The 103360-nt window shown below is 39.4% G+C and carries 94 protein-coding genes (1 of these 94 cut by a window edge); 27 read left to right on the forward strand and 67 right to left on the reverse strand.

Annotated features, from left to right (window positions below; genetic code table 11):
• Together AB669_RS03885 and AB669_RS03890 are read left to right on the forward strand one after the other, a co-directional pair.
• A protein-coding gene (locus AB669_RS03885) for an AraC family transcriptional regulator (RefSeq protein ID WP_047797973.1) crosses the window boundary here: on the forward strand, positions 1–906 show its 3' portion. The gene continues 6 nt to the left of window position 1, outside the view; only the last 906 of its 912 coding nucleotides appear in the window; the start codon falls outside the window, past its left edge; it ends in the stop codon at positions 904–906.
• Positions 907–994: 88 nt separating this feature from the next.
• Complete coding sequence (locus AB669_RS03890) at positions 995–1723, forward strand: SDR family oxidoreductase (RefSeq protein WP_047797974.1); 729 nt, start codon at positions 995–997, stop codon at positions 1721–1723.
• Between the two features lie 277 nt (positions 1724–2000).
• On the opposite strand, the gene AB669_RS03895 is transcribed toward AB669_RS03890, so the two are convergent.
• The 8 genes from AB669_RS03895 to AB669_RS03930 all read right to left on the reverse strand — a co-directional run bounded on the left by AB669_RS03895 (position 2001) and on the right by AB669_RS03930 (position 14725).
• On the reverse strand, positions 2001–3026 hold the full coding sequence (locus tag AB669_RS03895) for a zinc-binding alcohol dehydrogenase family protein (protein WP_047797975.1): 1026 nt from the start codon (positions 3024–3026) through the stop codon (positions 2001–2003).
• Positions 3026–4054 (reverse strand): aldo/keto reductase, encoded by a 1029-nt coding sequence (locus AB669_RS03900; protein ID WP_156166667.1) that lies wholly within the window; start codon positions 4052–4054, stop codon positions 3026–3028. The genes AB669_RS03895 and AB669_RS03900 overlap by 1 nt, the downstream gene beginning before the upstream one ends.
• A complete protein-coding gene (locus AB669_RS03905; RefSeq protein ID WP_047797977.1) occupies positions 4044–4406 on the reverse strand; it encodes an L-rhamnose mutarotase in 363 nt (120 codons plus the stop codon). Before AB669_RS03905 ends, AB669_RS03900 begins: the two co-directional genes overlap by 11 nt.
• A gap of 2 nt (positions 4407–4408) precedes the next feature.
• Complete coding sequence (gene fucP / locus AB669_RS03910; RefSeq protein ID WP_231582621.1) at positions 4409–5692, reverse strand: L-fucose:H+ symporter permease; 1284 nt, start codon at positions 5690–5692, stop codon at positions 4409–4411.
• A gap of 52 nt (positions 5693–5744) precedes the next feature.
• The gene (locus AB669_RS03915; protein ID WP_053058242.1) at positions 5745–8129 is read right to left on the reverse strand and encodes a beta-galactosidase; all 2385 of its coding nucleotides are present in this window, start codon (positions 8127–8129) and stop codon (positions 5745–5747) included.
• 87 nt (positions 8130–8216) lie between these two features.
• A complete protein-coding gene (locus AB669_RS03920; RefSeq protein ID WP_082120576.1) occupies positions 8217–9875 on the reverse strand; it encodes an alpha-L-fucosidase in 1659 nt (552 codons plus the stop codon).
• Positions 9876–10008: 133 nt separating this feature from the next.
• A complete protein-coding gene (locus AB669_RS03925) occupies positions 10009–11634 on the reverse strand; it encodes a RagB/SusD family nutrient uptake outer membrane protein (RefSeq protein ID WP_047797979.1) in 1626 nt (541 codons plus the stop codon).
• 25 nt (positions 11635–11659) lie between these two features.
• Complete coding sequence (locus tag AB669_RS03930) at positions 11660–14725, reverse strand: TonB-dependent receptor (RefSeq protein WP_053058243.1); 3066 nt, start codon at positions 14723–14725, stop codon at positions 11660–11662.
• Positions 14726–15162: 437 nt separating this feature from the next.
• Here AB669_RS03930 and AB669_RS03935 point away from each other — a divergent pair, with 437 nt between their 5' ends.
• A complete protein-coding gene (locus AB669_RS03935; protein WP_047798085.1) occupies positions 15163–16038 on the forward strand; it encodes an AraC family transcriptional regulator in 876 nt (291 codons plus the stop codon).
• Positions 16039–16086: 48 nt separating this feature from the next.
• Here the strand turns inward: AB669_RS03935 and AB669_RS03940 are convergent, their stop codons facing one another.
• The 21 genes from AB669_RS03940 to AB669_RS04035 all read right to left on the reverse strand — a co-directional run bounded on the left by AB669_RS03940 (position 16087) and on the right by AB669_RS04035 (position 38792).
• Positions 16087–16959 (reverse strand): helix-turn-helix domain-containing protein, encoded by an 873-nt coding sequence (locus AB669_RS03940; RefSeq protein ID WP_047797980.1) that lies wholly within the window; start codon positions 16957–16959, stop codon positions 16087–16089.
• Between the two features lie 265 nt (positions 16960–17224).
• Positions 17225–17728: a protein-disulfide reductase DsbD domain-containing protein gene (locus tag AB669_RS03945; protein ID WP_047797981.1), complete on the reverse strand. Its 504-nt coding sequence runs from the start codon at positions 17726–17728 to the stop codon at positions 17225–17227.
• Positions 17725–19224, reverse strand: a complete 1500-nt coding sequence (locus AB669_RS03950; protein WP_047797982.1) for a hypothetical protein — start codon at positions 19222–19224, stop codon at positions 17725–17727. The genes AB669_RS03945 and AB669_RS03950 overlap by 4 nt, the downstream gene beginning before the upstream one ends.
• Before the next feature lie 65 nt (positions 19225–19289).
• Positions 19290–20717: a RagB/SusD family nutrient uptake outer membrane protein gene (locus AB669_RS03955; protein WP_047797983.1), complete on the reverse strand. Its 1428-nt coding sequence runs from the start codon at positions 20715–20717 to the stop codon at positions 19290–19292.
• 11 nt (positions 20718–20728) lie between these two features.
• The gene (locus tag AB669_RS03960; RefSeq protein ID WP_047797984.1) at positions 20729–24352 is read right to left on the reverse strand and encodes a SusC/RagA family TonB-linked outer membrane protein; all 3624 of its coding nucleotides are present in this window, start codon (positions 24350–24352) and stop codon (positions 20729–20731) included.
• Positions 24353–24489: 137 nt separating this feature from the next.
• Positions 24490–25617, reverse strand: coding sequence for a FecR family protein (locus tag AB669_RS03965; RefSeq protein ID WP_047797985.1), 1128 nt, complete (start codon positions 25615–25617; stop codon positions 24490–24492).
• Positions 25618–25678: 61 nt separating this feature from the next.
• On the reverse strand, positions 25679–26239 hold the full coding sequence (locus AB669_RS03970; RefSeq protein ID WP_047797986.1) for an RNA polymerase sigma factor: 561 nt from the start codon (positions 26237–26239) through the stop codon (positions 25679–25681).
• 359 nt (positions 26240–26598) lie between these two features.
• Positions 26599–27672, reverse strand: a complete 1074-nt coding sequence (locus AB669_RS21410; RefSeq protein WP_053058244.1) for a carboxymuconolactone decarboxylase family protein — start codon at positions 27670–27672, stop codon at positions 26599–26601.
• 85 nt (positions 27673–27757) lie between these two features.
• Positions 27758–28711, reverse strand: coding sequence for an SMP-30/gluconolactonase/LRE family protein (locus tag AB669_RS03980; RefSeq protein WP_053058245.1), 954 nt, complete (start codon positions 28709–28711; stop codon positions 27758–27760).
• 16 nt (positions 28712–28727) lie between these two features.
• Complete coding sequence (locus tag AB669_RS03985) at positions 28728–30728, reverse strand: pyrroloquinoline quinone-dependent dehydrogenase (RefSeq protein WP_082120577.1); 2001 nt, start codon at positions 30726–30728, stop codon at positions 28728–28730.
• Positions 30729–30800: 72 nt separating this feature from the next.
• Complete coding sequence (locus AB669_RS03990) at positions 30801–31187, reverse strand: DUF2255 family protein (RefSeq protein ID WP_047797987.1); 387 nt, start codon at positions 31185–31187, stop codon at positions 30801–30803.
• Positions 31188–31295: 108 nt separating this feature from the next.
• Entirely contained in the window at positions 31296–31850 is a 555-nt protein-coding gene (locus tag AB669_RS03995) for a carboxymuconolactone decarboxylase family protein (protein ID WP_053058246.1), read from the reverse strand.
• A 68-nt stretch (positions 31851–31918) separates the two neighbouring features.
• Positions 31919–32383 carry a cupin domain-containing protein gene (locus AB669_RS04000; protein ID WP_156166652.1) on the reverse strand — a complete coding sequence of 155 codons (465 nt, stop codon included), beginning with the start codon at positions 32381–32383 and terminating at the stop codon, positions 31919–31921.
• Between the two features lie 56 nt (positions 32384–32439).
• Positions 32440–34650 carry an aldehyde oxidoreductase molybdenum-binding subunit PaoC gene (paoC, locus tag AB669_RS04005; RefSeq protein WP_047797988.1) on the reverse strand — a complete coding sequence of 737 codons (2211 nt, stop codon included), beginning with the start codon at positions 34648–34650 and terminating at the stop codon, positions 32440–32442.
• Positions 34637–35602: a xanthine dehydrogenase family protein subunit M gene (locus AB669_RS04010; RefSeq protein ID WP_047797989.1), complete on the reverse strand. Its 966-nt coding sequence runs from the start codon at positions 35600–35602 to the stop codon at positions 34637–34639. Before AB669_RS04010 ends, paoC begins: the two co-directional genes overlap by 14 nt.
• A gap of 55 nt (positions 35603–35657) precedes the next feature.
• Positions 35658–36302, reverse strand: a complete 645-nt coding sequence (paoA, locus tag AB669_RS04015; RefSeq protein WP_047797990.1) for an aldehyde dehydrogenase iron-sulfur subunit PaoA — start codon at positions 36300–36302, stop codon at positions 35658–35660.
• Between the two features lie 29 nt (positions 36303–36331).
• Positions 36332–36745, reverse strand: a complete 414-nt coding sequence (locus tag AB669_RS04020) for a DoxX family protein (RefSeq protein ID WP_047797991.1) — start codon at positions 36743–36745, stop codon at positions 36332–36334.
• 19 nt (positions 36746–36764) lie between these two features.
• Entirely contained in the window at positions 36765–36929 is a 165-nt protein-coding gene (locus AB669_RS22040) for a hypothetical protein (RefSeq protein WP_156166653.1), read from the reverse strand.
• Positions 36892–37326, reverse strand: coding sequence for a flavodoxin family protein (locus AB669_RS04025; RefSeq protein ID WP_053058247.1), 435 nt, complete (start codon positions 37324–37326; stop codon positions 36892–36894). Before AB669_RS04025 ends, AB669_RS22040 begins: the two co-directional genes overlap by 38 nt.
• Before the next feature lie 84 nt (positions 37327–37410).
• Positions 37411–37863 (reverse strand): nuclear transport factor 2 family protein, encoded by a 453-nt coding sequence (locus tag AB669_RS04030; protein ID WP_156166654.1) that lies wholly within the window; start codon positions 37861–37863, stop codon positions 37411–37413.
• 17 nt (positions 37864–37880) lie between these two features.
• Positions 37881–38792 (reverse strand): MBL fold metallo-hydrolase, encoded by a 912-nt coding sequence (locus AB669_RS04035; protein WP_197082332.1) that lies wholly within the window; start codon positions 38790–38792, stop codon positions 37881–37883.
• Between the two features lie 152 nt (positions 38793–38944).
• Between AB669_RS04035 and AB669_RS04040 the strand changes: the two genes are divergently transcribed.
• From AB669_RS04040 to AB669_RS22535, 3 genes are all read left to right on the forward strand, one after another.
• Complete coding sequence (locus AB669_RS04040; RefSeq protein WP_047797993.1) at positions 38945–39844, forward strand: AraC family transcriptional regulator; 900 nt, start codon at positions 38945–38947, stop codon at positions 39842–39844.
• A gap of 352 nt (positions 39845–40196) precedes the next feature.
• The gene (locus AB669_RS22530; protein ID WP_197082334.1) at positions 40197–40298 is read left to right on the forward strand and encodes an aldo/keto reductase; all 102 of its coding nucleotides are present in this window, start codon (positions 40197–40199) and stop codon (positions 40296–40298) included.
• Positions 40299–41687: 1389 nt separating this feature from the next.
• Positions 41688–41960, forward strand: coding sequence for a BlaI/MecI/CopY family transcriptional regulator (locus tag AB669_RS22535; protein WP_197082336.1), 273 nt, complete (start codon positions 41688–41690; stop codon positions 41958–41960).
• A gap of 197 nt (positions 41961–42157) precedes the next feature.
• On the opposite strand, the gene AB669_RS04050 is transcribed toward AB669_RS22535, so the two are convergent.
• The gene (locus AB669_RS04050; protein WP_156166655.1) at positions 42158–42757 is read right to left on the reverse strand and encodes a Crp/Fnr family transcriptional regulator; all 600 of its coding nucleotides are present in this window, start codon (positions 42755–42757) and stop codon (positions 42158–42160) included.
• Between the two features lie 438 nt (positions 42758–43195).
• On the opposite strand from AB669_RS04050, the gene AB669_RS04055 reads away from it, so the two are divergent.
• Both AB669_RS04055 and AB669_RS04060 read left to right on the forward strand, forming a co-directional pair.
• Positions 43196–43600 carry a tautomerase family protein gene (locus AB669_RS04055; protein ID WP_047797995.1) on the forward strand — a complete coding sequence of 135 codons (405 nt, stop codon included), beginning with the start codon at positions 43196–43198 and terminating at the stop codon, positions 43598–43600.
• Between the two features lie 17 nt (positions 43601–43617).
• Positions 43618–44151 carry a hypothetical protein gene (locus AB669_RS04060; RefSeq protein ID WP_047797996.1) on the forward strand — a complete coding sequence of 178 codons (534 nt, stop codon included), beginning with the start codon at positions 43618–43620 and terminating at the stop codon, positions 44149–44151.
• A gap of 119 nt (positions 44152–44270) precedes the next feature.
• Here the strand turns inward: AB669_RS04060 and AB669_RS04065 are convergent, their stop codons facing one another.
• Positions 44271–44780, reverse strand: coding sequence for a MarR family winged helix-turn-helix transcriptional regulator (locus AB669_RS04065; protein ID WP_047797997.1), 510 nt, complete (start codon positions 44778–44780; stop codon positions 44271–44273).
• 26 nt (positions 44781–44806) lie between these two features.
• Here AB669_RS04065 and AB669_RS04070 point away from each other — a divergent pair, with 26 nt between their 5' ends.
• The 3 genes from AB669_RS04070 to AB669_RS04080 all read left to right on the forward strand — a co-directional run bounded on the left by AB669_RS04070 (position 44807) and on the right by AB669_RS04080 (position 47488).
• Entirely contained in the window at positions 44807–45154 is a 348-nt protein-coding gene (locus AB669_RS04070) for a hypothetical protein (protein WP_156166656.1), read from the forward strand.
• 107 nt (positions 45155–45261) lie between these two features.
• Positions 45262–46098, forward strand: coding sequence for a phytoene/squalene synthase family protein (locus AB669_RS04075; protein WP_047797999.1), 837 nt, complete (start codon positions 45262–45264; stop codon positions 46096–46098).
• 64 nt (positions 46099–46162) lie between these two features.
• On the forward strand, positions 46163–47488 hold the full coding sequence (locus AB669_RS04080) for a trans-acting enoyl reductase family protein (protein WP_156166657.1): 1326 nt from the start codon (positions 46163–46165) through the stop codon (positions 47486–47488).
• A gap of 645 nt (positions 47489–48133) precedes the next feature.
• On the opposite strand, the gene AB669_RS22300 is transcribed toward AB669_RS04080, so the two are convergent.
• The 7 genes from AB669_RS22300 to AB669_RS04110 all read right to left on the reverse strand — a co-directional run bounded on the left by AB669_RS22300 (position 48134) and on the right by AB669_RS04110 (position 55134).
• Positions 48134–48358: an MFS transporter gene (locus tag AB669_RS22300; protein WP_197082338.1), complete on the reverse strand. Its 225-nt coding sequence runs from the start codon at positions 48356–48358 to the stop codon at positions 48134–48136.
• Positions 48355–49290 (reverse strand): MFS transporter, encoded by a 936-nt coding sequence (locus tag AB669_RS04085; protein ID WP_197082340.1) that lies wholly within the window; start codon positions 49288–49290, stop codon positions 48355–48357. Before AB669_RS04085 ends, AB669_RS22300 begins: the two co-directional genes overlap by 4 nt.
• Before the next feature lie 69 nt (positions 49291–49359).
• The gene (locus tag AB669_RS04090) at positions 49360–49983 is read right to left on the reverse strand and encodes a TetR/AcrR family transcriptional regulator (RefSeq protein WP_047798001.1); all 624 of its coding nucleotides are present in this window, start codon (positions 49981–49983) and stop codon (positions 49360–49362) included.
• Positions 49984–51065: 1082 nt separating this feature from the next.
• Positions 51066–53039, reverse strand: a complete 1974-nt coding sequence (locus AB669_RS04095) for a pyrroloquinoline quinone-dependent dehydrogenase (RefSeq protein WP_053058248.1) — start codon at positions 53037–53039, stop codon at positions 51066–51068.
• Between the two features lie 13 nt (positions 53040–53052).
• A complete protein-coding gene (locus tag AB669_RS04100; RefSeq protein WP_082120578.1) occupies positions 53053–53790 on the reverse strand; it encodes a carboxymuconolactone decarboxylase family protein in 738 nt (245 codons plus the stop codon).
• On the reverse strand, positions 53787–54257 hold the full coding sequence (locus AB669_RS04105) for a cupin domain-containing protein (RefSeq protein WP_047798002.1): 471 nt from the start codon (positions 54255–54257) through the stop codon (positions 53787–53789). Before AB669_RS04105 ends, AB669_RS04100 begins: the two co-directional genes overlap by 4 nt.
• A gap of 118 nt (positions 54258–54375) precedes the next feature.
• Entirely contained in the window at positions 54376–55134 is a 759-nt protein-coding gene (locus AB669_RS04110; RefSeq protein WP_047798003.1) for an SDR family NAD(P)-dependent oxidoreductase, read from the reverse strand.
• 162 nt (positions 55135–55296) lie between these two features.
• Here AB669_RS04110 and AB669_RS04115 point away from each other — a divergent pair, with 162 nt between their 5' ends.
• On the forward strand, positions 55297–56193 hold the full coding sequence (locus AB669_RS04115) for an AraC family transcriptional regulator (protein WP_047798004.1): 897 nt from the start codon (positions 55297–55299) through the stop codon (positions 56191–56193).
• 792 nt (positions 56194–56985) lie between these two features.
• Here the strand turns inward: AB669_RS04115 and AB669_RS04125 are convergent.
• The 4 genes from AB669_RS04125 to AB669_RS04145 all read right to left on the reverse strand — a co-directional run bounded on the left by AB669_RS04125 (position 56986) and on the right by AB669_RS04145 (position 60159).
• Entirely contained in the window at positions 56986–58050 is a 1065-nt protein-coding gene (locus AB669_RS04125) for a DUF932 domain-containing protein (protein ID WP_047798006.1), read from the reverse strand.
• 4 nt (positions 58051–58054) lie between these two features.
• On the reverse strand, positions 58055–58234 hold the full coding sequence (locus AB669_RS04130) for a hypothetical protein (RefSeq protein WP_047798007.1): 180 nt from the start codon (positions 58232–58234) through the stop codon (positions 58055–58057).
• A 184-nt stretch (positions 58235–58418) separates the two neighbouring features.
• Positions 58419–59024 carry a hypothetical protein gene (locus AB669_RS04135; RefSeq protein ID WP_047798008.1) on the reverse strand — a complete coding sequence of 202 codons (606 nt, stop codon included), beginning with the start codon at positions 59022–59024 and terminating at the stop codon, positions 58419–58421.
• A 679-nt stretch (positions 59025–59703) separates the two neighbouring features.
• Positions 59704–60159: a RadC family protein gene (locus AB669_RS04145; RefSeq protein WP_047798010.1), complete on the reverse strand. Its 456-nt coding sequence runs from the start codon at positions 60157–60159 to the stop codon at positions 59704–59706.
• Between the two features lie 481 nt (positions 60160–60640).
• Between AB669_RS04145 and AB669_RS04150 the strand changes: the two genes are divergently transcribed.
• Both AB669_RS04150 and AB669_RS04155 read left to right on the forward strand, forming a co-directional pair.
• Positions 60641–62791: an NACHT domain-containing NTPase gene (locus AB669_RS04150; protein WP_047798011.1), complete on the forward strand. Its 2151-nt coding sequence runs from the start codon at positions 60641–60643 to the stop codon at positions 62789–62791.
• Position 62792: 1 nt separating this feature from the next.
• Positions 62793–63683, forward strand: a complete 891-nt coding sequence (locus tag AB669_RS04155; RefSeq protein WP_053058250.1) for a hypothetical protein — start codon at positions 62793–62795, stop codon at positions 63681–63683.
• An 81-nt stretch (positions 63684–63764) separates the two neighbouring features.
• Here AB669_RS04155 and AB669_RS04160 read toward each other — a convergent pair whose 3' ends face one another.
• The 15 genes from AB669_RS04160 to AB669_RS04230 form a co-directional block, all read right to left on the reverse strand.
• Positions 63765–63944, reverse strand: a complete 180-nt coding sequence (locus AB669_RS04160) for a hypothetical protein (RefSeq protein ID WP_047798012.1) — start codon at positions 63942–63944, stop codon at positions 63765–63767.
• A gap of 89 nt (positions 63945–64033) precedes the next feature.
• Positions 64034–65011 carry a hypothetical protein gene (locus tag AB669_RS04165; RefSeq protein WP_047798013.1) on the reverse strand — a complete coding sequence of 326 codons (978 nt, stop codon included), beginning with the start codon at positions 65009–65011 and terminating at the stop codon, positions 64034–64036.
• A 133-nt stretch (positions 65012–65144) separates the two neighbouring features.
• A complete protein-coding gene (gene traM, locus AB669_RS04170) occupies positions 65145–66194 on the reverse strand; it encodes a conjugative transposon protein TraM (protein ID WP_047798014.1) in 1050 nt (349 codons plus the stop codon).
• Positions 66195–66212: 18 nt separating this feature from the next.
• Entirely contained in the window at positions 66213–66422 is a 210-nt protein-coding gene (locus AB669_RS22050) for a hypothetical protein (RefSeq protein WP_156166658.1), read from the reverse strand.
• A gap of 3 nt (positions 66423–66425) precedes the next feature.
• Complete coding sequence (traK, locus tag AB669_RS04180; RefSeq protein ID WP_047798016.1) at positions 66426–67040, reverse strand: conjugative transposon protein TraK; 615 nt, start codon at positions 67038–67040, stop codon at positions 66426–66428.
• A 12-nt stretch (positions 67041–67052) separates the two neighbouring features.
• Positions 67053–68264, reverse strand: a complete 1212-nt coding sequence (gene traJ, locus AB669_RS04185) for a conjugative transposon protein TraJ (RefSeq protein ID WP_047798095.1) — start codon at positions 68262–68264, stop codon at positions 67053–67055.
• An 11-nt stretch (positions 68265–68275) separates the two neighbouring features.
• Entirely contained in the window at positions 68276–68917 is a 642-nt protein-coding gene (locus AB669_RS04190; protein ID WP_047798017.1) for a hypothetical protein, read from the reverse strand.
• On the reverse strand, positions 68904–69548 hold the full coding sequence (locus AB669_RS04195; RefSeq protein ID WP_053058252.1) for a hypothetical protein: 645 nt from the start codon (positions 69546–69548) through the stop codon (positions 68904–68906). The genes AB669_RS04190 and AB669_RS04195 overlap by 14 nt, the downstream gene beginning before the upstream one ends.
• A complete protein-coding gene (locus AB669_RS04200) occupies positions 69535–70215 on the reverse strand; it encodes a hypothetical protein (protein WP_047798097.1) in 681 nt (226 codons plus the stop codon). The genes AB669_RS04195 and AB669_RS04200 overlap by 14 nt, the downstream gene beginning before the upstream one ends.
• A gap of 116 nt (positions 70216–70331) precedes the next feature.
• Entirely contained in the window at positions 70332–70700 is a 369-nt protein-coding gene (locus AB669_RS04205; RefSeq protein ID WP_047798018.1) for a hypothetical protein, read from the reverse strand.
• A gap of 13 nt (positions 70701–70713) precedes the next feature.
• Complete coding sequence (locus AB669_RS04210) at positions 70714–73185, reverse strand: TraG family conjugative transposon ATPase (RefSeq protein ID WP_047798019.1); 2472 nt, start codon at positions 73183–73185, stop codon at positions 70714–70716.
• A gap of 10 nt (positions 73186–73195) precedes the next feature.
• Positions 73196–73525: a DUF4133 domain-containing protein gene (locus AB669_RS04215; RefSeq protein ID WP_047798020.1), complete on the reverse strand. Its 330-nt coding sequence runs from the start codon at positions 73523–73525 to the stop codon at positions 73196–73198.
• A gap of 52 nt (positions 73526–73577) precedes the next feature.
• Positions 73578–73871 carry a DUF4134 domain-containing protein gene (locus tag AB669_RS04220; protein WP_047798098.1) on the reverse strand — a complete coding sequence of 98 codons (294 nt, stop codon included), beginning with the start codon at positions 73869–73871 and terminating at the stop codon, positions 73578–73580.
• Between the two features lie 85 nt (positions 73872–73956).
• Positions 73957–74556 carry a hypothetical protein gene (locus tag AB669_RS04225; RefSeq protein ID WP_156166659.1) on the reverse strand — a complete coding sequence of 200 codons (600 nt, stop codon included), beginning with the start codon at positions 74554–74556 and terminating at the stop codon, positions 73957–73959.
• A 56-nt stretch (positions 74557–74612) separates the two neighbouring features.
• Positions 74613–75488, reverse strand: coding sequence for an RteC domain-containing protein (locus tag AB669_RS04230; RefSeq protein ID WP_197082342.1), 876 nt, complete (start codon positions 75486–75488; stop codon positions 74613–74615).
• A 182-nt stretch (positions 75489–75670) separates the two neighbouring features.
• Here AB669_RS04230 and AB669_RS04235 point away from each other — a divergent pair, with 182 nt between their 5' ends.
• From AB669_RS04235 to AB669_RS04245, 3 genes are read left to right on the forward strand one after another with little or no spacing between them, the layout of a single operon-like run.
• Positions 75671–76297 (forward strand): Crp/Fnr family transcriptional regulator, encoded by a 627-nt coding sequence (locus tag AB669_RS04235; protein ID WP_053058253.1) that lies wholly within the window; start codon positions 75671–75673, stop codon positions 76295–76297.
• Between the two features lie 27 nt (positions 76298–76324).
• Positions 76325–77743, forward strand: a complete 1419-nt coding sequence (locus AB669_RS22305; protein ID WP_047798023.1) for a hypothetical protein — start codon at positions 76325–76327, stop codon at positions 77741–77743.
• Positions 77744–77751: 8 nt separating this feature from the next.
• On the forward strand, positions 77752–78084 hold the full coding sequence (locus AB669_RS04245) for a hypothetical protein (RefSeq protein ID WP_047798024.1): 333 nt from the start codon (positions 77752–77754) through the stop codon (positions 78082–78084).
• 223 nt (positions 78085–78307) lie between these two features.
• Here the strand turns inward: AB669_RS04245 and AB669_RS04250 are convergent, their stop codons facing one another.
• Positions 78308–78469 (reverse strand): hypothetical protein, encoded by a 162-nt coding sequence (locus AB669_RS04250; RefSeq protein ID WP_156166660.1) that lies wholly within the window; start codon positions 78467–78469, stop codon positions 78308–78310.
• Positions 78470–78557: 88 nt separating this feature from the next.
• Entirely contained in the window at positions 78558–78977 is a 420-nt protein-coding gene (locus AB669_RS04255; RefSeq protein ID WP_047798026.1) for a hypothetical protein, read from the reverse strand.
• 497 nt (positions 78978–79474) lie between these two features.
• On the opposite strand from AB669_RS04255, the gene AB669_RS04260 reads away from it, so the two are divergent.
• The 5 genes from AB669_RS04260 (at position 79475) to AB669_RS04280 (ending at position 87703) form a co-directional block, all read left to right on the forward strand.
• Positions 79475–80041: an RNA polymerase sigma factor gene (locus tag AB669_RS04260; RefSeq protein ID WP_047798027.1), complete on the forward strand. Its 567-nt coding sequence runs from the start codon at positions 79475–79477 to the stop codon at positions 80039–80041.
• Positions 80042–80072: 31 nt separating this feature from the next.
• On the forward strand, positions 80073–81200 hold the full coding sequence (locus AB669_RS04265) for a FecR family protein (protein WP_156166661.1): 1128 nt from the start codon (positions 80073–80075) through the stop codon (positions 81198–81200).
• 304 nt (positions 81201–81504) lie between these two features.
• Entirely contained in the window at positions 81505–84972 is a 3468-nt protein-coding gene (locus AB669_RS04270) for a SusC/RagA family TonB-linked outer membrane protein (RefSeq protein ID WP_053058255.1), read from the forward strand.
• Between the two features lie 5 nt (positions 84973–84977).
• Complete coding sequence (locus AB669_RS04275; RefSeq protein ID WP_047798028.1) at positions 84978–86351, forward strand: RagB/SusD family nutrient uptake outer membrane protein; 1374 nt, start codon at positions 84978–84980, stop codon at positions 86349–86351.
• A gap of 2 nt (positions 86352–86353) precedes the next feature.
• The gene (locus AB669_RS04280) at positions 86354–87703 is read left to right on the forward strand and encodes a TlpA disulfide reductase family protein (protein ID WP_047798029.1); all 1350 of its coding nucleotides are present in this window, start codon (positions 86354–86356) and stop codon (positions 87701–87703) included.
• Positions 87704–87733: 30 nt separating this feature from the next.
• On the opposite strand, the gene AB669_RS04285 is transcribed toward AB669_RS04280, so the two are convergent.
• The 3 genes from AB669_RS04285 to AB669_RS04295 form a co-directional block, all read right to left on the reverse strand.
• Complete coding sequence (locus AB669_RS04285; RefSeq protein WP_047798030.1) at positions 87734–88021, reverse strand: hypothetical protein; 288 nt, start codon at positions 88019–88021, stop codon at positions 87734–87736.
• Positions 87987–88529, reverse strand: coding sequence for a MauE/DoxX family redox-associated membrane protein (locus AB669_RS04290; protein WP_053058256.1), 543 nt, complete (start codon positions 88527–88529; stop codon positions 87987–87989). The genes AB669_RS04285 and AB669_RS04290 overlap by 35 nt, the downstream gene beginning before the upstream one ends.
• A 210-nt stretch (positions 88530–88739) precedes the next feature.
• Entirely contained in the window at positions 88740–89324 is a 585-nt protein-coding gene (locus AB669_RS04295; RefSeq protein ID WP_047798031.1) for a Crp/Fnr family transcriptional regulator, read from the reverse strand.
• A 320-nt stretch (positions 89325–89644) separates the two neighbouring features.
• On the opposite strand from AB669_RS04295, the gene AB669_RS04300 reads away from it, so the two are divergent.
• Positions 89645–90361 carry a LytTR family DNA-binding domain-containing protein gene (locus AB669_RS04300; protein ID WP_047798032.1) on the forward strand — a complete coding sequence of 239 codons (717 nt, stop codon included), beginning with the start codon at positions 89645–89647 and terminating at the stop codon, positions 90359–90361.
• Here AB669_RS04300 and AB669_RS22060 read toward each other — a convergent pair whose 3' ends face one another.
• Positions 90362–90505: a hypothetical protein gene (locus AB669_RS22060; RefSeq protein ID WP_156166663.1), complete on the reverse strand. Its 144-nt coding sequence runs from the start codon at positions 90503–90505 to the stop codon at positions 90362–90364. It abuts the gene before it with no gap.
• 293 nt (positions 90506–90798) lie between these two features.
• Between AB669_RS22060 and AB669_RS04305 the strand changes: the two genes are divergently transcribed.
• Together AB669_RS04305 and AB669_RS04310 are read left to right on the forward strand one after the other, a co-directional pair.
• On the forward strand, positions 90799–91662 hold the full coding sequence (locus AB669_RS04305) for a sensor histidine kinase (protein WP_197082344.1): 864 nt from the start codon (positions 90799–90801) through the stop codon (positions 91660–91662).
• On the forward strand, positions 91659–92366 hold the full coding sequence (locus AB669_RS04310; protein ID WP_047798034.1) for a hypothetical protein: 708 nt from the start codon (positions 91659–91661) through the stop codon (positions 92364–92366). The genes AB669_RS04305 and AB669_RS04310 overlap by 4 nt, the downstream gene beginning before the upstream one ends.
• A gap of 124 nt (positions 92367–92490) precedes the next feature.
• Here the strand turns inward: AB669_RS04310 and mobC are convergent, their stop codons facing one another.
• The 4 genes from mobC to AB669_RS22065 form a co-directional block, all read right to left on the reverse strand.
• A complete protein-coding gene (gene mobC, locus AB669_RS04315; RefSeq protein WP_047798035.1) occupies positions 92491–94548 on the reverse strand; it encodes a conjugal transfer protein MobC in 2058 nt (685 codons plus the stop codon).
• Between the two features lie 4 nt (positions 94549–94552).
• The gene (locus AB669_RS04320; RefSeq protein WP_047798036.1) at positions 94553–95830 is read right to left on the reverse strand and encodes a relaxase/mobilization nuclease domain-containing protein; all 1278 of its coding nucleotides are present in this window, start codon (positions 95828–95830) and stop codon (positions 94553–94555) included.
• Positions 95812–96222 (reverse strand): hypothetical protein, encoded by a 411-nt coding sequence (locus AB669_RS04325; protein WP_047798103.1) that lies wholly within the window; start codon positions 96220–96222, stop codon positions 95812–95814. The genes AB669_RS04320 and AB669_RS04325 overlap by 19 nt, the downstream gene beginning before the upstream one ends.
• Before the next feature lie 153 nt (positions 96223–96375).
• Positions 96376–96540: a hypothetical protein gene (locus tag AB669_RS22065; RefSeq protein WP_156166664.1), complete on the reverse strand. Its 165-nt coding sequence runs from the start codon at positions 96538–96540 to the stop codon at positions 96376–96378.
• Between the two features lie 534 nt (positions 96541–97074).
• Here AB669_RS22065 and AB669_RS04330 point away from each other — a divergent pair.
• Both AB669_RS04330 and AB669_RS04335 read left to right on the forward strand, forming a co-directional pair.
• Positions 97075–100788, forward strand: a complete 3714-nt coding sequence (locus AB669_RS04330) for a hypothetical protein (protein WP_156166665.1) — start codon at positions 97075–97077, stop codon at positions 100786–100788.
• Positions 100789–101350: 562 nt separating this feature from the next.
• Positions 101351–103039 carry an ATP-binding protein gene (locus AB669_RS04335; protein WP_047798038.1) on the forward strand — a complete coding sequence of 563 codons (1689 nt, stop codon included), beginning with the start codon at positions 101351–101353 and terminating at the stop codon, positions 103037–103039.
• Positions 103040–103360 lie beyond the last annotated feature (321 nt).

The following is a 103360-nucleotide window of genomic DNA, read 5'->3' on the forward strand; positions in this document are numbered from 1 at the left end:
AAGCCAACATCGTTAAAGGATTTCTACAATAAGACGTTATCGCCACAACCTGATAGAATTTGTTCAGAGATTGGTCATTTCAACGTATTTAGGATTAAAGATTTAAATCATCTCAAGCCCGATGATGCGAAGATGTTTTATAATCGAAAAACATTTTATAAAGTCGCACTTTTGGTAGGTCGTACTTTGGTTAAATATGCAGACCGAGAAATTAACGTTGAACATCATGGATTGCTATTTGCAGACCCTACCAATCCATATCAGTTTGATTTCACTGAGCTTGAAGAGGCTGGTTATTTTTGTATTTTTAGTACTGACTTTGTAAAAAACAGCTATGGCAATACATCAGCATCTAAATGGCCTATTTTCAGTTCAAACCTATACCCTGTGTTTAATATCACTATCGAACAGAAAGCTGAAATTGAATCAATTTTTGAACTTATGCGCCAGGAAATTAATTCTGAATATGCTTACAAATATGATCTGATCAGAACTTATCTGATACAGTTGGTTCATTATGGGCAGAAGTTACTTCCTGAAATTACGAACAAACCAGTTCTTGGTACGCAAGGAAATATCTACCAACATTTTTTGCAACTAATGGAGCAAGAGTTCTCTATTAACCTTCCCCTTGACAGGTTGGTATTGAAGTTACCTAGAGATTATGCGAAGAAACTTTGCATACATGTTAACTATCTTAATAAAAAGCTTAAAGAAGCAACAGGGCAATCAACTACAGAGCTGCTCAATGAGCGGATGCTAAAGGAATCAAAAATACTGTTAAAATATGATGATTGGAGCATCTCGCAAATCGCATACGGACTGGGTTTTCAGGATGGTTCCCATTTTTCAAAATTCTTCAAAAAGCAGCTTGGTTACCCACCTCTTCACTATCGCAGTATATAAGGATTGCATTATACCGGAACTGTATTGTATTTTACAAAAAAGTTGCTGTTGAGATATTGACATTTGATAATCTAAACAATCATTTAACATGCAAATAAGTAACAACAAAATTTTAATCACAGGCGGTGCTTCCGGAATTGGTTTTGGTCTAGCTGAGCGTTTCATTGCCGAAGGAAACCAAGTAATTATTTGTGGCAGACGTCAGGATGCGCTTGAGGAAGCTGCTAAAAAGCTACCTTCAGTAATCATAAAGCAGTGCGACCTAGAAGATGAAAACCAGAGAATAGCATTATACGATTGGGTGGCCAAGGAGCATGGCGATTTAAATGTTTTGGTGAATAATGCAGGGATCCAAAATTGGATGAACATCGAAGATTCAGATTTTTTTAGCAAAGCTAAAAAGGAAATTAAAATAAATGTTGAAGCCCCAATACAACTGATCACTTTATTCCAAGGTTTGAATTCACTTAATACGGTAATTAATGTAACATCAGGGTTAGCCTTTAGTCCATTAACCACAGTCCCAGTATACTGTGCTACAAAAGCTTTTTTTCACTCTTTTACCCTTTCACTGCGGTATTTACTAAGCAATACGCCTATTGAGGTGATCGAAATTATTCCTCCCGCATTAAATACAGATCTTGGCGGCAAAGGGCTACATGATATGTGGGAACCTGTAAGTGCTTTTATTGAATCAGTTTTCAAACAACTGGAAGAAGGAAAACAAAGCATTTCTCATGGATTTAGTGTAAAGATGAGTGAGGCCGGACAGGAAACGCTTCAAGGGATATTTAATCAAATGAATCCTAAATCCTGACCAACAAGATACGTATCTTGAAGCGTCACATATCTGGGAGAATAGATTTTAGCGTTGCGTTTATATAAATAGGTAAGGATAATTAGTTCTATCCTTCCTATTTATTTTAGGATTCACTAAACCGGAGATTTACATTTGCAATTATTGCAGCAATGACGGTTCTCTTGAAAGCAGAAAAATTGAAACAGAATTGGCTAGAAACCAATATAGCCAATATCAGAATAATAAATGGGAATTATCATTTGCAAATCAATCGATGCCTTCATCACAAAAAGCATTAATCTATTTGATCGAAATTAATCACGGCCTTAATTACCTCTGACTGCGATGTGAGCAATACATCAAACGTTTGAGGAACATCAATAAAAGAAAGCTTATGTGTAATGAAATCTGCGGGTTTTAAAATTCCCTTCTGGATATATGTAATAACACTACGGAAATCTTCGTGTGATGCATTTCTACTGCTTCTCATTGTTGTCTCCCTCTTATGGAATTCCGGATGACTGATTATGATATCCTTTTTTTGGAGGCCGATCAAAATCAATCGACCACCATGAGCGAGTAATGGCACGGCGCCATTTATCGCGTTAACGTTTCCGCTGCATTCTATGATAACAGTTGGCATATCTCCATTGGTGATTTCCATTAACCTCTGCTGAACATCTTCATTAGATGGATTTATAGTTTCCTGAATAGCTAATTTTTCCTTACAAAAGTTCAATCGCGCGTCATTCAAATCCATCACAATCACATTTCCTCCAGAAAGTTGTGCAAGCTTTGCTGCTCCAAGCCCAATCGGACCTGCACCAATTACCAAAACATATTCACCTTGGGTAATCTGTGATAATGATACCCCATGGGCACCTATGGCTAATGGTTCTACAAGGCTTAATTCATCTAACGATAAGCCATTGCCCAGAACTAGAGATGACTGAGGTACGGAAATATACTCCTGCATTCCCCCGTCTTCATGCACGCCAAATACACTGATGCTTTCACAACAGTTATTTTTACCACTTCGGCAAGCAATACATTTACCACACGAAAAGTATGGATAAACTGCTACATAATCTCCAATTTTAAATAGGCTGTTTTCTTCAATTGCTACAATCTCAGCAGCAATTTCATGGCCTAATACCCTTGGATATTCAAAAAATGGCTGATTTCCGGAAAAGGCATGATAATCTGTACCACATATTCCAATTCGACGAACTTTTAGTATAGCGAATCCCTTTTTGTGTAATGGATACTTTTTTTCTAAAAACATAAGCTTGCCAGGCTCAATACAAGTTAATGCAATCATTACACTTTTAATTTATTATTTATTAATCCAATTCTCTCCATCTCTTCCCAAAATTCATTTGGCACCTCAGCTGATGCCATTGCAATATTAACAGCAACCTTTTCAACCTTTGAAGTACTCATTGCAATGCTCTTAATCCCTGGAAAACGGGTTGAAAAATTATAACATACCTCTGCTGGCAGTAAATGAAATTTCTTACACAACTCAAAGAAATCTTCACGCCACTTAAGCAGAGCCCGATCGGCAGATTTACTCCCATCTACAAATCTGTAATTGTAAAAGTCGCTGCCTATTAAAAAACCTCCATTAAAAATTGCAGAATTAATAACTGGTATATTTTTTTTGTTTAATAAGGATAAAAATTCTACCAGGTCATTTGGGTGGGAGTGAACGGTTAGACTATTTGCAATCATAACCCAATCCAAATCAACATCTGCGCAGATTTTTTCAATTATTTTCCAGTCCTTTGCCCCTATTCCAACTGCTTTTACTCTTCCCGCAGCCTTTAATTCTTTCAATGCACGGTAAGCTTCAAGCACATCATCATAACGTTTGTGATAATCTTCAGTATTTTTTGCAGCTGACAGATATTCATCAGGATCGTGAACAGAAACAAATTCTGTGTTATATTTACCTAGAAGGCAATTGCCTTGTTCAAAACATTCCAAAATCCCCTGATAGCTAATTTTTTGGATTGCATCATATTTAAGATCTTTCCAGACTCCTGGCTCAAAAGTTGGCTCCGGGGATAAAAGCTCCGTTCTAAACCAACCTAGCTTGTTAGATATGACAACTTTAGGAGGATCAATATTGAGTTCGGACAAGCTTTGTCCCAGCACCTCCAAAGCAAGTCCAGCCCCGTATTTGCCCGCTGTATCAAAAAAAGCAATACCTCGTGAATGTTCTATGACTGCCTTTATAATTTCCTTTTTAGATTCAAAGGATTGTGACTGGTAAAGATTGCCAAGCCCACTTGTACCAAATACGATATTTGGGATCTGCACACTGGCATTTAAATTATCGGTCATTTTTAATAGCTTGCTGCTCATAATCCAGTTCAAAAATTCTTTTCATTAACACCCACTTTTCTCCAGGGTCAGACCATGGTAGCGCTTGTTGGAAATTCCACATAAGCCTCTCCCACTCCTGAACATGTTTATTAGATTTATCAAGTAATTTCTTTTTTTCAAAAGTAAACTCATCTGTAGTTTCCATGACCATAAACAAGCGATTGGAGGTTCGATATATTTCCATAGACAGAACCCCCGATTCGATGATGCTTTGGGAGATTTCTGGCCAACCATTTCTGTGATGTTCTTCATATTCCCTGATCAGTCTATCATCATCAATGAGATCTAAGGCAAGTGCATATTTTTTCATTTTTATAAAGTTGTGGTAGGTTTTGATTTAATTTTTGTTTCATTAGGACGATGCCCCTTCCAGCCATAGCATGCTACAATAGCAAAACATATCAAAGGAACGATATAGCCATTTTGAAGATTTCCACTTCCATCACTGACATATCCAAAAATCCTTGGAATAATAGCGCCACCTACTATAGACATGATAATCAGACTACTTCCATAAGCGGTATCGCTACCCAGCCCTTTTATGCCGAGCGCAAATATGGTAGGGAACATGATAGACATAAAAAAACTAATCGCAATTACTGAATAGATAGTGAGCATCCCGGTGCAAAAAATTGCTGGAAGACATAATAAAAGACATATTAGGGCAGATATCGCCAATAGATTGTAGCTCTGGAAAAAACGCATCAAAAAGGTACCTACAAAACGGCCAACCATAAAAGCAATGCCGCATATCCCCAGATACAGCGCTGCACGCTCGCCCGATAATCCGGCCGATGACGATGCATAAAGAATAAAAAGACTCAGTATACAAACTTGTGCTCCAACGTAAAAAAACTGTGCAACCACAGCCCAACGAAGTTGGGGATACTTAAATGCCTGCAGTATGTTTCCTTTCTTTTCTTGTGCTTCTGCCTGACTTCCCTTTGGTAGCCTGGTAAAGGCAAAAATAACTGCGATAGTGAGCAGTATTGTGCCTAAAATAAAATAAGGAGCCTTGACCGATTGAGCTTCTGCTGCAAGTGCGAACTGCTTTTCGGTTGAACTCATCTTTCCAAGAACGTCATCTGAAACACCTTTGACAAGAATAAATTTTGCTCCGATGATCGGTGCAAGGGAAGTAGCCAAACCATTAAAAGATTGAGCAAGATTCAATCTGAAAGAAGCTGTGGCGGGGTCACCAATTACCGAAACATACGGATTAGCAGCCGTCTCCAAAATGGTCAGTCCACATGCGATAACAAAAAGAGCAACCAGGAAAAACAGATATGACTGGGCATCGGCTGCAGGAACAAATAAAAAACATCCGGTCGAAAAAATGAGCAATCCTGTAATGATACCACTTTTGTATCCAAATCTCTTCATGAGCATACCTGCGGGGATAGCCATAATGAAATAGGCTACAAAAACAGCGGAATCGATCAGCGTTGCCTGAACCGTTGTAAGCTCAAATGACCTTTGTAAATGGGGGATCAATATCGGATCGAGATTGTGTGCAAATCCCCATAGAAAAAACAATGAAGTTACAAGTATTAATGCAAACTGGTTTTTATTCTTATTCATAAATATATTCTTCATGTATTAATTAGGCGCTTAATTTTCTGGCAGTGATTATGGTAAAATAGATCCACTACATTTTAAAAGGGCTAACACTGATATAGATGTTATAATCCTTAATCATTCCGGATTTATTTTTATCACTCCTTGGAAGATACCTAAAGCCCTTTATTTGATATTCTGCTCCCAGATCAATCACAACCTGATGTGGATGTGGGACAGTACCGCCAATGTATTGAGACTGCCAGAATGTTGATTCCTGATTATCGTAAATCCTATCTGCTGCATGGTTGGCTGCTGTCATTTCCTCACTATCAGCGTAAATTACCTTCCATTTTTGAGTGGATATCATATGATTTTCAGCATCCATGACCTGTAATTCTGCAATTGCACTGGTCATGTCTTTATCAAGCTGTGAAGTTGTAGCCTCTAAACAGAAATACCTTCCTATGGTAATATTTTTTAACATGATATCTTTCCAGTTTTTCTGATCATCGAATTTGCCTTTCAGAACAGGTATCACAGATGATAAGTCGAGTTTCTGTCCGTTTTTACGCACTAAAAGTGAGGCATCTGGAACAATTTTATCCACAACTGGTCTTTTTAATCCCATCATTGTGCTTTGAATTGGTACTTCAAGATCCAATACTATAATCTCATTGATTCCTTTCTTTAACCATACCCCTGGAACGAACATCGTTTGCTGTGGGCCAATTTTCCAAAACCTCCCTATATTATGTCCGTTTACCCATACCATCCCTTTGCTCCAAGTGCTCAGATCCAGGTAGGTATCGCCAGTTTTGCTAAGTTTAAAGTTAGCCTTATGCCAAGCCGGCCCAGTTGCATGCTCATTCTTGAAAATCATTTTTGATTGAAAATCATAATCTACCGGAAAACTGTAACAAGACCATTCGGTTAATTCTTCAGACCGATCCCCTTCAAAAATTTCTACCTTCTGGGTAATGCCCTTTCGATCAATAATGGCTTCACCAAAATTCACACGTCCTGTTGTTTCTACTAATATATCTAAAACAGCATCCCGAGATACTGGAGGAATCTGCACAGTATTTTCTGCCCTTCTCCGGTCTATGTTACCCACCAATTTTCCATTGATAAAAATTGATGCCCAATCATGTACATCAGTAATGACTAGCTTTCTTGGAACAGTTGAAGCCGTTAGATTGGTTCGATAATTAATCCTTCCCCATCCCTGGTCAAACATCTCCATGGGCATAATGCTTTTGCTTTTTTGGGCGGGGGGTAAATTCTCAAATAGATTGGCAGACTTAATGAAGGTGATTTTGGGTATTTCGATAACCTCTAAAGCGGTTGGCATAACACCGATTTTTTCACCTGGATTGAGATAATTCTTTAAAAGATCTCTCACGGCAAAAAACTTATCCGTTGGCCTTCCTTGTTCATCGATCGGCGCATCATAATCATAACTGGTGACCATAGGTGAATATGGCGGAGCGTTTGCGCCACCCCACTGTCCAAAAGTCGTTCCTCCATGAGCCATGTATAGACTAAAGGAAATTCTTCTTTCCATCATATCTTTCAAACTTCCGATAAAGCTGTTGATTGATCGTGTTTCATGAGGCCTCCCCCAATTATCAAACCATCCCGTCCAGTATTCGCTGCACATCAATGGCGCTGATGGGTATAGTTTTTTAAAAAGCTCAAACTGTTTATCAATATCTGATCCCGCACCAAAATTTAATGTTACCGCAACACTTGGCGCAGTTTGGTAATTGTTAAAATTCGAAGACCAATCACAGCGCATGAGCTGAACCCGATCAAAGCCTGCAGCCAGCACATTTTTTCTTGTCGCTTCCATATAATCTCCATCTTTGCCAAAAGCACCATATTCATTTTCTACCTGAACCATAATGATTGATCCCCCTTTTTGGATTTGAAGAGAAGAAAGCTGTTTACCAACCTCTTTTAAATATTTACCAGATCTTTCCATGAAGAAAGGATCATCCTTACTACGGACTTTTACATCCTTTTTCTTTAATAACCACCAAGGTAAACCACCCATATCCCATTCTGCACAAGCATATGGGCCAGGCCTTACTATACAGTACATTCCATTGGCTTGAATCAGCCTGACAAATTCGGCTACATCTTTTTGCCCTGAAAAATCAAAACTATCCATTCTTTCCTCGTGGAGATTCCAAAACAGATAGATACAAACTGTATTCATGCCCATTGCCTTTAACATTTTGATGCGATGGTCCCAATAAGCACGGGGGATTCGAGGAAAGTGGAGTTCACCTGCACGAATTAGAAACGGTTTACCATTTAATAGAAATTCATTTTGTCCAAGCGTAAAATCTGATGTTTGAACAGAAGCAGTCTTGATGGCGCCTATATTTGTTTTTTCTATGTTATTTTGGGCCTGTGTTGAATAATAAGCCGCTACACAAAACACAAATGCCAAAATCAGTTTCTTCATATAAATTTATTTTCTAGTTACAGCAAAATCCCCAACAATTATTTGATTAGTCTTGCTGTTATTATGTTTCAAACTTTAGTAATTCATCTATGATATTTTGAGCGAAAATGCATAAGTGTGTTTTGGTTTAAAATTACCTAAACTCACTTCAAGAAAATTTTCACCTTGCGTGAACGTCAATTTCTCGGCAGAGCCCGTAACCACCACATTCGAAACTGGTTTTTCTAAATTCGGACTTGCACTTTTCATGGATTTGATTCGAACAGTAGCACCCTCTGGCCAGCCCATTACGATAGCATATATGGTATTATCTTTTTTCGTAAAACGAATATCTGCCGAGGTAAAAGGCTTACTTTTGCCTTCATTGAAGCCTTGATCTTTTAAAGCCTGCTGGCTTTCAGTGGACGGCCCCTCACCAAAAATTTTCCATGGACGGGTATCGTATATAGCCTCACTATTTACTTTCATCCAATCTCCAATCTCTTCTATTACGCTTCGCTCTATCTCATCTATTGTTCCATTTCCTCTCACAGGAACGCTTAACAAAAGATTGCCATTTTTGCTGACAACATCTGCAAGCGTGTGAACCACCGTTTTTGCACTTTTATAACTCTTATTCTCATAAACTGTTCTGTCGTAATGCCAAGAACCTAGACAAGTATCGGTTTGCCATGGTAGCGGTTCTATTTCATTACTATGTCCACGTTCTATGTCCCATACCATGCATTTACGCTGCTGCTTATCCAGTATTTTACCGAATATTACCGCCTCCAGTTTATTGTTCTTCTGGATGCTTTTATTATAAGCATAAGATGCAATGCGCAATCCGACATCACTAACCGGCCAAAGTGGCAATGCAGTATCGTCAAAGTAGATCAGATCCGGGGAATATTTATCTATGAGTTCAATGGTTCTGTTATAGAATTTTTCGCAGTATTTTTTTGAAGGTACGGAAGCGCCATTACCCCAATCCCATTGTTTGCCTGAAGAATTATTATCCCAGCTATTTTCACTTAAAGCATGATTTTGTGCATATAAATCCTGTGGGTTGAGGCCATCCCACCATTTTCCCTTCCCATCAGCAGCCGTTAATTTCCCATCATAAGGTATGCCTGCCATATTGCCTTTCAAATCTGATCTTTGAGCAGTTTCCATCCAGGTCCATGCGTGGGCTGCATGCACGCTCACGCCAAAATGCATTCCGTTACTACGGGCAGCTTTTTCCCACCCTTCAATGATATCTTTTTTAGGGCCAATTTTTGTAGAATTCCATTTATTTTGGTGGGAACTTTTAAAAAGATCAAAATTATCATGGTGATTAGCAAGAGCCATGAAATATTTTGCACCTGCATTTTTGTATAAACTCAAAAGCTCTTGAGGATCCCATTTTTCAGCTTTCCACTCATTAATCACATCTTTAAAGCCAAACTTTGAAGGATGTCCATATTTTTCAAGGTGATATTTATTTTGCCTGCTCCCCTCCATGTACATTTCCCTTGCATACCAGTCACCATGTTCCGGTTGACACTGCGGACCCCAATGTGCCCAGATTCCGAATTTGGCATTCCGAAACCAATCCGGGGTTTGATAAGATGACAGGGACTCCCAGCTCGGTTTAAATGGCCCAGGAATATATCCGATTCCAGGGACTTCCAGGATTTTCTGTGCAGCATTTAGGTTTTTTCCTAATGCTAAAGCAGGTACACCCAAAGCAAGATGTTTAAGCAGGTCTCTTCTATTAATCATTTTTAAAGGTATTTAGCTAATATTTATTTTATGCTTATATTCTATTTAATAAGCTAATAAAATGATAGACATCTCTATCATTTTATTAGCTATAGGGTGCATATTGAAATATGGTTCAACATGCACCATATATCTAATAACCAGCGTTTTGCTTAAGATTTTTATTTACCTGGATTTCCTTTTGTGGAATAGGCCAAAGCTCATTTATCCCTTTTTTAAAGGCTCTTTTTTGATAAATAAAATAACCTTGATCATCTACAGGAAAGTCTCTATATGTTGAGGGGGTGTTGGTCAATTTCATTCCTGTAAATTGTTTATTAAGCTCTTCAGCAGCGATGCCCCAGCGCAGGATATCGTAATATCTAATCCCTTCGAAAGCAAGCTCTACCCGACGTTCTCGTCTAACAATTGTCCGTAAAGATGCAGGATCAAGTTGCGTCACGGCTGGCATATTAACTGAAGATCTTTTACGAATCACATTAATGGTTTGGTCAAGCAGACTTTGTGTTAATCCTCCTCCAGACTCAATCATTGATTCCAGGTAACCTAGCAAAACTTCCGGGTACCTGATCAAAATTGCATTTTGACCTGAATTCTGAAGATTACCCGTGTAACTGGGGTCCATTGTCTTCATGATACAATATCCACTCCAACCATACCTGTTGAAACGATCTGGTGAGGATGTGCCTGGTCTTGAAACATATGTTTGTCCTCTAAACATAGAGCGATCAGATATCATGATCGTAAAATCCAGCCTAGGATCTCTGTTAGCATAGGGCGTATTTGTGTTATACAAGGGCGATTCCGTAATTGGTCTGCCATCAATACATTCAAACTCTTTCACCAACTCATTGTACGGGGAGAACTGGTGCCATCCACCAAAAGCCTCTGGATAAAGATATTGAGGAACCGGATGGGAATAAGTATCCTGAATATATTGGGTACTCAAGATAATTTCCTTACTGAACTCATTTGAAATATAGAAAAGCTGGCTAAAGTCATCTTGGACAATATAAGCTTTGCTGTCAATGATCTTCTTGTAGGTGACTGCTGCGTCACTCCATTTTTTTTCAAACATCTGTAATCTTCCTAAAACTGCCAATGCAGACCCTGCAGTGAAACGGCCACTTTCAGCGTTAGGTCTGGTAACAGGAAGGACCGCAGCGCTCTCTTTAAGTTCTGTTTCTAAAAATGACCAGATTTCGCTTTTCGATGCGCGGGAAACGGAGTTGGCTTCACTTATATTCAGGACATTTTTAACCAAGGGCACATCACCAAAATACACCGTCAGATTGAAATATTCATAAGCTCTTAGCGCTCTTACTTCAGCAATCATTATTTTCTTAGCGTTTTCATCCATGGTTACTGTGCCAATGTGAGCCAAAAAATTATTACAGGTTGTAATCCGTTGATAGGAATTATCCCAATAGCCGGAAGTTACCCAATATGCTGAATTAAGTGATCCATCCGTTACCCTGTCCGGAGACATTTCTTTCTCAGATCCATTACCTGCCATTAAATCCAGCCACATCATGGAAAGTGGATGCCACCAATCCTGACCTCCCCATCCGCTTTGTGCTCTGTAAACCCCTGTCAGGGCTAGCTTTGCATCACCCTCTGTCTTCCAAAAAGTGGCATCCGACACCCTGTCCAAAGGTTGTTTATCAAAAAAGTCCTTTTTACATCCACTCATCGTCAATGATACAACCACCATAATAATGGTTGAGGAAACTATATATTTAGATATTTGATTTTTCATCGTTATAATTTTTATTGCAGCTTAACTAAAACCTAATATTTGCACCAAAAGTGTAAACGCTAGTGATTGGGTAATAAGGACTGTAATCACCGTTATCCATCTCCGGATCCCATCCTTCGTAGAATTTCTTGAAAGTGAATAGATTTTGACCACTCACAAAAAGTTTTAATCTGTCGATTTTTATTTTTTTCATCAGCTCACTAGAGAAGGTATAGCCTAGCTGAATGTTTTTCACCCTTAAAAAGCTCGCATCTCTCATCCAATAAGTAGAAGGAAGAATGGTACCTGCACCACCGCTAAGATTGCTCAACTTTGGATATTTTGCGTTCCGATCAGGATTTGCCGTCGTCCATCGGTTATCGACCTGCCATTGCTGAATTTGACCACCATTATAAAATGCATAAGCCTGATATGGCCCCATTAATCGCTGGTATCCTCCTAAGCCCTGAAGTAAAAGAGAAAAATCAAAACCTGCATAATCAGCAGTAAGAGACGCCCCGTAAGAAAACTTCGGAAAACTTGACCCAATAATTTTTCTATCATAGGTAGCGTTAACCAATCCATCCGGTACTCCGTTTGGTCCGCTGATATCTTTATAGCGTACAAAGCCCGGGGCTGCCGAATATGGCTGGCTTGGATAGGTGTTCACATCGTTTTGATCTACAAAAAGTCCATCCGCTTCAAATCCGTAAATCGCATTTATAGGTTGGCCAACAAAAAGGCCTCTATTAATATCTTCAGTGATACCTCCTGCAAGTTCACTAACACTATTTTTCACGTAAGAGAAGTTTGGACTAAACCCAATTTTCACTTTTCCAATTTGTTGCTGATAGTTCAACAAAACTTCAAAACCTTTATTATTTACCGTTCCGGCATTTACCTCTGAAGGGGTTAAACCCAAAACACTGGAAACAGTAAGCTGTGATAAAATATCGGTAGTTTTCTTATTAAAGTAATCTACAACCATGCTTAACCTACCATTAAAAATCGACAGATCCAAACCAACATCAGTTACAGTTGTCGTTTCCCATTTAATAGCTGCGTTTGATAATGTTGTCAATCTCGCCCCCGAAGATATACTTCCTCCAAAAGGGTAATCCTGGCCTAAAGAAAGCACGTTTTGATAAGGGTAATTTCCAATATTTTGGTTACCTAACCTTCCCCAAGATGCTCTTAACTTTAAATTGTCGATCCATTTAAAATTATCTTTAACAAATGATTCTTCTGAAATCCTCCATCCTGCAGACATTGATGGGAAAAATCCCCATCTGCCGTCTGTTGGAAATCTAGAAGTTCCATCATATCTTGCATTGGCTTCGAATAGGTATTTCCCATCAAAAGAGTAATTAATTCTACCAAAATAAGATCTCAGCGCCCATTCAGAACCAGAACCTGAGTTTTGCATATTGCTGGAAGAGGCTGCATTCAACTCATAAAGTGAATTATTTGGAAAACCACTTCTGAAGGCACTCATAGCATCTTCTCTGTATTCTTCCTGCGAATAGCCAGCTAGAATTGTATAATTATGTTTACCCGTAGTTTTAGCATATTGTGCCAAAGATTGTAAGGTAACTAGTGAATTGTCTCCGGAATTAATGGTCAGATTATTAGGACCGATAAACTTTGAGCTGTTGAAACGAAGATCAGAAACAAAGCTGTTATCTATATAATTCAGGTATTTATAACCTGCTTTTCCACTTAAAGTAAAATTTTTCAGAGGTGACCAGGCCAGTTCCGCCCCACCCAAAAAGTTTTTATTTTTTCTGTTGATAAATGATTCAGTTGCTAACCATGCCTCGGGGCTATAGTTATCCTGATAGCCATAGCTTCCATCAGATTTAAGTCCCGCAAATACCGGACCTTCACGTACTGCGAAGCGAATCATATTAGACATATCGCCTTCATAATGTCTTGGTTCATCCACATTGTAAGTAAACCCATTCGTACTCACCTTTAAATTTAGGTTATTGGTAATCTGACTATTAAAATTCAGTAAAAAATTATACCTGTCAAAGCTGTTTTTCGCTACAATACCATTCTGATTCAGATAAGTAGTCGAAAAAATGTAGGAGTTCTTATCATTCCCTCCACTAAAACTAACCGTATGGCTCTGCTGAAAACCATTGTTCGAGGTTAACAAATTTTTTAAATGCGGAACATTTGGATAATTATCAGGATCAGAACCATCCCGAAACTTTTGAATTTCTGCGGCGGTGTATGTATTTGGACTCACTTCATTTTTCATTTCTGCATAAACTGCAGACTCTACAAAATCAGGCATTTCAGTGACCTGCTGCCATCCAAAATAATTGTTATAATTGACCTGCATTTTTCCACTTTTCCCTCTCTTGGTTTCAATAAGAACAACACCATTGGCAGCCCTTGTTCCATAGATAGAAGCCGATGCAGCATCTTTTAAAACTGAAATCGTTTCAATGTTGTTTGGATCAATATCATTCAGAGAAGCTGCAAGCCCATCAATAAGCACTAGCGGGCTATTTCCTGCACCCGAAAATGTGCCTATTCCCCTGATCCTTATTCCTGCACCATCACTTCCCGGTCTACCCGTTCCTTGAGTAACAGTTACGCCACTTGCTAAGCCGGCCAAAGCTTGAGACGCTTGAGTGATAGGTCTGTTGGCAATTTCTTTAGCAGAAATAGAAGAAACTGATCCCGTTAGGTTTACCTTCTTTTGAGTTCCGTATCCCACCACCACCACTTCATCTAAATCATTGTCCTTTGCCTGCAATACAATGTCCATTACTTTGTTTGCGCCGACTTTTCGTTCAACACTCTCAAATCCTGTGTAGCTGAATGTTAAAATTGTTTCCTCATTGGGAACACTAATACTGAAATTTCCATTAGCATCAGTGATCGTACCAGCCTTTGTACCTTTTATCAGTACACTAACACCAGGAATGGGTCCTCCTTTGGCATCAACAACTTTACCTGACAATGATATCTCTCGCATTAAAATCTTTGCAGGTAAATATCTGCTACCGATTTCAGCGGCAGATGCTAACAATTGTATTCCAAGAAACTGCAATAACAACAGCATCAGGATCTTGGATATCTTTGATTTACTTTTCATTTTTGAAATAAGTTAATTCAATAATTTTTTGACAAAACCATACACCCTCGCCAAACCAGGCAATTTATTTTTTGGGTATAATAATAAAAGTTGAAAACCATCCGAGCACCGTCCAGACGTATATATTTTAAGAAGAGTTTTCTTTGATCTGTTTCATAATAGAATATTTGGTTAGTTGTTTATTTTTTATTAGCCGACTCTGAAGGATAATTCAAATTAGCTACACGTTGATACAAATCTAAGCGACCATATACCCAAGTTTGTTGTCACAATTAGACTTTTTTGTTCACAAATCCGACATATGAAAGGTAAAAAATAGCAAAAATAGACTAATTGTATCCATTGTTATCTCGCGGATTGCCTAACTTTACTTTAGCATAAGTGGTTCTTAATCACAATTGATGTTTAGTTTACAAAAGACTGTAAGTATTTTAATTATGAGGACTTTTAAACATTCGCTATCCCTGCTCCATGTTGACCATGTAAAACTTGACAAACGATGGAACTTTAAAAATATCATCAGTCCATATTACAGGATATACTATATTCATGATGGGGAGGGATGGTTGTGGGATACAAAATCAAAGGTCTACCTTGAGCCTGGTTTTTTGTACATGATACCGTCTTTCACACTCTGTAATATGAAATGCGACAATCACCTTGCCCAGTATTTCGTGCAGTTTTTTGAAGATTCCACAAATGGATTGTCCCTATTTGCGAACAACAGGTCTTTAATCAAGGAAAAGGCTACCGAATGGGACATCGAAAATTTCAAGAGGCTTCTTGCAATCAATCCTAGTAGAGGTATCAAACGCTCTAACAATCCAAAAATTTATGAAAAAAGCATTTATTACAGAGAATATCAACAACTAAACAATGCTCAAAGCCAATCTGAGTATTTCGAAACTCAAGGTATACTTTTCCAATTGCTCTCCAAGTTTATTCCCCTTGGAAATTCGCATGATAATAAGAGCATTGTCCCAAGTAAGATCATGGAAACCGTAAATTACATTCACCTTAACCTCAATAAAAATTTAACGGTAGGTTTACTCGCAAAAGAGGCAGGCTATCATCCAGATTATTTTTCTAGAGTCTTTGAACGATATACCGGCGATCGTCCAATAGCCTACATCAATGAAAAGCGAATCGAAAGAGCTCAGTATTTAATTACCACTACAGTCAAATCATTGGAAGAAATTGCCTCTGAAACCGGTTTTGACGGGATGGCCTATTTTTTTCGAACTTTTAGAAGATTCACAGGGATAACACCGACCAAATACAGGCTCCAAACTAAAGTAGATATTATTATTTAATTGCATGCTTTAGAACCAGGTATCGGGATTAAAATGATTGAACTTAATTTATTTAGGATTCATTTTGAATATTTTTGGTGAATTTCCATTAATATTTTTGAATGTTCGGGAAAGTTGCGCAGAACTGGTGAAGCCGACTGCGATTGCAATCTCGCTCTGGGTCATTTCTGTATTTATCATCAGATACTCGGCCCTTTCAATGCGTTTTTGATTCACGTACCTTAACGGACGTTGGCCGATATGTTTTTCGAATAGTCTGGAAAAGTATTCCGGATTTACATTGGATCTATTTGCAAGGGAACCTACAGATAAATCGAGATGAAGATTTGCAGATATAAAGCTAATGGTATCTAGAATTTTGAGCGGTATATTGACCGAATCCTTTAATTGCTGCATTTGTGAAGCATTAAACCATCTGGATACTAGTTGCAAAATGATACCTTGAGTTTCAATAAAATATGACAGACTTTGCCTGTCGTTAAGTTCCTGGTATTCTTTATAATAATCATTTCTTTCATAAACTTTTGGATTATCTGATCGATTTATTCCCCTTAACGGATTAATTTGCAACAAACGTTTGAAATTTATTACATCAATATGTTTGGCTTTAATCTTTGAAATCGAGCGATTATTTTCAAACATGGAAAGTCCATCAGCAGACTCCTCAAAGAACTGTACAAAATATTGACTCAGATATTTACTGCAGGTAAGATTGCACAAGGTATAGCTCGGTATGATGTATAGATAACCCGGCTCAAGCGTAAATATGTTGTGCATATCAGATATTTCACCACTACCTTCATCAATGTAATAAATGCGGTGATATGGACTGATCACATTGCTATAGTTCCATTTTCTGCCGAGTTTCACATGATCGATATGGAGTAGAGAAAAGGTATGGCGAAGAATCCTTTTAATCATTAGTAATTAAATGATAATGTTCAAAATACAATTATACTGAAATAGAAACGGAAAATCTGATCGATGCTTTCGAATAAGTGCACCTTAAATTAGATATGTTGAATGCATCTACGCTTAAATACAACATTAAAAAATAGGAGGTTAAGGGTGCGTCCTATATCAAATAATTCTACCACATTAATTGGGTAAAATTCAAAAAAGGGCGAAAATTTAAAATAGTTTCGCCCTTTGATTCCTTGTTAAATATGTAGTTTAGTTGTTAGCATTACATTTTCAAATCCAATGCGAGTTCAGATGGCCGCAGACATTGTCGCAGGTCGCAAGCCTGGTAATAAACACCTGCTCGGATAATCGAATCTTGTTTTTTCTCACCTACCGTCTGGATTTTATGCACAAACCATGCTTCATTCTCATAAATCAATACACCTTCATCTTGTACCGAGGGAATAGGTGGAGAAACTATCCAGGTCCCTATAGGCTTGACATCTTCCGGCAATTTTAAAATATGCTCCAATGCGATGTAAGGCATGCTGGTGGGTACATGCTGATAAACATGCCACCCTGGTGAGATTTGTATCTTAACAATCACTGCAGCGCTATCCATTTCGGTAACTATTCTGGCATTCAAAGTAACTGGGATCTCCTCTGAAGCCACGGCACAACTTAGCTGCTTAATTGCTTCAGTAATTTTCTTATCAAACGGAGACTGTGCTTTCACAAATAATACTGTGAGCGTAAACATTAAAGTCATTCCTATTTTCTTCATCATTTGCTGTATGTATTAATCATAAATTTATATCCCCCTGTTTCAGTAAAAAACAGTTTACTCCTATTTTGCGAAAGCCAATTGCGCCAATCATTAGCACTTATAAAATTTTCGTTGGTATATCTTTTTAATACCCTTGAGGCAAGTTCAGGTTGATCATTCGCAGCCAGCATTGTCACGCATTTTTCCAGCAATTTGACATCATGGTTGGATATGCCAACGTGCTTTACATCCTCATCTATACTATATTCAAAAGATCCTGCAGGATTACAGTAAACGTATTTTAAATTCTCGGTAAGGTATTTTCGAAAAGCACTTGCATCATTACCAAACTTATTAGACAGGTTCCCCATTCGCTTTTTTAGGTATTGTTCGTAGGTATCTACTTCCTGTACACGGTCAATATAGGGGAATATAGCTTCTTCTTCCGGTGTTAAAGCCTGCCCAGCAGCCTTTTTATCTTTTATCAGCTTGCCTCTCACCGCCCTATTGCTGTTTGAAGACTGGATTTCCTTCACATAATCATTATATTTTTCTTTAGTTGCATTGGCGATGATTTCTATGACATCATCAGTTGTAGCCATTCTATCATTAAACTTCCTGGCAATCGGTATTTTTCCATCAAACTGCTTCATGTAGGCAACTGCATTTACAAAAACCTTTTTCGCCTCGTCAGTCATATCTAAAGGAGATGCTCCAAACCCCCATAAAAAAAAGTTTCCATGCCTGCCTAAAGCGACAGCACCAACATCTTTGAGACAGACTCCACTAGATATGGTTTCGGTGTCCGGTGATTCCGCAAATCGGTTACCCCTGGCTACCAGTCCGACCCGGGCACCTTTATTTTCACTATAGCTGGTTTTCTGCACCCGCCACATCGGTATCTCTTTGGGAACATTTGCCCCTGTAGAATAATGAAAAATCCCCTCAGGAGTTTTCTTCTGCTCCAAGGTAGGATTCACCTTTTCGAGCTGGCCTTTGAAGATTGCATGGTTTGCATTCACATGGTGCGCATCTGCATCCAAACACAAACATAACCAGTCCAATTTCAAACCTATCTTCCTACCCATCACATCAGCGGTATTGGCTATAAATATTACGGGTTTGTCAAAGTTATCAGGCAGGTACCGTGCCGGTATATTCTCAATTTTTCCAGACTCAAGTTTCTCTCTTTTTTCGGGTTCTAAAATGCTTGTTGGGAAATCAAATACCGTAACATCGTATCCTTGCGAATCCTCTGGCTTCCAATCTCGGCAGTCTATAGTTTTGACTGTTGAGAAATAACGACTAAGGAGCTCTTTGAAGGCCGGCATGCGGCTCGGGTACTGGGCGATAAAGTCCTTTGCCGACATCATGCCTGGAGCCATGCGCTTTATTTCAGGGAGCGCTTTTGCTGGATCATACCCAACGAATAACACGCTTGTTTTATTTAGTATGTTTTTTTGGCCGAACACGGGTGCTGCCAATACCAGCATCACCCAAATCATTATTTTTTTCATATTTATCATTGTTTGATAATTAAAATTAAAGAATGGATCAAGACGGATCTTAAATAGTGATTCTATTAATAATTCTGCGTCAATCCTGGATTAAAACTTGTTGCATTTTGTGGAAATGGAAAATTCCATAATGGTGATTGTGGTGTTAACGTATAGGTTGTTCCAAGAATTGTTCTTTGCAAGTTTGCCGCAAATTCAGGCTCAGTATTCCATCTTTTTAAATCAATCATATCCTTAAAGGTGATGAAGTTCTCACTTCTTGATAACTGTTTCAAGAGCGCGAATAGTTCAGTCCTGGTAGTTGCGGAAGATGCTGCATATCTGCTAGTAATGATTCTCATTTTACGAATCGTTTCCAGCTTTTCCTTTGCAGCTGGTAGATCGTTGCTACGTAAGAGACATTCGGCCTCGGCCAGGCGCATATCTACCGATGTCAAGCCAGCACCGCTAACCTCGGATACGGTACTACCCAATGTCCAAACTGCTTTCTGGCCAGGCATACCGAAAAACGAGTTCCCGGCATCTCCTGCAAAAGGAATGTTCATTTGTGTAGGCATATAATTATAAAGCACTGAATTGCGGTCAAACTGCGCGAGTAGTTCTGGCGGGAACCAGGTCAGAGTAGCAAAGGTCAGTGTATTAAATAAATCTTCTTTACTGCTAAATCTTGGTCTTGCCCAACCCTTTGGACTAGGAGAAATGCCTGCTACTGGATAGTCGATCAACATATTGTTGTGGTTATCAAGCTGACTATTGATGGCAAGCGAGGACCGAGCTGCGATCAAGGCCTGATCAAACCTACGCATCGATAGATTTACCCTAGCTTGTACAGCATAGGCGAATGATTTGCCGACACGTTGTGGGTTGATCCCCTCGTTAAGCAAGGCATTTAATTTAAATGCGTTGTTAAGATCGTTTGTAATGAGTTCATATACTTCAGCAACAGTGTATTTTTTAGAGGGTTCTGATAATGCATCCGTCTCCAATAAATAAGGTACGCCACCATCTGTAGCTGCTGTGGCGGGATTATAGGCTTTTGCAAAGATATTTACAGCAAGGTAATGAAACCAGGCTCGAAGGACGTAAGCTTCCGCCTTATAACGGTTCGCTAGTTGTTTGTCCCCCCTCGCCAGATCGGCTCTTGCTATAACTGGATTACATGTTTTACCTATAACACTGTATATTGGTTCGTAAATATTGCAGCTAGGCCTAAGCGCCGCCCTGTCTGCGCGCTCATCCCAAAATATTATAGCATAATTAAATGTCCTCACCGTCTCATTTTTCAACAGAGCAAGGTTGGTATTATAAATACCAGAGGTGAGATTTGCCGTTCGGGGCACGGTAAATCCGGGAAATGGATCATTGAGTAATAAGTCCAAATCATTTACACTACTGAGCAAGTTTCTGCCTTTTGGTTCAATCTCGGTAAATTTTTCGCAACTGGTCAAAAATCCCGCCAAGATTATCGCTATAGTAAAGATTGTATTTTTCATTTGTCTTAGCTTTAAAGATTAATATTAAGTCCAAAAACATAACTTGTGGGAAGTCTAATACCCAAAGTCTCTGGATCCACGCCAATGTCATTACTTTTCCATATTGCTGGCAGGTTGTTCATCTGGAAACGAAGTCCCAAACCTTTTAGACCAATTTTGGAAACGTTACTTCGTGGCACGTCATAGCCTACCACCAAATTTCGTATTTTCAGAAAATCTGCTCGATGAACAAACAAATCAGTATTATTCTGGACTGTTGGATTTGTACTGACACTCGCATTATACTCCCAGATTCCAGGAACATTTGTCCCGGGATTGCTTGGTGTCCAGGCATCTAAATACCATGATCTGACGGGCAGGTTACTAGGGAACAATTGCGATTGAACTTGGTTGGCATACATATGATGCCCCCCATAGTAGACCATTAATATATTTAGGCTAAAGCCTTTCCAAGTAATCTGATTTTCCATTGAAAAGGTGTATTTAGGATCAGCCTGGCCATTGAAATAGACTGATTCAGGTGTAGCCGATCGAATACCTACGTCAGATATAATCCTGCCATCCTCGGCATACCAAGATTGTAGCCCATTTGCTGTCAGGCCTGCATATCGGTATGAAAATAAAGAGCGGATCGGATAACCCTGTTTATAGCCAACACTAACAATTTGTGAGGCATTGATGGCTTGAACCTCTACGTGTGTTACCTCATTTTTGTTCCATGATCCAATTACTGAACTTGTCCAAGAGAAATCATTTCTATTTTTTCCACGAAACCAGTCATATGCAAGCGTAATTTCCAGGCCATTGTTTTTAACATTGGCCATATTCATCACCAGGCTCGTGAAACCCTTGGTCACTTCGAGCGTTTGATTTGAAAATACCTTGTCACTTTTCTTATTGTACCAGTCAAGAATGCCGCGAAGCCTCGCATCAAATAGGGTAAATTCTGCTCCTAGATTTATGGTGGCAGTTCTTTCCCATGATAAATTTGGATTTCCGGGGCTTTCTATACTGGCTCTGGGCAAACCAGTATAGCTATTGGACAGACCGGTGGTAGCAGTCATGAAACTCGTAGCTCCCTGATATATATTCCCCGTATAGCCATAACTACCTCTTATTTTTAATGCATTTATTTCCTTGAGATTATCCATGAAACGTTCGTTACTGATATTCCAGCTTAAGCCAACTGAACCAAAGGGAGATCCACGAAATTGTGTGGCAAGACCATAAACATCAGCAAAGTCTTTCCTGATGGATCCGAAGATATTGTAGCGCCTATCATAGGTATAGGTTATGTTGGCATAAGCAGATGCATAGCGGCGCCGAATTTCAGTCAAGTTATTATCAGGAAGATTGAGCGTCATAGCATTTTCAATAAACGGAGTATAGAGAAATTGCCTCGCCGGGTAGCCTGGAGCATATGAAGTTGTATTAACTACGTTCCATAGATCATTGAAGTTGACTGTTGCTGTAGAATGTGACTGTAACTGATCGTCCCATCCCAGATAAAGATTTCTTGTACCTTTAGTATTGGTTTCCCTAAATTCGATTCCAGCGATTAAGTCGAGGTGATGAACATTTTTTATTACCTTAGTAAAATTGGCCTGTCCACGTGCGGTCCAAAAGTTACCCTGACTATTTTCTGTGGCGAGTCTACCTCCGGTTTGCGGAATCAGGTACCGGTAAGTGCCATTTGTGTTCCTGATACTGTAAGCATTTCGCATCAAACGCATCAAATAACTATCTTCTTCAGCGTTGTTGACCGTTGATTGACGATTGGCCTCATACACATATTGTGTACTTAAGGTTAACCCAGGGATAACCTTAAATAACAACTCTCCCTGGAACCGGTTATTTTGCCTTTCAGTATTATGCTTGTTCAGATTTATCTCCTCCAATAGATGATATTGCATTGGCCTGAGCGCCGGATTGTTTTCCGCCCAATTGGAATATGGCGTATAATAATGTGTAAAATTAGGCGAAAGGTTGGCCTGGCTTCCATCTGGATTAAATAAACTATAATAGGCCGGCAAACTGAATGGATCCATTATATTTTCAACATAGTTATTCCGACGTTCAGAAGTTTTCTGGAGTATATTGTTAACGCCAAAATTTACAGTCAACCATTTTGTCATCTCGTAGGCTCCCTTATAGAAGAGATTCCACTGATTATAGTTATCCGACACTTTACCCATATTATCCGCTTTATAATTTATAATCAAATTTGATTGGAAGTGCTCAGTTCTATTTCTTAACGATAAATTATAAGTTTGCAGAACTCGCTGCCTTAATAGGTTATCAGCGTAATCTTTTGCAAAATTCTGGGTTTTATATTGAGCTAGTCTACGGTCAAGCTCAGACTGTTGAATAGCGCCGGTTTTTAATAAAAAATGGTCATATTGAATCGGAGTGGGAATAAGACTGAAGCTCCCCGTCCCTGCCAGGGCATTGCTCATGCTAGCCAACGAAGCGGCCGCAGTCGGCGATTGATTATATAGCCATTTAAAATACTGGTTTTCACGATCAACCTGTTGTTCAGGGGTCATATACCAATTATCTGCATAATCCACATTTCTATTTTGCCACAGTGTGATATTTGAAGAAACCTCGATATCTGTTTTATTTAGATTGGTTGCTTTCTTCGTAGTGATGATAATAACACCGTTAGAAGCCCGCGCTCCATAGATAGCAGAGGCGGCAGCATCTTTTAATATTGTGACAGACTCCACATCGTATGGATTAACATCTTCATATGCCATTTCAACAGGCAGTCCATCAATGACCAACAACGGCCTACTTTCTGCAAATAAAGTCCCGGTACCTCTTATTGCTGTTCGGCCTCCGTAATTTACAAGACCCGCAACACGACCTTCTAGATTGTCAATAATATTGGGCGTAAATCGGGTTTGCAATTGTTTTGAGGTGATCGTGGTGGCCGCGCCAGTGGCTCTTTCAATAGAAATTTTTTGATAACCTGTATTGACGACCTGAACTTCATTCAATTCCAGACTTGACGCTTTTAATTTAATTGCGCCGAAGTTTTTCGTAGCTTTTAACTCCAGGGTTTGATACCCTATAAAAGAAATTTCTATAAAACCCTCTTCAGGAACATCTCTCAGAGAGAATTTGCCATCTCCATCAGTTGTTACGCTGACATCAGAACCTTTGATTTTGACAGTAGCACCTGGCAAAGGACCTCCATTTTCATCATTTACGCTACCACTGACATCAATATTAGCAAACTTTCTGAGAAGATTTTCTAAAATTGATGGAGCCGGTTTAGACCTTATAGACACCTTTTTGCCCTGAATGGTGTAAATTAAGGGAAACTTTTCAAAGACAGTCCGCAAAGCCTCATCAATAGATGCATTGTTGATGTCGACATCGGTATTACCCAACTGTTTGATAAGTTTCAGGTCGTAGATAAAATCGTATCCGCTTTGTAGCTGAAAAGTCTTCAGCACATTTTTAAGTGGGACAGCTTTACCTTCAAATGAAATTCGCTGTCCAAAAACTGCAGCACTAACCTGAAGAAGAGATGCGAGAAGTACAACGGTAGTTAATCGTATAATTAGCATAATCTTACGGCATACCAATCTAGGTATACCAGTTTGTTTGGTAAAAATTTGATACATTTACTTTTAGTTTGGTTCTGGTAACTTGTCGTTTTGTCTTCGAAACCTGGGCGACAAGCCACAATTTATAGTTGATATTATTCTGTGCCAAATTAGACCAGGAGTACGACTGTACTTCTGGTTTTATGTTTAGCGGTTTAGTTTGTTACGAACACCCTCCTTCCCTCAATTTTAAAATGAACTTTTCCTGTCGATTCAATAAACTTTAAAACAGTTGCTAAACTGTTGGTTCTAGAAATAAATCCCCCTATTTCTACATCTTTGCTAAAGTGGGGATCATAAATGATTTCAACTTGGTACCATCTTCCAATTCTACGCATGGATTCATCAAAATTTTCGCCATTGAAGGCGAAGCCGTCGTTTTTCCAGTCCACTACTTCGCTAACATCAACAAGCTTTGAAGATATTCCATCTTTCGTGTTCACAGCCTGCTGATTCGGCTTTAAGGTAATTCCTTTATTGGTTGAATTTAACGGGCTTACATGGACCGTCCCTTCTATTAAAGTTGTCTTTGTGCTATTATCATCATTATAACTTCTAACATTGAAATGGGTACCTAGAACCTCTACCCTCTGCGCTTTACTTTCCACAAAGAATGGCCTGGATTTATCTTTTTTTACTTCAAAATATCCTTCTCCACGCAAGAATACCTTACGCAGGGGCGATTTACCCAATTGGGTAGAAAAAGTTAATGAGCTTGCAGCGTTCAACCACGCCAAAGATCCATCAGGTAATATTATCTGATAGGTCTCGCCTTCGCCGGTAGATAAGGTATGAGTACCTTTTGTAATCTCGTTATTTCCTGAATAAGTGTAGATAATTTTACCATTGGCGGCTTTGATGTTTAAACCAGAGGATCTATCCAGCACTTCGTAGGCGACATTGGCTAACTTGATCTTTCGTCCGTCAGCGAGCGTCAATGTTGCGCCCTTGTGACCGGGCGGAACATCATTGGCATATCGATTAATTTGAGCATCATGATCTGACCCCCATTTCACTAGCAAAATACCTACCGAAAATATAAAAATTAAAATTGCAGCTGCTAAACCTATTTTTTTCCATATAGATACAACATGGACAGGTTTGAATTCCTTTGACACCCCTGACCACACTTCGGCCTTTACTGATGCCAGTTCAGTTTCACTAATTTCTTGTGGCTGAACTTTCCATTGGAGGTATAAATTTTCAACCACTTCCAACTCCTCTGGACTACATGTCCCATTGCTGTATTTATCTATTAACTGTTGTAAATTAAGTTGTTTCATCCTAAAGCTATGCCCTTTTAAATATAGACAGTAAGATGGGTAGGTATGGGGGTAAAAAAAATTAAAATAAGTAAAATATCATTCCTAGTCGCGACCTAAGAATTTTAAGTGCGTTTTTAACATGACTTCTCACAGATTGTTCGGTAATCCCTAATTGCTGAGAAATTTCTCGATGACTTAGATTAAGGGACCTACTCATCTCAAACACTTCTCTCATTTTACTAGGGAGATGGGCTACTTCCCGCGTAATAATTTCTGCGAGCTGACGCTCTCGTAGGCGATGATCTGTGAGGCATTCCTGTAGGATCAAATTCTTGGGTAAACCCATTAAATACCGGGATTCAACGTTTTTGTGACTGATCAAATTTATAATGCGATTTCTCACTGCAGTAAACAGGTAATTAGAGAGATTACTTAAATCTGCAGCTTGACGTTTATTCCATAAGCTTACAAATAAGTCCTGTACAATGTCTTTTGCCTCTTCCTTTGATCTTATCCTATTTAAGGCATGCACATATAATACGCTAAAGAAGCGATCATAAACTTCAGCAAACGCAACTTCGTCACCTGCTATAAATAGTTTAGTGAGTTCTGAATCGGTATAGTTTCTATATTTGAGCATCAGGTCGTATAGCAAATATAGCAGTTTAACGTTAATCTAACCAAACAACTCCTATTCACCACGCATCTTATCCTCGTGAGTCCTAAATGATTTTGTAAATGGCAAACGGGGCATATAGAGTGGTTTGTTACTTGCTATGGAAGAAAAGTTTCGATTTCCAATATTTTTAATTTTGAAGGGTTGTATGATCCCTTTTAGGCATAAATTATTGCTTTCCCTCCAAACTTACCCCATTTTAATATTCACTGGATAGGTTGATCGGTGGGATTTTTCAATTTACACTAGTCAAACCGACAAGCAACTCAAGATCATTGGTAAAACCTTTCCAATAATGGATTTATTCGGTTGTTATCCATGTGTCAGTTTAGCTTTTCAAACAGCTTTGTCATGGTACCCGGATCCAGACTACTCATATCAATTAGTTTTAAGGACTTTACCATTGGCAAGGTTGTAGTTTTATAGTGTTGAAAATGAGGCGTCTTTAAGTGAGACTGGTAAGCCTCTTTGTTTGCATATATTTCAATAATGCGAATTTGATTGGGATCTTCTTTTATATACATAGGAAAGATACATACTACACCTGGCTCGACGTTTACAGATGCAGCCGCCTCTTCCTTAAGTATCGCATTGTACTCCGTTAGATAATTAGGGAAAATTTCTATTTCTGAAATACGTACCATCATACCTGGTTCTGGCAATTGTGCCAGTGAAGCTGAAATCAATTTCCTAAGGGTATTCGCCTGGGTCCTATTGATGCACTTCTCAATCACATTGGATAGGGAAATCAACTGCGCATCAGTGATTCCTGTATTCCTTCCCATCTTGATATGGCTTTGTAGCTGGGATTCCACACCTGGCATTGCCGAAAGGGCCGAAATGGTAACAAATTCACGCTGGCGATGGTTTAGTACACTGCTTGCGAAAATGTCTGCAAAAAGATGTTCTTTTAAAAATGCATCGATCCGGGGGGCAAACTCTCCAAAACCTGGCGCTGGTTTCACTTGTGGAGAACTGCTTAATTGTTCCAGCACTTTTCTGCCTTGTTCATATCGACCAGATTTGTCCGTTTCAGGGTTATCATCTTTTCCGGGTTTGTCTACGATCCCTTTCTTTTTTCTCTCGCTCAATACTTCCATGTAGGTATTGATTGCATTCAGGCTTCTTGGGAACCCGCAATAGGCGTATAACTGAACCAATGCTTCTTTAATTTCGTTGATCGTTAAACCAGCATCAAGACCGGTATTTATTTCTGTTTTAAGTTGCTTTAAGTCTCCCACCGCAGTTAGCGCAGCAATGCTCCCTAGGCTTACCTGGTGAGAATTCAATGCTTCGGTTTGCTTATCTTGTGCACGCACAACATTTCCAATTAAAAGCAATAATATTGCGATTATTCCCTTTAGATAACGCATATTGAAATAGTCAGTCCTTTTCATATCTTTTCTTTATATTTTGTGAGGTAATAGCGGCCAGTTAATAAATTTAAGTGAGGATGTTGTATTATCTGTGGTGTACAATTTATTATTTCTCAATTCCTGTAACGTTCATTTTTAATAAATACACTTCCTTTTTGGCAGTAATCAAAAGCATATTACTTTCTTTCCCACCAAAACACAAATTGGTGATCTTTTTTGAAGGCGTATGAATACTCGCAATTTTAATCCCTTTTGGATTTACTACAGTAATTTCTTCTCCAGTTAAATAAAGATTCCCCCTCTCATCCAAGGTCATCCCGTCCGATCCCTTATTATAGAATATCCTTTTGTTACTAAGTGTACCGTCTGAATTGATGTTGTATTGGTAGGTTTTATCTGCTTTAATGTCTGCAACATAAAGGAACTTACCGTCCGGAGTTCCCACTATCCCATTGGGTTTAATCAACGTTCCATCTACAACAGCTACCTTTTTTGCCATTCCATTCTTCAGCAACAACACCCTTTGAGTTGAAGTATCAGAACCTATCTCCTGGATAGTTCCATCAGCAGGAGGATAATAAGGATCGGTGAAATAAATGTCGCCTTTCCTGTTTATCCATAAGTCATTTGGACCATTCAAAGGTTGAAAATCGTTAATGTCGAGTATGATAGATACTTCTCCCTTGGCATCTATTTTAAGTAACCGATGACTCGTCCCTGAACAGGCTATCAAACTGCCGCTATGATCCATATACATCCCACTCAGATTGCCAGAATTCATTTTAAAAAGACTTAATTTCCCTGCAGATGTGTACTTATAGGTCTTATTGTCAGCAACATCGTTAAAGTATATTGTCCCGTCAATGCCTACGGCAGGCCCCTCAGTAAGCACAAACTGATTCGAAAGAAGCGTTGGAGTAGAATTTCCTTTAATAAACAAGCTCCTGTCAATTGTGTCCCTTTGGCTTTCTTCCTCTGAAAGCTGCATTGCCTTAACGGGCTGATATGAGATTGCTGCAATTAAACTTAGTATTAGTATGGCATATTTTTTACTAAACATTTCTTTATTAGATTAGTTATGGAAGTGTAAGTACGATTAGTTCCGGGGTTAAATTGGCGCCGCCGGTTGTTATGGCTATATATTGCTTTCCATTCAGTTGGTAGGTCATTGGAGCAGCAGTAACATTTCTTGGTAAAGGTATCTCTCCTATTAAAAGTCCATTAAATTTGTCATAAGCTTCCAGTTTTGGATCTATTATCTGAAAGTTAGCAGTTGTTGCATCTCCGGATTCTCTTTGGGTGGAACCTTCTTGCCCGACTATCAATAGCGTTTTCGTTAACAAAATGTGACTTCTTGAAGCCCTGCCAAGTTTGGGAAGATTAAGCTCTTTAAGAATTGCATTACTTTTTCCTATATCCCCTATTGGGATCATCCATTTATGTAGTCCTGTTTGCATGTCGATTGCGGTGATCCGGCCATAAGGCGGCTTGTAAATCGGCACTTCATCAACACTTTCAATAGGCTTATTTGTTCCAATCAGACCATATGGCGCAACTTTCGATTTTTCCAGTTCTACCGCATATGGAAAGGTATTGGATGGAATGTATAGCATTTGAGTAATGGGATCGAATGCCGCACCGGACCAGCTGGCACCTCCCGCAATTCCGGGCATTTTTATCAGTGGCTTGTCCAGCGTGGGTGGAGTAAACAATTCGCCGGAATTGTATCTTGAAAATATGGACAGCGCCTGCTCTTTTAACCTGGGCGTAAAATCTATAAGATCATTGGCACTCATTCCCTGCCTATCGAATGGAGCCGGTTTTTCAGGAAAAGGCTGCGTTGACGATGAATTTTCACCCGGCACGGTAGACTGCGGCACGGGCTTCTCTATAATTGGCCAAACTGGTTTACCATTAGTCCGGTCAAACACATAAGTGAACCCTTGTTTAGTCACCTGAGCAACAGCTTTAATCCTTTTATTTGCTACTGTGATATCCATCAGATTAGGTGCAGCAGGCAGATCGTAATCCCATAACCCGTGGTGAACTGTTTGAAAGTGCCACACCCGTTTACCAGTCCTGGCATCAAGGCAGACCAGACTTTCACCGAAAAGATTAGCTCCCGGCCGGGCTACACCGTAACTATCATTTGTCGGTGTACTGAAAGGCAAGTAAACATAGCCTAAATCATCGTCTGCACTCATCAGTGTCCATACATTGGTACTGCCGTTTTTTTTCCATGAATCATCTTTCCAGGTCTCATTCCCAATTTCTCCTTTTTCGGGTATTGCATGAAACACCCACTTTAACTTTCCAGTTTTAACATCGAAGCCTCGGACATCTCCGGGTGGCATTGGCGATTCCAAAGGTATGTCGTTTACTTTAGAGCCAATGACAATTACACCTTTACATACAACTACCGGTGAGGAAACCCCATACATCTTTCTGTTTACAGGCCTTCCCAGTCCCTGGGTAAGGTCAATCCTGCCTTGCGAACCAAATTCAGAAACTGGTTTACCTGTTTTAGCATCTAGGGAAATCAAATATCCGTCTGCAGTACCGATAATGAGGCGCGTATCGTTACCTTCAACCCAGTAGGTTATCCCCCGGTGGACAAATCCATTATTAGATGGAAGCCCATTCCTCCATGTTTCGGGATCGTAAATCCATATAGTCTTTCCATTGCTTGCATCAATCGCAGCTACCTGCGACATGGATGTGCTGATATATAAGATACCATCTGCCATAACCGGAGTAGACTCCCAAACCCAGGTTTTAAGCTTTGGATCTTTCAAAGTGATTTTTGTATCAGGAGATTCCCATGTCCATGCAACCTTAAGCTGCCCAAAGTTCTGCGCGTTAATCTGGCTCAGATCTGCGTACTTCATTCCCGCCTTATCATTTCCTTGTCCACCACCATCAGCTGGGGCAATACCAGTTTGCGCAATTGTGTCAGAGGTAGTAAAGAAGTGTATAATGCAAAGCAAATTCAAGGAAAGCCTATATAAAAATGATTTTTCACGTATCAGTCTGGCTATAGACGCAGGATTTAAATAATAGCTATTAATATGTTCCATGTAATTTTCGATTAAACTGTGAACGTGTTTTTATTTTTTATAAAGACATCCACAGTTTCGGCCTTTATTGCTCTATAAATTAATTAGCTGGATCTTCACTGTAGCCGATCTAGCTCCGTCGTTGATCATATGAGTCATGTAAGGGCTTTTACTGTACTTACTCTGATAGGCCTGGTCAATTTTTAGATTCAGATTATTTTCAGAAACGGGTTCAAAACTTACATCCTTTATCATCTCTGCAGCATGGATGCGTCCGGCTTTCTGTTTCAGCGCCGCCTGGTACCACCTGGAAGATACTCCATGATAAGCCCGTACATAAAGGTCTCCTTCCACGATCACTTCCCATATCCAGGTCGGCGTACCGTAGGTGACACCATCTTCGCGAAATGGTGCTATCTTCAAATCATCGGCCTGATCGATCTTTTGAAGCTGCTCTGCTGAAAATTTTCTTGTGTTCATCTAATTATTTTTTTCGTTCCTTGCCTCAACAACCTTTGTTAACACCGCCAATGCGATATCTCTATGTTGTTTACCTACTATCGTTCCAATCACGAGGAACACTTCTTTTCACTGTTCTTCGGTCATTCCTGTATTCATACCCATACCAATATGGGCCTGCAATTGGGATTCGACCCCACTTAGCGTTGCCAGCGTTGAAATGGTAATCAGTTCGCGATCCTGGAAAGTTAGCACTTCTCTACTGAATATATCAGCAAAAAGATGTTCTTTCAAAAAGAGATCAATTAGCGGAGCAAATCCAATGGCTCCTTTTTTAGGCCCTGTTTCTTCAATGCCGGTCAATGTTTGCAGGTTTATTTTTCCTGTTTCATATTTATCGCCCACTTCAACCGGGGACGCTTCTCGGCCAGGTTCATCATTAACGCCCTTGTCCTTGCGTTCCGATAGAACATCCATAAACGTGTTAATTGCGTTCAAACTGCGGGGAAATCCACAATATGCATAAAGCTGCACAAGCCCCTCTTTGATCTCGCTGATGGTCAGTCCGCCATCAAGAGCCTTATTCAAATAAGTCTTTAGCCCGGATATATCTCCTTTAGCAGTTAACGATGAAATCGCTACCAGACCTCGTTGTCTATCATTTAATTCTTGTTTGTTTTCCATTTGATTATTGATGTTGCGTTTTTAAAAAGTGAAAATATTTACCTCCGCTACTGTCGAAAAAAATGTCTTTATTGTTTTGGTCCGTTGTACTGCTCATCGGTTACCGGCTGGAGCCAGGTGACCACGCCTTTTTCTGCATTTGGGTTCAAGGAAATATGGGTCATGGAACTAGCTGATGAAGCGCCATGCCAATGTTCAATATTAGGCAGGCAGGTAATTACTTCACCCTTGCGAATGACCCTGATTGGCTTTCCTTTTTCCTGTGTATAACCTATTCCATCGGTAATGAGTAAGATTTGTCCCGCCTGATGGGTATGCCAAAAGCTTCTTGCGCCAGGCTCAAAAGTCACGCTACCGGCAACCAGATTGAAAGTACTGTCCTTCGCTACCAGCGGATGCAGCCAAACTGTTCCTGTGAAAGTCGCAGTAACTTCGTTGCCTTTTGGAAAAGGGTTCCCAACTGCCTTCTGCGCTTGAACGCTGATCTGCATCATCAAAAAAAATGTGATTGCAATAATGATAATTCGTTTCATAATGTAGTTTTTTTTCTGCAAGCTATTTATTCTATTAAAAGCCAATCCGTTCCTGTTTAAATAGGCCTTTTCATTTTGGAAAGATACTTATCCAAAGTGATGGGGTATTCGCGGACCCGTACGCCCGTTGCGTTATAAACCGCATTGGCAACTGCGGCGGCAACACCAACCAGGCCAAGTTCTCCAATTCCTTTGGCTTTCATTGGCGACATCGTTGGATCCGAATCTTCCATAAGAATCACCTCCTGATGAGGAATGTCTGCATGAACGGGAACTTCATATCCCGCGAGGTCGTGGTTCACAAAAAAGCCGATCTTTTTATCTACTACCAATTCTTCCATTAAGGCCGCCCCTACTCCCATGGTCATTGCACCTATCATCTGACTGCGTGCGGCTTTAGGATTTAATATCCGACCAGCATGGGCTACTGCTAGCATTCTTCGTACCCGTATCTCCCCAGTATAGGCATGTACCGCCACTTCTACGAAATGTGCACCGAAGGTGTCCTGTGCATATTGTTTGGAAAGCTCACCGTAGGTCATTTCATCCTCTCCAACCAGATCCGCTTTTTTGGCTGCATCAGATAGGGAGAAACTTTGATTTCCCGAGCGAACTTGCCCGGATGAGAACTCAGCTTGTGAAACATTCAAACCAAATGCGAGGGCCACGCGTTCACGCAATTTTACGCAAGCTGCGTAAACGCCAGAAGTAGAAGATGCTGCTCCCCATTGCCCACCTGATCCCGAAGACTCCGGAAAACTTGAATCGCCCAGTTTCACGACAATCCGATCAAGACCAACACCCATCATTTCAGCTGCCGTCTGTCCGATGATGGTATAACTCCCAGTCCCTATATCAGTCATATCGGTTTCTACTGTTATTATCCCATTGCGATCAAGCCGAACGCGCGCGGCCGATTTTGTAATCGGAGCTCCACGTACAGCTGAGGCTACCCCTACCCCGATCAGCCATTGACCATCGCGCCGTTCTCCAGGAGCGGAATTGCGGTGTTTCCAACCGAAACGTTCAGCACCGGTTTTCAAACACTGGACTAGTAAACGGGTTGAAAACGGACGTTCAGGTTTTTCCGGATCAAACTGAGTATCATTCTTGATCCGGAATTCTACCGGGTCGATATTTAATTTTTCAGCCATTTCATCCATAGCAATTTCAAGGGCCATCATGCCCGGTGCCTCACCTGGGGCTCTCATGGCATTGCCCTCAGCAAGGTCAAGTACTGCGAGCCTTAAATGTGTCATGCGATTGGCACCTGCATATAGTAAGCGGGTAGAAGCAGTAGCAGCTTCGGTGCGTCCACCTCGAATATTGCCTGACCAGCTTTCGTGACTGATGGCCGTGATTGTTCCATCTGGATTCGCACCTATCCGAATGCGCTGAATTGTTTTAGGCCGGTGGGTTGTATTATTAAAAATGAGCGGCCGGGGCAATGTCACTTTTACGGGCCTGCCAACAGCGCGCGCACTGAGGGAGGCCGCAACAATATCAGATAATACTGTCCCCTTACCTCCAAAGCCGCCGCCGATGTAATGGGAAATCAGCCGGATATTTTCTTTTTGAATCCCTAAAATATTGGCGAGGTCCCTCACGCCCCAGTTCAGTTGCTGAATGGAACACCAGCAGGTTAATTTATCTCCTTCCCATCTGGCGGTTGCAGCATGGGGCTCCATCATCGCATGCGATTGATCGGGCACTGTGTAGGTTTGGTCGAGCTTAAGTGGAGCTGATGCAAAAGCGCCTTCAAAATCTCCAACAATTGTTTGCGGCGGGCCACCAAATTCTCCAGGCTTTGGTGTTATTGCTGAATCCATTTCGGCCTCAAGATCAAATGAGCCTTTTTCTTTAACATAATCAACCTGCAGCAAACTTGCAGCTGCCCTGGCCTGTTCAAAAGTTTCGGCCACTACTACAGCGACTGCCTGGTGATAATGGTCAACGTTTGGTCCGGCAAGCATTCTATCGGCATAGAATTTACCGGGTTGCAAAGGCCCGGCGTTGGCGGCTGTTATGATAGCAAGTACTCCAGGTGAATTTTTGGCCTTTAATTGATGAATCTCCGCTATACGACCCTTGCTGATTGCTGCGCCAACGATATAACCGTAAGCATAGTTAGGAACCTCTTCATTAAACTCGTAGGCATATTTGGCCGTACCGGTCGTTTTTAGTGGCCCCTCAATGCGGTCGGCCGGTTTACCAATAACCTGTTGTCTATCGGTGGGATTAGCACCTGCTGGTTTATCGAATTTCATATAAGCTTTTCCCTTCTTTTAAAACGCTTTGTAGCGTCCGCTCTACTAATGCAAGTTTAAATTCATTTTCTTTGGTTGGGTTGGCGCCGGCCATGAGTTTTTTTGTTGTAGACGCTGCTCCCTCGGGAAGAAATATCTCTGCTTCAACATTTCGCCACGGTTTGGCTGCAACCCCGCCAATCGCTACCCTCCCTGTACCATCCTTCTGCAAAATCAACCCCACTGAAATCAGCGCGAATGCATAAGATGCACGATCCCGAACCTTGTGATAAATGTGTACACCTCCTACCGGAGCTGGAAGGGTAACTGCGGTGATGAGCTCGTTTTTCGCCAGGTTGGTTTCGATATGCGGGGTATTCCCGGGCAAACGATACAACTCAGCAATTGGTATGCTACGTGCTTTCCCTTTTGCATTGATTGTCTCTATCTTCGCATCCAGTGCCATCATAGCCACGGCCATATCTCCTGGGTAAGTTGCAATACAGTGTTCGCTGGATCCTATCACAGCCAGCAGTCGACTATAGCCGCCAATAGCAGCACATCCACTTCCGGGAACCCGTTTATTGCATGGCTGGTTGGTATCATAAAAATAAGGACACCGTGTACGCTGTAATAGGTTGCCTGCGGTAGTAGCCTTATTTCGGAGCTGCCCTGATGCGCCTGCAAGCAATGCTCTGGAAAGCAGACCATAGTCCCGCCTGATACCCAGATCTGCTGCCAGATCTGTATTGCTGACCAGCGCACCAATGCGTAAACCGCCTTCGGATGTGGGTTCAATTTTATTTAATCCGACCTTTCCTATATCGATCAGGTGAACTGGAGTTTCGATCTGCAGTTTCATCAGATCGAGTAAGTTGGTTCCTCCTGCAATAAATTTGGAGCCAGGCACACGCATTGCAGCAGCTGCAGCCTCAGCGGGTGAGTGAGGTTGTTCGTAGGTAAATGCTTTCATGCTATTTTTTTTAATATATGCTCACGCAGATAATCAATCAGTTGGTGTTATACGTTCAGGATTTGGCAGCCACATCTTCGAATGCTTCGGCGATGTTCGAGTACGCTCCGCAGCGGCAAATATTTCCGCTCATCCTTTCGCGGAACTCCATGTTGCTCATCTCTGGTTTGCCTGTAAGATCTCGAGTGACATGGCTAGGAATCCCTGACTTTATTTCATTCAATACGCCTAATGCTGAACAGATCTGCCCGGGCGTGCAATAACCGCACTGGTATGCGTCGTGCTTTATAAAGGATGCCTGCATAGGATGTAATTTTTTTGGTGTGCCCAATCCTTCGATTGTTGTGATGGAGTCACCTTCATGCTGAAGGGCTAAGGTGAGGCAGGAATTAATTCTTCGTCCATTCACGAGTACCGTACAGGCACCGCACTGGCCATGATCACAACCCTTTTTAGTGCCGGTCAAGTTTAAATGCTCCCTTAAGGTATCCAAAAGAGTTGTCCTGGTATCTAACAAAAGCTGATGTTTCTTCCCGTTCACACTTAAATTAACATCAAGGTTGACCAACTTCGGTTCGGTGGGAGCGCCAAGGGCGCCTGCGTGATCTATTTTGCTTGAAGTCAAGGTCACTGTAACAGCAGCTGCCGTACCCAAGATCATTTCGCGTCGTGTTATATTGTGTTTTTTGGATGCTTTCATAGATTAAATCTTTTACCAGGGTTGATATTTTATTTTTTTATTTTAGTGCCAGGGCGATCAATGGCATACCTGCCGGGCCCAGTTAAAAACAACTTGATATATAAAAGTGGGAACTGCCATGCGAGCTCCCTGTTTTGGTTCGGTTCGCGGCCATGAACGATCACAATTGCAACCATTGTGTTCACAATTAACGGTATAAATGCCAGCCTTGTAAGGTCACCTGTGACAACAAACAGGCAACAGACAATCTGGGCAAATAAAGTAAGCGCCAGGGAAACTGTTGGCGAGATGCCCATTACAGAAAAAAAATAAACAGCATCATTTAGCAGCATGGTAACTTTAGGAAGACCATGGCTTAGCATCATGACCCAGATAACAACACAGGCGGCCAGCAGTGCCATATCGGTCAATTTTGAATGTCTGGTTTCAAATAAATCTGTCATTTATAGATCTAAAAACTATTTACTTCGTCATTTTAAGAGCAAGTTCAGCAACCCTTCTGCCCAGAACTTCACCGGTCATTTTATCTTGCGCGCTTGGGGCTACATCGGGTGATTCCTGATTGGCTTCACCCATTACCCCTCCCCAGCTACCGAGCCTGTTTATGCCATTGGGTTGCATTGGCATCTCCCCAAATCATACCATGCTCCATAGCAAGAGTATGGAAATATTGTAAGGTACTGAACTTATCACCGCTTGGTGTTCCTGAAACGGTAAACCCTGCAGCTAATTTGTCGCGCCATTTTTGATTGGACAAGCTACCGACAGTAGCGTCAGCAAATGCTTTGAATTGTGCTGCAGGACCGCCCATATAAGTTGGGCTGCCAAATACTATGGCATCGCTTTCCTCCAGACCTCGGATCATTTCTGTGTTTTGATACCTGCCGCTGATTATATCAGATTCCTGGATAGAAATAAGATTGGCTGTTACACCTCGTATTGACGCCGCTCCAGCTTGGACGGCTTCAGCGAACTTATGGTTATGTCCTGCACCTGAATAATAGACAATTGATACTATTGACATTCTCAGTTATTTTTATTTAGTTTCGTCAGCTTATAAGCTCTGTTCAATATTTCTATAATTCAGTTTTATTGTGGCAATGTGATATTAATGCTCAGGCCTTTGATTGTTTGGAAAAAACCAGTGCTCTATAGCCTTACCATTCGAATATCTTGTCATTTCAATTCCATCAATTATCATTTTTGGATTTGAACCTATAAAACTAACCCAATTGCCGAAGTATTCTCCATCGGTTGTACGGCTGACAACTTCAACCTTGCTAGGCTTGAACCTGCTATGAAATGACCTTATGCTTGACTTCAAACTATCAGGACCAATTTTATTCCCTACGCCATGGTTTACAAAATCAGGAGCTGCCACATCATTTAGATTGCTGACGTCACCTGTTTGCAGGGCCCTTAAAAATTCGTCATCTGCTTTCTTGTTTTTCCTGGTTTCAGAAACACTTACATCTTTACTTCGGGCCTGTGCAAATCCCCTGCTAACTGAAAGGCATGTTACTATTAAAGTACATGCAAAAATGGCTTGATTTATCTTCATAGGATGAATTGATAATTTCAACTATTTTTTTTATTTTTCTTTAATTCAAATGGGGCTCCGGGAGCCAGCACTTTTATTCTTTCCGGGTTAATGACCAGATTCTTCAGACGCTGTGGATCACCATTGAATGGCAGGAAGTTCGGCGCATCCACGAAACCCCAATGACCCAGTAAAACACTTGCATTGGGATAAGCGTTAAGCAGCTTTGCTGACCCTTCCAGGCCAAAGTGCCAGACAGCATCTTCGGAATAATCCAATAGTATGAGATCTGGCGCGGGAAGCCTTAGCTGTTCTGGCATAAGCTTTGAATCCCCTGGAGCCCATATCGATCCATCAGGTGTTGTAAAATAGAATCCACAAGCGTCTCTTGGCTGAAAATGCCGCTGACCTGCTCTCGGAAAGGCATTCTGCCAAGCGTGATCTGCATTGGTTAACCGCACCTTTACTTTTCCTATATCAAAAGTCTTTCCGATTCTGTGCCCGAATGACTTCAATCCTTGATTTTTCATTAACGAGTCTACATAAATGGTCGAGTGATATGCTTTTGTAACTGCTGACAAATCCTTGAACGTTTCAACACTATAGTGATCGTTGTCACTATGTGTTGCCAAAACTGCATCCAGATGGGGGACTTCTTGAGGTAAAATAGGAAACTTCATCAACAAGGGCATATCAAAACCTTTCAGTAAAGGATCAACCATAAAGGTCGTTCCTCTGCTATTGACTAAAAACCCTGCCATTCCTAGCCACCGGACAGTCGTAGTTTCAGCTGCACCAAAAGCTTCCTTTCCAAAAGCTACGGTGATCGGGGCGGTCGCCTGAAACTTTTTTCTTTTAAGCTGTGTTGTATCCGCGATATTCTGCGCAACTGCTGATAAATAACACGTTACTATCAAGAATGCGAAGAGCATTTTTTTTCGATTTCTCATACAGGTATGCTTTACAATACAAATTTCAACCTATTTTTTGAGCCAATACTTATACATATTCCTGTAATACTTACCATTATTCCTGATTTTGTGGTTAATATGTTAAGGCAATGAAATGTTGTCGTAATTTTGGATAAACAAAAGGTTAAGCTGTGGAACTAGGTAAAAGACTGGAGAGTGTCACTCAATTTAATTCCGAAAGAGGTCAACAAACGCTACATCCGCTCATCACGGTGCTGGACCAATCGAAATCTCAACCGATTCGGGTAACCAAATTCATCTCTGAACTTTACGTAATCTTTTTAAAGAATGAAAAATGCGCTGATCTTCGTTACGGACGTAGTCACTATGACTACCAGGAGGATTCACTCATCTTTTTATCACCCGGTCAGGTGGTGGGCTTTGATGCAGAAAACGGCACGACCATTCAGCCCAACGGCTGGGCACTGGCTTTTCATCCTGATATGATCAGGGGCACAGCGCTAGGGACAATGATCAAAGATTACCATTACTTTTCATATGATGTTAAGGAGTCCCTGCATGTTTCTGCCCGTGAGAAAGAACTTTTACTGGAGTGCTTTGGGAAAATTGGCTATGAGTTGCAACATCCCATTGATAAACACAGTCGCAAACTCATTGTGAGTACAATTGAATTGTTGCTGAACTACTGCGAACGTTTTTATGACAGGCAGTTTATAACAAGGGAACACATCAATAAGGATATTTTGACCAGATTCGAAGAGCTGCTGGACAGTTATTTTAAATCAGATAAACCAGCACAGATAGGCTTGCCTTCTGTGGCTTACTGCGCTGATGATCTTAGTCTTTCGCCCAAATATTTTGGAGACCTTATCAAAAAGGAGACAGGCCAGTCTGCACAGGAGTATCTCCAGGAAAAGGTTATTGATGTTGCCAAAGAACGGATGTTTGACTCTAGAAAAACAATAAGCGAGATTGCCTACGATATGGGATTTAGATATCCGCAACACTTTAGTAGGTTGTTTAAACAAAGAGTTGGGCAATCTCCTCATGACTACAGAATAATGAATTAGGATTAATTTAAGCACATTAAAACGAAAAAGAGAAAGTTAGGTCAGAGTGATCTGGAAGTATCAGCTCTTTGGCTTAGGCTGAATGGGTAGGACTTGGTCATATGGCGGGGTAAAGGATAAAACGGAAATGATATCGCTGATCAGGTCTGCCTTTGAAAAAGGGATTACATTTTTGACACGGCTAAAGTATATGGACCATATACGAATGAGGACCTGCTTGGCGAGGCACTGGAGCCTTTTCAATAAGGAATTTTAATCGGTACAAATTTGTGGTTTTAAGGCTATAAGGGAAGTAGTGGCAAATACGCGCTGGTCTGCTTTAAGTAGCCGGCCAGAGTAGATTAAGTCTGTGGTGAAGGGGTCGCTTAAAAGATTATGCACTGATGTGATCGATCTTTATTATCAGCACCGGGTTGATCCCGATGTATCGATCCAAGAGTTGGCAGGCGCTTAAGAAGATTTAATTCATGAAGTAAAATGAAACATTTTGGCTATTATGAGGCTGGGTCAGTCACCATACTCAGGGCTCATGCAATCCAGCCAGTGGCTGCATTATTGCTATGTTGAGTCTACATTGGAAATATGTTACACTTTATGTTAAACCTAAATGCTTATTTTGAGTGATGATGGTTTAGCGGTGGCAAAAAACCGAACAAGCTAAATGGATGGATTTACTTAGCGTGCCTTTCTCAACCGCCTTAAAATGGAGGGCACACTTACAAATAAAGGGTTGAATGAACTGATTATTAGAGATATAGTGTTTCAGCTTTACATAGATCATAGACCGGAACTGGCAAAACAGCTATAATGGTTATATATGATGGTAGAAATTTAATAAAATTAAAAAAATGGACCGATTTGAAGATAAGAACATTTCAATCCAATCGACTATTTTTTTTGCTGGTTAACTTGATACAGAAACGCTATTCGCACAACTATAAGGTTCAGATACGATATATCAAATAATAAATAAATTATAGCAAGCGGGGTAGAAGTTTATCAATAAGACATTGGTAGAGTAGAAGCTGCCAATTATTAATTTAATTTTAGTTAAAGATCCAAGGACAGTACCAGATGGTCTGTCCTTGTTTTTAATGATAACCAGTAAGCGAAGAAAAACTGACTGGAAAGATTCAGTATCTATTATATATCCTAAATTAGGTTAGACAGCGCAAAAAAAGGTGAAAAAACATGATTTCAACAATGATCGATAAGAAACCCTTTTCTTATCCCTTAAGATGTTTATCTGATTAATGATATTATATACTTAAATTATTTGTTAGATATACGGTTTTGTTGCGCCAGCTAAATTTATGCAGGTTCACATATTGAATATAAAAGTAATACTATGGAATAGTATGTGTTGACATATTCGCTTGATGAAGGTTCTGAATATCTCGCGCTTTTAAATAAAAATCAATTTAGTAGGGACTTTTTATCCTATCTATCGTTTTATCAATAGGATATAGAAGATCAGATGATCTCATATGCAGTTCAATGCTCAACTAATGGCACAATACCTTCTGAATTCTTTAAAGATACGAGTCAAGAGCCAACACGTTTTTGGGAGGCTTTTTTAAAAAATGATCTTTTCAGTGGAAAGATGCTATGACAGGTAGCAAATACAATTTGATCTTAATAATCATTTACTGCCAGTTATGTCGAACGTTTATCAAATGAATTGCAGCCAAGATTAATAGTTGGTATTGGTTTATAAAAATTGGCTAAAAATAAATTTTAATAGAGACTTATCTATTCTATATGGTAGGAATTTACAGATTAAAAGAAGTCATATACCATTTTAGAAAAACTTATGTTAAAAAATAAATTTAACAGAATCGAGATGCAAATTCTAGAGGCGCTTTGGATTCAGGAAAATCTTTTATCCCGTGACATTCTTGAAAATGTAAATTCTTCAAAAATTGCATACAGCACATTGTCAATGAGCTTAAGGCTATTGGAGAATAAAGGTTTTATCTCACATAGGAAAGTTAATAACGCCTTCCATTATTACGCTATCTTAAAAAAAGAAGATTACTTGGTAAGTTTGATTAAGGGTATACTCGACGGACATTTTTCGAGTAATCAAGATGAACTAATTAACTACATTCATTAAGAATAATAAATTCGCTATAAAAAAAGCGGGCTAACCAAAACACTTAAAATACCACCCGAGAGGTAAGTTAGTCCCACAATGGTATGGCATTGTGATAATGGCGCACCAAAATATGGGATAGTCCTAAGGGCTATACGCTTCTAATTTGGAAATTAGATAAATCTGTCCTGCTGAAGCAGCCACGCACGAAGTCGCAACTAAGTTATTCGTTTTAGTGATGCTAATTTCACACGACTAAGTGTCTCTGGTTTTATTCCAAGATAAGATGCGATATGAAACTGTGATACTTTTTGCTGTATTCCTGGGTAAAGTTCCAGTGCAACGGATAATCTATCAGAAGCATTAAATTTGAGAAATGAGGATTCTCTTTTGCATTTTCTTATGAAATAATTTTCGGCGATGTACTTGCTTAGTCTTAAAAAATCTGGATCATCATTTTCCAGATTTAGCATATCTTGCTTACTTATCACAAGCAGATCAACAAACTCTAAAGCCTGTATATTACAATTAGTTGGCCTACCTGTTAAATAGCTTGTTAGGGCGATGCCAAAATCACCATTAAAATAGAAATCATTGTTAAATTCTTCCTGATCGGTACGAATAAAAGATCGAAGTGTTCCCTTTATAACCAAGGCTACAATATTGCAAACCATTCCCTCTTCCACTAAATACTCGCCTCTTCGCAGTGATCTAATCTTAGAAATGCTTAATAGCTTTTGAATTGCCTTTTCCTGTAGGCCTACCCTTTTGGTAAGAACTTGTTTTAGAATGTCATGCATCCCTTGAGCGTTCACCATGTTGTTAAGATTTTAACAAATATTAAATTACATTCTATTTGGCCGATGATTGAGAGACTGAAACTACGCAGTCTGACCTAGTCTTTTCTGATGTATCGATAAGAATGAATTGATGTATAAAGTAAAAATATTCTGCGAATCAAATTTAATAATTTCATTACTTAATTGGTATTTAATTTTTTTATAACCAGCTATTAAATCATTTTAACATTTAGATCGAATTTGATTATCCTTACAAATATTCTACTTCATTTTGTGGCATTTCTTGATCTGCATCAAGAGTTTAGCAGATATTTTTCCTGGGAAAGCTTTTGAAAGAGACTGCCATCATTTTGGGCGATATCATTAGAAAACCCCTAAAAACTCTTGACCTATGTCATCATTTAATAGGATCTAATAATGAAAATTTGCCATCATTAAAACTTAAAAAATATCAGGATGCCTATATTAAATTTAAAGCTTAGCGGACCAGAGGACGTATCGCTGAGTAAAAAACTAGCTGAAGAGCTTACCAAGTCGGTCGTAGAAATACTCCATAAAAAATATGAACTAATTTCTATTATAATATCATTTCATGATGAAGCCCATTGGTGGATAAACAACGAATCACTTAGTGATCTAAATGCAAAAAGTTTCCATCTGGAAATAAAAATTACGGATTCGACTAACCTGAAAAATGAAAAATCAGCTTTAATCCATAAAGTACATAAAATTATGTCCACCCATCTTGTTAATATCCATCCCATTAGCTATACGGCAATAACGGAAATGTCTGCAGACTCATTCGGCTATGATGGGTCAACAACAGAATATAAATACATTCAAAGCATATTTTCTTCTTAAAAAATAATTACTAACGCATGAAATTTACAACAACATTGACAATAATTATACTGGTTTGGGCAAGTAATTTATATGCCCAAAAGAAACCAAAACCTGTAGCTGGAATACAGGCAGTTATTCAAGCATATTCGGAAAGCGTCTTGGAAAGGGATTCTCTTAGATTTTATCAACTATTCAATGATGGTCCCATTGTCTGGTGCGCTGCATTAAAGGCTTATTCACAAGAGCAGGAGTCTAAAAAAACAAAAAGCGGTGCAGCAGCCCGCAAGACTTATTTTTCAGGCTCATATAAGGATTTTATGAGATCTTTATATCGTTATAAATATACAGAAGATAAGTTTGACCGCATCCATATTTTTGAAGATGGCACCGTAGCAAATGTGACCATGGATTATAGTTTCTGGGCCGATGGAAGGATGATTAACTGGGGGCGAAAACTACTTCAACTAATTAAGAGGGACGGTTTTTGGAAAATTACAAGCGTCATCTATTCTATTGAACTCACAGATCATCTACCGCAACCCAGTTTTTTGGATAGACAACCAAAATAGGAAACTATAATAAAAACTTGCAGATAAATCGAGATTTAGTCAATAGCGTCTCTCTAACGAAGAGAAAATAAATGAAGCGCTTAATCTAAGACCATCTCAATCCATGTGATAACCAGGCCCTAGACTATTTCGGAAGGAACTTCTAGAATCCGGTCATTATTGGACTCATAGAAAGCTATGATTTTCATGATAACCTCCGTCGCTATCTTAAGCTCATTTTCTCCAACAAGTTTTTTATAAATGTCATTCGTTCGAGCGGTCACTCCTTTAGCATCGAGGATAAAGCTTTTCCCTAAATCCGTCAAGGTTAGCACTTCAACCCGCTTGTCCTGAGTACAGGTAGCACTGCTCACAAATCCCAAAACTTCAAGCTCTTTAATCGATCTGCTTACAGACTGCTTTGGATGATTGAGTTTTTTTGCAATCTCAGATACCGAACTACCATCCACACTTACATTGAATATCACAGGGAGATGGGAAAGTTTAATGTCCTTCCACAATGCTCCTATATAAATATGAGACCAGCTGTCAAAATGTTTACGAAGATTAAATATAAGAGCTTGCCAATTAACGGAGTCATTTTGCTCAAATTCTCTAAGTTGATCATCTATTGTTCTCGAAGAGTCCATAAATCAAAGATAAATAAAAATAAACATTGTTTACTATTTTAGTAAACAATGTTTACCTTTATCTTGTTGTTATCAAGACAGCGAACTCATCGTTAAGTTTAAATATGGAAGATTTTATTATAATCATCTCAACTGATGTCAGAAAAGATGCACAACTCAAGTCACTTAAAGAACTGATGAATACATTTGCAGAAATCACGGAGTGGACATTGGATCTGGAAGATTGTGATAAGGTACTACGGATCGTTAGCAATGAAAACATCGCAAATCAAGTTATTTCGAAATTATTTAGACTTGGAATTCAGGCAAATGTAATGGCAGTATATTTTGATACACCTATATATCGCATCGGAAGGGTATGTCCACTTGGTTGATTAATCACTGAGATTTAGATCCTTTGATGATGACGAAAGTTCAATTCCGTAGAAGAATTCTGAGACAGAAATTAGGTTGAATTAATTTGCTATTATTTTTATAAGTTATGAAAAAAATATTTGATGAACTTTCCCTTTCATTGAGTAAGGAAACTACTAAACGCTACAGTACAAGCTTTTCACTGGGGATCTTGTGTCTGGGGAGAGATATACGAAACCCTATTTATTCCATTTATGCTTTTGTGAGACTGGCGGATGAAATTGTTGACAGTTTTGATGGCTATCCTAAATCAATCTTATTAAAGGAGCTAGCTCAAGATTGTTTCAATGCGATCGATCGCGGCATCAGTACAAACCCAATCATTCACTCATTCCAGCAAACGGTCGCCAAGTATAATATCGACCATGAATTAATCAAACAATTTCTGCATAGCATGGAGATGGATTTGCAGCCCATGACTTATGATAATGAAAGTTTTGAGAAATATATTCTTGGTTCCGCTGAGGTCGTTGGATTAATGTGTTTGTACGTGTTCACAAACGGAAATGCAGTACTTTTTGATTCCCTTAAGCGATTTGCGATGCGACTCGGCTCCGCTTTTCAGAAGATCAATTTTCTACGGGATATGAAGGCTGATTCGCAGAATTTGGGTAGAAATTATTTTCCTGATACTGACCTGTCTAATTTTTCGGAAATAGGTAAAGAAACCTTATTGAAAGACATAAGTAAAGATTTTGATGAAGGTCTTAAAGGAATAAGGCTACTTCCCAGATCATCTCGCTATGGAGTCTACCTTGCGTATGGGTTCTATAAACAATTACAGCTAAAAATTGCAGGTGCAAGCGTTGAGATTCTTTTAAATAAGCGTATTCGCGTATCAAACTATCAAAAATTGAAACTAATCATAAGCTGCTATGCTAGCAATAAGTTGAATCTAATCTAATTTATCCGTTTTGCATACATCCAATAAAGAAATTCATAATATAAACTCAGCTAACATCAACCCTATGAATCGCAACACAAAAAACAACATGCCATCCAATACTACAGATTTTGACATCGTTGTACTGGGGGCTACAGGACTTACAGGAAAACTTGTCGTGGAACAACTGATCCAGATAAATCACATTTTAACGGACAGTTTGGGAATAAAACGTTGGGCAGTGGCAGGCAGGGATGCAAAGAAGTTATCTGAAGTACTAAAGCAATTGAATGCAGAAAATGTAGAAATCATCCTTGCCGATACCAATGATAGTGATTCACTGCTAAGACTTGCGGCAAGGACACGTGTATTGCTTAACTTAGTTGGACCATATACACCTAGTGCAGAGTCAGTGATTTCTGCTTGTATTTCCTCGGGTACTTCATATGCTGATTTAAGCGGCGAATTGCCCCTGTTAAGGCGTGTAATTGATCGCTTTGATGCAAGCGCCCGAAATGCTGGCGTACAAATTGTGCAAATGGCAGGCTGGGAAGCCATGCCCGCTGATCTTACCACTTTGTTAGCGTGTTACCGCGCCAGTGCACAGAATGAAATATGCTCAAAAAATTCCCAAGAAGGGCCCGGTGCTGGGGGCGATATCCAAAACATTGTAGTGACAGTTGATTTTACCAGGCTTCCCGAGGGCGGAGTACCATTTAATCAATCGGTTTCAGGGGGAACACTTGCAAGTATTGTGGCAATGTTGAAGGATCCAGGTGCTAGAATTATAGGGAACGCAAGTGGATTGCTACCCAAAATCAGCAAGGGACTTTTACCACAAAAAATGCATCTTGGAGGAAAGATATATGAGGGAAAGGTTTTGGAACCTATGGTACCAGTTGCTTTTCTGAATCCGCCAATCATTCATAGAACGGCTGCGCTCTTGGCGGCAGAGCAAAACGAAGCCTACGCTTCTGCCAAATATTCCGAGGGCGTAGAGAGTGGTTCCGTAAACGGATTACACGGAAAATATAACTATTTGAAGGCTTTTATCCAGGGATGCTTACAAAAAACTATGGTAGGTCTTACCAGGCTTCCTTTACCCGTTCGACGATGGCTAAGTGAGTCTATAGAAAAAAGGTTGCCAAAAGCGGGGACTGGCCCTTCAGAACATTATCTTAGGGACTGGGATTGGACTGTAAAAGCAGTTGCGACAAATAAAAACGGAAAAACAGGGAGAGCAACCTTGACTGGTAGTGGCCATCCGGGATATACTGCAACTGCGGCAATTATAGTGGAGGTTGGATTAAGCTTAGTCAATTCAAAACGTGCAGGTTGCATTACGCCTGCTTTAGCAATTGGCATCCAAAATCTAGAGCAAATGCGTATGCCGTCTTTAGAATTAAAATAAAACAATTTCACCAATATTAAAGTATAACCATCAAATAAATACCGGCACTTCGTTGATTAAGAGAAAAGGAAATGCGATTTAAGTCAAGATGAATTGATTTAGCCCCATTTACTCCAATCGAAAGATTGGAGTAACAAGCAATCTCTAGATCCCTCAGTTTAATTATTTAACCACTGTAGCCTCTATTTCAACTGATAAATTAGCATACAAGCTTTTATCTCTACCAAAGTCGTTAAATGTTTAAGTCAATTTTTCAGGACAAACGACTTATAGAGGTCTACACAGGTTGTGAAGAATTTGTCAGCAAGGATAGGGAAAACCTCGAAATACCTTTCATGCAGCCTTTTTAGAAAAAAATTCGTGCAGTCCCTCTCGCATTTAATAAAGATTTGCCTATGGATGGATCGGCGCGAAATCATAAAACACTTTCAAATCGTAATTTTAGGACTGTGGACGAAAATCAGTTAAAAATATTGCCAAGTTCATGATCGAACCAAACATTGTACCTTGGAAGAAATCAAAAATCTTGAAGAAGTTAATTCATATTAATCAATCAAGCTACCTGACATTTGTAATTATCGACCAATCAATTCAATAGCAGATTGATCAGCTATTGAATCGACCTAATCCCATTTGTATTTTATATTAATGACTTCTGTCGAGCCACGCCCTCCAGAAAATCATCACCATCGCCAATACCCCAAAACCAATCCCCACCCACGGCGTAATGGAAATCCCGTAATGACTGATGAACCAGCCGCCGGTTGCCGTCCCTAACGAAACCCCAAGATTTCCGAAGGAAGTCTGCAGGCTATTTGCAAATTCCTTGGCATCTTGCGCAGCTGAAACCATATATCCTACCCCAATCAAAAACAAGGACCATACATCACGCCCCAGAATCCTACCACCAGTGCAACACTCCATAGCGAACCGTTCACGTGCTGAAATCCAAACGGCACGAGAAATGTGCCAGCAAGAAAGAATAAAGTTGTACTGATCATATACTTTCCTAATAAACGGCCTGCCAGAAAATTGGAGATCACCCCCATCACACCAAACAAAAGTAACATATAACTTATTTGCTTAGCAGTTAAGCCCATCACTCTGGAAAGATAATCAGCAAAATAACTGTAAGAACAAAACCATGCCGTGATCAGAAATAAGTTTACCGCAGTTCCTGCAATAAAACTTGGCCTTTTGAGTACCCTCAATTGACTTTTAAAAGACTTCGCTTCGGTATTAGGCAGAGCTGGTAAGCCTTTATAAACGATTACCAAGGTCACCAAAATAACTAAAGCCTGAAGGACATAACTCAACTGCCAGAAATAAATACTGGCTATAAAGGTGGTAAAAGGAATCAGTGTCACCTGAGCAAGGGCAATACCGCCAATAATGATACTGGTCAAACGCATCTGCAATTGAGGAGAAGCATCCTTGCTCGCCGCGGCAATCGCCATCGAAAAAAATGCCGGATGCAGTAGTGTTGGCAAAATACGCAATACCATGAGTAGCCAGAAAGGCGGACTGAAAGCCGAGCCAACATTAGAAATTAAAAACAACCCAAGTGCATAAAGCATGATTTTCTTTTTGTCAAACCGAGATGCGTATAAAACCATAAATGGTCCTGTAAATGCAATGGTCAAAGCGAACATGCTTAATAAATAGCCTGCTGTGCCAATGCTAATACGGTAATGTTCCGCAATCTGAGGCAAGATGCCGATGACACCAAATTCCGTACTGATAATTCCGATAACGCCTAAGCATCCAATGTAGGCTAATTTTCTATTTACACTAAAATTCATATTAAACCGATCAGTTTAAAAAAGATTAAAAAAATATTCTTGTTGATTAATTCTAAAAAAATTGATAACTTATGCTTTGACCATGTTAATCAGATTTTCTATCATGTCATAAACAGCATTTCTGTTTTTATTCAAAGCATAATTTTTAAATAGCGCACTCGACGAGGCCGCAAAGAAACTAGCTGTCAGTTTAGCATTCAACTCAGTTTTAACAGATCCCATTTCCTGCCCCCTTTCTAGTACCTTAAAATAAATCTCTTCGAATTTTTTTTCATTGGTCACCAATATCCGTCTGACATCATCATCACATAATGAGATTTCAAATGCCAACTTAACGGCTAAGCAGCTTCTACCTTCCTCGATACTCTGATCGACTGACAGCCTAAAAATTCTCCTTAAGTCTTCAACTGCATCAACACCTCTGGGAATAGCCCCATATTGGTTAACTTTAGCTTTTAGATATTTGTTGAGACATTTGATCAGTAAACTTTTTTTATCCCCATAAGTAGAGTAGATACTACTGCGATTAATGCCCATCTCACGCTCTAAGTCAGTGATTGAGGTTAAATGATATCCTTGTGCCCAAAAAACTTCTACCGCAGTGTCCAGCTTGTTTTCGAAATCAAATTCTTTATTTCTTCCCATTGCCTTACAAAGATACAATTTTAAACTGATCAGTTTAAAATTTTTCATTATTTGTCTTTTGAGCCTGAAATTATGTATGAGACCCCTAATTGTTAATATTAAGTAACAGAACGATGCTGCTCAACCTACCTTCACCCATAAGTTAGGCCCCGAAAATACAGCAGTCTTTTGGGGCATATTTCCACCGGTCTTTTGCATTAGTGACTGTTTCCAATAAATGACTTGACCAACAGATCGCTAAAGAATTAGTGCGCACGGTTCCATCGAACAGCTAGTTTCGAGGTATTTTAACATGGCAAATCGTCGCCGAAGGAATTGGCAATTCCGCCTAGACAATTTAATTAGATGTACATAAAGAACAAACCATCATTACAGCCGCTGAGCACATTACACCTGAATTTGGGCATTTAGGTTTTTGGTCGATAATGCAGCAATCGGACAGTCACGCCGCTATTCTATATTACTAAGATAATAAAGGCAAGTAACCTAACTTGTGGCACTTCCGGACAAATCCTTACGCTGTTTAAATCAATTTAGTGGCTTAATTGGCAGTGGCTTGGTCTATGCTGCCACTCATCGCACTTTCTACTTCGGTAGTAATTTTTAAATATTTTAGCATAGAGAATCAGTGACCCTGCATTCAGATCCTAACTTTCCTTTTAACCCTTATTTAAGGCTACCTATCAAGCCTCGAAAATCGCATTAATTGCTGTCACACTAGCACTCGCGATTGAGCTCGAAGATACGGGCATCAAAGTCCTTACGGCATGTCTGGGGTTGTTCTCTAACTGCAGCGAACAATTTTCGGGGAACATCACAAAGTTGAAGTATGGTGACCTCAATTGCTCTGGAGAAGCTTCTTCACGACCATACACAGCAACACTGAAATGTTGCAGGCTTAGTGATCTGATAATTTGAGCAGTGACATACCTCCGACCCTCCCTTCACTGCCTAAGATATATGTTCTGCTAAGCCAACCTTAAATTCACTGCGTATGCTTGATAAACTTCATTTTTGTCAATATGACCCTTTCTGACATTCGCTGTTGTTTTTATAGGTGCAGCATTAATTATAGCCATGAAAATAAAGGATAATGATATTAACAAGGATTTCTTTCATTGTCATCAAATTTAATTCAGGCAAAGTACAATAAGCTCGGGAGCAAGATTAGCGCCTCCTGTAGCTACAGCAATATACTGTTTACCATTGAGCATATAGGTCATCGGAGCTGCGGTGGCATTTCTTGGAAGGTCGATCTTTCCAATCATTTTTCCGCTTGCTTTATCGTAAGCAACAATTGCAGGGTCGATGACCTGGAATTTGGGACCTGATGACTTTGCCCTTTCTCCAGCCTCGCCCCCACCCATTTCCTCACGCTGGGTACTACCTTCCTGTGCAACAAAAAGCAGGGTTTTGGTTAACAGGATATGGCTTCTGGTAGAGCGGCCGAGCGGTGATTTTGCAAACGCCTTAAGTGCCGGTACGGTAGTAGACAGATCGCCCATTGGCTTCATCCACTTATGATCTCCGGTATGCATATCTATTGCCGTCAGCCTGCCGTAAGGTGGCTTCCACAAAGGAATACCATCAATGGTCTCCATGGCTACTGTTTTTCCAATATACCCGATATGCGGTGTGCCCGATTTTTCTAGTGTTACCGCATAAGGAATGGTATTTGAAGGAACGTAAAACATTCCTGTTTCCGGATCAAATGCAGCGCCTGCCCAGCTTGCCCCGCCTGCTATACCAGGCATTAGAATGGTAGGCTTATCCAATATTGGCGGAGTAAACAAAGGACCATAATTAAATTTACTCAAAAGAGACATCGCTGAGTCACGCAGCGCCGGTGTATAATCCACAATATCGTCTGCCGTGATTCCCTGGCGGTCGAATGCCGCTGGCCGGCTAGGAAAAGGCTGCGTAGGAGATGACTTTTCCCCCGGAACGGTTGATTGCGGTACTGCCCTTTCCACAATATCCCAAACCGGTTTACCTGTTATACGATCAAAAACATATACAAACCCCTGTTTGCTGACTTGCGCTACCGCTTTGATGGGCTTACCATCAACATTGATATCAATCAGGTTCGGCGCAGCGGGCGGATCATAATCCCAAAGACCATGGTGTACTAATTGAAAATGCCAAATACGCTTTCCAGTCTTCGCATCAAGGGCGACCAGGCTTTCTCCGAATAATCCCGAGCCTAACCTTCCGCCGCCATAATTGTCATTTGAAGGGGTGCTGAAAGGCAGGTAAACATAACCCAGTTCCTCATCCGCACTGACCGGCGCCCATACGTTAGCGCTCCCAACTGTTTTCCAGGAATTTGCATCCCAGCTATCATTTCCGAATTCACCTTTTTGTGGAATGGCATTGAATTTCCATACCTGTTTTCCCGTACGTACATCGAAGCCCCGAACAGCGCCGGGCGGCATTGTATTGCTTACCGGCACGTCGTGCACCTTGGTGCCCACCACCACAACATCCCTGCAGATAATGGGTGCTGAGGATACCCCATAAAGTTTCCGGTCTACAGTTCTGCCCAGTCCCTGGGTAAGATCAATACGGCCGGCGATACCAAAGGAATCTACCGTTTTGCCATTTTTTGCATTTATTGCAATCAGGTAACCATCCCCGGTACCGAGCAAGATTCTTTCATCTTGGCCCTCCTTCCAGAAGGCAACGCCGCGATGGACAAATCCATTATTGGACGGGGTTCCGTTTTTCCAGGTTAGGGGATCATATACCCATTTCGTTTTTCCACTTGCCGCATCGATCGCCGCAACCTGGGAAAGAGAGGTACTGATATATAACACCCCTTCGATCATTAGTGGTGTGGATTCCCAAACCCAACTTTTAATTTCCGGATGTGTTCTGGTGATTTCTTCTTCAACCGAGCGCCAGGTCCATGCAATATGCAGACCCTTAAAGTTTGAAGAATCAATCTGGCTCAGTGAGGAATATTGAGAACTGCCCTTATCACTGCCATAGTTTTTCCATTCATTTGCCGAACCCTGTATGGTTTGAGCAAAACTGTTATTAGTCCCCACGAGCAGCGAAGCTGCCATGATGCTACAAGAGATAATTTTTTTTCCGATCATCATATTTGGTTAAAGTTTATGGTTTTCTGGTTGACAATACCTTAGCCAGGGTTTCTCTGGCAAGGTCACCCTGAATGGTATTTATGGATTTATCTATCAGCTCGAAGACATCTTTAAGCTCCACTTCAGTAATCCCGGTATTCATGCCCATGCCAATATGCGCTTGCAGCTGGGGAGCAACGCCAGTCATTGCTGCCAAGGCAGAAATGGTAATGAGTTCACGCATTTTGAAGCTTAATAAATCTCGGTTAAAGATATCCGCAAAAAGATGTTCTTTTAAAAACACATCAATGGCTGGTACAAATGCATTGGCGCCACTGGGTTTCTTTTCCTCCATCCCAGTAAGGATCTGAAGGTTGTTTTTACCTGATTGATATTTGTCTGCTAAGTAAAGATCCGATGAGGTTTTTCCTTCAATATCTATAATCCCCTTTGCTTTGCGCTCATCTAAAACGACTATGAAAACGTTGATGGCATTAAGGCTTCGTGGAAACCCGCAATAAGCGTACAACTGCACAAGTGTTTCCTTGATTTCATTGACCGTGAGTCCGGCATCCATGCCCATGTTTAAGCTTTCCTTTAACTTAGGTATATTTCCAATGGCTGCTAATGCTGAAATATCGACTATTTGTTGTTCTTTTTTATCCAGTTTTTCCATGTTGTTCTTTTTTTGCTGTGCAGCTGATGCTACCGTGAGGCAGCTCATCAGCAACATTAATAAATTCGAAAAAATGCGTCTGCCGATAATTTTCATTGTTTTGCCTTTTTACCGTTGTACTCCTGGTCGGTCACCGGCCTTAACCAGTTTACCACACCTCTATCAGCATTTGGGTTCAACGACAAATGTGTCATGCCGCTTCCAGGTGATGCCCCATGCCAGTGCTCCACATTTGGCGGGCAGGTGATCACTTCTCCCTTGTGGATAACCTGTATCGGTTCTCCTTTTAGCTGGGTGTAGCCAGTTCCGCTGAGGACCATCAAAATCTGGCCGGCATTGTGGGTGTGCCAGTAACTTCTTGCTGCTGGTTCAAAGGTTACGCTTCCCGCCACCAGATTGAAAACACTATCCCGAGGCAACAACGGCTGCACGTAAACGGTTCCTGTAAAATTCGCTTGCGTTAACCTACCTTTGGGAAAGATACCACCATCGCTTTGCATCTGTGCCATGCTGTCCATTGCACCCATAGCTAAAAGGGCCGTAAATATGCTTTTCCGATTCATTGTTTATTCATTTTAGTTTTAGCTCTTAAGTATCAAATCTCAGTGTTCCCATCGCCTTGATCGGCTTCGCGAAAAGTATTTCTTTACGGCATAATCTGATGAAGTTGATCAGATCTGGTTAAATGGTCAGTCCGCCGTCTACAACCAGATTGTGACCTACAATCATGCTGGCAGCATCACTGCATAGAAACACTACTGCACTGGCAATCTCTTCCGGGCGCCCCATACGGCCGATTGGTACCATCCTCATCATTCTATCGAGCGCCTCTTTCTGACCACCTTCAATCATTTCCTCTGACATACCGGTATAAAACAATCCCGGGCTTATACTGTTGATGCGGATACCACAACTGGCATACTCAACGGCAGCACTGATGGTAATTCCAATTACACCATGTTTAGAACCATGGTAAACCCCAGGCTGCGCACCTGCACGGATTCCACCAATCGAAGAACAATTTACAATTGCACCACTTCCCTGCTCTTTCATATGCTGCAATTCATACTTCATACAGCTCCAGATACCACGGTAGTTGATATTATTTACCCGCTCAAAATCTTCCATAGTTTGATCTGCAGCCTCTGCGAGCTGATTTTGTACACCCGCATTATTATAGGCATAATCCAGCTTTCCAAAATGTGCCACAGTTTTGTTGACCATATCTTTTACCTGAGCATCTTCAGATACGTCACATTCAATTGCCAAGGTTTTATATCCATCTTCTGCTAGCTTGTCAGCAGCCTGATTTACTTGTTCCAAATTCCAGTCGGCCATCGCCACCGAAGCACCTAACTTTGCAAATTCCAATGCAGTTGCGAGTCCTAATCCTGATGCAGCGCCTGTAACCAGTGCAACTTTTCCTTCCATTATGTTCATGACTTTATATTTATTTGCTTTGATAGTACAAAGGTCAGCCCATACGAGCGATTATTCCTTACCATGGTTACAGGTTTGCTTACCACTTTTACAGGTTTAATTTAAAGAATTGATTCTGAAGTGGAATAGCCTTAGATTTGGATAAGAATTTAATTAAACGTTATGGAAAAAGTATTGAGAATTGATATGGTAAGCGAGCATGATAAGTTCTATCATCAGCAAAACCTACACCCTCAAGTAAGCATCATAAATTTTCACGGAACGGCTCCCGAGGTGTATGCTTCGAAGATGAACTTTGGTTTTTATGCCGTTTATCTGAAAGATGTACAATGCGGCGATATAAAATATGGCAGGAATACATATGATTATCAGGACAGAACTTTGGTCTTTGTGGCTCCTGGTCAGATCATCAATGTAAACATCAATGAGGATTACAAACCCTCAGGCTATGCGCTGCTTTTTCATCCTGACCTGATTCACGGCACATCACTGGGCAGGCATATTGATAAATATAACTTTTTCTCTTACGAGACGCGTGAAGCGCTCCACCTTTCTGAAAAGGAAAGAAAGATTGTATTGGACTGTTTTGAAAAGATTAAGTACGAGCTGGAACAGGGAACTGATAAGCACAGCAAAATGCTGATCGCAGCTAATATCGAACTTTTCCTCAATTATTGCGTTCGTTTTTATGATCGGCAGTTTATTACCAGAAATGAGTCTAATAAGAGCAACGTCGAAAAATTTGAAGTTTTACTCAAGGATTATTTCCATTCTGACAAACCGCAAACATTTGGTATCCCGGCAGTCACCTGGTGCGCCGAACAACTACACCTTTCTCCTAATTATTTTGGTGACATGGTAAAAAAAGAAACCGGCAAAACGGCAATGGAATATATACAGTTAAAAGTGATGGACATTGCTAAAGAACGAATATTGGGCAGTAATATGTCAATTAGTGAAATTGCCTATGAACTGGGTTTTAAATACCCGCAACATTTTACAAGAGCTTTCAAAAAATCAGTTGGTTATTCTCCGAATGAGTATAGAAGTTTGAATTAATCTAATCTTTATAAGATGATCGAGAATATTTGTATAAAAATCTCTTTAACTTTTTAACCTTATTTTATAATCCACTGAGATCATGTTCTTTTTGGCAAGTACCAAAGATTAATTGTAGAATAAATTGACCCCTTCTCAATGGAAATAAAATTTCTGTAAAGTTTTGCTTGGCTGCATGTAACAAATTGGCGGGAAGTGGTCAAACGAATTGGTTTGTACAGCACCGCATCATTAGTTTTTGCCTTATTAATCCGGAATCCACTGCCGAGATTTTCACCTCCTTTTCCGCAGACCAGCAATCTGGCGTAGGTGGCTGTGGGTTAAAAGGCAATAAGGTGCTCACACATACGCAAGATGGAAGCGCTTTACATTACCAAGCCTCATTAACCACAAAAGCTTCAAAATGACGATCGATTATTATAATATCTAATCAAAGGCAGGGAAACGTCTATGAAATCTCCCAGCAAAACAGGCAATTTTAGATGATAAACCTGATCAGGAATTACCGAAAATTGGCCTATAGTAAATATCACTAACATATCAAAGCGGATTGCTTATCCCATCATACCAACGCAGTTCATAAAAAATTTTAAGCTATCAATAATAAGAAAGTACCTGCTTATCGTCGACCCTTTTAATACCCGGGTTCATTGTTAGATTTTGACAAAAAGAAACTAGTATTGGTAATAAAGCAATGGTACTTCGAAAACGAAATCAATTAATACTGACTTCAGGCGCGGAGCGCGACTGGCAGATTTGATGGGTTAATCAAGTGGCTAAAAAGCCACTTGATTAATTAAGATGGAATGTTCCAAGCGTTGCATATTCGGCGCATAAATCAAATGCTTTTTGTGAGCGTTGAAAACCCGTTCCGTACATAATGCTCTTAAATTTATTTTCTCCATTCGGAAAATTTCTAACATTTTGGAAGTAGCCGGTTACTGCATTATATGCCCCAAACAAAGTTCCTTTTGTGGTCTTTACCATTTGCGAGGGTGCGCTAAGCGCAAACTCATAGACATTTTCTACGATATTCAGGTAATGGGAGGATAATGAATCCCTTTTTTCTTCGTGCAAATTAGTGAGCACTTCTTTACTTGGCGACATTGCCACTTCGATCAGTTGCCTAATCTTTTTGTCATCGATGCGGATTTTTGCCCAATGATTATAAAGGTCTTCCATCTCCTGCCCCAACCGGCTACTAATCCCCATCAATTGATGCGCCTGTTTGAGCCTTTCATTTGCGCTTGAAGTGTGCCTGATTTTGATGGTATTCTGCTGATTTTTCATTGCTGCATTTAATGTGTTGCGACAAACGACCCTGACAGGGGTAAATGCTGCTGTAATACTTCCAAAACCATCGTGGGATGTGGTTAAGAAAAGATATTGCTCGATGAGATCATCATTACCTACTCTGATATAGTCGGGAAGTTTAGCGGTAATAAAGATTCGCTCTCCTTTACCCAAAGCGCCGGCTGTTTCGTATTTTATGCCATCATCATTCCCTACGATGCTGTCAAAGAAAGAAAAAGCTTCGATATTTTGCACAATTTGATAATCTTTACCCACTACCCCTAGCACCTCTTCCGAATCCGTTCGGACATTTGCGTAATAGTTGGGAACGGATACGTCTGGCTCAATTCCCTTTGCCAGTGCATTGAGCAGGTCAAAGTTTACATTGTCGAGGGTAAAGAGCGGGCGTTTTTCCACGCTATAATCTAACCCTGCAAATTTTAATGCTTCGGCACTGGTCGGATAATCTTCAATGATTGTTCCCAGGCTGTGCCATGCTTTTTCTTTTACGGAAAAGAAACTGTGTTTCTTTGTCCGCTGGTTATAATATAGGTTATGTGCCATGATTTTAGTTTTTGGGGTTTCTGGTTTTTGTGGTTAGGATTTCTGAGTTGACCACTTTAACATTTGCCGTGTCGGTCATCACAAAACGGGATTGTTTTTCCATTTCCTCTAGGGTATCATTGATATTTCCGTGATCGGTCCGCACTTCGATGCGAACGATAAAGAATAGCTCTTCTGTTTTCATGGTATTTTAGTTTTGAAACTTATTTAAAAATTGATTGTATCGGAGGTGAGAGGATTTTGGATTTTCTTCCTCAAGGTTCTCAGCATATCCTTTACTTTATAATTGGTCGAGTAATTCAAAAAATGCGGCATAGATGGTTTTGGGATTCAAATAACCCTGCCCTAACTGGGCAGGGCAAAAAAATTTAAGCCGGTATTGTGATTTCGGCCTCGATTTCAGCTAGACGATTTGTGCACAAGTCTCGTACAAAAAGCGCAACTGCTTTAATGATCACGGGGTTTTTCGTTGAAAACTTGTTGCGTTTATCGTCCGTAATTTCCAGTTCACAGCCCTGATAATAATTTGTAGAGGTGTCTTCGGCTTCCTGCTTTTGCTCGATCTCAAACTTATCGAGGTTGTCAATGGTGTGCACGAGTCTACCCCTTTGCACCATCCGACGGTGAAGTTCTTCCACCAGTTTTAAGGTACCTTCCAAATTCAGCGCCGGTTTCCCAAGTTTCTCCTCTGCCATTTTTGGTTCGTTTGTTTCTTCCTTAGGCTGTGGCAACTGAACGACCGCGCCGATGGACTTTGGCTCCTCTGTATTTTCCTTTATCTTCTCAGGTTTTGAAGCTCCTGCGGTATCTTCTGTTTTCAATTCCTCTTTTTTCGGTTCATCTTTTATAGTTGCCTTATTATCAGCATTTAGATTTGCCTTACCTGCCAAGGGTTGATAAAATGGATTTTTTGCAGATTTGATATCTAAGAAATCGGCTTTTCCGTTGGTGTTATTGATGCTTTGATTTTTCATGATTTCTGATTTTTGATATTGAGAATAAATTGATTAATGATTTTCCTAATTGGGGCAATGTTCCCTATACGCTCCGAGGCGCGCGGGGTCTGGGTCGGTGGGCTTCTGTCTTTTAATCGGTCCATGGCTTAATTATTTTAGTGTTCAAAGTCAGTCGGCAGGAGCCTTCTGGCTTTTTGTTAAGCCACCTCTCCTTGATACAATCCAGATTGCAAGGCAAGACTTTGCGAAAAACAAATACGCTTTAGAGCTCAGCGAGAAAGGAAGATTTTTTTTCAGCAAACCCTTTAGGGCTAGGTCTTGACGGCAAACGGATTGTTCAGAAATTTGCTACTCAAAATGCCTACAGGTACTTTATTGCAGTGGAAATTTTAAACATATGAAGGGGAAGTTGCGATGGTGGGTTTATGAAAAAGTAGCTAAAGCGTAAGGAGTAAGAAATATTAAAAAAAATTGGAGTAAGATGTTTTGTGGGATTAACTTAAACTTTGAGAGCGTTAATTCAGATAAACGGATTTATGTCCACGGCTGTATTTCCGTTTTTAGTTTAGATTTCTTTTACAGATGCGTATTCCAGGTGGACTATAAGTATGTTTTGAAATAAGAATGTATGAGTAGCAGTTAAATAAAAATGAATAAAAAATAAGCTACTGCAGCAATGCTGCAGTAGCTTTGAAATTTATATCATTCCCTCATCCATAAAACTGTAATATCCATCGCTGCAAACGATAATATGGTCGAGTATCTGGAGATCAAGCAACTTACCAGCTTCGGTGAGCTTTCTGGTCAACTTGATATCGGCCTCGCTCGGGCTTGATTCTCCTGAAGGATGGCTATGAGAAAGAATAATACCACTAGCGCAGGCTTTTAATGCAACAGCGAAGATGATTTTGGGATCGGCGATCGTGCCGGACATTCCGCCCTGAGATATGTTAACAATACCCAGCACCCTGTTCCTGCGATTGAGCAAAATAATTTTGAATTCCTCCACAAGTTCAATTTTGTTAAGGTCCCAATTATTGATCAGTACCTGGTAGGCTTTATTTGCACTATCGATCTGTGGCCGCTCTACAGATTTAAATTTTGGCTTATAGCTGATTTCGATTTCAGCAAGCTGATAAAATGAATTTTCCATAATATTTTGAATTAATTATGGTACAGGCAAAGGTTTTAGGGTTGCCAAAGCAAAAGAAGCAACGGAATAAATGGAAAGGAGTGCAAAGGCCACAGGAGGGTTTATGCCGGAATTTCTTTTTGCGTGCCAACCCTCATAACCTAAATTGGTACCCTGATTAAATGCAACCCCTTGACGTAAATGAATTTAAAAATTCATTTCGCATAGCCTTCGGGTTTGGGCTTTATGATATTAGCAATTCTAAATTCACTGGTTGCTATGTGGTAAGACAGTGATCAACTAAAAATGTTAGTTTGTGGATAATCAAATACCCCTGTTTTTTAATATATTTTGAATAAATTGATATATTGCTGGCTCAAACATCGCTCTCCACTCAAACACTTTCCAAAAATTTATAATAAGTTTTTTAACGGTGGCGATATTAAATAATATTAACTACCGGAACACCCATTTTTATGAATTACCATACAAGTAAATGCTTATGACAGAAAAACTACCACTTATAGATAAACTTTTCGAATCATATAATTACAAAATCTCCAGAAGTTCAACAGATGCCGTAAGGATATATACACTCCAGTATGGAATGTATCATGCAGCAGAAATTATATCATTCGACGAGGAAACCGACGTAAGCAAATACAAATCAGAATATTCTGAGGCAGGCTATGCCACTGAGCTTAAAATAATTAAAAACATTGAGGAGGTCGAGGAATACTTGTTTGAGGGTTTTTTCATCAAAACTCCACTTGGACATGAGCTGAAAAGCAGGTATCGTAATTTTGAGAAGAAACAGTTATTAAATTTACCAGAAGGAAGTGCTTACAAATATATTGACAGTGACTTTGACTATTCACTTCAAAACAATGACGGCGAAATTATTGAAATAAAATCATTTCACTCCTCAGAAACCAGTATCATAGGAAAGATAAATGAATTATTCAATACTATAGAAGGAGCACTGTTCATCGTCATTGAAGCACCAGCAGGATTTGGAAAAACCTGTACAGCTAACGAAATACTTAACACACTATCATTAGAAAAGACTAGGAAGCTCCCCTTCTTTACGGAGCTTTCTCGGAACCGGGAAGCAAGGGTCTTCAAGCATATTTTATTAAATGAGATTGATGACCAATTTCCTAATGGCATAAAACAGAATATCGTCCTTGAACAAATTTATAAAGGACGTATTCCATTGATAATTGATGGTTTTGATGAATTAATCTCGAAGGAAAGCAACAAAGAGGATGTTGAAAGCATGCTCTCAACGATAGTTGATTTATTACAGGAAAATGCAAAGATCATTATAACGTCCAGAAAAACAGCAATTTTGAACAGTGATGAATTTATCAATACGATTTACAACTCAATTCAGAACTTTTCACTAGCTAGGTTTGAGATCAAGGAGCCAACTATTGAAAACTGGCTTTCAGAACAACGACTAGAGGTAATCAAAGCTCATGAATTTCCCATCGATCAAATTTCGAATCCAGTTCTCTTATCTTATTTGAGAAATATTCCGATCGAAAAATTAGAGCAATATATTTCTTCTGAAGAGGGAACTATAATTGACAAATATTTCGAATATCTGCTCAGCAGGGAACAAACCAGACAGAACCTGAAACTGGACAACATTTCGCAATTTAGGATTTTCAGGAAGTTGATTCGGTTCATGTCTGAATTTAATATTACCGCAGAAAGCAAGAGCACAATCAAGGAGCTCATCAAAGACTACAACTTAAAAGCATTACAAGATAGTCTCAAAGAATACAGAAATGAAGAGAGGCCTACTGTTGACGAATTAGCGGAGACGCTTTCAAACCATGTATTTCTCGACAGAAAAGGCGATGGAAATGTGGGATTTATCAACGAATTTATTTTTGGATTTCTGGTCGGGGAAAATCTTATACTTAATAAGTTTCAAGAGCATTACACAAATTTCACAGAAATAGTTCCACTAGATTTTGCATCTAAATCAATTGAAGCATTTAAAATTCAAAGCATCGACAAAAAAAACAGGCTTTGGGAGGTATACAATGGCAATGATTTTAAATTCCCAATCGAATTCTTTTTTGATTTGGACTATTTCCTTAAAAAAGAATTCAAAAGAAATTGGAAAGACCTATTTCTTAATGACAAGACGATTAGAAAAGTTGATTTCTGTGAAAATAATACTTTTGAAAACTGTATTTTTTCAAGTATTGTGTTTGAAAACTGTAACTTCTGCCTTTCACAATTTAATAAGTCGTCTTTTCAAAATTGTAAGTTTTTCGATTGTGGGATAATCAATCCAAACAACATTCAATATGAGGATTTTGGCATATATGCCTGTCAGGATAACAACAGTTTCTTAGAAACCATCAACGCGCTTTACAAAAAAGACCTCATTGAAACAAAGGCCGAAAATGAGCTAACAGAGGAAATGGTTTTACAGCAGTTCTTGCAAGTGGATAGTAGACGTCCAAAACCAAGAAAATTCTCATTTATCAGGAAGAGACTGTCCAGCTTTTCAGATAAACAAATAAGTGCAATAGTAGATAGCTTAAAACGTAAAGACTATCTCCATTTCAAGGATGATGTAGGCTTTATTACCAGGGAAGCGATGAACTTTTTAAATCATATAAACAACTAACATGACTAGCAGTCTGCAACTGATCGAAAAGAACATCTGTGCACATATTATTGAGCGACTAGATAAAGTCGGCATTCTATATAGAATTTTTAGCCGCTCAAAGGGTAAAAAATCGCTTGAAGAGAAAATCGGAAGGAAAGAAAAAGAAGGGAAACCATACACAATCGATGGAAGAAAGATACAAGATATCATTGGAATAAGAATTGTCACCTATTTTCAAGACGACATTAATCTCGTTAAGGATATGCTTTCGGAAACTATGAATTTCATTGATGAGGAAATTGACGTGCATGAGTTGACAGTATTCAAGCCAAAAAGAACTAATATTATTTGCGGATTTACATCCTCCGATATAAAAATATTCGAGGAGACAAAGGCCGCGTCCCAGTATGAAGGTCTTAATCTGGTAGATCAGACATTTGAATTACAGCTCAGAACCGTGCTGTCAGAAGGATGGCATGAAATTGATCATAGCCTGAGATACAAATGTAAGGATGAATGGGAAGGTCATGTAGAAAAAGAGCGCATGTTGAACGGAATTTACGCTAGCTTGGAAGTTAATGATATAGCACTCAAATCACTTTTTAATGAACTTTCATACCAACATTTCAAGGGCAAGAACTGGGAAGCTATGTTTAGAAATAAATTCCGGTTAAAATTTCAGCCACAAGAAATGCGTGATGATTTAAAGCAAATTTTTCTTGATGATGTGAAATTACCGAAGAAATTCCTCAAAGTTGAACGTGAAACTATTATTAAAGAATTAGCGAATACAGATATTGCCGTTCCAGTAACCTTCAACAACCTAATTTTTTTCACTAACTATTTCATTTTAAAGAACGAGCGCATTAATAGCATCACGCCTGAATTTATCAAAAATTGCAAAGAGTAGCTAAACTTTTACCTTTACGAATAAAATAAATAAATCCCGACCCATGGCCGGGATTTATCATTTCCCAAAACAGCGATAGGATTATTTATCGCTATTTTTCTTTTCTGTTACTTCTGCTCTGATTTCCTGAGCTAAAACTTTAAGATCTTGCATCGCTTTTCGTACACGTGTACCTGCCGCTGCATTGCCACCGTCATAAAATTTAGTAGCATCTGCTTCAATTGTTGATACCAATTCTTTTACTTTTTCAAACTTTTCCATAATTGTTTCTTTTGCTGACCAAAAACGTCAGCGGTTATAAAATTTAATTATTATTTACAAAAAACGAGCCGCTAAAATACAAAATGCGCTTAAATGCCCAAGCCCTGACTAGCAGAAACCTCTTTTCCCTTTGATTTTGTTACAGCTTTATTTAAGGAAGGCTCTTTTAAGAACTGTTCCCTTTTTTCTGCCCTGCCATTGACTGCAAACATATTCAGTTGAGAATAACGCGGTACCGCTTCCACCTGCAATTTGACCTGCTCGCCATTTTTCTCTACGGTGATGGACGGGCGGTCGCCATTTTTAAGCTGCGCTTCAAGTTTCTCACGATCCTTAGGATTCTCCAATTCCTTGATATTGAATTTATCGAGTACTTCCTTTATGTTAAATCCATACGAAGGATCGTGATACTGGTTCATATTAAAGTTCATGTGTCGGTCTCGCGGGCCATCAAGGTCAAGCTTCATCCATGCTTTATAAGGTAATCCGCCCTGAGTGAGCATATCTTCGCGATATACCGCCCTGCCTTCAATCAAGTTTACAGATTGCGAAGCTGTAAAGCCTTTGCCCCTTTCTACCCAGATGGTCTGCGGCAATGGTGGATTGCGGAAAGTCCTGCCGAATTCCTTGTCTACATAATTGATCTTGCCTTCTTCCATAGTAGCGAGTTTGGTCTTGTGGGCAGCATCTTTTCCGACAGCGAGTTCCGCATTTCCCGTGTGCTTCTTGAATACTTCGATAGCCTCGGCCACATTTTCTCTTTTGAAAACATTGTTTTTTCCGGGCGTATCACTTGGAGAAATGACCAAATACTTCTGCCCCACCTCCAATGGCTTGCCTTCATTCAGTGCTACATCATACTTGTTTAGGTAGTAATTTTCGGACTGGCCGGATTGCTTGAAATAAAGGTTAAGATCAATCTGTCCCTTATGTCCATTGATTTGGTCCTTTAAAATAAACTCAGGAAGATTGGATTTCATGTTTTCTTCCATTTTCTCCTGGAGCGCCTTACTGAAGCCCAGAGCTTTCATCTCAGATTTGAGATTTTCTAAATTGTTTAAATTCATACTATTGATGTTAATGGTTAACTGATTTGCTATTTTTCATCCTTTGATTAATTCATCGGCCTGCCTATAAAAAAAAGAGAAATCTTCACGATGACCTGGCAGATAGACATGTCCCTTTTTTTTCAAACTGAGATTACTTTTTAATCTGGTTGTTCCGAAGCAGGACGGGAAAACCTGCCTTCACTTTCATTTTTACCCGCCTTACTTTTTTGGAAAAAAGTCCTTTAGCGGCGTCAATACCAGCACCGGCTACCTGAGTTCCTATGGACTGGTCCATGCTCAAAAGTCGCAGACTCCTCACCGCATCATCTGCCCCACCGGATATCGCATTATCTACTATCGCATCTGGCGCTGCAATTCCCTTAATCCCATCCAGGCTGTAAATAGACAGGTCTACCGGAATGATACTTTTACCAATGCGAATGGTTTTGATATCTACTAATAACCTCTGGTTAGTTAAATTACAAAGTCCAAAAATTTCGTGTCCCTTTGGAATCAAGGTACCATTGATGGTGACGGTATCGGAAAGCACCAGTTTGAGCACTGCGCCCTGAATGAGGGTTTGTTTTGCCGCGACCTCGGCTGGAATGGCAGCGAATCTTTCTTCAGGCGCTGCATTGACTTGTTTGATGTAGGCCTCTCGCACGCGCTCGGGATGTTGAATATCCAATACCCTTTCCAGCATGCCAGAAAGTTGTTTCATTTCCTGATCCTCGCCAGCATTCCCCTGCATGGAAGACATTAGCTTTTCCAGCCTGTCGACATCGTTGCTCATCCCGGGCACTTTTATATTGCGCTCGCGGGAAGAGGGCAAGGCCTTAGGTTCGGATGGTGCATTGATCTGCGCATTCAATTGCTGTAGTTTAAGATCAATGTCCTTCGTAGGATCTGTTGCCTGAGGGGTGCTAAAGCCTAATCTACCCGCGACCTCTTCCAGATGTCCGGAACTCGCTTTTGAAGAGTCCCGCTTAGTTTCCTGATAAATCCCCATTTTGCCCGTCGGTTTTTCCTTACCAAAGTTGGCATTGGGAAGTGAAGCATTGATGCCGGAATTTCTGTTCGCTTTATTCTCAGCAGTCTTTCCCCCGTCCATGGCATAAAAGGCCAGGGAAAGAAATGGCAGGATCAGTATAGGCAGCACGAGCAGAATTTTTCTTTTGTCCTTGATTTTTTGATTTTTCATATTTTATTTGTTAAATGGTTATTGAATGGCACAGATGATAAGTTTGAGCAAGAGGGCACTCATCATGGCAGTGAAAGTAATCAGCATAACTAAAAGCCCTTTTGAGGAAATTTTCCGGCATCTGAGATTGAGATGGTTTGCCAATCTTTTTTGCCCGGAAAGTATCTTCTGGTTAAGCTCGGACATCCCAATGGATTTGCTTCCCTTAATATTTGATTCCTTTTCCATTCGCTAAGGGTTTATGGGTTCATCGTGATTATCCAGAGTCTCCCAGCGCTGTATCAAAAATCCGTGCGGATTGTTATCCGAGCGGGAGACATTCCTTAAGGTTCCGGCAGTGATGAGCTTCCGGGTTACTGTAGAAGTTGCCCGAATCAGTTTCTGCGTGGCGTAGCACCTGAAGCGGTATGGGTATTCCGCAAGATCAAGCGACGTACTGTCGACCATGATTTCCTGGGAGATATTTGCTGAGATCAGGTTATTGAAATATCCTTTTTCCTTGAGGTTATCATAGGTCCGTTTGGCACTTTCATCCGCCAGGTTTAATGCGGATGAGATATTGGACTGAATAACCTTTTCATCGGGATCCAGGGTAAAAAAGTAGTGGTGAAACATTTTGATGTGATCACGGAGCTCTACTGCAATATTATCCTTTCGTTCCCCGGATACTGCCTCGAGCACCTTGCCATTGGCCAGGATGTAAACCCGCTGTTGGGCACTGTTGGCTAGGCTAAATCCCTTGTAGATTGCGAACCCGGAAAGGCAAATACAGGCGATGATCAGAAAAAAGCTGAAGCGCTTGATGTGCTGAAAAGCAGTATCGATATTTTTGAATTGCGTGAACATAGGCGATAAGGTTTAAGTATTTTTTCCAGAAATTTTGTCTTTTTGATAATTTCCATGATCAGGAAAGTAGTCCCCTTGGGCAGCGGAAGCATATCCTTGAGATTGAACTCGGGCCTTATCCCCAAGCGCATCGGCAACCATGCCCCCTGCTCCTGTTGCTGCATTTATCCCGGACCTTGGTGCGGCAACGATGAGAGAATTGACCTTGGTCAATATCGCATTTCCCCCACCTGCGTGCACGACGTAATTAGCCACATTGGGCACCGAGAAATAGCCTACAATTCCGATGATGAGGAAGACCAGGTAAGCCGTATCAGTGGAGGAGAAAAAGGTATCTCCCTGTGCCTCGATCTGGGATAGATCCACCTTGATCATGTTTTCCTGAATCTTCCCTAGTATGCTGCCAAAGATGTTGGCAATGGGCAGCCACAAAAAAATATTCACATACCTCGCGAGCCAGACGGTGAGCGTTTGTTGAAAACCATCAAAGACGGCAAAGCCAAATACCAGCGGTCCTAGAATTGCCAGCACGATCAGGAAGAATATCCGAATGGTATTGATGCAGAGTGAAGCTGCAGCATAGAGCACTTCTAAAACTTCCTTAAGCCAGGATTTAATCGAATTGCGCAGGTTATAGCTTTGTTTTTCCATCCAAAACTGCATGGAATTTCCCAACCCATCCAAAAAAGTTTCGTCATCCCTGTTAGGGTCTTTTGGATGGGTATATTTATACCATTTATCACTATCTCCCTGACCACTCTCCCCCACGTACATTTGCCAGTTTTTTGATTTTTTGATGGCCGCTTCTTTAAGTTTTAGCAGGCGCTCAATTGCTCTGTTACTGTCGCTGACCATGGCGCCGGTAGCCGAAACTGTAGGTTTGAGCACGCCATTCATAATCCCAAGCACCGCGGGGAACATCATGATGCATAGGCCAAGAGCAAACGGGCGAAGCAAGGGATAGAAATCGATGGGCTCCGCAGCCGCAATCTGCCGCCATACTCGGCTGGCGATATACCAAAGGGCGCCGAATCCTGCTATTCCCCTGGCCACGTCAATCAGCCGGGAACTCAAGGGAATCATCTCTTCATACACATGATCTAGTACTGCTTGCATGCCTGAAAGCTCACCTGCTATCCCTTGAGCAAAACCAGCGAAGGGAAAAATAAAAAGCATAAGACAAACCCATGCTCCCTTAAAAGGGAGATTATATAATCTTTTCATCATCTTAAATTTTAATTGATCTTAAACAGGTCTTTTGCGCCTTGAACATCCTTTAGTGCACCCTTTCGCTGGACGAGTAATGTGCCAGCCTCCCTGTTAAAGCTTCTCAAGAAAACCAATTTGTCAGCGGTATCCTTAAAAATCCGGTCAATCGCGGATAGTCTTTCCTCATCACTCATGCGAAGCGATCCTGCGGTAAGCACCAAAGTGAGTTCCTCGAGATTGTCTTTACTTTGATCGAACAAAACAGCATACACCCTGGAAATATACTCCAGCTCCCCGCTGTTCATCAGACCCGAGGCATTGAAGTTTTTCAGGGCACGTCTATACTCTGAAACGATATCCTTTTGTGCCGTAATGATGTCCGCGACCCGGGCATACTTGCGCACTTCAGGGGAGACCAATAAGAGCCCATCCAGAAAGGTTTCATGCAGTGAAAAATTTCCCTGCGAGATATTTTTTACCGCATTGTATCCAGTAGAGATAATGGTGTAACCTTTTTTCATATCGCTCAGAATATTTTTGAGCTGGCTCAGTTTTTCGACATTCAACAGTAACTGCTGGGCTTCAGTGGATTGTGCAAAGCTTTTGACACAAAATAAAAAGCTGAGTACACTGAATAAAGCAATGCTGGTTATTTTACCTATTTTCATACCATCCCTCCATTTTTTTTATCGTTTCCAGTTCTCTCATCCGCTCGGCACCAAGCTGCCGGAAAGTGCCAGAGATGCCAAGGGCAAAACTCCTTTTCTCCTGCATTTGCTCGTGCAAACGGTCTATGCGCAGCAGCCTTTCATTATCTGTCAATTCTGCCCTTCCGGAAGTAATGATGAGCAGCAGCTCTTCCATATCTGCGAGGCATTCATCCAGCAGATTGCTACGGACCAGATCCAAATAAGATACATGTTGAGCGGTTAAGCCTTTAGCGCTGCGCAAGGCATTGAAAGCTTTTGATACATCAATTTGCATCTGGATGATCTCCGCTACCTTTACATTATTCCTGATTTCCGGACTTACCCCTTTTAGTGAACTGAAAAACGCACCGTGCAGGTCAAACTCTCCTTTACTGGCATCTTTGATAAAGGTGAGTCCGGAGTGGCCGATCTCATACCCTTTTTTTAAATATCCGGCATAAAGTTTAAGGGCGGCAACCTGTTCAAACAGGTACTTTTGCTGCGTCTTTTTCTGAGAAAACCATTCCGACCAGGTCTGCGCGTTTACTGCCCCCGACATCAACAATGTTAATATCATCAGCGCTGAACACTTTCTTTTAATCGATTCCATATAGCTCCTTTAATTTGGCCACTTCCTCCAGCGATACTGACCTTTTGATGCTCAAATCAATATTTCTGGAATTAAAAGTCTTGAGGTCCGTATAGTTTTCTTCCATTTTCGCCGCTGCATTATTGATGATTTCCAGCCGCTTTCCATCACTCATTTGGGTCTTAAATGAATTAACCACCAGCAAAACCTGATCAAGATTTTTAACACTTTCTTCCAAAATCCCGAGATAGGTTTTTTGCATCTGATCCAGTTCATCCACGGTGAAGTGTCTGTCCTTTTGAAAGAGTCCCCATGCCCACTTGTACTCATCCACAATGGCGATTTGTCGCTGGGTGAGGTCTTTCACTCTTTTATAATAGGTGATCGCGGTTTTGACTTTCCAAAGGGAGGTATAGTATTCACTGTAGAGCTCCCTTTGCCTTTCCGTCCAATCGGCGATCTCGGTAAGCTTGAGCTTTGACAGCTGGTTTTCAAGGACCTTTTGTGCATTCTGTAGCCAAATGGTTTCGTTCTGGAGGCGCTGAACTTTCAGATCCACTGCGCGGATGACTTTTTTTACACCTGCCTTGATTACTTCCAGTACAGCGATCTGAGCATTCGCTCCTTTTGGAAGGCTCACGCAAATGGTCATGGCACTGACCGGCAGGATTACCATATAGTTTTTCATATGTTTTTTAATTTTGGTTGCCAGCAGTCCCAGCATTTTCCGCGGACTGCTTAAGCTGTTTCTGATTTTGGTGCATGGCCCTGCACCGTTTATTCGAGATCTCATATTTTTATGCGCTATTTTTTGACATATTTTCTTTTTCCAATCATCAGGTACCCAGAATCAGGGTAGATGGTGATGAGTTTTCCTTTTTTCAGTTCGGTTAGGGATTTGGTCCCCTCATCGTAAAGGGCTTTCCATTCTTCCCGCTCATATTGCCTTTTGCCGGCTTTACCATTTTCGATCAGGTTAAACCCGGTTCGGCGATGGATCAGGAAAATATTGCCTTCACTAGCTTCAACAGCGAGTGTATCATCAGCCTTGCTAAATTCACCCCCGGCGGAATTGATGAATGTTCCAGGCAGAAATGACCTGGACTTATTAGTCTGACAGCCTATGAGCTGAATGAGGCAAACCGCAGCTAAAATCAATTGATAATTTTTCATGAATTCTGTGTTTTTATAGGTTAATGGATTTGTTTCTGATATCGGTGGCGAGACTTGCTATACCTTTCTGCACACTCCCAAGCTTATCCGCATATTGCTGCACCAAAAGCTTTTCCTTTTCTTCGGTAGTATAGCAGAGATATTCTTCCAGACTTACCTCGGTCCGGTAGACCTGACTGTGCTGGCCACCAAGGGAGATGAATACTTCCTTATATTTTTTGGTTGGATCATTGTTCCGATTCATGGAAAGAATCTGGGATTTTTCCTTTTCGGTGAGCCCCAGCAATTCCTGGATATCATTGAACTTATTCTGATATTTGCTTTGATCGAGCAGGATCTTACAGTCCGAATTATTGATAATGGCCTGCTTCACTACAGGAGAAGAAATGATATCTTCTACCTCCTGAGTGACCACTACAGCCTCCCCAAAGAATTTTCTGACCGTTTTAAACAGATATTTGATATACTCTGCCATCCCCTCTTTGGCAATGGCTTTCCAACATTCTTCAATGAGAATCATCTTGCGGACACCTTTAAGTTTGCGCATCTTGGAAATAAATACCTCCATGATGATCAACGTCACCGCCGGAAAAAGAATCGGATGATCTTTTATGGCATCAAGTTCAAATACGATGAAGCGCTCAGAAAGCAGGTCCAGTTGCGCTGTTGCATTGAGCAGGTAATCAAATTCTCCTCCCCGGTAATAGGGCTTTAGCACATAGAGGAAACTGTTGATATCGAAATATTGCTCACGCACCTTGTTTTCTTCGAGTACCGAAAGATACTCCCCGGCAAGAAACTCATAGAATGAATTGAAGCAGGGGAAGATATCCGGATGGGCTTCCAGATGTTTAAAGTAAAGGGTCAAACCATTTGAAAATCCAACATATTCAGAACGGGAAAAGGTCTCTCCCTCTTTTTTGGAAAGCGCGAGCAAAAGTGTTTTAATGCTTTCCTTTTTTTCGGTATCCAGTACATCCCCAGCAGCTAAATAAAATGGATTAAAGGCAATCGGACTGGCTTCGCTGTAGCTGAAATAATATCCATCGACCAGATCACAAAGCCCTTTATAGCTATGCCCTACGTCAACTAAAAGCACATGGGTACCTTGCTCGTAATAGCTGCGCACCAAGTGGTTGGTGAAAAAGGACTTACCGGACCCGGAGGGCCCGAGAATAAACTTGTTTCGATTGGTGGTAAATCCCTTAGCAATGGGCTCATCAGAAATATCCACATGTACAGGCCGGCCTGACAGCCTTTCGCCCAGACGAACCCCGAAAGCTGACCTCGAATCCCGGTAATGACTTTCCATATTAAACAGGCAAGTGGCCTGCTCCAAAAAAGTATCAAAGGTATCGTTCATCGGAAAGTCCCCCTGATTGCCGGGAAATCCCGCAAACCAGATCTGAGCCTGGCCATCTGTTTCTCGTTTGGCAACCGCTTCAATGGCAGCCATGGCAGAAGACACCCGGTTCTTGATTTCATTTTGCTCCATAGCATCCTCTGACCAGGCCATGATGTTGATGTGTGATTTTATAGGCAACCTGCCCAGTGCGACCGCTTCATTGAGAAAGTCGTTGACTGCATCCCTTGAAATCGAATTTTCCCTTGAATAGCTGGAAAGGGATTGCAGGCGAAGCTTTTTAGCTTCCAGGCGTTTAATGGTTTTTTGGCTATCCCCAATGAACACATATTGATTGAGGATATGATTGCCTTTTAAAAGCTGGCCCAGCGGACTGGCAAAACCGACGCTAAATTTGGAGCGGTCTGTCGAGTAGGGTTCATAATTAATCCTGCTGCCGCAGAATGGCGGCAAATCCTCGGTATCGGCCAGGGTATAAATTTCCATTTTCTTCTCCCCTACAGAAATCCCGCCCTGCAAATTGATATCGCGGATAATCGGCATATCGCTTTCCCCTAACAAAAAGCAATACCGTTCTATAATGCCAGCTTTATTGGCTGTTCCGGCGAGATCATCATCGGATAACCTTTGAAGACTGACGAACCCGGAATCATGCAGGATACGTTCAAACTGTCCTGCTTTATCTAAAAAATCAGCTACCAGAACCGGATTGATCGTCTGGGTGGGAACTATCGATCTTCTCAGAATATTGCTCAGTGCAGAACTGGAAGGTATCCTGCCTGCTGGTTTTTTAGTCAAAAACACATAGCAGGTATGCTGCGTAAAGGGACGCTCATTAAAGAACCGTTCACTGGAGCGGGAAAGGAAGTTCTGCCCATTTTTCTCAAAATCTGCACGGAAACTTTCGGTTAAAAACCAGTCCTGTTTATGGAATATGCTATCTGGGGACAACACCTTGATTGCTTTTACCCATGCCTGATGATAGGCTTCATAGTCCCTATCAGATAGAGAAAAAATTTCAGGCAATGATGCTTTAAATCCTATGGTAATGTCCCCGCTATGAGAAAGGATGCAGCTGTGTTCTATTTTATAAATGGGCAGAATGTTGATGGCCTCTTTCATAAGATTATGTTTATTGATAATCGTGATATTTTAGTCTGGTGAAGATTCTTCTTGAAGAGAATCGAATATATTTTGGAAGACCTTTTTTGGCGATGTATTTCATGAGCCCATGTTCACCAAAGCGGTGGCTGAGGCGAAAGGTGGTGATGAACAATACACTGCCTAACAAGCCAATCAATGGGAGAACGATCAGCAGACTAAGGCCCGAGATGTATAGGATCGCAAAGGACAACAGCAGCAGCACGAGCCCGACGGCTAAATAAGCGATATATTGTGCCTTTAGTCCTTTAAAGACAATCGGCTTGGATACGCCCTTATTGATCTGATAAATGGTTGCCATAATTTCTAAGCTTTTTTGTGTCGATTATTTAATTTCCAAAACCCTTACCCGGCTATATCCCGAAAAAGGATTTGAGGACGGTAGCCACCACGACCAGAAATATGCAGCTACCAAACCAGGCCGCGGCGACCTTATTGGTATCGGATTCTCCGGCGTTCCATTTGTTGAAAACTTTGATCGCTCCGATAATGCCCACGACCGCACCGATTGCATACATCAGATCGCAGCCGGTATCGAAATACCCTTTAACCTTATTGGTTGCTTCCTGAATCCCGGCGTTCCCATCCTGGGCAAAGCAGGAAACTGAAAAGATATAATTGAGTGTCAGCCAGGCAACAGAGAACATTGCGGTTTTTAGAAGAACTTGTCGTTTAGCTTCTTTGAATGAGTTATTTTCCATGATAAAATTCGTTAAGTAAAATATTAGTTGATTAATCCCACAGGTATTCCAGTTCTTCCAGGGTAACTGCAAAAGGGGCATGGTCGCGGATGAACTCATTGATCTTGCCGATATTGGGATTGGAACCGATGCGTCCGTACTTCTCACTGATCATCGCGGCCAACGAGAAAAAGTCCTGCTTGGTGCCATCTTCTTTTTCGAGAATCCCAAATATTTCTTTCAGCTCCTGAATCACATCAGGCACCAGCCCCAGTTGATCTGATTTTAGATCTTCATCATTGTAAGCGGAATGATCACCAACAGAAAAACTCAATGCGCCCATACTTACCACTTCCAGTCCTTCGGGCATTTTGGATTTGCCCATAATTTCCTGCTCTGCCAGATCATCTTGTTTTTCAGCAGATCCCGCATCACCTAATGAAATTATAGGGGATTCAGCGGGCGAACAAGAGAGAAAGGCAATCGCATCTTTACGAAAGACGGTAAGCAGGAGCGCGAGATACCAGAGTGCGCTTAACACTGCGAAGAAAATGAGGAAAGTTGTCCAGGAAAATTGTTGTAACATAAATTTGAGATTTTCCGGCCTGCACCATTGCCGGCCTTTGTTGGTACAAATTTTAGGGATTGGCAAATTTTTGATTCAGTACTACCGCAGGTACTACCCAACGATTTTTTTAAAACCAAGCCTTAAAAGCCATAACGGCTTCTTTGATCCTCAGGAATCCAGGCATCGCTATCCTCAATTCGTTTCGATACCAGTTGTTGCATTTCATCTAGGTAACGGGTCTTGCTCATCGACTTTCGTCTTTTGATATCGGCGAAACGCTTGAAGTAACCGGAGATATTTACATGAAAAACCTGACCAAAAAATTCCATGAGTTCAGACAGGCTGATCTTGCCACCATTGACCTGATTGGTTTCATAAATCCCGTAAACCAGTTCCACCATATTTACCGCTTCTCCTGTCCACTTGAGATCTTTGAAAGCATTTTTGTGCATCGCCCCCTCTCCACCTTTTCGCATTTCAATTTCCTGTGTAAGCGATTCTTGAAGCTTTTCGTAGGCAATGAACTTAGAGAAAAGGTAATCTGCTACTGTTGAAAATGACGGATCCACATCGGGAACTTCAGCAAAACCTACCAGCTGGCTAACTCCATTTCTGGTAAAATACCGATCATCCAGATCAACGGCCCCAAGGCGGTAGTATTGAAAGATAAACTCATTCTGCCTGAAAAATCGGTTAATAAAACAGAGCTGGGATTCCAGATGCGCGATCTGCTTGTCCTTACCCAGAAGCGGCATGCTGGTCTCAATTACATAACGTTCGGTGATTAGAATCAATAATGAATAGATCTGAGGCTTTCCCTTCTTAAAAAAATAGATTTCCTCTTCTTCATCTGCAAAGCCACTCTTGGAGAGTTCGATCTTCAATTGAGCCAGCGCTTTTTGAACGAGCGCTAAACCACTCCTGAATTTCTCCAGTGAATTTTCAATGGAAGTACTTTCTTCAACTTGAAGCGAAACTTCCGCATACAGTTTTTCTGATAGTTTCTTTAGGTTCATGATCATACATTTTAGGTTAACGATTTGAGCAGCAGTCAATCAGAAATTGAAAGAAGAAATTTTTAAGGAGCCTGCTAAAACAAAAGCGAAAAAATTCCGTTAAAAAAGTATCTCCTTCCGACAGGACAATATTATTCAGGTAAATGCAATGAAAAGTTGATTTGTGACACAATCGACACTGCATGAAAAATCATTCTAGAAATGAGGCCGATCTATTAGAGACATTGGGCTTTATCATCCCGCTACCCGCACCCTTTCAGAAGCGCGTAAACGAAGAGGTTATCACCGAAACATTTAAACGAAAACACCTGTTGCTTAAGCCTGGTGAAATTGCCCGCAGGTTATACTTTATCAGGCATGGTTTCTTGCGTGCCTATTTCATTGACAGCAATGGTAAAGAATGTACCACATGGTTCATGGGAAAGGGCGATCTGATGATTTCGGTTTATAGTTTTTTTACCCAAAAACCCGCTTACGAGTATATAGAGGCACTTGAAGACTGTAAACTTCAATCACTGACCTGGAACCAGTTAAATAGTTATTACGCTGATTTTGAGGAAGGAAATCTGCTTGGCCGTATCGTTACCCAGAAGTACTATTTGCTAAGCGAAGAAAGGGCACTTTTCCTGCGCACCCAAACCCCGGAAAACCGGTATGAAATGCTGATTGAAAAATACCCTGATATCGAACAACAAACCACTCAAAGCAACATCGCTTCTTATCTTGGAATCAGCAGGGAAACCTTGTCCAGAATTCACCGAAAAAAACTGGGATTGTGTCACGTGACACAAAACGGCACCCAAAATTAGTATGGTTTTAAACCTCAAAATTCCGTTATGAAAACAAAACTTAAAATTCTCACCCTTTTCCTATTTACTTTTTCCGCTTGTAAGAAAGATAGCACAGAGAAAATAAACCCTTCCCCATCTCATAAAAATATTACCCTGACATTAGCAGATGCCAAGGCTTACATAGCGCAAGCGCAAAATGACCAAGCCAACCAAAGTTCTGTTATAAATGATTTGCAATTAGATTGGCAGACTACGACAAACACCATAATAAAGGATGGCAACATCTGGAAATTAACCCTTCCGGGCCGGCCACTATACCAAGGCGTTGAACAGGGTTACAGGCAGCTAGCTATAAAGAGAAACAGTAAAACCAAGGAAATTGAAGCCCGTGTTATAGAAGTTATACCGGACGCGATATACCTTCAGAAAGGAAATGTCCTAAATTCAAATTTTACGGGGCGGGTATTTGAGTACGACTTATCGTATAAACTAACAGGTGGTCAATTGTATCGTGATGGGAAACAAGTTGGAGAAATCGGGCCAAAAGAAAACTTTGAGCTGCAAAAACAAGGCGTACTAGGAGATTTGAATCCGTTGAAGGGTGCTCAGGGCAAACTGATGAAAATGCAGGTCATTGAAAGTTGCGCCTGGTATCAAGATAGCTACGTAGATGCCAATGGCGAATTCACAGTTCATTCCGAAAAGATTTGTAGTTACTCCTTTTATGATGATGGGATGAGTTTCTGGGGAGGCGGTGGCGGAGATTCCTATGGCGGAGAAAGTTCAGGAGGAGGAGGAGGTGGTGGCGGAGGAGGCTCACCTTCTACAAATCCAACACCTCCTACTCCCGTCCCATCCAACCTACCCGGAGAAAACAATAATAAAGTTGATCCAAAAAAAATGATGGAATGCTTTTCACAAATTACAAATCCAAATGCTGCGTTTGTGGTCAGGGTTTATGTGGTGGAGCCACAGCCAGGTACTTCTTTTAATGTTGGCGCAAATAGTTTCGGTCATGTTTCAATATCCCTGAGCAAAACAAGTGGCAGTACCACCATCACCCAAACAATAGGATTTTATCCAACAGGCTCCGGACTAGATAAGCTCGACTCAAAATCTCAAATTATTGACAATGGCTATGATGAGTACAACATCAGTTCAACCTATTACGTTAATAGTGAAAGCTTTGAAAAGATTATCAATTATGTGAGCAATCCACCACAACAATATCATTTTACTGATTTTAATTGCTCGGCTTTTGTATATGAAGCAGGTCAGGCTGGTGGCATTCCCATCCCAGACCCTACAACAATGATAGGCATCAGTGGACCGGGTGGTGCAGGCTATGCAAAAACGCCAGCAGGTATGGCAAGCGCTTTAAGAGAACAAAAATCAAGTAATCCAAATTCAGACATCAATCAAGGAGGTGGAAATATCCCTAAAAGTAACGGACCGTGTAACTAATTAAGACTATGAAAAAACGCAACAGGATAATTATAATTACAGTTGCTGTAATTATAATTTTAAGTAATACTCCTCCCATTCAATATTTCATTCAGGAAAGTTACCATTATCAAAATCGAGATGGTAGTTTTGAATTTACTGAGCAAGGTGGACCAACCCAAGGTTTTGATGTAACGAAGCGCAGATTTGAAGCATTTAAAACCGACAATCCCTCAAACCCTAATAAAACCCTCTATAGAACTTTCATCATTAAACCTTGGAGATTTTGGGAATGGTGGCAAATGATATTTAATCATGAGCGGTTTACTTTGCCATTTTACCCCAGGACAGTTAATAAATAAAATAGGAGCTCTAGATAAATGAATGATGGTCGCTTTGCTCTTCTCATCGAATGAATTCGAGAATTTTCCATTCTCAAAGTTTCCTGCCTTTTCAAAACCGAAGCTGTAAACAGTATGAATATTTCTTTCTATTTCAGTAACTAGGGATTCAATAAAAAACACTGTTCAGTCTAGCCCACTGTCAGTTGTAAAAAGATAAGAACCAGAGTCAGATTTGGTGAGTTTATATAGGGCTGACAAAATTAATGCCTTTTAATTTAGACAAATCTTTACCCTCACGAATTGCATTGATAACACATTTCTTATCTTCAATCATTTTGATCAAAGGATTTGGAATAGATTTTTGAACATCTTTACCCTCAACTATGTTTATATTGCGTAACATTATTATAAAATAATAATTATATATTATTATTAGCACAAACATCATGCTAATAATAACTATTACATAAATCCTTAAATAGTGTACCCATCTATTTTAGTAGTTGCAATTCTCTTCTTAAAGACTCAACTTCAATCTGTTTTTCTTTTAATTCTTTATAACAATCCTTTAACTCCTTGAGATGAGAAAGTATAGTTTTAGCATCCTCAGCCTCCCTGACCTTATATTTTTCAATAATTTGAACCAGATCATTATAACTCAATCTTCTATTTTCTACTTGCCCTAAATTGTTATCCTCTAGATACTGAGAAAATTCTGGGAATTCATTCTGAAAATAGTAATCTAAGATCTTTGCGTATTTGTATAGGACGTCAAAATCTAATTCGGACTGCAATTTATGCTTGTAAAATGTTGACTGAGTATAACCAGCCAATTTAGCAATTTTCGTTATGGTTAGATGATGACGCTTTGCTACTTCCGCTAAAATTTTTCCTCTGTGTTTTTTTGACATGCAATAATAGTATTGAAAATGCTATTGAACATTTCAAGATAATCAGAGTTATAACTGAAATAAAATATTGAATTTTACATAATTTTACGTCATAGATTAGTATATTTACGTCATAATACATCTTATTACATCGAATTATATATGATATTCGATGGTTTTATTGTTTTTTGCAACTATATGTCCTATTTAGAAAGTTCGAAAACTAAATTTAAAGGACAGTATTTTTTAATAACTTTGCAGTTCTAAATATACAATTAGGACTGCCAAACGAGCTTCGTTACTAAATCTGGTAAATTTATCCAAGCGAAGTAAGTACTGCATCGAAACCTTATACAGGCTATAGGGTACGGTGCTTGCTTATTTTTTACTTGGAGCCTCCCGCAAGGTTGGTCGGCCCACCAGAGCCATGTAGTAGAGGATAGTAAGTTGCCGTGCCCTATTGCCATAAAATAGACACGCTCTTCTCCTCCTTGGGGCTCATCAAAATATGATGAGCGATGGCAAAGGTTCAAAAAATTTTAGATTCAGAATTACTAATCCAATTAAAAAATGGAAACCATTCCGCATACACCGAAATTTACGACCGCTACTTTTATTTAATGTTCACTTTCGCTTACAAAAAGCTTAGGGATGAAGAACTTGCAAAAGACTTTGTTCAAGAACTTTTCATAACCTTATGGAACAAAAGAGAATCACTTTCCGAAAGGGGGAAACTGTCGTCTTACCTATACATATCTATCAGGAGCAGAATTCTTGATCATTTTGCACATCAAAAAGTAGAAAGTAAATATTTAGACTTCTTAAAAAGTTATCAAATTAAGACAAATGAGCAAACGGATCATTTGATAAGAGAGAAAGAACTGGGCAAATATATTGACAAAGAAATCCAAAGGCTTCCCAGAAAAATGAGGCAAGTTTTTGAACTTAGCAGAAAAGAAAATTTAAGTCATACCGAAATTGCTAAGAGATTAGAAATCACTGAAAACAACGTCTCGCAACACTTATCTAATGCTTTAAAAATCTTCCGAATTAAGCTTGGAAATATATTTCCGTTATTATTATAATTTTATTAAGAAAAAATTCTAAGATCAACATTTGCAAATCGTACTACGTCCAAATCAACTCGCTGAAATGGACAACGAACAAGCAAGGGAACTTTTAAGGAAGTACAATTCTGGTCAATGCAATGAATCTGAAAAGGCATTGATTGAGAAATCATTCTTTGCATTCAATGAACAATCAATTGAAATTTCCCGAAAAAAAATTAAAGCACTCAAAAGACAAGTTTCAAAAAGATTACCTATATCCAAATCACGTTCTTTAAAGGCTGTTATCACAATTTCGACTGCCGCAGCTGCCATTGCTTTCGCAATCTATATGTGTAACCCCCAACTAGAGAATAATATAAACAGAAGTCTGCGTATAGCAGAACAAATTTTCCCAAAAGGAAATACAGCATTGATCACGCTATCAAATGGAAAAACTATTGAGCTTGATCCAAATCAAAGTGAGGTAAAAATAGCCAACTCTGGATTAAGCTACAGTGATGGAACAAAAATAAAAATGAATTCCTTGGTGGAATCTCAAACCATTTCCACACCTAATGGTGGAGAATATAAGATAGTATTGTCCGACGGCACCAAAGTATGGCTAAACGCCGCTACTGTTTTACAATATCCTACCAGTTTTAGAGAGCGGACTGAACGTAGGGTAAAACTGGTCAGCGGCGAGGCCTACTTTGAAGTAGCGAAAGACAAAAACCACCCATTTATTGTTTCTTCCAAAAATCAAAATCTCACAGTTCTTGGAACTCATTTCAATATTAATACCTATGAGAAAAATGTTAGCACTACCCTTCTAGAAGGTTCAGTTAAACTAAATACTAAAAATGATTTTGCTTCCATCATATTGAAACCAGGAGAGAAATCCATAGCAGATGGCGAAAGTTTTAAAAAAACTGATGGCGATCTGGATTTGAATATGGCCTGGAAAAATGGTAAGATAAAGTTTAGGGATGCAGATTTAAAATCGATCTTAAATGAGGCAGAACGATGGTATGATATCAAAGTCGAGTACGAAAATAACATTCCAAACCTGTATTTGACGGGTGGAATCTCAAGGAAATCAGATCTATCAACACTGCTAAAGTTGTTAAAGATGAGCGGAGTAAATTTTTCATTGAATGAAAAAAAAGGAACTAAAATCTTGACAATAAAATCTTAACACACAATAAAAATACACTTTAACCCCAGATCGCCTATGTAGAAAATTTGAAATTTAATTTAGTTAATGATTCCAGATAAAAAAGCCGGAGGTGTTTTCGAAGAACACCACCGGCAAAGTCTGGCGCATTAATATCAAGGACTAACTCAACATTTTATCAACCAAACCAAACAAAAGTATGATTTTTTATCAACTGAGAAGAAAGCACCACCAAAAACATCTTTCTTCTCCTCCGCGGATCCAGTTTTCTGATCCGTGCTGGAGATACCTTAATAGTTTATTTAGCCGTTGCAATGTGCTTATCATGCTGCTAGCATTATTTTTTACTACTGAATCTAAAGCGCAAAATATTACTATCAACGCAAAACAGGTCACATTGAGGTCTGTGATGGATAAGATTGAGCAACAAAGTGGATATGATTTCTGGTACAATAAAAACACATTAAATGAAGAGCTCAAAATAGATATCGAAATAAAATCAGAATCATTAAGCGATGTTTTACGGAAAATATTTGAACCCAGGCAACTAGAATTTGAGATCATTGAAAAAACAATTTTTTTGAAACTTGTACAGAAAAAAAAACCTACAAATCCTACTGGCCCAACAAATAATGAAATACGAGGAATTGTAACGGACGAAAAAGGCGATCCAATTCCAAATGCAACTATAAAAATAAAGGGCTCAACCCTTGCAACGCTCGCAGATGATAAAGGTTTGTTCAAATTAGGCGAACTTCCAGAATCAGGCATATTGATAGCAACCTCATTAGGTTTTAAAGAGCAAGAATTTTCATTCTCTCAGCTTAACAAAAATGAATTAGTCATAGTATTAGTTGAATCTGAACGGATGCTTGAAGAGGTTAAGATCGTCAGTACCGGTTATCAGAATATCTCAAAAGAAAGAGCCACGGGAAGTTTTGTTCAGCCAAATAGAGACATGCTTGAGGCAAGAGTTGCACCAGACATTCTTAGTAAACTTGAAGGGATAACTAGTGGCCTTCTTTTTAATCGAAATACACTTTCAACTAATGCAGGGAAAAATGATCTATCGATTCGTGGCAGGAGTACTATATTCGCAAATGACCAACCATTAATCGTTGTCGATAATTTTCCGTTTAATGGTGACATAAATACAATTAACCCCAACGATGTAGAAACAATTACCGTATTGAAAGATGCTGCTGCTGCATCAATATGGGGAGTTAGAGCTGGTAATGGGGTAATTGTCATTACCACAAAGCGAGGCAAAGTTGGGCAGGATCTCAATATATCGATGAATGCTAATTTGACTACTTCAAAAATGGTCAACCCGTTTTATAATCCGAATTATCTTCCATCCTCAGAATATATTAATCTAGAAACATTTTTATTCAAAAATGGTAAATATGATGCGAGCATAAATGATGTCGTCAATTTTCCTGTCATTTCTCCTGTTGTCCAAATATTAAATCTTCAGCGCAATGGACAGTCATCCGATGAGACGGAGAGGCAGTTAAAGGCTTTGCGATCGAATGACTATCGCAATGAAGAACTGAAATATTTTTATAGAAATCCACTTTCACAACAATACCAACTTTCAATAAGCGGGGCAACCTCGAAAGCGACATATTATTTATCGACCGGTTACGATAAATTAAGATTTAACATCAAGGGAAATGACAATGATAGGTTGACAATAAACAGTCAAAATACCTTCCGTCCAATAAAAGACCTTGAAGTTCAAGCCGGGATTTACTACGTCCGCTCAAATTCACAGACTGATAATACTTTTGGGGCAGTATCTTCGGGTACAAACTTTTTACCATATTACAACCTAGCTAATGCCGATGGAATTCCATTAACTTTTGATAGAGATTATAGTAGCTCATTTAAACAGGCATCAATAGCGAGAGGTTTTCTGGATTGGATATATATACCGCTTAACGAGATTGGTCGTTTTCCCACAAACACGAAGAATAACGATCTCCGCCTAACAACAGGCCTCCAATACAGCATTCTCAACGGATTAAATGCCGAAATTAAATATCAATTTCAACAGATAGATAATACGGGGAGATTGCTAAATGGAATTGAGTCCTATCAGGCAAGAAATCTCATTAACCAGTACTCCATATTAACTGCAAATAAAGTGAATGGATACAATGTACCTATTGGCGGGGTACTAAATATTAATAATGGCAAAACCATTTCTAACAACATCAGAACCCAGCTCAATTTCCAGAGAGATTTCGCAAAAAATTCCATCTCTGCCTTGGTGGGATATGAACTTTCTGAATTTACCACCGATGCTTATGGGAATACCTATTATGGTTATAATGATGAACTAGGTACATTTGGTCAGGTCAATTCTGTCACCACAGTTAATTTAAATCCTTCTGGTACTGGAACTATTAATACCTATTCACCGATAACCGCTCGCCTTGACCGCTTCCGTTCTACTTTTGGAAATATAAGCTACAGCTATAATAATGTATACACTCTCTCTGCAAGTGCAAGAATCGATGGGTCAAATTATTTTGGAGTAAAAACAAATCAAAAGAACGTGCCATTGTGGTCAATTGGAGCGCTTTGGAATATAAATAAGGAGAAGTTTTACACATCAAGTCTGATTCCTAAACTGGTATTAAGAACTTCATATGGCTATAATGGAAACCTTGATAAAGGAAATACAGGTATAACTACTTTTAGATATAGTCCGAATGGTGCACTTTATACAAATCAAACTTATGCGAATATTGTCAGTATAGGAAATCCAGAGCTCCGCTGGGAAAAAATTGGTATTCTGAACATAGGGATTGATTTTATGTTGAAAGGAAACTTTCTCAGCGGAACAATTGAGTACTATCATAAAAAAGGAGAAGATATATTGGGCGATCGTGCTTTTGCTGCCAATACTGGAATAACAACGCAAAGGGGCAACTATTCGGATATGGTAGCGGATGGACTCGATTTTGCTATCAACTCCCAAAATCTAAAAGGCAAATTCGGATGGACTAGTTCCCTGTTATTTTCCTTTGTTAAGGATAAGGTAACCAAGTATGATGTAATCGACCCAAACAGCGTCAATTACGTTGGAGGAACTTTCAACAACAAGCCAATAATCGGTCGGCCAGTATTTGGTATCTACAGTTATCCTTCTGCTGGACTTGATCCTGCAAACGGAGACCCCCGTGGGTATCTTAATAGTGAAATTAGCAAAAACTATAGTTCTATAATTAACAGTGCAACGATTGATCAACTTGAGTATGATGGGCCTGCACGGCCAACTGTTTTTGGCGGTTTAAATAACAGGTTAACCTACAAAAACATAGCTCTATCATTCAACATAAGTTACAAACTCGGATATTATTTCAGAAGGTCGACGGTGAATTATTTCAATATGTACAATCGCGGACTGAGTATGAATATGAATAAAGATTTTATAGATCGATGGCAAAAGCCTGGTGATGAACATATTACAAATACCCCATCTATAGCGCCTTATAATGTGACGGCGTTAAGGGATCAATTTTATCAAGGAACAAATGCTACAGTTGAACCAGGCGATCATATTCGGTTGCAGGATGTTTCGTTAGCTTACACCTTGGACAAATCAAACTGGAAGAAAATTCCATTTGCACAAATTCAGTTATATGTATATGCAAATAATTTAGGCATTCTCTGGAGAAAAAGTGACTATGGGTTAGATCCCGATGTTGTTCCAACAATCAATAACAGACTTTTAAATCTAACACCCAAAAGTATTTCTTTTGGAATAAAAACTAACTTTTAACCGATATGAAATATCAAATAAACACTTTAGTAGCCGTTACGCTCCTCATAAATATCGTGATTTTTACTTCATGTAGAAAAGATTGGCTAGATATTAAGCCTGAAAAATCATTAGTTGTACCTACTACCATTAAAGACTTTCAGGCCCTATTGGACAATACCACACTTATTTTTAATTCTCAGGCGGGAGGCGCCGGAGAAATGTCAGCAGGAGACTTTTTCTTATTGAATGCATCATATTCTTCGCTGTTCAGCAGTGAAGAAAAGTCGGCCTTTATATGGTCTAACACGGAAAATTTTTATAATGGAGAACCAAGTGCAGATTGGGCAGGTGCATATAAGCGAATTTTAAACGCAAACATAATTTTGGAAGGTCTCGATAAAATATCTCCATCGCAAACTGAGCTATTAAGTTGGAACAATGCGAAGGGAAGCGCACTTTTCTTTCGTGCATTTGACTACTATAGCCTATCACAACAATATTGTAAACCTTACCTAGAGGCAACAGCATCCTCAGATCTTGGGATTCCGATTAGAACTGAGCCAAATGTTAACATCTCTGTAAGCAGAGGAAACCTGCAACAGACTTATGCACAGATTATCGACGATCTAAGGAAATCTATTTCATTACTTCCAATTGAACCATCAGTCAAAACAAGACCATCAAAACATGCTGCCTATTCAATGCTTTCAAGAATATATCTATCTATGGAATCTTATGATCAGGCTTTCCTCTATGCAGATTCTGCGCTGCAGGTCAGAAATACTCTTATGAATTTTTCTGCACTAAACGCGGCTGCAACATATCCTATAGCGAGGTTTAATACTGAGGTCATATTTCAGAGTACTTTCAGTTATGGTATTTTTGCAGCAAGTAGGTTGCTGGTTGACCCATTACTATTTTCATCATACGCTCTAAATGATTTACGAAGAACTATATATTTTACAAATGCATCTGGGGGGATGACCTATAAGGGAAGCTATAATGGAGATAAAAATTTATTCGGCGGTTTAACAATAGATGAACTATATTTAATTAGAGCCGAATGCTATGCTAGGAAAGGAAATAAGGATGACGCGCTCAAAGATCTTAATTATCTATTAAGAACAAGATGGCTTGGTACATTTCAAGACATAACAGCCACTACTCCTGATGATGCGCTGGGGAAAATATTAATAGAACGTAGAAAAGAATTGATATTTCGTGGAGTTAGGTGGTCAGATTTAAGAAGGCTGAATAGAGACTCAAGGTTTCGGTCAACACTTACAAGGACCGTAAATGGACAGACCTACACATTAGCTCCCCAAGACAGTAAGTATGTTTTGCCAATCGATGAAACTGAAATTAGACTTAGTGGGATTCAACAAAATATTAGATAATCATGAAAGGAAAATTTGAAAAGTTTATGGTTATCGCAATATTCATATTCACAGCGTCAACAACTTCGGCCCAGCAAAATTTCCTAAAATTAGGAGATACTTTACCAGAAATAGTCATTCCAAATATTTTAAATCACAAAACGAATTTGTCCAATACGGGCGATTTCAGGGGAAAACTTTTGATCCTTGACTTTTGGGGCACCTGGTGTGCTCCTTGCATTGCAAATATCCCTAAGATGGACAGTCTACAAAAGGAATTTGGAGATAAAGTTCAATTTTTGCCTATTACTGATGAACCTCTTGAAAGGGTTAAAAGGTTTGCGGATAACTACCTTTCTTTAAATGGCAAAAAGGTTATGACCGTGTATAATGACATAGCTATCAAGAAGATGTTCAACATAGGAGCTTTGCCATATTACGTGTGGATAGATGAAAATGGAAAGATTATTGCAAAAACAACTGATAAGGAGTTGACGGTAGAATTGATTAGTCAGGCGCTCAAAAAAAACACTAAGAACATTAATAGCCGGACAGATAGAAGTACGGCTAATATAGATTTAAAAAGACCCATCTTTAACGTTTCTTATTCAGAAATTGGTAGCACACAAAGTGTATCGACAGATAGTAATAGATTAAGCCAGACCACCGTTAGCAACTATATCCCCGGATTAAAAAGTCAAACACACTATGATGGTATTCATTACTTTTCGATGAATACTTCCGTAGCAAATCAATACACTCATATGTATGCAATGTTATACTACGGACAAATGACACCTAGTATATTAAGTAAGGGCAGAATAAGATATGAAATAACTGATGAAAGAAAGCTTGCCCGTTTGAAAAGTGATTCGCGTGGTCAAGAATATACTGACTTTTTAATCAAGAACGGGGCGTGCTATGAATTAATCTGGCCTAAATCTACCACACTTAATCGAAAGCAATTACTTAACTGGGTAAAATCAGACCTAGATCGAAACTTTGGTGACCCCCTTAAGATTGCCGTTAATATTGAAAAATTATTAGTTGATAGTTGTCTAGTTTTGGAAAGAATTGATCCAAAAATTAATATAAAATCTGTTGCCGTTGAGAGTAACGAAGAATTTGATAGGTACAGTTATAAATCATCCAACATTCCATTTTCCATTTTCTTCGAAAGGTTGTCTGGTTACTACCTTCAATTATCAGACATGCCCTTACTAGATCATACAGGGATTTCGGGAAATGTTGATCTGAACATTAAAGGCGACTTGAAAAACATCAGCGATTTAAATGGGCAACTAAAAAAATATGGTTTACGAATAGTCGTAAAATCTGCCGTAGCAGACGTCATAGTTTTTAAAGATTTATAATAAAAGGGGATTTTATTCCCCTTTTAATCTTTATTCAAAATGACCAGGTTCAAGTGTATCACTTTGTTGCGTTACCCCAGTTGTTGGAAGTGGTGTTCCGTCGGCAGTTGGACTTGGATTACTTCCTAAATCCCATTCCATGGAGCATAACGACCCTCCATTTTCGCAACGATCGCCAGAGAAATATTGATATCCGTTAGGATCGGACGCATTCGGATAATTAATTGCGTCAACTTTATAATATCTAATTACAGCTCGCTTATTTTTTGCTGTAAAAGCGCTACTACCCACTATCAGAGCAACTGCTGCGAAGCTCATGATCATTTTTTGAACTTTGTTCATAATTTTTAAAATTTAACTTTTGTGATTCTTTATTTAAGGTATTACTTAGACGAATGGCTATGATTGAAAGAAGGATAAATCCTATGTTAAACCAAAGATGTTCCGTCCAGGTTAATGTTTCGATGACACCCCCGCAATGACATGGAAGCTTACTCGCCCAGATCAACGCGATCAAAATATACATTGTAAAAATTATCATCACTCCTAAAAAGCACCAAAGTCCAATCTTTGCAGTTTCTGGTATTAATAATAGCACTGAAATCAGGAGCTCGACAATTGGGACTGTCCAACTAATGAAAAAGGCAAATTTTCCTATCAGTTCAACTCTAGCAATTCCATTCATAAACCGTTCATGGTCCATAATCTTTTCGTATGCCGTATAGGCGAAAAGCGAGGCGAGAATGATATTGATCAGTAAAACGAAAAATTCTTTTGTCTTTGGATCAATGCAAATTGAAATAACTTTAACTTTCAATGTTTTCATAATATACTTGATTGATTATTCATCGATGACGTGGTATCCGCCACAGGGAATCCTTGTTTCCCATTACATAATTTCACTCTTTGTCACAGCACTCCTTTCTGATTGATGCACACTTAATTGTTGCGCTAATCAAATTTCGGATGTATTCCTTAAAAGAATACTATACTATTGTTGCCAGTTAATGGAACCATTGTAACCAATTCAAGTCAGCTATTGGTTTTTGAAATACCTGTTAAGCCCATGATTTCTGATCCCAAGAAAAGAAGCGATATCTCTATGTCTAGCAATGTTAAAAAGTAATTTATGAAGTGAATAGAATAACTCGAAATGCTCCCATCTTCTTAAGCTTACCAAATCAGAAGTGTGTTGTTTTCGAAATCGATCATAGTACATCCTCAGTTTTTCTCCCAGAATATATACTTCAGGAAACTTCGACGTTAGGATGAGTAAATTTTCATAGCTGATTTCAACCAATGTGGTGTCGTGATATATTTCTACATCAATTTCCGAAGACTGCTTGCTAAAAAAACCATTATGAAACACGAAATCTCCTGTGAACCAAAACCAGGTAGTCTGCCCATGGCTCTGCTCTACATTTGGAGTCACTTCCCGAGCATATCCGGAGATGATGAAGTAGATTGACTGCTGCTCATCTCCAACATTCAAAATCTGTTGATTTTTTCTATACGATCGCTCATTTGCCAAGGGTCTTAGCGCATTAATTAGAGCGTCTGAGAGGTCATGTATTTCGGCAAGGGCGCACGTAAGAGCTTGATAATGTTCTTCCCGTACCATAAAAATAAAATTGTCTTTCGACTCGTCAATACAATGAAAGGGGGCATTGCCCCTTTCGTTGTGTCCTTGCTTCCGACGGCGAGGTAAAGAACTAAAGTCGAAATGATCTGTTAATTGATAATTTCTAATTGGCAATCTAAAGTGAGATGATCTTCAAATCAAAAATTTTATATAACAGGTATCAAATTTTATATAACAGGTACCAAAACAGTCAGTTTTTTGACCTTCTGAAAACCTGACCATTGTCTCCATTTCGGAGTATCACTTGCTAATTTAGAAGACATTTGCGATATTGTGATTCTCATCAAGCACTTAACTTTATGGAACTTAGCAGTATTATTATTGATGATGAGCCTCATGCTATTACCGATTTAAATGAGATCATCGAAGTAACACCAGATGTATTCGTCGAAAAAACATTCACAAATGTCAGCGATGCAATTCTCTTCTTAAGGGAAACAGGTAAGGTTAATGTTATTTTTTGCGATATAAGCATGCCTATTGTTGGAGGACTTGAAGCAGCGCCATTGTTAAATGAATATTGTGATTTCCTAGTCTATGTAACCGCACATAGATTCCATGGTCCCGAAACATATGAAGCTGATGCTTCAGGCTATTTAATGAAGCCGGTGAGATATGATAAATTTGTTAGACAGATAAAGGTTCTTAGCAAAGCGAAGGAAGATGAACAATTTGGGAAAGATGAAAAAGTTCTTTTTGTTAAGGGTGATGATAAGAATAGTATGCTCAAAATTTTTTATGACGATATTATTTACATTGAAGCATTGGAAAATTACATCAATATCCATACAACAAAAGGAGAAAAGATAACCTATATACAACTCAAAGGCCTTGAGCAAAAGCTGCTCAAGAAAGAAACTTTTTTTAGGGTGGCAAAGTCAACCATCATATCTGTTAATTTTTTAGAAAAGATAGAGGGCTATAGAGCCCTTATGACTGATGGGATGTACTTTAATATTGGTAAGGTTTACCGGCCAGCCATAAGGGAATTCATTAAAAAAAATAGGCTAAACTAACTAACGTATAGCGTTTGTAGATACAGTTACCGTGGTAAAAACAGAAGTTGTCGGGTCAGTCGAATTCTTTTTGTCGACGTTATTGGATTTCATAAATTTAAATACAGTACGCTTGATTAATACGGGGTGTTTGTGATTTTTCATGACTTTAGGTTTTAAGTAAAGTCCAATTGTACTTTAGGGATTTATGGCTAACATTTATATTATATATCATGTACCATTTATTATATAACAGCACTAAAAAGATGTATCTGGAGCCTGTGTTCCATATCGTATTCTGGGTAATTTTCATCTTAGGGGAAGTCATTGTTGCCACTTCCATTATTGATGCAAATAGACCGATCCTGCATTATGTGTTATATTATTTCCTTAATATTTCTTTGGTATATTTTCACATCTGGTGGTTACTTTATCATTTTGGCACCGGTAAAACTGGAATGAAATGGAAATACGTAGTGTTTTTTCTATTAGAATTGGCTATATACTTTTTATTAGCCTCTGGAATATCAAAAATCCTTGGAAACTTCACTGTTGATAGCTTCGTTAAGGCGAGTCTGCATTATAAATTCTTAATTCCAACTTTGTGGAGGGGCATTTATTTCTTGTTATTTGCTACTGCATACTATCTGCTAAAAAGAAACCTGATACAGAAAGAAACTGAGCTCAGATCGGAACTCGAAATTGAAAAACTAAAAAGCAAGTTGTTGATCTCCGAAAAGGAGTTTTTGCGAGCTCAGATCAATCCTCATCTTTTATTCAACACACTTACATTTATACGTACCGCAGCCAAGCATGATCCTGGGAACGCAAGGGAAGCAATATCATGTCTAGCGGATATAATGAGATATGCACTTAAAGAAAGTAAAGATGGATTTGTAGACTTAGCCAGTGAAGTTGAACAAATTGGCAATATGATCAAATTGAATCGTCTGCGTTTTGAAAATTACCTAAATCTGGAATACACTATAGATATTCAAGACGGGAATATAAAAATTATTCCTATCATACTTCTTACTTTGGTTGAAAATATTTTCAAGCATGGAAATGTACTTTCTAGTGATTGCCCGACTAAGATTATGATTACCAGCGATTCAAGTACGATAATCTTTCATTCCTCCAATCTTTCAGATCATCCAAATGCCGAGGAAACCAGCAAATTGGGTTTAAGTAACATCAGAGAGAGGCTCAAAACATCCTATCAGGACAACTTCACTTTCACACATTCATTACACCACAACCTATTTTTGGTTGATCTTAGGATTAACCTAAGGGAATACCAAAAAAAATCTATAGCAATATGACTCTCGAAGCAAGAAATTTAGTTACAATGATGATCAATGGTAATTTTGAAGACGAAGATGGGGCAAAAGAATCAATTGTCATTCAAGAGCTTAGGATAGCTGACAAACCTTCAGAAATTATAGAAATATGCAAAGGTGTCGAGCGCTCAGGAAGTTGGTATGCTATACCAACTTTGATGGCACTATTTAAGATTAAAGAACCGTACTCCTGCAAGATAGCAATCAGCAACGCACTAGACGGCATTCGTTCAAGGCTAGTCTGGGATCATGATTTTGTGGAAAGACTTTTTCATTTTGATTTTTGGAAAATCAACTGGAAAGCAAGCATGGAACGTTATTTAAGCTTTATCACCGTCATCTTAAATATTTCAAATAATGCTGACAATGAAACATTGGCTAACCACATCATTTGCGAAACCGACATTAATATAAGTCCGTATTCAACATTCGGCGAAATGAAAGTAGCTTGCCAAAATTGGCACTTTGAGAAAGATTTAAAAGAGGTAATTAGTAACGCTTTCCAAGAAGTTTCCTTCTTAGAATTGATTAGGGAAATGGATCTACCTGAATCTTTGGAAACCCAGTTCAAACGAGCAATAATGGGAATGAAAAGTGATTATTTGATCACTATATTACAACTTGGTGTACAATATAAAGAACTCCATATTGCTATATCGATGGCTCAGTGTTTAAATCATAAATGATAAATTTTCAAAACACGCATTCATGTTGTCGCAACATTTTTGAATTAACTAAACTTTTGAACAAACACTTTTCTATTTGGGACAGGCCATAGCTTTGCAATGGAAAAGCATTGCTTAATAGTATCTAAAGTGACATTGTGGTCTTAGGTTTTTCCTTGCTCTTCCCAGCCGCCTTCTTCTTCGATTTTATTCCATCGCTTACTTTATTAGATGCTTTACCTTTTCCAATATTGTTTTCTTTACTTTCAATTGCAACTTCTGATTTAAGCAAGTCATCAATCTGAGACTTTATATTTTCATAATTCTCTTTAATCTCATCTATACTTACCTGTTTAACAATAGGTATTGGTTTATACTGTTTTTCCTCTCTTGCTATTGCATCATGATCATTCTGGATTTCACAGTGAAACATTTTGAGGATGATCTTTTCTTCGGGATTGTCTGCAACCATTCCGACAAATTCCCCGGAAGAAAGAGATGAAATCTTGGAAGCTGGTATAGCGTAATCGAGTTGGGTACTTTGGGATATGGATATGTCACTGCTGTTAATACTTTTAGATTGCCGATCCTGCATTATTTTACCAAAAGTCTCGCTCAGCGTTTTGGCCGTACTACCAGTAACCTGACCTGCTATTATGTTCCCAACAATTCCGGTGATGACTTCAGATTGCTCCGCACCATAATCCTTTTTTAACTGACTAAAGTCCTGCACGGCTAAAGCCGTGGCTACCTTGTTACTACGGGCAGTTGCGATAAGGCTATCCATATTATTGAAAAATATTGTGGGAAATTCATCAAAAATCAGTGCGCTTTTCAATTTGCCTTTTTGGTTCACAAGTTTAATCATCCTGGAAATGTAAAGTGAAAGTACTGCGCCATAGACTTGCAGCTTTTGTGGATTATTGCCTACGCAGATGATTTTAGGCTCTTCAGGATTGTTCACATCGAGGGTGAAATCATTCCCACTCAAAACATAATACAATTGCGGCGAAGAAAGTCTTGCCAGCCCAATTTTTGCCGATGCAATTTGGCCCTCCAGTTGCGCCATCGCTTCATTCCGGTAGGCGCTAATGAACGGATTGATCAATACCTTTATTTCGTCCTCCTGCTGAAGCACATTAAAAAGTTGTTCGTAGTCGGCCTGCATTAGTTCAATCACATGTGGCAGTGTGCAGTATTTTCCATCCTTGTATTTTCTCAGGTACCAGATAATGGCGGTGAGGAAATTAATTGGGCTTTCTACAAAGAAGTCGCCCTGCTTTTTGATCCAATCGCGGTTCAAGCCCATCATTATGGTTCTGCTCGCTTCTGTGGCATCTGTAATATCGGTCATAGCGGCAGGATCAAGCGGATTGCAACGATGAGTACGGTTGAGGTCATCAAAATTTATCACGTAAAACTTCGGCTTAACTTTATACCGGCCAATATATTTGAGCAGGCAGTTATAAGCAATTACGGAAAGGTCGTCGTACTTAAAGTCATAAATAAACATGCTGAACCCCTTCCCGATTAGCTGGTCGATCAGGTGACGGATCACGAAATATGATTTTCCAGCCCCCGGTGTTCCTGCGACCAACAATCCCCGGAACAGATTAATGAGATTGATCCAGCTATCACGTATTTCGCCCTTATAATTGTATCTAGCAGGAAGGTTTACAGAATATTCGTTTTCGAGTAGCCTTTCTTCCTGGGGAAAGGTTTCATTTTCCGAATTGAATATGTCTTTTACCAAACTTTGCTTAATTCTTCTTGAAATCCAGGTACCTGCAGCCAAAATCAAAAGAAAGCCGATGATGGTTACCAGAGAATAAAGTCCAATCAATAATGAATCCGACCAAGGTAAATACAAAAAAAAGATGCCACAGAAATATAGCAATAGCCCTGCCCCCATGCATAGATAGATCTTTTTAAAGGATATGTTTTCATCTTTCCTTCCCTTTACACCAAGCAATGATATAGCAAGAAACAAGAGTGCAGCAAACTTAGCTAGCCACCAGCCATCAAAAATTGCAAGTCTAGCCAGCTGGCCCACTATCCGATCTGTAATCTCTGAATTCCATTCCCAGCTTTTAAACATCTGGAAAAACCGGATGTAAAAATGCATAGACAGTAGAAAAACACTGATCATTCTGCTTAAGTCGAGTATTTTTCTAAGCCCCTGAGTATCTTCACCAGTATTCATAATTTTATATGTTATTTGATAAATCCCTATTTTTTGAAACTGCTTTTTTCTTCTTCTTCTTTCTAATGCGCATCAATGGCGAGCCTGGATCCGAGACCGGTTTCTCAAACAAAAAGTGTAAAAGTCCATCTCCCGATGATTTATCATGATCATCTCCCAAAAATGAGGAATCCGGAGATTGATTAGTTCTGGTTTTGGTATTTCGGTTTGTAGGCTCCGATAATTGAGCTTCAGGTTTTTTCAATATTTCCAGGACTGCTTTTGCACTGAACTGTTTGCCAAGATCACTTCCATTAAATACGCACCTGGTATTGTGGTCGACATAGGTTAGTCCATATATTCTACCCTCGTTATTTTGCCGGTATATCAGTGAAATTCCCTTTTTCCCCAACCTGTCGATCAATTGTTTTGAGGTCGACCCATTTATCTTTTTAACCTGCTCAAGGATAATGTGTTTCAACGATTCAGCATGATTTTTCCTTTTTTCAAGGTTTAATTTGAACTTACTTTCAATCTTTGTTAATATCGGATTCCCTGCAAATGAACTGGCCTTAAAAGGTATACCGATACGCACACCGTCAGAATCCAAAATCGAATAAACAAGCCCCTTTTTTGCAAACATTACTGAATCTTCTGGTCCACGGTCAGCAATAACATTGAAGCATTTTAGTATTGCATTATATTCTGAAAACGAGGTAAACTTATAACTTCTCAATACGGCCGTGACTACATTATAAATTGATCTTTTGGTTTGTTTCTCTCCATAATTAGCCATGTCAATGTTAATTGGCGTGATTTGCAGTTCTTTGCCATGGCCCTCAGCTCTAATGAGATTATATTTCATCTCGAGCTCCTTTCTAGTCTTTTCTGATAGTACTTTACCAATATTGTGAAGATCAATCCTGGTCGAATCCGCTTTCACATTGGTAGTGACAATATGAATGTGCGGATGGTTCGCATCTTCATGCTTATACACCAGAAAAGGCTGCTCACCAAACCCGATCCCATTCATATACTCCACTGCTAAAATTTGCATTTTTTCTATTGCCAGGATTTCAGTCGGATCGAAGTTGAGCATAATGTGGACTGCGTTAGTTTTCACTCTGCTGTTAAGCTTAGTTAAATGCTCAAACCTTGCTACCTTATGCCGAAGCTCTAGTTGTTCAATGTCCAACCCGAACTTGCTGGCAAGGATAGGTGTTGCCGTTCCAATATTAACTTTGGATTCATTGTAATTGATTAGTCCCCGGATGCTGCTCCCAGTTAATATCCTCGCAACCATTTCATTGACATTTTAGTTACCAGTTCCAATAACCTATCTACCTTTTGACCAACATTTTTATATAGGTCGCTGGTCCGCATAAAATAAAAAGACCGTTGCGCCTCATTTTCCGATGTATGGAAATGCCGGGTTTGCTGATTGATATTTATCCCAATTGACCGAAGTTCTTTCCGTATGGAAGCAAGTTCTTCCATTGGTGCATTCATGGTAATATCCCTGGTCAACATGAGGATTTTTTCCTTTGACAGAATATTTCTTGCAACCTCTCCTATCGATTGACAATTGCTATGCAGCAGAATTTTTTCCAATCGTTTATAGGTATTTTCATTGACCCTGATAATGATAGGATGAGTCAAAAGCTGCTCCGGAGTTTTGGATTTCTTCCTTGGCATAATCTTGCTTTTTAATTTGATTTCAGCATTTTCGAGTTTCGAGAAAATGCCCGACCTCAAGGGCGCAAGATTTTTTTGTGTATACAAAAATACATCTTGCAAAACACCTGCGTGGTTAAAGTATTCCTGTAGGTCACTCGAATTTGTGGGTATTTACTTTTGTTGGTGCACTGAGAAACTAGGCTTTTCGATTGCACTTTCCGGTAAGGGGATATTGGCAATTGTCTTACGCAGGTTCAGTCTTAATTCCCGGTAATAAACAGTCGAGCCAGGCTTGGTTCTTGGTCTTGGGGCAAACACTTTTTTCTGTCTGATCATAATCAAAGATTTAAAAAGCAAAAGTGATGGGTTAAGAAATGGGAAAGTGGTACTTCCGAACGTAATGTCGTTATTTTATGACGTGACCCGATGGCACGATCTGTCTATCTTTTATATTAGATATAGAAAAATAAAGCTAACCTAAATCAGGATTAACTGTACTAAACCTATTTCCAATTTATCAATATCTTTAAGCGTTGTAATGATTACTTTTTCGTTGTAATTGGAGATCTTGCATATCTCTAGAGCTGAATTATTCTATTAATTAGGTACATTTTTTGAAATATTATTTTACCCGTAGTTGTGACTGAACATGTTTATGAGAATTGACTACCAGCTTGCTGCTAAAGATTAAGACCAATAACACCTTACCAGGTGCCTTAAGAATTTAACGTATATCCTTAACTTCTCTGAAGTTAAGTTCTTACAAAATTGCTCATAGTTGGTGTGGAAATTCAGGTAGAATAACCCGGAGATATTTATCTCTTTTTTCATATATTGGATCCAGAAAATAATGCTCACATTTCCATTCCCATGAACAAACTCCTGCTGGACCTTTCCATAAAGGTAAACAATTGGCTTTCCCGTAAAATAGATTTCGTTCAGCGTGCTCAATTGATTGAACAAGAAGACAAGTCTGACATTTATCATTCTCTCTCCCCAATAGGTGATGCGTATGCCGACCAGTATCTTGATGCTTTGAAATGGGCATTGGACAACCGAAAAGAAAAAGCCATCTACAATATCGCGCTGACCGGCCCATACGGTTCCGGCAAGAGTAGTATATTGAAAACCTTTAAGCAAGCGAATACTAATAAAGATTATGTTTTTCTCGATATCTCACTTGCAACCTTTAAAGAAGAAAATGCAGAGGTAAAAGATACTCCAGGCGGGGTAGAACCGGCAGGGAGTGATAAAAAGGATAAAACTTCCGATGATATTTTACGACTTATCGAGCTTAGCATTCTACAACAAATATTCTACCATGAGGAGGACAGCAAAATTCCTGATTCAAGGTTTAAGAAGATTAAAAGTTTCAACCGAAAGGCGCTATTTTACATTACTGCAGGACTAATTTTTGCCATTGCCTTCGGCTTTAATTTATTTTATCCTGAGCGCTTTTATTCCCTCCTTTTATTAGAACTGCCGGCTACTGGTAAAAAAATATTTCATTGGGTATCTCTGGCCGGTTTCATTGCCGCAATGACAGTTGCAATTTTTCGATCTGTAAAAATATTTTATAGCCTTAGAATCAGCAAGGTCAAATTTCAGGAGGCGGAGATTGAAATTGATAAGGGCATTAGTAAGTCGATTCTGAACAACCACCTCGACGAAATCCTTTATTTCTTTGAAGTGACTCCTTATTCAGTGGTAATTATCGAGGACCTGGATCGATTTCGGCAATCAGAAATCTTCACCAAGCTCAGAGAGCTGAACCTGTTGATTAATAATTCCAAAAAAATAAAAAATAAACAGGTCGTGTTCATCTATGCTGTCCGTGATGAAATGTTCCAGAATAAGGATCGTACAAAATTCTTCGACTTCATTATCCCTGTTATTCCTGTCATCAACAGTTCAAACTCCAATGACAAGCTTGCTGCCATCGTGGAGAAGAATGATTACAAAATTTCCAAAGACCTCATTGATGATGTATCCCTTTTCATCGATGATATGCGCCTTCTTTACAATGTAATGAATGAATATGCCATTTACAGCGGGCTGCTGGATGCCGCGCTTGATAGAGATAAACTATTGGCCATACTTGTTTACAAAAATCTATGGCCTGATGATTTCGTCTTGTTAGGAAATAATGAGGGCGAACTTTATCGGCTGTTGCATCAGCGATCAAACTACGTTATCAGCAGCATTGCTAAACTGGATAATAAGATCAAATCAAATAAGGATACCATCAATGGCTTGCAAAAGACCATGATGCGAAGTGCGGATGAAGTTCGCCTTTTATATACAGCCCATTTTGCATCCAAGGTGGATAATTTCGGACATTTCGAATTTAAAGGAAAGGATTATAGTATTCAAGATGCAGCAGATGAGGAAGCATTCGAATATTTTAAAAAAGGTAATTTCAGGTATTATGTATTTAACTTTTATTCCAATCCTTACTGGCATAGGCGGGACGCCTTGGCAAACTTTTCCTTTGATGATTTTCAATATGAAGTCGACGAAGAAACTAGTTTTGAGGAACGACTTAGTTTAGCCGAGGGCATTTTTAGTTCAAAGGAAGAACAACTTAAAGTGGAAAATGATCTTTTGGAAAAACAGAAATCTGTAATTAGACAGGCCAGTTTAAAAGAAATCCTGAGCAATTCTGCCAATCATGGCTTACTCGAGAGTAAGGAAAAAAAAGGGTTGTTATTAAGTATTTTGCTTCGGGCTGGTTATATTGATGAAGACTACCTTGATTATATATCATTATTCTACGAGGGCAGTATCACCAAGAATGACCGTGCATTTGTTCTCAATGCAAAAAGTCAGATTTCCTCTGACTATCAAAGCCAGATCAATAAGTTTGAAAACGTAATCAAAAAGTTCAGACCAAATGAATTTGCAAATCAATATCTACTAAACTTCAGTCTTTTGGACTTTATGCTCTCTAGCGAGGGCTACGAAAATCATCTCGATCATCTTTTTTCTCAGCTAAATGACGCCAATGAATATGGGGTTAGTTTTTTGGATGGTTACGTTGAAACAGGTGAGCAAATCGCTTTGTTTATACATAGAATGGTCAAGGCTTGGCCAGGGGTTTTGGGCTTTCTCGTTGGCCAATCCGGTTTTCCCCGGGAAAAGATCGAAAACTACTTTGTTCTGATTCTTACCTACGCCGATGTCGCTGACCTAAAAGATGTAAAGATCAAAAGCCAGCTATTGAAAATGATCGACAAAAGAAAGAATTTTCTGTCCATTATCCCTGATATAGCACAACTTAAAAACATTATTACCGGTCTTTCCATTATGTTCACTGATGTGATTTTAGAAGATTCTCCGGAAGAACTCGTAGCGCTAATCATAGATCAAAGACACTATAAGCTCAATGATATCATGGTCAAAAGAGTTGCTAAAACTGATGATAGTTTTGACTTACCAAACTACGAACAACGAAATTATTTTGCCATTCAGCAAAGCAAAATAACTGCACTTAAGGCATATGTTGAGAATAAAATTGACCAGTATATCTCAGAACTTTACCTTGCCTTACCAAATAATGAATATGAGGAAGAAGAAGAACTTTTGCTGCTCCTAAACAATCCTAAAATCACACCTGAACAATGTGAACGCATTATTTTAAAATGTCAGCAACCCATTTCGACCTTAACAGACGTGAACTTTCCCGCCCTGGACAAGGCCTTATTTAAAGCAAAGAAAATTGCGATCAACTGGAATAATGTCACCGATTATTTTGTAAGACATGGGTTCGATAGAATACTACTAGAGTACCTAAATGAGTCCGAAATATTTCAGGCGCTAACCTTGCAAAAAATTAATATAAAAGATCCCCATATCGAAATAGAAAGCTTGAGCACCTTTATGCTTACGCTTGTTAACCAAGCGGATCTTAGTGAAGAGGCGTATGGCCACCTCATCAAGTCAATTCCTTATCATTACGATATGGAGGAGATTGATGATCTGGGAAAAGAAAAAATGAAATTATTGGTAGAGAATGAGATGGTTGCCCCCTCGCAAGAAAATTTTCACCAGTTACAAACCCATTACCCTACGCTACAACATATTTTCCTGGACCATTATGTTCCTGACTTTATGGACGCATTCTCAGAATACAACCTTAATGGATCTGATATTGCGCATATCTTGCAATCAGAAAACTTCAATGCAGAACAACGTTTGGAAGTGATTAAAAATAGCTCCGAGGAACTCATTCTCAAAAGTTCAAACGCTTTATCAGCCATCAGAAATGTGATGTTTAGCGATCACCCGCTCGACATATCTAAAGCGCTAATGATCGCAGTTCTCCAGCGAGATTTTAATATTAACCAGCGGGTAAAGCTTTTTAATATGTATTACACACATTTTGGATCTGAGGATACCATTCCAATTTTCCATACCTTCCCTGCCCCTTTCGACAAAATAGGAAAACGACATACCACCTTGGTAATTGAGCAAACCAGTGAAAATATATTCCTAGCTGTGAACCTTAAATCTCGCGGCATGATTTCCAGTCAGAAACCAGATAAAAATGGAATCAAAATCAGCAATTTCAAATGGAAATCATAAGCATAGATTTTAAAACGGTTAAGAGTGGAGAAATTCTGACAATGGCATCAATGATTAGTTGCCGCTATATGAACTGATGAAATTGACATTTATATTTATTCTCTAGGAAAGCATTGACTACAGGGAATTATATGGGAGCAGTTGAGACCGATGCATACTGATCCTAAATTCCGAAACGATATGGTCAAAGGTACCGAAATCTACCACCTTTCCGCCAATTGGTTAATAATCAGAAACAACAATTTAAGGCATATTTATTTCTGCATAGAGAGAATAAATTAACTTCAGTTTTTCCTCAATGACTAAAATTTAGTTTCGGAACTGATTTTGACAGGAATAGTTGCATTTATCCCAAGGCTGAAAGAATGTTCACTATTGGTAAAATTAACCTAGTTTCAAGTACAGTTCATAAAAACTAATTTCTTAAAACATAAAATTTAAGCATTTCCAAATACATTACAATATTCTTCATAAAGTTAATGAAACTATAATTTCTTTACGCGAATTTTGTTTCAATTTAGTATTATATTAACTATTTTGTAAAATAAAAACCTATACCCAAATGCAGATTTCAGATTTAAAACTTCTCAAAGAAAGCGAAGATAAAGTTGAGTTTAAAGAAGCTAAGAGCAGTTATTCTTATAATGGTAAGCGGAGAAGTATTTTAGGTTATACTGTAGCGCTCGCAAATGAAAACGGAGGACATTTGGTGCTGGGTATTGGAGACAATCATCCTCATGAAGTAGTTGGTTCCAATGCTTTTTTAGACAAAGGAAAACTTGAACAGGATATTTATAGAGATTTAGGAATAAGAGTAAAAACTCAAGAGTTTTTTGAGAGTAGTAAGCGTGTTCTTGCAATTACTATACCTTCACGACCAATTGGGAAACCCTTATATTTCGATGATGTTCCATTAATGAGGGTTGGGGAAGAACTTAAGAGAATGTCAGATGAAATGTACCTATCCATTATTCAGGAACAGGAACCAGACTTCTCTGAGAAAATTTGTGAGGCGATTAATGTAAACGATTTGGATAAGGATGCGATTGAGAAAATGAAGGCGTCTTATTCTAGAAAACAACGTAACCCATCTTTTTTACACTTGAGTACCGATCAAGTATTGAGCGATTTAAAACTAATGGTTGATAATAAAATAAATTACGCTGGACTTATTCTGTTAGGGAAATCGGATGTTATAAAAAAATATCTTCCCCAAAGCAAGACTATCTGGGAATACCGATCCAAAATATCGCAAATTCCTTTCGATTCAAGGGAAGAAATTATAGATCCGCTATTTATTGCTATTGATAAAATATGGAAACTTATCAACCAACCAGGACTTAACAAAAAACACCCAATACAACAGGGGGCATATATTTTCGATATTATGGATTTCAATGAAGAAGTCATCCGTGAGGCCATGCTGAATGCAATCGCTCATAGAGACTATACCATTACAAGCGAATCGGTAATCAAGCAGTTTCCTAATCAGATATCTATTATTAATCCCGGAGGTTTCCCAAAAGGTGTTACAATTGAAAACCTATTGACTGTTAGCAGTACTCCTAGAAGCCGCCTGATGACTGAGATTTTAGAAAAGACAGGATTAGTAGAGCGAAGTGGACAAGGTGTTGATAAAATATTTTCAATCATGCTTTCTGAGGGAAAAGCAGAACCAGACTACAGTGCATCAGATATGTTTCAAGTTTCTTTGGATCTAAAAACGGAAGTCCAAGATAAAGCATTTCATATTTTTATTAAAAACTATCAAGAAAGTGATAAAGAACCAAAAATGGGTGTAGAGCAAATAATTACGCTTTGCAAAATTCGAAACGGGATATTTCAGCATCTAAAGCCCTCAATTGTTTCACAATTAGAGAACATTGGCTTAATTAAAAAAGCATCTAGGCATACTAATAAATATGTTTTAAGAGATGATTATTACGAATTGATTGAAGAGGAAAGCAAAATTGGCAAACGTTATTTAGTTAGTGAAATTTCTACAATCTCTCTCTCTTTACAAAACGGCTCTTTAAAAATTGGAGAATTAGAAGACACCCTTTCTTCTCAACTAAACAGGAATCAAATAAAATATCTATTAAACAAACTTATTGAGGATGATATCTTAACAAAAGCTGGCTCGGCCAGTGGCACCAGGTATCAGCTATTAGATAGCTATACAGATCTAAGAGGCGATCTTTTAATAGCTCATATTATTGCTGATCTAAAAAGAAAATATAATACCAATTAATAATACAAAATCAAATATGATCTGGAAAATACGTTACTGGTAACGTAAAAAAATTTAAGCAGTAGATTTTACTGAATAAAATCTGCACAAGATGGCACAAAGCGAAAACCCCGCAATAATATTAGAGCAGAAATTCCTGCGCGACAATTCTCCAAAAAATTAAAAATTCTGCGAAAAGAAAATTTCCGCCAGATTAAAAAAATCCCACAGATATTTTTTCAATAATAAAATCTGCGCAGGATGATACAAAGTGAAAACGCCGCAGAAATAATCGCGCAGAAATTCCTGCGCGCCAATTCTCCAAAAAAAATAAAAAATTCT

Origin of the sequence: Pedobacter sp. BMA (assembly GCF_001027745.1) — a bacterium.
In the GTDB taxonomy this organism is placed as follows: domain Bacteria; phylum Bacteroidota; class Bacteroidia; order Sphingobacteriales; family Sphingobacteriaceae; genus Pedobacter.

Bases quoted from the DNA above. Each gene is read 5' to 3' on its own strand.
- AB669_RS03890 (WP_047797974.1), top strand. From the start codon at position 995: ATGCAAATAAGTAACAACAAAATTTTAATCACAGGCGGTGCTTCCGGA.
- AB669_RS03895 (WP_047797975.1), bottom strand. From the start codon at position 3,026: ATGATTGCATTAACTTGTATTGAGCCTGGCAAGCTTATGTTTTTAGAA.
- AB669_RS03900 (WP_156166667.1), bottom strand. From the start codon at position 4,054: ATGACCGATAATTTAAATGCCAGTGTGCAGATCCCAAATATCGTATTT.
- AB669_RS03905 (WP_047797977.1), bottom strand. From the start codon at position 4,406: ATGAAAAAATATGCACTTGCCTTAGATCTCATTGATGATGATAGACTG.
- fucP (WP_231582621.1), bottom strand. From the start codon at position 5,692: ATGAAGAATATATTTATGAATAAGAATAAAAACCAGTTTGCATTAATA.
- AB669_RS03915 (WP_053058242.1), bottom strand. From the start codon at position 8,129: ATGAAGAAACTGATTTTGGCATTTGTGTTTTGTGTAGCGGCTTATTAT.
- AB669_RS03920 (WP_082120576.1), bottom strand. From the start codon at position 9,875: ATGATTAATAGAAGAGACCTGCTTAAACATCTTGCTTTGGGTGTACCT.
- AB669_RS03925 (WP_047797979.1), bottom strand. From the start codon at position 11,634: ATGAAAAATCAAATATCTAAATATATAGTTTCCTCAACCATTATTATG.
- AB669_RS03930 (WP_053058243.1), bottom strand. From the start codon at position 14,725: ATGAAAAGTAAATCAAAGATATCCAAGATCCTGATGCTGTTGTTATTG.
- AB669_RS03935 (WP_047798085.1), top strand. From the start codon at position 15,163: ATGAGGACTTTTAAACATTCGCTATCCCTGCTCCATGTTGACCATGTA.
- AB669_RS03940 (WP_047797980.1), bottom strand. From the start codon at position 16,959: ATGATTAAAAGGATTCTTCGCCATACCTTTTCTCTACTCCATATCGAT.
- AB669_RS03945 (WP_047797981.1), bottom strand. From the start codon at position 17,728: ATGATGAAGAAAATAGGAATGACTTTAATGTTTACGCTCACAGTATTA.
- AB669_RS03950 (WP_047797982.1), bottom strand. From the start codon at position 19,224: ATGAAAAAAATAATGATTTGGGTGATGCTGGTATTGGCAGCACCCGTG.
- AB669_RS03955 (WP_047797983.1), bottom strand. From the start codon at position 20,717: ATGAAAAATACAATCTTTACTATAGCGATAATCTTGGCGGGATTTTTG.
- AB669_RS03960 (WP_047797984.1), bottom strand. From the start codon at position 24,352: ATGTATCAAATTTTTACCAAACAAACTGGTATACCTAGATTGGTATGC.
- AB669_RS03965 (WP_047797985.1), bottom strand. From the start codon at position 25,617: ATGAAACAACTTAATTTACAACAGTTAATAGATAAATACAGCAATGGG.
- AB669_RS03970 (WP_047797986.1), bottom strand. From the start codon at position 26,239: ATGCTCAAATATAGAAACTATACCGATTCAGAACTCACTAAACTATTT.
- AB669_RS21410 (WP_053058244.1), bottom strand. From the start codon at position 27,672: ATGAAAAGGACTGACTATTTCAATATGCGTTATCTAAAGGGAATAATC.
- AB669_RS03980 (WP_053058245.1), bottom strand. From the start codon at position 28,711: ATGTTTAGTAAAAAATATGCCATACTAATACTAAGTTTAATTGCAGCA.
- AB669_RS03985 (WP_082120577.1), bottom strand. From the start codon at position 30,728: ATGGAACATATTAATAGCTATTATTTAAATCCTGCGTCTATAGCCAGA.
- AB669_RS03990 (WP_047797987.1), bottom strand. From the start codon at position 31,187: ATGAACACAAGAAAATTTTCAGCAGAGCAGCTTCAAAAGATCGATCAG.
- AB669_RS03995 (WP_053058246.1), bottom strand. From the start codon at position 31,850: ATGGAAAACAAACAAGAATTAAATGATAGACAACGAGGTCTGGTAGCG.
- AB669_RS04000 (WP_156166652.1), bottom strand. From the start codon at position 32,383: ATGAAACGAATTATCATTATTGCAATCACATTTTTTTTGATGATGCAG.
- paoC (WP_047797988.1), bottom strand. From the start codon at position 34,650: ATGAAATTCGATAAACCAGCAGGTGCTAATCCCACCGATAGACAACAG.
- AB669_RS04010 (WP_047797989.1), bottom strand. From the start codon at position 35,602: ATGAAAGCATTTACCTACGAACAACCTCACTCACCCGCTGAGGCTGCA.
- paoA (WP_047797990.1), bottom strand. From the start codon at position 36,302: ATGAAAGCATCCAAAAAACACAATATAACACGACGCGAAATGATCTTG.
- AB669_RS04020 (WP_047797991.1), bottom strand. From the start codon at position 36,745: ATGACAGATTTATTTGAAACCAGACATTCAAAATTGACCGATATGGCA.
- AB669_RS22040 (WP_156166653.1), bottom strand. From the start codon at position 36,929: ATGCCAATGCAACCCAATGGCATAAACAGGCTCGGTAGCTGGGGAGGG.
- AB669_RS04025 (WP_053058247.1), bottom strand. From the start codon at position 37,326: ATGTCAATAGTATCAATTGTCTATTATTCAGGTGCAGGACATAACCAT.
- AB669_RS04030 (WP_156166654.1), bottom strand. From the start codon at position 37,863: ATGAAGATAAATCAAGCCATTTTTGCATGTACTTTAATAGTAACATGC.
- AB669_RS04035 (WP_197082332.1), bottom strand. From the start codon at position 38,792: ATGAGAAATCGAAAAAAAATGCTCTTCGCATTCTTGATAGTAACGTGT.
- AB669_RS22535 (WP_197082336.1), top strand. From the start codon at position 41,688: ATGCAAATTCTAGAGGCGCTTTGGATTCAGGAAAATCTTTTATCCCGT.
- AB669_RS04050 (WP_156166655.1), bottom strand. From the start codon at position 42,757: ATGGTGAACGCTCAAGGGATGCATGACATTCTAAAACAAGTTCTTACC.
- AB669_RS04055 (WP_047797995.1), top strand. From the start codon at position 43,196: ATGCCTATATTAAATTTAAAGCTTAGCGGACCAGAGGACGTATCGCTG.
- AB669_RS04060 (WP_047797996.1), top strand. From the start codon at position 43,618: ATGAAATTTACAACAACATTGACAATAATTATACTGGTTTGGGCAAGT.
- AB669_RS04065 (WP_047797997.1), bottom strand. From the start codon at position 44,780: ATGGACTCTTCGAGAACAATAGATGATCAACTTAGAGAATTTGAGCAA.
- AB669_RS04075 (WP_047797999.1), top strand. From the start codon at position 45,262: ATGAAAAAAATATTTGATGAACTTTCCCTTTCATTGAGTAAGGAAACT.
- AB669_RS04080 (WP_156166657.1), top strand. From the start codon at position 46,163: ATGAATCGCAACACAAAAAACAACATGCCATCCAATACTACAGATTTT.
- AB669_RS04085 (WP_197082340.1), bottom strand. From the start codon at position 49,290: ATGAATTTTAGTGTAAATAGAAAATTAGCCTACATTGGATGCTTAGGC.
- AB669_RS04090 (WP_047798001.1), bottom strand. From the start codon at position 49,983: ATGAAAAATTTTAAACTGATCAGTTTAAAATTGTATCTTTGTAAGGCA.
- AB669_RS04095 (WP_053058248.1), bottom strand. From the start codon at position 53,039: ATGATGATCGGAAAAAAAATTATCTCTTGTAGCATCATGGCAGCTTCG.
- AB669_RS04100 (WP_082120578.1), bottom strand. From the start codon at position 53,790: ATGAAAATTATCGGCAGACGCATTTTTTCGAATTTATTAATGTTGCTG.
- AB669_RS04105 (WP_047798002.1), bottom strand. From the start codon at position 54,257: ATGAATCGGAAAAGCATATTTACGGCCCTTTTAGCTATGGGTGCAATG.
- AB669_RS04110 (WP_047798003.1), bottom strand. From the start codon at position 55,134: ATGAACATAATGGAAGGAAAAGTTGCACTGGTTACAGGCGCTGCATCA.
- AB669_RS04115 (WP_047798004.1), top strand. From the start codon at position 55,297: ATGGAAAAAGTATTGAGAATTGATATGGTAAGCGAGCATGATAAGTTC.
- AB669_RS04125 (WP_047798006.1), bottom strand. From the start codon at position 58,050: ATGGCACATAACCTATATTATAACCAGCGGACAAAGAAACACAGTTTC.
- AB669_RS04130 (WP_047798007.1), bottom strand. From the start codon at position 58,234: ATGAAAACAGAAGAGCTATTCTTTATCGTTCGCATCGAAGTGCGGACC.
- AB669_RS04135 (WP_047798008.1), bottom strand. From the start codon at position 59,024: ATGAAAAATCAAAGCATCAATAACACCAACGGAAAAGCCGATTTCTTA.
- AB669_RS04145 (WP_047798010.1), bottom strand. From the start codon at position 60,159: ATGGAAAATTCATTTTATCAGCTTGCTGAAATCGAAATCAGCTATAAG.
- AB669_RS04150 (WP_047798011.1), top strand. From the start codon at position 60,641: ATGACAGAAAAACTACCACTTATAGATAAACTTTTCGAATCATATAAT.
- AB669_RS04155 (WP_053058250.1), top strand. From the start codon at position 62,793: ATGACTAGCAGTCTGCAACTGATCGAAAAGAACATCTGTGCACATATT.
- AB669_RS04160 (WP_047798012.1), bottom strand. From the start codon at position 63,944: ATGGAAAAGTTTGAAAAAGTAAAAGAATTGGTATCAACAATTGAAGCA.
- AB669_RS04165 (WP_047798013.1), bottom strand. From the start codon at position 65,011: ATGAATTTAAACAATTTAGAAAATCTCAAATCTGAGATGAAAGCTCTG.
- traM (WP_047798014.1), bottom strand. From the start codon at position 66,194: ATGAAAAATCAAAAAATCAAGGACAAAAGAAAAATTCTGCTCGTGCTG.
- AB669_RS22050 (WP_156166658.1), bottom strand. From the start codon at position 66,422: ATGGAAAAGGAATCAAATATTAAGGGAAGCAAATCCATTGGGATGTCC.
- traK (WP_047798016.1), bottom strand. From the start codon at position 67,040: ATGTTCACGCAATTCAAAAATATCGATACTGCTTTTCAGCACATCAAG.
- traJ (WP_047798095.1), bottom strand. From the start codon at position 68,264: ATGAAAAGATTATATAATCTCCCTTTTAAGGGAGCATGGGTTTGTCTT.
- AB669_RS04190 (WP_047798017.1), bottom strand. From the start codon at position 68,917: ATGAAAATAGGTAAAATAACCAGCATTGCTTTATTCAGTGTACTCAGC.
- AB669_RS04195 (WP_053058252.1), bottom strand. From the start codon at position 69,548: ATGGAATCGATTAAAAGAAAGTGTTCAGCGCTGATGATATTAACATTG.
- AB669_RS04200 (WP_047798097.1), bottom strand. From the start codon at position 70,215: ATGAAAAACTATATGGTAATCCTGCCGGTCAGTGCCATGACCATTTGC.
- AB669_RS04205 (WP_047798018.1), bottom strand. From the start codon at position 70,700: ATGAAAAATTATCAATTGATTTTAGCTGCGGTTTGCCTCATTCAGCTC.
- AB669_RS04210 (WP_047798019.1), bottom strand. From the start codon at position 73,185: ATGAAAGAGGCCATCAACATTCTGCCCATTTATAAAATAGAACACAGC.
- AB669_RS04215 (WP_047798020.1), bottom strand. From the start codon at position 73,525: ATGGCAACCATTTATCAGATCAATAAGGGCGTATCCAAGCCGATTGTC.
- AB669_RS04220 (WP_047798098.1), bottom strand. From the start codon at position 73,871: ATGTTCTCTGTTGCCTGGCTGACACTCAATTATATCTTTTCAGTTTCC.
- AB669_RS04230 (WP_197082342.1), bottom strand. From the start codon at position 75,488: ATGAACCTAAAGAAACTATCAGAAAAACTGTATGCGGAAGTTTCGCTT.
- AB669_RS04235 (WP_053058253.1), top strand. From the start codon at position 75,671: ATGAAAAATCATTCTAGAAATGAGGCCGATCTATTAGAGACATTGGGC.
- AB669_RS22305 (WP_047798023.1), top strand. From the start codon at position 76,325: ATGAAAACAAAACTTAAAATTCTCACCCTTTTCCTATTTACTTTTTCC.
- AB669_RS04245 (WP_047798024.1), top strand. From the start codon at position 77,752: ATGAAAAAACGCAACAGGATAATTATAATTACAGTTGCTGTAATTATA.
- AB669_RS04250 (WP_156166660.1), bottom strand. From the start codon at position 78,469: ATGTTACGCAATATAAACATAGTTGAGGGTAAAGATGTTCAAAAATCT.
- AB669_RS04255 (WP_047798026.1), bottom strand. From the start codon at position 78,977: ATGTCAAAAAAACACAGAGGAAAAATTTTAGCGGAAGTAGCAAAGCGT.
- AB669_RS04260 (WP_047798027.1), top strand. From the start codon at position 79,475: ATGGCAAAGGTTCAAAAAATTTTAGATTCAGAATTACTAATCCAATTA.
- AB669_RS04270 (WP_053058255.1), top strand. From the start codon at position 81,505: ATGCTGCTAGCATTATTTTTTACTACTGAATCTAAAGCGCAAAATATT.
- AB669_RS04275 (WP_047798028.1), top strand. From the start codon at position 84,978: ATGAAATATCAAATAAACACTTTAGTAGCCGTTACGCTCCTCATAAAT.
- AB669_RS04280 (WP_047798029.1), top strand. From the start codon at position 86,354: ATGAAAGGAAAATTTGAAAAGTTTATGGTTATCGCAATATTCATATTC.
- AB669_RS04285 (WP_047798030.1), bottom strand. From the start codon at position 88,021: ATGAGCTTCGCAGCAGTTGCTCTGATAGTGGGTAGTAGCGCTTTTACA.
- AB669_RS04290 (WP_053058256.1), bottom strand. From the start codon at position 88,529: ATGAAAACATTGAAAGTTAAAGTTATTTCAATTTGCATTGATCCAAAG.
- AB669_RS04295 (WP_047798031.1), bottom strand. From the start codon at position 89,324: ATGGTACGGGAAGAACATTATCAAGCTCTTACGTGCGCCCTTGCCGAA.
- AB669_RS04300 (WP_047798032.1), top strand. From the start codon at position 89,645: ATGGAACTTAGCAGTATTATTATTGATGATGAGCCTCATGCTATTACC.
- AB669_RS22060 (WP_156166663.1), bottom strand. From the start codon at position 90,505: ATGAAAAATCACAAACACCCCGTATTAATCAAGCGTACTGTATTTAAA.
- AB669_RS04305 (WP_197082344.1), top strand. From the start codon at position 90,799: ATGAAATGGAAATACGTAGTGTTTTTTCTATTAGAATTGGCTATATAC.
- AB669_RS04310 (WP_047798034.1), top strand. From the start codon at position 91,659: ATGACTCTCGAAGCAAGAAATTTAGTTACAATGATGATCAATGGTAAT.
- mobC (WP_047798035.1), bottom strand. From the start codon at position 94,548: ATGAATACTGGTGAAGATACTCAGGGGCTTAGAAAAATACTCGACTTA.
- AB669_RS04320 (WP_047798036.1), bottom strand. From the start codon at position 95,830: ATGGTTGCGAGGATATTAACTGGGAGCAGCATCCGGGGACTAATCAAT.
- AB669_RS04325 (WP_047798103.1), bottom strand. From the start codon at position 96,222: ATGCCAAGGAAGAAATCCAAAACTCCGGAGCAGCTTTTGACTCATCCT.
- AB669_RS22065 (WP_156166664.1), bottom strand. From the start codon at position 96,540: ATGATCAGACAGAAAAAAGTGTTTGCCCCAAGACCAAGAACCAAGCCT.
- AB669_RS04330 (WP_156166665.1), top strand. From the start codon at position 97,075: ATGAACAAACTCCTGCTGGACCTTTCCATAAAGGTAAACAATTGGCTT.
- AB669_RS04335 (WP_047798038.1), top strand. From the start codon at position 101,351: ATGCAGATTTCAGATTTAAAACTTCTCAAAGAAAGCGAAGATAAAGTT.